This window comes from Bacillus pumilus, from assembly GCF_900186955.1.
GTDB lineage: Bacteria > Bacillota > Bacilli > Bacillales > Bacillaceae > Bacillus > Bacillus pumilus.
In genome coordinates, this window is sequence record NZ_LT906438.1 from 2868737 (window position 1) to 2978395 (window position 109659).

The following is a 109659-nucleotide window of genomic DNA, read 5'->3' on the forward strand; positions in this document are numbered from 1 at the left end:
CGCTTTAGATTGACGATAGAAAACGTTTGGATTAAACGTGTAGCGCTCCGGCTCACTGCCGACTTTAACGCGTGCTATAACGTACTCGCTTCCGAATTTCATCGCTTTAAGACGGCGGCCAAGCGTGTCTGGCACGACACCTATCGCGGCAGCTAGACCGGCTCGGCTGAACCAACGGATGGCTCTCGGATTAGATTCGTTAGGATTCTCGCATAGAGCGTTAGTATCGAAATGAATATACGGAAGCATACGATATATCAGACCGATGTCGGTCGCTTTGACTTCGCTGTAAACCCGTTTAATTTTGGCGCTATAGATTTTAACAACGTGCGGACTTCGGAAGTTACCTTTAAAATGATAACGTTCATTTACGGAATAACCCACGCCATCTTTTCGTATAATATCGTTTTCGATAGCCGCCGAAATGAAATCGTAGAAAGTCTGTCGCTTTTTCGTAAGCTGAAGAACGTCCATCATGTCCGAAGTATCCATCGGTGTCTTATCACGACTAGACTTGATTAAAAGACCGCCGTAATCAACGTAGCATTGCAAAAGCATTAAATATCCGCATTGAGCCGTTGTGAGGACGTCATATACTTCGTTTATATTCGGCATTTCCGCATTAGTAAATTCGCGTCTATCCTCCGTTTTATTTAATTGCTGACGGAAAGCAGCGTCTTGATTCCGGTGCCTTAACGAGTAGATACCGGATAGGTCTTCGCCTGTGTTAACGTCAATGATGCGCGGTTTATTTTGATTCATATATACGCCCCTTTTCGTATTTATCGCAAAACAAAAGACGCCTATTGAGCGTCTGATCTTACCGTTTTGATGCCGGTTGTTATATTTACGGTGAATTGTCCGCTAGACTTTCCATTGACGAAAGCGTTGTAGCGTTTGCGAGCCGTCTTATTACGTGCTTTTGCGTGCCGGTCCGTGAATAAGTTCTCGTAAGGAGACCGTGTGCTTCGTTTAGGTACGCCGCGATTAGTGCCTGTGATATCGTACTCCTCGGCCATCTTGTCCGATGCTTCGCCCGTCTTGCGTGTCTTTTCCATGCGTTCGGACATGATCGGGTATTCTTCGGCCGACATTTTATTGCGGCGCGTGTCCGAAAGTTCTTCGTACAAGATTAAGTCGGACAACCGTTCCAGTACGTTTTCGGGCGGTGTTCCGTCATATGCCGAGAGTAAAGCGTCTATTTCTGTGATTCGTTCTTCGCGCTCTAAGGCGCCGGCTTTTGTGCGTTCGTATAGAGCCGTAATGGCTTCGTGCAAATCATCCTTCGTCAATTAGGCGCCCTCCTCCGTATATGCATTCAGTAGTATCGATAATACTCGCGGTGAAATTCTCGGGTGGTTCATGGTATCGTAGCACCAGCGTACATAATCGCGTAATTGCTCGATTTCTTTCTTCGTTAATTTGCCCGCCATCATACCGCCCCTTTCGTCGCTCCGTACCCTTCGCCGTGTGACGCCCAGTAGTAATAAATGTCGACGATCTTATTTACCGCCATATTAATCGCAAAGTCTACAGCTTGTCGCGTAATGCCTAGCGCCGTGCCCGCCTGTGTTTGCGTTAAGTCATCGAAATAGACCAAGCGCAGGGCTTCGTATTGCTTTCCGGTCAAAGCCGCCAATTCAATAGCGCGGCTCAGGTCGATCAGAATATCACACGCAGCCATATCGCCCAAGAAACGCCGTTGTCTTAACGTTGTATACTCGGCTAGAAGTGCCTTGACGCCGTCGGGCCCGTCGAGCTTATACTGCGCTTCATACCGTAAGTGCTGGTCGGGCTTGTTCGTAGATGCGCCCATTACGACACCTCCCCATCAATTCCGCACAGTAAATGAAGGAATTTAGTTTCAGCGCTAACTGCGCCGAACTCCGTTGGGTTTATTACATGGGCGGGGATCTCTGTCGATTCGATGAGATCGTCATAGGGGATTAAGTCATCATCCCAAGTCACGTCTAACTCTTCCGCAGTGAAGTCGGTATATGGAAGTACGTTCAGTGCTGAGAAATGCATAAAGTCGTCATGGTCGTTTTGAATAAAAAACGCACCTTTACTTTTCCTAGTCAGGACGTCGCAATGCACGACAACGGCATTCATTCCTCGGAATAATAGATTAAACAACAGGAAAGGTATTGCGCGATCGCTCATCTCTTCGCAGTGATAGAAATACCACGAAGGCTTGTAATCAAACGGTGAGTGATTAATGCGATCAGATTGCCATTTTGCGATTGTAAGTCCGCCTGTACCCGCACACCCATCGTAGCTAGTAGTCGACTCAAGTCCGCCGTCAGTAACTCTCGCTAACAGGTCCGCCACACTACGCGGAGTAAAATCTTGTTTCTTGGTTTTTCTGTCCGCATGCTCATCCTGAAAGTATTCGTGAAACACATCCTTCTCAGTGAAATTAAGTTCCGGGTCCGCTACGAATTGTCGGAACACCTCCTCACGACGCTCTCGATCAAACAAAATCTCCATAAGCCTTGACGGAGCTTTATACGAGTCATCTATACCAAATATACGATTAATTTTCTCCGTTACTGATTCGCCCAATCATACCGCCTCCTTCGTTTGCTTTCCGTCCGTGAATCGACTATAATCGTCTTATATAATAAGAGAGGTGTATCCGTATGGCATTAGAGTGGATTTCCGCGGTCAGTAATACCGCGTACATAACGTTGGATAGTCAGAAAAGAATATATGTTAACGCTGCGGCTAGGGCTTTACTTGGTATACCGCCAAACACGCCGTTTCAACTTACGATCGGCTACGACAAAGATGAATCGTGCCTAGTCGTTGCAAAGCCGGAAATGGTTAAAGCGGACGTCCAGCCGTTCAATTTCAATAAAGATGCGTATAGTAAGCGTGCTCGACACGTTTTAGAAGGTGCTGGCCTCGAAGAACGTGAATTACCGTTGCGCCTCTTTTTGATTGGCGATGGCGAGACGTCTAAGCAGCCGCATCTAGCCTACCCGAAAGGTACCTACGCGTTCTCTTTGAGCTGATCGGCCATAATTTCGTCCAATCGCGCATATAAATCGTCAAGCATGCCGTCATTTACGATCTCATAATCGACTTCGAACCGGTCGAGCGCGGTTTCTGTCGGGTGGTCTAAGTCAGCCGACTTAAATTTGTCGCCGCGCCGTTTGGCACGCTCGATACGTAGTTCATCCGGTGCAGTAATACGGAGTACCTTAAAACCTCCCGCCTTGGCTCGTTTATACTCCGCAGGCTTCCGAATGTCCGTGATCAATATGCGGCTATCTCGGCAGCATCGCAGTTTCTCGTGGTCTTTGATACGGCGGAACAGATAATCGACCCATACGTCTTTTGCGCCAGGTACGTCTAATTCGGTGATTCCGTTAATGAAATCACGCATAGGCTGGCGCTGTTTGGCGTCGCCGCGTAGTTCCGGAAATAACTCGTAAAATAGCGCCTTACCTTTTGCGGAAAATGTGAACGGAAAGAATTCGTACATGGCTACGAGATAATCGACGGCTACGTCTTTACCGGCGCCTAGCTTACCCGTGATTGCGAGTTTCATAGGCCGGCCCTCGATAGACTTACGATTATCTGCGCGAACTCATCCGCAGTAAACGACAAGGCTCTCGGATCATCAGCCGTTACCTTTGCGAGCTGTTCGCCGAGACGGACTTTATCTTCGTGGAGGGCGTTGATTTCCGCTTGCATACGTCCGATCTCCGATTCGTAATTAGATACAACCGATTTCAGTTCGCATAGTCCGTTGCGAATCTCCGGAATATACCCCGGCCCCATTTCGTTCCATCCGAGAGCTTTTTCGAATTGTTCGTTTTTCCGCTTTAATTCCGCCACCTCTGCGCCTAGATTGGCAAGTACGGTGATGACGTCGGATTCTTGCGCCTCGGCAGCGTCTTGAACCGGAGTGAGGACGAGAAGCCGGTCGCTTTCTCCGTCGAAATAATCCTCTCCGCCGCGTTCGTCTTCCAAATAACAAGAACCATTGTCATATCTGACGTCAATATCTTTCACCACGCTGATATGACCGATCGGCATGTCGTAACTTTTAGTTACGATAATTTTTTCGCCTGCTTCCGCCTTACGATCTTCTAAACGGTAGCGCTCACCGTCAATGTGGATGATGTCGGTCGGCTCGAGTACGTGGTATTCCGTATGAAATATAGTGCCCTTATGGCTGAAGTCAGAAATGGCCTCAGCACTTCGTACGCAATCATCCGATTCCGAAAGAGCATCTACTGTAAAAATATCGCCTTCATTATACGGATCTTGACTACCGCTCTTCTCTACAATTACGATCTTCTCGCCAACCTCCGCGTTCCTATCCACCGCAACATATTCACGCTCAACACCGAGCTTTTCGTCCTTTAATACGTGTATGGTACGCTTTTCTTCCGTCATCATTCCGCCTCCTCGTATTGCGCTACATTTAGGTAACTTTCGATATCTTCGCATTCTATCCGTATACCGTTATCGAAAACTATTAAATGATCGCTTGCTTCAACAACTTTCGCGCCAACGATCGCAGTTAATCCGTCATAAACCACCTGAGCAACCTCCGCTATTTTATTTCGTTATGATTTCCGCCTCTAGCCGCTGTCGTCCGAATGCTTTCGCCTCGCCCACGCCCGCAACGTATAGATCGATATGACCTTCCGTAATTGCGCCGCCGCGATCTTCACATACCCTGACGCCGATGCCTTCGATATTCAGCCGCGTCCCGAACGCCAATGAAGGCGGACAGGCGATCGTATGACCCGTTTTGGTACGCGCGCCGCTTGCTGTTACTCCGTAGTCGGAATGGCCGGCTGACTTGCCCGTAGACTCGGCGCCGTTTGTATACGCAGTCACTTCGTATGTTTGCGCTAGTTTTGGCGGCGCCTTCTTGCGATTGACTACGTTTGGCGACGGTTTCTTAGCCGCCGCCTTCTTCAGCGCCTTTAATTCGCCCTCTAACGTCTTGATGCGCTGATTGGCTCGTTGTAAGGCCGCTTGATCATCCGTTAATATAGGCGCAGGCTTTTCCGTCGCTGGTTGCTGCGTACAAAGTAACCCGCACGCAAGCGTCATGGTCGACATTATACCGATGCAGACACCCCCTCGAAGAATTGCGCAGTCCACGGTTCGACTTCGACTACTTCTCGGCGAAGCGCTTCGGCTAGGTCGGCGATTTCCGCCTGTGCGCCGTTGCCCTTCCGTCTCTTAGCGTAGAAGTCTAGTAAAGCGCGTAGGTTAACGGTCAATACGAGATTAGTAGCGGCGGCTTGCGGTAGGACGGCGCGTGCATCTTCTGCCGGTACGCCTGCTTTACGCAAAAGATCGTAGCTCTCCTGAGCGTATTTCATTGCGTCATCAAAAACATCTTCCGCAGTTAAGTCGTAATCAGCACACTCTACTGCGGTCTTATCGCCCATAACCTTTTCCGGAACGACGTAATCGAAACCACCTGACCTATCACCGCTACCCATCCGCACATAACGTTGTGATTGGACGCTGAAGCTAAAGCCGACGCGGTGTCGTGTTAATTGCGCTAATAGGGCGCGGCTTACGCCTTCGATCGCAAAGGTGAACGTAATTCCTTCTAAAGTAGACGTATGTTTCGACGCAACAATCTGCCGAATAAGTCTATCCGCGTCAGAACCGGAAGTTCCATCCGATGCAGCCGACCCAAAATATTTAGCGCCTTCTTTAATCGCGATTTCAGACGGTTTGTTTGCGCTATAGCAAGTACGGATGGCTGTTAAAGCGAGGATCTTTCCGTCCGTCATATCCGTTAGTTGGTCGGAGGCCTTTTGTAATTTCGCTTTAAATTTATCGCTTAATTGCGTATGAAACATTAATTCAACTGACATTTTTGTTTCTGCCAAGACCCATCCTCCTCGTATCCCTATTTTTAAGTTGTTCCGCCATAGTTGCCCATTTGCAATTTTCTGGACAGTAGTTGCCGTCGTTATCGATCCGTTCAATTGTTAGGTTATCTTGATAACCGTTTACACTAGCCCATTTATAAAAAGTTTCGAAACCAGTTAGCCAGTCACTACAAATACTAATCCCCCTACCTCCGTATCTATGAAATCTTGGGTTGTTACTATTTAAGCACCTATCTTTCATATCCCCGTAAATCTGATAAATTCTAGTACTATGCATACCGTGTTTCGTGCTCGCAAGCCTCTTTAATTCACTACTCACACACCCGCAACTTTTAGTTCTTCCATTCTTAATATTTTGCGCAAGAATCCATTTTTCAGTTCCGCAGATGCATTTGGTTAAATAATACCTTCGACTAGAACTCGGTCGTTTGACTATCTTATTGCCTATGACCGTCAGATAGTTGTAAATCATTAACTAACCCCGCTGCTCCCGAAGCCTCCCGAGCCTCGCTCCGTATCTTCCAGCGCATCCACAACCGTAAAGGTCGCTTGCTCTACCGGTTTGATGACTGCTTGAGCTATGCGATCTCCTTTGCGGATACTGTACGTTCCTGAATAGACTGTACTCGGAAGATGAATACGTTCCCCATCGGCGGTGTCGATGTGCCAAGCACGCTTGTGAAATACGCTATGAGGTCCGGCCTCCAAATGCTTAGCGCCGAGTATTGTCGCATTATCCACGATCACGCCGACCTCGCCCGCATATCCGCTATCTACCGTCCCTAGCTGAACGCGAAGGTGCGTCTTTAACGTAATGCCCGAACGCGGTCGAATTTGCATTTCGTAGCCCGGCGGAATCTCGAACGCCAAGCCCGTCGGCACTAACACCGTCTCGCCCGGCTCGACAATGACGTCAGCCGCCGCATATAGATCGAAGCAGGCGTCCGTCGAGTGTGCGTATGTTGGCGTAGTTGCGTCGGCTGATAGCCGTTTAATATTTACGTTCATTGCGATTCCTCCTTCAGTGCGGCGAAAACGACCGCCAACATAGCTGCTTCAATAGTTAGAAACACCGTAAATGACTCGATTATTGACGGCTTAAAACAATCTAACCACGTTATAAATCCGACTAGTGCTACGACTGCGCACACGTACCTCATCTACTCGTCCTCCAATAATTCGAAATCGACCGATTCCGAGTAATAGCCGTTAACTGATTCGAACCAACGGATAGTAACGTCGCCTTGGATGGTCGCAAACTTGTAAAAAGTCGACGTGTACGAACAGCAGTGATATTCTTCCGAACGTTCATCTACTCGCCCTCCTTTTTAACCGCGCCCGTAAGTAAGGCCGCCGCAATAGTAACGAAGTAAATTACGGTCTCTACGTTGGATGGCCTAGAACATTCCAACCACGTCGCGGTACCGATTATCACTATTCCCGCTAGAATATAACGCATTTATTCGCCCTCCTTCGCCTTCTTACCGTCCTCAAACGGTAGCGTAACAACGTATAACAAGAACGGCGCTCCCGCCGCCACGAACCACCAAAAGCCCGCTGCATGTGCGTACCAAAATGCCGGCACGATGGACGCCGCAATTAAAGCGCCTCGATTAATCGTCTGTCGCATACGATCAGCTCCTTATTTTCGCTTTCACTTATACAGTCGCATGTGGGCGGTGGAAATCGGGACATTAATCGGCAGGAAAATGAAAATATCCGGTTATCAGGCGCTTTTACTCCGTCCCCAATTTGATTCGCGGATGAGTTCGAAAGTCCAACCGTTGTAATCGGCTCGTTCACCGCGAAGACATTTCTTAATGGTGGGTCGGTGCAGGCCGTGTTTGGCTGCGAAGGGTCGTAGGCCGGAAACCGTAAATGATTCACCGGAAGGCGATGTCGCTTTGAATAGCAATCTCGCTTTCGTTAGGTCTCTATTTCGATTATTTACAGCCTGGGAAACGAAAGTGCACGTATTTAATGAATAGACCATTTCAGATTTAGGAATACCTTTCTGCTTTAAGTCCTTATCTAAAAATATCTTTCTATCAGCAAATAAATCAGGCTCAAATCCGTCTATGAACGTGAAATCTTTGACGAAATTGGCAAAACAATGCCACTTCTCGCAGACAGTAACGCCTTTAGCACCGTAATCTTGAAATTGGGGAGAGTTTTCATCGTAACAGCGTTCCAACATTCCATTCCAAACGTTATACTCTCTTTTGTGATCCACCATTCTTGCGTCTCCGAGATACCCCACGCCGAAAACAGTCCTTTCAGTTCGATCTCTAACAGTACCTCTAGTAATTTGAACCTTCTCGACAGCATATTGATAGCCTGATTTAGTGAATCTGACTACATATTTACAGGCCCTCCCTTTCTGTCCGCTAATTTTATCTATTACAGTAAATTCGTGTCCGGAATTATTAGAATACGTTGCGCCAATTATGGAACTAGGCGTCAAAGTGAAAATCCTCATCTCTAAGCGCCTCGACCGTCGCCTTTTTGTAGCCGTTCCCTTGCATGCTAAAGAAGTCATGTGCCTTCGTCTTCGTACTCAGTCCGTTAATCACGATCGGGTTGACCAGCTCATCCGGAAAGTGCGCATCGAATCCGAGGTTCATGAGCGCCTTATTCGCGTTGTACCTAACGAAAGCCTTAACGTCATGCGCCAAGCCGACCGCACCGTACACATCGTCCGTATATGCGACTTCATTCTCGTACAGCTCCGTTAATAACCCGAGCGACCATTCGTGTAAATCCGCCCTCACGTCGTCCGTCTGACGGTTGTATATTTCCTGCGCAAGCAAACCGACGTAGACGCCATGGATCGCTTCGTCACGGATAATAAGGTTAATAATCTCGCCGCTCTGCATCATGCGCCCTTGACCGTAGAAATACAACGGGTAATAAAAGCCGCTGTAGAATAGGAAACTTTCGAGATATACCGAAGCGACCATCGCTTTATACAACGAAATGTCGTCGCCTGCCTTGATATCGCGATAAAGGTCGGTGATCAGCTTCGCTTTGCGTTGCAAGTACCGGTTCTCTTTAACCCATTCGAAGACGGCCGTAATAGTTTCCGAAGGCGCAAGCGTTAGAAAGATATTCGAGTAAGACTTCGCATGTACTGCGTTCTCCATCATCGCCATGAAGTTGAGGACGGCCTTGCGTTGGTGACCGTCTACGTGCGCCATGATGGCGGGCATGCCGGTGTTTCCTTGCTCCGTATCTAATAACGTCAGGCCGGCGAGCACTTTCATATACGTGTCGCGTTCGGCAGGCGTCAGGTCTTTCCACGCGAGTAGGTCGCCGTTAAGCGAAATCTCCTCCGGTAGCCAAAACTGCTTGACGTTCTGATCGTAGAACATGGCCGTAAAATTATCGTCTGATTGCGACCAGTTGGCCGCTGTGTATATTTCATTTTCGATAGGTTCCGTCATTATTAATCCTCCTAACGATAGTTTTTTAAAAAGTTTGATTCAGACACTTTAAAGCACATCTACATGTTGAAAGAAGGCTTTCTTAACCGTTGTATCCGCCACTCCACACTGCTCTGCTACACTGGTAAATGTGTTCTTACCTTTGATAGATTCCTTGCCTATGCGCTTGAATAATCGCCCTGTAATCTTGTCGTTTCTTGCGATAGAGATAAAGTAGTCAGAGAATGTAGAATCGCAGTGAGGGCATTTGTAACGATTTTGAATGACTTCGAGAAAGTCTTATTGGTAGGAAGCTAAATCATCACCTAATTGGACTTGTTCAAGACGTTTATTAGCAAGTTGGTAAAACGTTGGGTCAGTCTCAAAACCTATCCATTTTCTTTGGCTGATTATAGATGCGACAGCTGTTGTGCCAGAACCCATGCAGTTATCGAGAACTATATCTGATTGGTCTGTGTAAGTTCGTATCAAATATTCGCACATCTCCACAGGTTTTTGTGTTGGGTGGATATTATCTTTATCTTTTAAAAATGTTTGGATACTTACTGGATGTCTGCCCTCATTTACTTTTTCAAAATTGTCTCGCAACGAGCCTCCGTTGAAGATTTCTCCCTTGTGGCTGCTTCTCTTAACCTTATATTCCTTCCCTTCTGTTTTTTGCGGAAAATAAGTTGCCGTACCCTTTTTGTTTGGACTTGCAGGAAGTTTACTGAAAACGAGAATATTTTCATGAACCTTAAGTGGTTGGTGGTTAGAGTTTAGGAAATTCGCTCCCTTTGTTTTATCCCAAATCCATTCGTACCTGAACATAGAAGGATTACTGTTAACTAAATAACTTGTAAACGGTTGACTACCGAACAGAACGACATTGCCAGTTTCTTTGATGATTCGTTTGTACTGCTCCCATAACTTTTCAATTGGGATGATTTTATCCCACCTTTTAACGTCAGTTGTTCCGTAAGGTAAGTCACATAAAATTAAGTCTACGGATTCATCAGGAATTAATTTCATCCCTTCGAGACAGTCCATTTGATATATTCTATTAAGTTCTAAGCTCCCGAGTAACTCTTTCTCCATATAACGCCTCCGAATATTTATATTTTTTTGTATAAACATTCATCTACCTAACATGAATATTCATACAGTCCCACACAGGATCCTTTGCCGAAGATTCCCTATGAAAGTTGACGTAACTGCTAATCTACCTTGTTAATTATTTACAGGGTTTCCCCTGAGAAGTTTGTATGCCCAAATATTATTGTCAGACTGCGCAACTTAGACAGCCTTCCTGCCCAGTATCTTTAGTGCGCGCATAATAAAGCGTCTTGATGCCTTTGTGGTGCGCGTACAGGTCAATTCGATTCAAATCGCGCGTCGTCATCGTATCTTTTAAGAACAGCGTAAATGAGATGCCTTGGTCGACGTGCTGCTGAATCGTAGCGATCATATCGACGACCTTAAACATATCCATGTCGTACGCTTCTTTATAGAAGAACCAGTTTTGCGGCGATAACCCCGGCATTGGATAGTACGTCTTCGAGTTTCCGTAAGTCCGTTCCTCAATGCGCTCCATAATCGGCATGACCGAAGCTGTCGCCGACTGTACATACGAAATAGATCCGTTAGGCGCAATCGCAAGTCTATAGGCGTGGTATAGTCCGTGAAGATTTACGTTATCGCTCAGGACTTGCCATTCGAGAGGCGTCGGAATCACGATGTCTTTAAACAACGCCCGCACTTTATCCGTTTTTGGTCGGTAATCACCTTCGAGGTACTTATCGAAATACTCTCCGCTCGCATACGTAGATCCCTCGTAGCCTTCAAACGTAGTTCCCGTTTCCTGCGCCAATTCATTCGAGCGCACTAACGTCCAGTAATTGACCGTAGCGAAGAATACGTTAGCAAAGTCACGAGCTTCTTCCGATTCATATGCGATTCCATTCTGCGCTAAATAGCCGTGCAGATTCATCGCGCCAAGTCCGATAGAACGCATCTCACGGTTAGCCTTTGCGACGGCCGGCGCGTTCTTGATATTCGTAGATTCCGAAACTACGGTCAGCGCATCGACGGCTAGTTTGACGGCGTTTTCGATCGATCCACCCGCCATTACATTCGCGATATTAAGAGAGCCGAGGTTGCACGAAATATCTAAGCCGATATCGTCCGGTTCGCCATAGTCGGTGTATTCCGAGACGGTCGAAGCCTGAAGCACCTCCGAACAGAGATTCGAGAACTTAACGCGGCTGATATGGTTCAGCGCATGCTCTCGGTTAACGTTGTCTTGAAACATCATGTACGGATACCCCGACTCTGAACGCAGAACGGCCATCTTTTCGAGTAGCTGGCGCGGGTTAATACGTTCCTTCCGCACCGCCGGATTATTCACGAGTTCATCGTACATTGCGCCGATATCCATTTCGTCTAAATGCGTGCCGTACGCCTTATAGACCGTATGCGGATAGAAAACGTAAGCCGGTCGGTCTTCTCGCGCTAGTTCGATGAATTTGTCGGGCACAACGACGCCGATTGACAGCGTTTTGACTCGGACGTCTTCATCTGCCGAGATTTTTTTGGTCAGTTACCCTCGTATTTCTACGAGGACTGGACTATATCATCGTCTACGTGAGACGCCTTGCGCTTCAACCGGTGCTAATCTCCGGCTTACTATTAGTCTCTACACCTTCCGAGCACCGATAATAATTTTTGAACTTTGGGTTGTTCACACGACTTGTGATAGTCGTCCGGCTAATCCCTAACTGACGACTCGCCTCTGCCATTGAACGATAAAATACGCCATTTACACATATCCTTGCGTTATTCCCATTGTTCAAACGAAGTTTTAAGCATTCACTCTCTGATTTTACTCGTCCTTTATGTGCCTCAGACATTTTACGTCGCGTCTCTGTCGTATGTTTTCTGCCATCGAATCGTTTAGTTATTAAACTACGCATCATCTGCATGTGCTCCATATTGTTGTACCATGGATTATTTTCACCTGAATTTATTACAGATAATTTCCGCTTAACATCTTCACTATGTGTCCGCCCAAACATTGGGTTTTTATGTCCCGTGTACGACATTCCGAATGCGTTGTGATACAAGTTATACCTTAGATGTTTGTCGCATCTATCTATCCAATACTGCTCAGCTTCGAAAAGAGCGTGCCTTTCAATTTCACCGAAACTCTGCAATACTTTAAATTCAAAAGCTTTTTCGCCCATCAAATTAAAATCCTCTTGTAAAGGCTGATTGTGGTGTATGCCCTTTCTTAGTAAGTTGATGTGAGCATTTTTTCTTTTTTGAAAATCTGAACTACTTCCGATATAACACTTACCGTTTTTCATGTTTTTAATTTCGTAAACAGCGTTCACTTTTTCACCTCCTTTGGTGCTCGGCTTGGCACGGGATTGCCACCACCCTTACGTGCTGAGGTTTCCCCGTTAGCCCTCGTATGAGGACACCGCTTTTGCATGCGTTCACAAGGTTTTCACTACCCAATCGCTTGGATAGGCGACTACCATTTAATCGAGAAAATCATTAATATCCGCGTGGAATACGTTTAGATAAGCTGCGCCCGCGCCCTGTCTTTGGCCCATCTGATCCGCATATCGGAACGCATTATCGAGTAGCTTCATAACGCCGACTACGCCTTTAGTCGCTCCGGCAACGTCCTTAATCGACTCACCTTTTGCGCGAATCTTTGAAAGATTAAGCGACACGCCCCCACCTGACTTCGATAGCTGCATCGAAATGTCGATTGCGCGTGAGATATCGTTCAGCGAGTCGTTAACTTCGAGCAGGAAACACGACACCATCTCGCCTCTACGCTTGCGCCCGGCATTTAAAAACGTAGGAGTCGCCGGTTGGTATTCCTGGCGGATCATTAGTTTCGCAAACTCGATCGCCTTGGCCCCGTCACCTTTTCCGAAGTACAGCGCACAGCAAGCGATACGGTCTTCGTAGCGTTCGAGAATCTTTTTGCGATCGTTCGTCTTCAGCGCGTAGTCGTTGTAGAATTTGAATGCGCTCATGAACGAAGGGAATCGGAACTTTGCGGCGTAGGCCGTTTTATAGACTGCCTTGATTTCCTCGAATGTATAAGCGTCAAGGAACTCCGTCTCGTAGTAATCGTTATCGCGCAGATAGTCGAGCTTTTCTTTTAAATCGTGGAAAAATACGGTGTTTTGATTTACGTAGTCTATAAAATAAGCACGGACGGCCTCTTCGTCTTTCTCGAATTGAAACCGCCCGTCTTTTTGAATCATAATTTCGTTATTTAACTCGATATAACTTGCGCTGCTATTTGTCATGTGGCGCCTCCTTTATTGATGATCCCCGTACACTAGAATCTAAACGCTGATTAGCTCTCTTCGCATATTCTGTCTCAATCTCAAAACCTATAAAATTACGATTTAATTGAGTCGCCGCTACCGCCGTTGTCCCTGAACCTATACAACTATCAAGAATAATGTCGCCTTCATTTGTGAACGTTTTAATTAGCCACTCGAATAGTTTCACTGGTTTTTGGGTTGGATGACCTCCCTTTTCACGGATTTGGGGAATCTCAATTATCGACGTTGGGTATCTCCTGCCGTCGCTCTTCGTTTCATTCTCATTTTGGCTCCCATAGTTACTTGTTGAATGTTTCCGTCTCACTTCGTAAGAGTCTCCGAATGTAAATTGAGGATTGTATGTCGGAGGTTTCTTATAAAAAATTAAAATGTCCTCGTGTTTTCTTAGGGGCATCCTTTTCGCATTGAGGAATCCGGTTATTTGCTTTTTATCCCAAGTAATGTCGTACCTGAATAATTTCGGATTACTCGATACTAATAAACTAGTGAAAGGCTGTGCCGCTGTAAGCACTATCGCGCCGTTATCTTTTACGACTCTTTCGTACTGTTCCCAAAGAGAGTCTAAAGGAATAACAATATCCCACTTATTTCGAGTTGTGCCGTAAGGTAAATCGCAAAGTATCATATCGATCGACTTATCCGGCAGCATACGCATCCCTTCGATACAATCGCGCTGATATATCCGATTCAATTCGAGTTCCCCGATCATCTCTTTACCCAAGCGCCTTCACCCTTTCCGTAAATTGTTTTACGTCCTCTTCCGTCCCTGCTAATTCGAATTTACCGATCACCGGCACATCATAAAGCGTCGCAATAACGTCGGCAGCCGCTCCAAAGCCGTCTCCCCAATTTCGATTTCCCGACGCCGCTATGCCGACCATCCAATCGCCATTATCCTTAAGCCATTCGCTTACCGTTGCGGGCGGCTGACCGAAGTCGTAAGTCGGCGTTACCAGCACGAACGGTTCCTCAACGACCTCGCCGGTCTTGATTTCGCGTGCCTGACCGCCTAGTCCGGTCTTAGCGATGAACCGCCGCACGTTGCCCGTCAGCGAGTAGAAATATACGTTCACGGCTGAACTCCGGTCGCGTACGCTAATAAAACCGCAGTAGGAATGATCAGCAAGACGAGGCCGGCTATTTTCGTCGTGATTTCTTCGTATGATTTCGCCTTCATCCCGCCCACAAAAATGATGAGGATCGCGAGGCTGAATAACGCAATGTACGTACTCATTCGTCTCCACCTTCCGATTCATCTAACGAAGAAAGTTCGGCTTCAAGTTTTCCCACCTTTTCATATGCGTGACTAACCTCTCTTTCTAAGTCTTCAATTTCGCTTTTTCCGACTTCGATCATTTCGTAAATTCCGAATAGTTCCGTCTCTATTTCTTCTCTCGTTCTCATCCGCGGTCACCCTTTCCGAAATCGTCCATGCTTCGTCCTAACTTATTTAACTGCCGTTCAACCTCTGCGATACCTTCTTCGCCAAAGTACGCCGGATCTGCGCCGAGAACTTTGGACGCTTCTTCCATCGCCTTGGCGTAAATAGTGTCGTCGTTGTCCGTCATCCACGCCCACCTCTCCGCTCAATTTCCGCTTCTAATTCCGCAATTCTAGCAGCCGTCCGGTCACGCTCGATTTCCGTCTCGACGCGTTTCAGTTCTAGTCGCATGAGTGCGTATTCGTGATCGCCTAAATCCGATTCGAGTCGCCGTTTCATGTCGAGTAAATTAGCGATTGGCGCAACGAAAATATCACCGTATTCCATCGTCATTTACCTCCAATCGTGTCGAGGATTTCTATGATTGCGTAGTATTCCGGATTCAAAACCGCTTTTATTCCGTTTACACCCAAAATGCAAGCGAGTATTAACAGAAACACCGAGATGAAAACGCACCAACCAAAGGCGATAGCTAAACCGTCAGGTATTACACCTTTGCGTCTTTTGGCTTCTCGCATGCACAATATCGGAATTACTATCGCAATTAATAAAAGAACTAATGAAGCGCCGATACTTACACCTCCGCCGACCACCGCCTGCTTAACGAGCACTCCGTAAACGTGTTCCGCCGCCACTCCGAGCTTTGCGGCTAATTTGTCGATGTAAGCCATCGCTTTATCCATTTGCGCCCGCCTCCTTCGTTGCGTTCTCTAGTGCACGTCTCACAGCCAATCCGTTAAGTACATGCGTAAAGTCAATCGCATTCTTCTGTTCTCCCGTATAGTGATTGAACATGACTCCGAGAGCCGCGGTTGCAGCCGTAAAGAATTCAGTTAAATCCACCTTTTCTAATTCCGCAATAAAATGCTCTGACTCCTCGTTAAAAACTTCCCCTAACGCGCCTACAATTTTAATTACGTGTTGTTCGTGGTTATCCATCCGAATCACTCCATATCGATTTTATAGTCGGTCGTAATCGTGTTTTCCGGTAAGTAAAATTCGTACGTATTTAAACCCGTGCTCTTACCGTAGAAGAATCGTGCAATAGCCGATTTATACTGGACGTCATAAGTGAGAACGTAAGGCTTTTCGTAAGTACCTTCTCGAATCTTGGACGATAATATCTCCGCTTTATTGATCGTTGTAAAACCGTCCTTCTCGACCGCGTAATAAAAATACGGTTCAGCGGAGGCTGTTCCCGACCCTAAAACGAATCTTCCCGAGGATTCGGATGTGTCTTTTAGCGAGGAGACTTCGCTTTTGACGGGATCTGCCGAATGAGTAGGCAAGAAAAACCCCGGAATAAGCACGATGCATACTGCGAGTAAACCTGCTAACATTCCGAAGAAACCCGCGGCTAAGTAGTCTAGAAAATCCACGTAAGCATACCCGAGCGAGCCAAGTAGACAAACAGCAAATCCTATAGAAACTACAACAAAAGTAATAATTAAACCTGCGCCCATCTATTTCGCCCCTTTCGGTTTCTCAAGTACGCCTTCATCGATCAGCCACGCAAGCCCAATCGCAGCCGCATCCGATTCATCAAAGTTGGCGAAGGTTCCGTCGTAGCCTGTTATCCGTCTTACGCCCGCCTCTACTTCGTCCTTTTCTGCGTTGCCCGATCCGGCGACCAATGACTTAACGCGCGTCGCGGATATGCCGAGATCTTCCGTCTTTTTGCCCGGCTTCTTGTATTTATCGAACGTCAGCCCGAATCGTGACGTCGCTCTTTCACACGCGTTCCAAGCGCTGAGTACCGGATAGTTAGACCGTGACGTCTTGCCCGCAAAGTCTTCGCGAACCACGTAATCAAAGCCGGCGGTTCCGACATGCTTATCGAGAAACAGCATCGCCCATCCTTCGATAACCTCCGCTCGGTGCGCATGTGATCGGCTCGTATTCGGCTTGACGTGGCTTAGCGCCTTGATGATCGGCTTACCTTTGCGGACTTCTATGATCGCGACGCCCGGACAGGTCATCGACGTGTCAAACGCAAGGCATCGGATAGGCTTGGCGGCGGTCATCCGAACCACCGGAAGAATTCGATTTTCTCCGTCTTTAACGCTTCTGCTGCAAGTTTATCCGGGCTATCCGCGCCTTTTGCGATTGCCGTTAATACCTCGGAATACAATTCGGACTCCTTACAGTGTGCCGCCTCATCGTCGAAGGCTATTTGTCGGATAACTTCAACGCGTTCTCTAACTTCATCGACCGTCATCAAACCGCCTCCCCTTCTCGGACTCTCTCAATAAATGCGAGCGCCTCTGCATACTGCTGCTTCGTACTTGCGTAGGCTCCCGATTTACGCATCTGCGCCACCTTACCGCGAATCACCGTCATTTCATCGTCTGTCAGCGACTTAGCAATCGCAGTCTTGAAGTTGTTGAACGTCCATGCTCCGAGGTCTAGTTCGGGCGGCGTACCCGCATCGACCGCATTTCGGATATCTACGAATCTATCAAGAATCGCGTCAATATCATGCGGCTTGATTTCGAGACCAAACGCTCGGATGTCCGGTGTCTTTTCAAATTCGCCTTCCGGATATACCCACGACTTTTTAGACGCATTGACGTAAAGAATGACGTAATAATCAACGCCGTACATCGGTCCATAAGTCACGCATTGTGCGACGTGCTTCGGGTCCGGTTCTCGCATCGAATGCAGCGACGTCCTAGCCGCGGATGTCTGCTTCGACTTGATTTCGAGTCCAACGCGTAGGATTTCGCCGTCTGCCGTCACATAACGCATGATGCCGTCGCAAGTTCCGTATAAGTAGAACGTCTGACCGCCGCGCTCGATCTTATGATTTCGTTTGGCAAAGTCCTCGAATACCGGCGTGCCATCTTCGTTGCGTTCGAAGTCAAACGGACATACACGACCCGTCTTTTTACCGAAGTGCTTCGCCATGAACAATATATCGCGCTGGATCATGTCGCCGATCGCCGTTCCTAAGCGCGTCCATCGTCCTTGATATGGCGGCTTTGATTCGACGTCTTTCGGGTCATTCAACGCCTTGTGGTACAATTCACGCGGACATGCGTTTGCTGCCGATGGTGAGAAATACGGGCGCTTCGGGAATACGTTTGGCGCTTCCGAATACCACCGGTGAATATCCGCATCTAGTTGGTTATCCCACGTCTCGGGCAACGAGTGCCATTCGTTAAGATATGATACGAGTTCATCTGCGATTGACTGCGCAAATGAAGGTTCCGAAGATCCGCCGTTACTAAGTAGTTGAGCCGCTAATTTTCGTTTGTCTGCCGTCAATTAATCACGTCCTTTCATATTGCGTTCGAGGATGGAACCGATCTTTAACGACATAGCTTCGTTATCCCTTAGCGCTTGGTAAATACGCAGCAGATCCGCTTTAGACAGCGCAACCATCTGAACCTCCCAAACGATTGCGTGCTTGGGAACGAATTTCATCGGTCTGTCCGGCGCCTCCATAACTACGTTCGCAAAGTCGTTATATTCATCGACTACTCGTGGTAAGTATCTACGGAATACTTCGATCGTTGCCTCTACGTCATTTAACGCGCGGTGATGACCGTCTAGCGAAATTCCAATTCGTTTGGTCACGTCCTTTAATGACGCTGATAACTCCGGTTCTACGAATCGTGCCATAGCTCTCGTACAATAGAAGCGTTCCGGCTCGATGTCACCACGACTAATGAACGAAAGATCAAACGGTGCATTCTGCGCAACGACGATAGCGTCTCCGATGAAGTTTTGTAATTCGTCCAGCGCGTCCCATTCTTCCGGGGCGTCTTCGAGGTCTTCTTCCGTGATTCCGGTTAAATTCGTAATGAATTCGGGTAGATCGCGACCTTCTTCTAATGCGACCATCGTATGAAAACGGCTTACCTCTTCGAATTCACGCACCCGACCGCCAAGTCGAATTTTAATTGCGCCAATTTCGATAATCTGATCCTTCTTATGATCGAGTCCCGTCGTTTCTAAATCGAGTACAACGTATGTTTGTGGAATCATTAAACCGCCCCTTTTCCTTGCCAGCCTTCGCCGACAATCCGTTTTTGTTTTTCGTAATCATCCTCGTTAGGGTAGTCATCACGGCTCACTTCACCGCTGAAGAATTCGCTTATCTTCAAACCCTCGCCCCATCTTCGGCTTATCTCGATGTCCGTCTTATTCGGTATGTTTCCGAACACGTACGTATTGACCATGACGTCCTCGAAGTCTTTTACGTCTTGCTGCGTAAGTGTATCCGGCACTAATAAAAGCGCCTCGTCATGAACCACGCACCATAAGCGCCATTCTCCACGTCCTTCAGCCGTCTTTCTATCGCATAACTCTTGCAGCGCAATCATGGTCGCCTTTGTTTGAATCGCGGCCGAGCCTTGAACGCGGGCATTCGTTGACTGCGTAAAGACCGCTGAGTAGTGCCCTTTTGCGCTCCGATCTTTTGCGTCAGGAAGGCGCCGTTTTCGCTGTAAATGGTCCATCCAAACGAAGCCGTGTTTCTTGACGAACTTCTGATTCGATTCGACCCATTCTTTAACGACCGGAAATCTCTCGAAGAAACTGTCGAGGAACTTTTGTGCCTCGTGCTTTTCAACGCCGATCGCATCTTTTAGCATGTTCGCGCCGCCCCCGTAAGCAACCGCAAGCATAATAACCTTCGCCTGTTTACGGTAGACAGACCCATCTCCGCATTCTTCGATCGGCTTACCGAACACTTCTGCCGCGATAGATGCGTATAAATCGTCGCCGCGGAAATAGTTATCGACTAGCTTCGGGTCTTGCGTAAAGTACGCCAGGCATCGGTATTCTTGTTGGCTCCAGTCACCGCCTAGTATTGCGTAGCCTTCGGGCGCAACGAATAATTTACGAGCCTTCTTCGGCTGGTTCTGTAGGTTGACGCCCGTTCCGCCGGAACTGAACCGGCCCGTCTTCGCTCCATTCGGATTGAAGTTCGTGTATAACTTGCCGGTCTTTTGATCGATTAGCTCCGGCAATGCGTTGATATACGTTGAATAAAGCTTAAAGCTGTCTTTATATTCGAGTAGCTTCTTAACTACCGGATACTTTTTCGCAAGTGGTTTAAGTACCTTCTTCGCATCGGTTGACGCTAGTGATTCGCCCGTTACCCGTTCAAGGGCCGGCTTTAACTGCGCCGGAGAGTTTATGTTGACGTCGCCTAGTTCTTCGATTAGCTCATCGTATAAACGGTCTAAGCCGCTTTTTAATTCGCGTCCATATTCCTCGGCGTAATCTAAATCAATATCGAAGCCGGTAGTCTCCATCTGCTGAACTACGCTGATCAACGGAACCTCTACCGTCTCGTAATAACGCAGTACTTCCGGCATTTTTGCGAGATGCTCCCGCTGGAAGTTTCGTAGCTTAAGCGTCACGTCACCGTCTTTAGCTGCATAGGCAAGCGCGATTTCTAAATCGTCTACTTCGTCAAAGCCGATCTTTCCGAACAGGTCACCGTAGGTACTCGACTCGATGCGCAAGTATTTTGTGACAAGGTTCTTAAGAGCAAATGACGGCTCGTTTTCGTTTAGAAGTCGCATAGCTTCCTGTGTATCCCACGTAAGTCCGCGCAGCTTAATTCCTTCGCGATCAAGCATATGAATATCGAACTTAGCGTTATGGGCGAGTTTGCCGACGGTCGGGTCTTCGTAGAAAGGTCGTAGAGTTTCGTTTACTAAATCTCGGCTTAATTGCGGTAGGATAGTTTTATGTCGCGTTGGAATATAAGCGTGTACGTCCGCTTTGATCGCCGTGATCACATGGCCGACGATATAATCGTTCCACACGTCAACGCCGGTCGTTTCTACGTCAAATACGATTTCTTCTTCGTTTTCAAGTAGCGCCACAAACTCGGCCAGCCGCTTTTCATCCGTGATCAGCCAGTAATTCTCCGGCGTTTCCTCGACCATTTTACGTAACTTATCTTCGCGGTTCTGCGCTTGCACCGTTTTCCAAAGACGCAGCGCTTCCGCCTTGCTGAATTTCTTCGGCTTGCCGGCTTTATTAACGCAGTCAGAAGGATCGCGCGCCAAGCGTCCGTCCTCCATAGCCGCCTTGACTTCGTCTAATTTCTGCCGGTCTGAATCGCTAAGTTTACTCGCGTAGATGCGACGCCATGCATCCTCGATTGGCTCGACGGCGTTGGCCGCTTGCTTACGTTTGGCAACGTCGGCCGCCGGCGCCGCCTTATGTCCATTTACGTTTAGTTTTAACGGCTTGATTTCCACGTCGCGTCCTCCTTTCTTCGTTAAAAGTCGATTTCGTCCGTCCACTTCCGCCTGTGTGCCGCCTCATTGTCCGCGTAAAACTCCGACCAGCAGTCGCCGTCGCAACAATACACATCGTATAGTGAGTCGTAAACGGCGGACTGGCCTTCGTTAATGGGCGCTTGGCAGGCGGCGCATTTAGCTGCGGTCAAAACGTGCCTCGACCGGAGTGACTAGCGTGATTCGATCTTTCTCTAAATAAAACACGTTATTAAACCCGCCCTTATCAACTGCCGCCACACGTACTAATCCGCCTTTGTCCTCGCCAACTTTCCCGAACCCCTTATTCGCAAACCATTCCGGATCATCATACGCAACAATATCGTCTTTCCGATACTCGTCAACTTTGCGTCCGATCTTCGCCCATTTCGCTTCGACAGAGTGTTTTGCTTCCGCTTCTTTGACGGCTGCGACTTCGTCTTCGGTTGCGAGGACTAATTCGGATTCACGCATCCAAACGGTTTCTCCAACAAACTCTCCGTTCTGAACCTTGCACTGAAACGGACGGTACTTTTTGTCATCGATCAAAACCTTAACGAAGTCTCCCTGAGCAACTTTCCATTCTTTAGCACAATCGATCACCTTCGCATAATCTCCGACTTTTAGGCGGGCATGCTTCTTGTGAAATGGAATGTAATCTTCTCGGGAAAGGGCGTTTAGATCGCCTTCATCGTCATAAAAATAAGCGTCTCCATCGCGATCAACCTCGTTGATTATATAAAACGCTCCGGCTGTTATATCGTGACACCCTTCCTTGGACATTAATAAACCGCCAACCTCCGCGTCTCTCTCAACGCGTTCATACTCCGCACCTTCATACGACACTTTCGTAATCTCTCCGCCCACCATATCGAGCGTCTTTACGCCTTTTAATGCCGCCATCTATTCGTCCTCCTTTTATTGACCGTCCGACCCGATAAGGTCAAACCGCCTCCGCTTCGTTTTCAATCGCCGCCAAGAAATCGCGATCTAAATTAAGTTTAAGTTCGACCCATTCCCGCTTACCTTCGTTTCGCTTCGGCATCCAATAGTCCGTAATGCCGCGGCACTCGAACATGTACGCTTTGGTTACGTCGGCTTCGATTAGCACGCCGATAAAATAGTCCGTGTCGGCTTTCGTGTACGGTTTGCCGGTGTTCTTGCGCCCACTAACTGTTAAAGTATCACGCTTCTTCCTGCGATCACGAATCGTCTTTACTTGAAACCGCTTGATCTCGCCGCTAAACGGATCGGCTGCGAGAATATCATAAGGCTCTTCGGTTTCCGGCTTGCTGACGCCTGACCAGCCGGCCGCCATTAAGGCAGCTCGGGCGATCATTTCGGCGAACTTGCCGATCGTTTCTTCTTTGTGCGCCATCTATTCGTCCTCCTTCGTGATATGCCCGGCTAAAATATCGCTAATAGATTCCGCAACTTCAACGTCGTTTGTCATTAACTGACGCGCATTATTCGCTATTTTCTCACCGTAAACTGCCTCGATGAGTCTCCACACGGTCGAAGTTGCTGCTTCGTAAATTGACGCCTTAATAACAATCAATTCCGCCAACGAAACTTCTACGGTGACCTTCTTCGATAAATCTAACGTCTGCGATTCCGTTTTAATTTCTCGCATCTATGCGTCCTCCTTAGAATCCGAGGTTTTCTTCGGCTGGTAGTTCGTCGTCTGCTGCCGTCTGAGATCCGCCGCCAAGCGATTCGCCAATTAACGCTAGGTCAAAGCCTGCCGCGACTAGATTTTCGAGCATTTCCTTTTCGTCAGCTTCGTAAATTAAGCCGTCAAATAAAGACATGTCGAACTCTTTGCCGTCTTGCGCTGCGAAATGCTTGCGTTCCACTTCCGTCAAATCCTCTTCCATATCGATAAGAGGCGTTAGCGAAACGACTGTACTCGTTCCTGAGCCGGACTTCTCTAACTCAAACGCGATACGACCGAGCTTCTTCTCTTGTTTCTTAATGACCGCATGAACAGTCGTAGCCTGCGGCTTAGAAAGATCGACGATGATTGGCTCGCCAGTTTCGAGGTTGATAAATCCTAGCGCATAACGTTCTTTTACGCGATATTTAGCCGCTTCTTGCTTAGCCGCTTCTTCCGCTTTAGCATCTCCGCGATCATCAGCCGCTTTCTTTTGGTCTTGATAATACTTCCATGCGCGATCCCATGACGTTAGGTTCGACTCAGGAAAGCCGTTCTTATTTAGCGTGCTTGGATTAGCCGCCGAGAACGAATTTACCTTCTTATAGATTCCGTATGAGAAGAAGCGAATCAGATCGAACGCACTCATTACGCGTACCTTATAAACCGTGCCCGTCTTAAAGCTCGCAAACTCAGCGCTATTACCGCCATTACCTTCATTTGTTGCGTTCAATGCGTTTAGAGCGTCAGCTCCGCTAGTGTACTTTGTCATCCGATTACCTCCGTTAATTTGTTTTAGGGTTTGACCCTCGCAAAACACCGGTATCTGCGCCCGAGACGCCGCCAGCGCACGGCATAGCGACGCGACAGTTTTACTTAACGAACGCCCCGGTATTCTCCGAGCGTCGGCGGTCATCCGCCGCCTTTATTCCGTCTCTCTTCGCTCACTAGCGACCAATACATGCCGCCGATAATGAAGGTCGAGATTGTGCCGACGAATGCGAAATACATTAAGAAGTCGTCAAACATACGCGGCAACTCCTCTCGCATAGCGCGTTACTTGGCGCTTGATTTCGAGAGATTCGGTAGGCAGTTCATCGACGCGCATTTGAACGGCATTGATTCGGGCTTGTAGCGCCATTCTTTTAGCTTTCGATCGAGTACGTTGGAGTTCTTCGGCTAACCAGCGTAGCTCTTCGTCTAATTCAGCCGAAAATGATTCGTATTGACTAATCGTTTCAGTTGCGTTTTTCTTTATGACTTCATAAGCGTCGATAAGTAAGCGCTTGGCGATCGACCCGGCGTTGTCTTTTTCCTTATAAACGGTAATAACGACGTTTGTGTCTACCGCAAAATGAATAACTACGCCTTTACTCGCGTACATGCGAGCCTCTTTGCCGGATTCATCTACAGTGATTCCGAGATACTGAGCGTGTTCCATTTTCTGCGCGATCCAATTACGTGCGGCATAATGATTATCGATGCCAAATCGGGTTTTAAATCGCTGCTTCGCGTGGTGGGTTATGGTTATTTCGGAAGGTTTCATCCGACGCGCACCGCCTTGATCGAAGTCGGTCGGTAATAGTCCGCCGGATCATCCTCGCGATATAACGCGCCTTCGTATTGTAATTCCGTTAATTTTTGGATGTTTACTACGGGTGGGAAATCGTTTGTAGGTTGTTTCATAGTACGTTAGCCTCCTTAATTTTTAGGTAAAACGTACTAGACGGAGGGTTGTTCGCATGGTGTTCGCTTGAAATTCGATTCTCAATCGATTATCATTAAAATACGTAGCGAAGCCCTCGTGCCTAGATACGTGATTATGCTGTTAGTTCGCGCTGGCAGTGTAAACGGAAACGTCGGATGAACTTGCGATGTGCTTCGAAATTTCCTCCTAAACGTTGCGTCAACAACGTGGAGATTTCGGTCATATTCGTACATCCTTCGCTCCAACATCTAAGTATTAATTCTTTGCGAAGATCGCCTTGCGTCAACAGGGCGGTCTTTTCTTTTAGTAAAACTTCGCCTTCGACGTCCGTCAAAACGTCTTGAGGCTCCCACGAGACATTACCATCATCTCGCATTCCTTCTATAGATAAAGCCGCTTCTTTTCGTGAAGCCTTCAGATACTTATTTCGTTCCCTTACGATAATGCGCTGGATCAACGCTTTCTTATCACGACCATTCCCTTCATAGCGCTCCAACCAGTAGCCTATCGAGTTTAAGCACCGCTGCTCGAACGATGTTTGGTCGGGAACTAAGTGTGCGATTCGTTGCGATTCTCTTTGTACATACGGAATCGCTCCGTAATCTGCGGCCATCTGAAGTCTATTAAATTTTTCTTTATTCAAGTTTTTCTCCTCCCGTCCCTTACACTTATACAGTCGCATATGGTCTGTTAGAATCGGGACATTTGATATAAAGTTTTTTATATTTTTTCTTCCATGTCCATATATTAGCATCTAGGGAGGAGAAGTTTGTGGTTTTTGGATAATCTTAGTTTTTTAGACTTTTCCGAAAAATATCATAAAAAAAGACAAAAGAAAAAGGCCAGTTGGCCCGTTCTTTTATCCACCTACTTTTATTGCGCTTGTCTGTATTGGTGTATTTTCATCCGCTAAATCTTTTGTGGATCCTTCGGTATTAAGAAGCGAAAGAACTAATGCCCCTAAAACAAAACCCGTTAATAAAATCTTTTTCATAAACAACAGCTCCCTTAGTTTTTAATTTAATCGACTTCAAAGCATTAACCTGATCGGGGTCTACTCCAACAATACGTAGGGTTTCCGCTGCGAGTGATGCGAAGAAGAAGTTCATCTCTTTGTGGAAATGGCTAAATGCTCTATATATATCGCCCAATTCCCTCCCCTTAACGTAGTTAAAGTATACTATAAAATCCTCATCACCTCCTAGAAGTAATCTGTCTGTAAATTTAGTTATATCCGGTAAATTTCCGCCGCTAAGGAAATCAAAAAGTGTCTTCACGAAATTTAAGTTATTCGTCGCTTCGGAAATTAAAACATCTTCTTTTGTCATTTTTGCGTAATCGACACTCTTTATTAAAAAATCAATACACGAACCCTTATCTTCATATAAGTTACACATACCTAAATAATAATAACCGTCGGATATATGCTTGTAGTTGAGTTCGGTTTCAACAAGCACATTTGCGTGTTCGCGACATAACTCTAAATCATTTAAATGTAAATATGCCGGAGCTAACAATTCCGATAAACGATAAGAAAATGATTCTCTGAAAAATGCTCTTCTTTTTCCGATATTTTTTATAGAGTCATTTATCTCATTAGCTACCCTTGCCATTCCCAAAAAGTCTCCTTCATAGTATAAAGAAACGCAGATGTATATATCTCTTAACACTGCGAGATCTTTAGAACTCGATACTTTTTGTTTTTTTACATTTTGGCACAATTCATTAAATTTAATTCTATCAGTCATGAAGTTCAACAAGAGGCTGTACATCTCGACGAATTGCTTAATTCCCGGCTCTTCTTTACTTTTTTCAAGAAGCATCCCAAGTAACTCTGAATCTCTTTTTAATGCAGCGTACTCAAAAGCTTGTTTAATCCACTCAGGAGATTCGATTTTCATACACCATTCACGCATTGTTTCGTGGTATTGTTCTTTGTAGAAGAACTTTGAAAGTGTTACTAAGTGCTTGAAGCCAATGGACCCGCTGTCGGAAAACTCGTATAATACATCTTGGTTAATTCCGGTTTTTGTGGAAATACATGCTATACTTAAGTCGTGTTTTTCTCTGAGGTTGATAAAATCATCTTTAATTGACCGCATAATACACACCCCTTATAGACTTACGCCTTCTCTCTGTTTATACTATAACATAAATGCACACTTTTGTGTGCGGTAATTTAAGGAAAAAAGGAGATTTTTTTATGATTAGCTACGAACCGCTTAGGACTTACTTGGATGAAAGAGGGTTAACAACCGGAATTTTAAGAGATAAAGTAATACATCGGAACCTTGTAACGAAGATTAACGAGGACAAGCCCGTTAGCTTATCGACTATCGAAGCTATTTGCCTCGAATTGGATGTGCCTATCGAAAAGGTTGTCCGTATTCTTCCAAATCCGCCCGAATGACGATGGAATCGGCGCGGTTATGTGGTATAATTTCCTTCGTAAAGCGCGTCATTTTGCTTTGCGGAGGTGTTTATCTCGCAGTATTCGGTCGTAGATTGCCGGATAAAGGAACTGTGTTATAAACGTGGTTATACGCTTATCCAACTCGCAGAAATGGTCGGAATATCTAATACGCAGCTTTCCGATTATATTTCGCTCAGAAACGTCCCTAACGTTGAAATGGCATATTCTATTGCGCGTTGCCTCGACTGCCCGGTCGAAGCATTATATAATTGGCGTCCTTTATCCGGTAGCAACACGGAGGGTTAAGACAACCTCCGCCGACCGAAAGTTCGGATATTCCCGAACCTCACGTTAATACTTACCGCCTCCGCACGACTAACAACTCGCTTAAGAGCGCCCTCACCTTTCGCCATCAATAATTCATTCGCATCTTTGTACCCTTCCGTTATATAACCGTGCGCAAGCCTGACTTTGCCGCGCATCTTTAGCTCGACCTCCTTCCGAAGTTTTTTACCGGCTTCGTCATTGTCCGTTATTACTATTAAATATTCGATTGACGACTGCGCAATTATGTCCGCCTTCTCTGCGGAAAATTTACTGCCGCCTGTCGCAATGCCGCAATAGCCTGCCGTACGCCACGAAAGCGCATCGATTTCAGCTTCGGCAAGCACCGCTGTTTTAGCGCGATCAGCATATACGGTTTCGATTCCGTAAATAAGTTCACGAATCGGCAAGCCGCCTTTTGCGTACCAAAACGCTTTATTGCGGGTCGATCGGTACTTCACGTTTGCCAGACGCTTGTTAGGCAACCGCCACGGAATCACGGCCGTTTTTCCGATCAAGCCTACGCCTGCTTCGCGCTGGACGTCTTCGCTTATTCCGCGGTTAGTTAAGTAAGCATTCGGGCCGATTTTAACGTCGGTCAGTAAACTTTCGGCTAATGGCCGTCTAGGCTCAACGATTTTTAAACGCGGAATGCGGAGTTTTAGGCGTTCTTCGCCTTCGCTAGTACCATAAGTCTCGGTTAGATATAAAGCCGTCTCTTCCTCGGTTTCTTCACGCAAGAATGCGAGCAGTTTAATGAATCCGCCACGTTCGCCCGTGCCGCTGTCTCCGAAATATCCGGCCTTGGCTGTCGAGGTGTCTTCGTAATAAACATAAAAACTAGGAGTACGGTCATCGCGAAAAGGGCTTGCCGCCGTTAATCGGTCAGCGTGCCACGTAGGACGATCCCATTCAAAAAGTTCTAATTCTTCGCGTATGTCGACGTCCGTCGGGACGCCATTAATCGTAATGATCGACATGTATATACGACTCCTTTCGTTATATTACACTAAACCAATCGACATTGTAGTCGTAATTTGTCGAAAAAATTCAGAATTATTTAGTGTAATTGTTGGTACGTATTACATTTAAAACCATATCGCTAGAAACCGTAGGCTTTTAACTCAATCTCTCCGGCTGCCACCTGCTTGATTAGCCCGACTTGCGGAAGATAGACGATCTCGACGACTTCATCCTCTCCTCCGTCACGTCCTTTATTTACGCCGATCAAACCGCGTCCTTCCTTTGCATTCGTATCAACCGGTATCAGCACCGCCGCATCTTCCAGTAAAGCCGACGTTTTCTTTACGTCCTTACGCTTCGGCAACTTAATTTCGCGATTACCGGCTTCGTCTTCGGTTGCGTCATCTTCTCCGGCTTGTGTGATAGCGAAAATGACAACGTCCATTGTCCCGGCTAAACGGCGCATCTTCTTCGATGTATCGGCGGCTGCCCCGCCCGTCGTCTTATTCGAGTTGGACTCGTAATCTAAGTAATAAAACGGGTCGACCATCACGACGTCCGCTTTCGTTTGCTCAATGTCCGCTTTAAGGTCTTTTAGCGAACGAGAATCGAAGTCTTTGTCGTCAACTGCACGCACTGTAATAGAACCGTCGATAATCGTATTTAACGTCTCGATAAAGTCCATAAAGGCCGCCTCGAATTCCTCCGATAACTTGCCCTGGCGAACTGACCTCGAATCAAATCCGGCCTCCATTTGCTGACCGTCAATTTCGGTTAAAGCGACGCCCTGATCCCCGGAAAGTGAAACGTAGATGCGAACGAGAACTTCGAACCAGCCCATCTCCATCGACCATATGAGCGTATTTGCGCCTTGAATTGCGCAGTGAATGACTTCTTCCAGCGTAATCGCCGACTTGCCGCGTCCCGATTTTCCGTAGACAACGTACATGTTCGAACTGACATAGCCGCCGATTGCCGTATTAAGCGCCGGAAACTTGCTGTTCCAAATACGAAATGACTCGCCGGACTTCCGTTTTTCATATTCGGCACGAAATTTATCGACGTCTGTCACGACGTTTGTTCCTACTGTTTTACGAACGCTTGTTCTCATTATACTCTGTTCCGCGACGGTTTTCAACCAATCAAATAACTCCTGCGGATTTCCACTTTCCTGCGCGCGGTTGAACCGTTGAACAAAGTCTGAGTCCGCCGTCTTGACACCGTTCGCTCCGTATTTATCATTAAATTTCGAAGCGAAATCGTTCATCACCGCAGCTTCCTTCGCCTTCTTCGCTAAGTATTCAAAGGTCGCGTCAATACTAAATTCCGGCTGGAATGTCGGCACTTCGGTCGCTACCATTTCGGCGGTCGGCGCTTGGTTTCCGTGCTTTTCCGCATATGCGCTGATGTATTCGAAGGCTGCCCGTTCGCCATCCGTTTGAAAATCTTTGCGCGTTAAGCCGTAGCGCAATAAGGCCGACGGGTCGTTCGCTTCGATTACTTTCGATAAAAGACTAGTTCCGAAACTCATCGGCGTTCAGCTCCCTCGACTGTCAATCGCGCCATAGTTTCGTCCATTTTCGCCTTAAACGTCAATTCACCCGTCTTTTCATATTGCGCTTTATACCAGTTGTAGATGTCGAGCAAATTATCGGTTTGTTCCGTTGCATCTTTACGTTCCTGTTTACGCTTTTGTACTCGGCTCATTATCGGCTGCTCTTTTGCCGCCATTTCCTCCGCCTCCGTTTCGTAGTTTATTAGATAAACAGTACTTCTAGCCGGCGGATAGTCTTCGAGGTTGAAGTCCACCAAGAAATCCTCCGCAACAAGCGCGTTAGCTAACAACGTCATGTCCGCCTCGAACGCTTCTAGCCACTCGCCGTTAATCGCGTCGTACAGGTCGTATTCTATGAAGTTAAAGACGGCCTCTTTCGACGTTTCCTCGATGTACCGCGCGCAGTCAATGTAAAAGACGCGTCCTTCGTAGCCGCCGACCGAAACTAGATCGCCAGTTTTATAGGCCGGCGTGTGGTCCGCAAATTCTAGCGCATCGAGTTTATCGAAGATGGCGAGTTTTGCTGCGCCTTCTCCGTTAGCCAACGAATCCGCAACGAGCAGGTCGCGTAGGTACTGAATTTCCGTCAATGATAAGCCGCTCATTTACAGCCGCCTCCTTTTTGATCCGCCCGCAAAGACGATTTCTCTGCACTGGTCGGCGATCCGGTCCGCCAGTCGAGCTTCTCCGAACACTTCCGGCAGGTCTGCCATTTTAATGTTCGACGTATAAACGGTCGGCATTCGGTTAGTCACGCGATAGTTGATTATCGTATGCAAATCGCCGCGAAATCCTTCCGTTACGTCTCTCATGCCTATTTCGTCCAGCACTGCGAAAGGTGCCCGTTTTGCCGCTTCTAGCGCCTCGTAATATCTTTTAGCCGCCGGCTCTGCGATTGAGTCCGGAACTCGCGGTCTATTAAACTCGTTGTATTCGTTCTGCCACGCGTTGACGTCGAGGAAATACGCCGGTCGCTGGTCGGGCTGAACGCCCCGTTTTAAGGCGCCAATGTAATGGACCGTTAAATATTCGTTTAACAGAGCTGCCGCCGTCGTCGTTTTACCGGTGCCTGATTTCGCGCTGTATAAATATAGCGATTTAATACGTTCAGCATCAGCATCGAATTGGCGGTCGAACGTCTGCGCATATACATCGGCCGCCTTGTAAGCTCCGGATTGGTCGGCACGTGCCGGCGAATTCTTAAGCGTCACTAGCCGATAGTCTTCCGCCAATCCAGCCGCGCCCGACCGTCCGCCTCCGCCATCTAAACCGTGCAAGCCGAGGTATAATTCGCAGTGTTTCGTACAATTAACGCCGCCAGCTTGGGCGCATTTGCTTGCGAGTAGGCATCGTGATTCATTCGTCATTCATAGCCGCCTCCTTTCGGTCAATTCGTTTCCGTAAAGTTCGTTCGTGTTTTGAGCGCATCTTTTTATCTTCGCCCTTAACGCGTTGTTCATTGAAGTTCGCTTTCCAACCGCCACCGGTATAATACCAATCGACGCCGCCATAGCTCTTTCTTCCACCTGTTTTAAGCCATCGATGAAGCGTCAATCGAGCGCCTCCTTTGCGTTAAATTTCCGATAACAACCTTCGCAAAGTTAGCCCACTTACCCGCGTCAATCATCCGTTTACCTCCGTCCTTGAATCGTCAGTTTTTAGGAAAGAATAGATGCGGAACGATGTACGGTTCTTTTCCGTCGCCGCTATCCGACACCGACATGATCATGTTTTTTATTCGATGATGCTTCGGAATCTCATGAAATAGCGCATCATAGCCGTTTAACTCTTCCGAAATCTCTATCGTTTCGTCGAGGTAGTACTTACCTCTCGTTCTGAAGTACGTTACATTCACCGTTTTCATTCGTCCTCACCCGCTCTCGAATCGTCAATGATTACAAGTTCGGCATTACTTATGAAATCAAATCCGTCGTCATAGTAATACGCTCCATCTTTAATGTTTTTTATTGTTTCTTCGTAGAACTCAACTCCGTTTGCTTGCCTTCCCCTAACAAAGTCACCCACACGTACTTCAGTCGGTTGTGGCGTATATAGATATTCCGCAGGCACTTCGAGACCTAGCGCACGTCTCAGCGCGATAGCCTTACCGATGTGTGCGTTGAAGCAATCGACAGGAGCGCATTTAGCGATTCCATAAAACGCTTTGCGACTATTCGGTACTTTAGCCGTAACTTCAACGGATCTGTTTTCCGCGTTAACACTGATCTCGATATTAAACGCCTTTGATAATCGATTACGCATTTTCAGCGTTTCGACGTCCTCCTTCGCCTTCTCGATGATCTCATCCCGTTTCTGTTGGTCGGACTTCTCATGCGTACCATGCGCCGCCTCAATTTCCGCATCGAAACGCCCTTGGTCGTAGCCTAGCTTATATGAACGTGTTCTGAGCGCCTTCATTGTGTCCTCGACTAGCGCGATTAATTCGTCATAGTCCATTTCGTCAAGGTTCGGGATTGGCGGGTGTTCTCCGATGATGACTTCGTACTCTTCGTGGTATATGATGCGCCCAATGTCATCATGTACCGCGTCGTCGCCACGTAATGAGCCCACACGGAGCACTGCTCCATTTTCATAGCGGGTCTCCATCACATTTACGTCCGTAATCAAAATATGCTCGCCTACGTTTGCTTTACGTTTCTCCGTCTTATAATTAGGTTGCGTCATATCAAAACATCTCCCCGTAGTTTATTTGCGACTGTTCCGCCGCCCTTTTATCGTCTTCTTCCGTCTGTTGAGCCGTCTTCTGCTTCGCAAGCAACGGCGGCAGGTGCCGGTCTCGCATATACGAAAACATAAAGCCGAAGTTGCAGCCGGGCCATTGAGCCGTCGGCTTCTTAGCCGCAAAGCAAGCGTCAATGAAGTCACGTACGATAACCGCCCCATATTCGTCGATCATCGTCTTTAGGTTCCGCGCTTCCATGCCGCGGTTGTTTGCGACGTATTTGATGCCGTAGACTTCGGGGTGGCGGTCGTGCAGATAAACGATGAAGTCGCGTGCCGTCCATTTTCCGATAGGCTTTTCGTTCATGAATATCGCCTCCTAATCTTCGATTGATTCCGTCTCTACGGTTATTCCGTTTATACGCTTCTCTGAATAATCGTGATCATTACCAGCTATATCAACGCTCCCATTATACGTATAGACGCTGTACGCAATTGATTTAACGCGCTGACCAAATTTCGATAAATCATTGTCAATAAGGCGCTTTATATCCGTAAGTACGTACGTCATTTTCATTACGCATTCACCCCTTCGATTTTGATGCCAAGATGGTCGAGCGTTTGTTTGATTCCGTTTGAAACGCCCGCCGTGTAATAATCGTCATCACTAAACGGCTTCGACCTTTCGTGTTTGGCGTAATTAGCTTCGTAGTAATCTCGTACCTTTTGTTCCGGCGACTTTGTGACTTCATATCCGTTGATTAACGCAGCCGCTAATGAAACGCGACTTAAATCGTTCAGTACTGCGCAATGCCTGACATATACGCCAAAGTGACTCAAAATATATTCGTCATCCCTACCGAGTCCTCTTAAATATGATATAGCCTTCGCCTGCTCTTTCGTGATTTCCGGCTTCATTTTAACGCCTCCTTCATTCGGTTTAATACGAATCTAACGTAATCCTTAACGTGCTCCGGCGAACCGATCGCGAGTAAATGTTCGGTCGCATTCCGGTCATCAAATTCCTCCGGCATCATATCTCGTATACGAGCGAGGTGATCTACGTATTTTTCATTCTCCGCAATCAGCGCCGCCATTGCCTGACGTAATTCTGCGATTTCTTGATCCTTCGTTTTAGCCACGATTTAACCGCCTCCTAGCCGTTTTATTTGACCGTAGTAGTAGCGCCCTCGATCGTCAGTGCCTCCGCTAATTCCGTGCGAAATTCCCGTACCATTTGCGCGATCTCGGCGAGTGAAGTCGCATCCGACGTTTTGATCTGTCGGTTCATTACGTCTAGAACGGCGCGATCAACCGTAGGGTGATACGAAACTTCTCGCCAGCGTTCGACGGGCGTCGGGTCGGCGTCAGGGTTCTCGGCCAGTTTCTTCGCCCAGCCCGGCGCTTTGGTCGGGTCGGTGAAATAGCGCTCGTTGACGATGATATTGTGGGCGTCTGATGTAAGGCGGTAATCGGGTGATAACGGAATATTAATCGACATGATTATCGAACTCCTTTTCGTTAGATTCGACTAATTGCATTACGTCCGAAAAATACGGCTCATCACGATTAATAACTACGTAATCATTTACTGGACGTTTTCCTTGAATCGTCCTATTAAGCATAATTTCGACTTGCATGTCGTATAAATGACGCTTTTGTTCGTCTGTTGCGTACCGATCTATTTCGGATTTCTTTAAGACTACGTATGACATACGATCACTCCTTTCGTTTATTAGTCGCAATACTTTGTCGCTTAAATCAGCTACCTTTAATTTTACGCCGTCTTTAAATTGCGCCTGAGTGCTCGGGTGTAGTTCGGTAAGTGCTTCGTATATAGTAACGAGTTCATGTTTCGTAAACATAACGCACCTCTTTCCGTTTATTATTAAGACCGTAGCAATTCGTTCGCTTACGCTCACTCTTTGCAAATATCCTTTATCGCGATAGATATATCCTTTAAGTAATTATTTGCGCGAAAGGTTTTGATTGAGCGCTATTATTTATCTAGTTATTAATGGCTCTAGTTAAAAGATGGTTCTAGTTAGTGTAAAGCCGAGCCGTGTACGGGTCAGCCGTATATGGGTAGACGATACACGGCGTTTATAACTCCTCCGTATCTCCGTCAAATATTGCGAGCTGACTAATCGGAAGTATTGTATAGCGGGCATTCTCCCACCGCTGAGTCTTTCCTTCGCGTCCTTGTTTCTTAACGACGAGAGGACGTCCTTGCCAACGATAATCACATAACGCCTGTATCCGCTTATTTGCCGCAACTCGGCTTAAATTTAATACGGCCCCTATCTGTTCCTGCGTCGGGTAGCATTCGCCATTTGCGTCCATAAACGATGATAGTACGCAGAGAGTCTGCCAACGTTCGGGTCCGATATCCGCGATCAAGCCTTTCTTGACGGCATCGACGTACATCTTAACGAAGATACGCGTCTCGGACTTTCCGGACGTTAAGTTATATTCCGATTGTGTTTCTACGGAGACGAGCCGTTGGTGATCGTTTGTCACGCCAACACCTCCTTATTTTCGCTTTCATAAGTACAGTCGCATGTGGTCGGTCAAAATCGGGACATTCGCTTCAAACTTTTTTGAATTGGCCCATAAAACGCAAAAAACCCCCGCCTATTAAGACGAGGGTTCAGAGTAGCGCCGTATTTAGTTGCGGTGTAGCGTTCCTATGCGGTATAATGCGCTTAGAGACGATTGACTTATCGGTGACTTAACGTTGATATAGTTGACTTTACGGGTGACTTATCGGAGAAAAACAACGTAGAAATAACGACGTGGAAGCTGGCAGCGTAGAGGTCAGCGGTTCGATCCCGCTATGCTCCATAACGAAAAACCATTCTTGAGAAATCAAGGATGGTTTTTTTATGTATTTATTTCTTACAGCTCTGTTTGTTCTTTGTTTTTTCTTAAGCCTAATATCTTTAAGATGCGGTACGCGATCACAGAGACATAAGCCGTGATGAGAATGATTGTGTAAGACACAGGATAATCACTCGTCATTCCGTGATAAAAGAAATAGATGAGCAGCACTGACAGCATGATGACTTGGAACAGTTCCTTTTTCATTTTACTCTCCCCTCATGATAGTGATTCGGTCGATTATATCACAAATGATGTCATTTTTTGTTAGCTATCAGCAAGGGGAAATCCATTCACCTGCTGATAGCACTTTATGAATGATCACTTTTTCAGCAATCGTTCGATTTTGTTCTTCGTCTTCGGACCGTATATCCCATCTGCCGCTAGACCATTCATAAGCTGGAACCGCTTGACCGCATTCGCTGTTTTTGATCCATAATAGCCATCAATCCCGTTGTTTTTTGCCCCTTTATCTGGGTAGAAATAGAGGGAGGATAAGGCTTTTTGCACAGCTATGACTTGTGGTCCTTTTGTTAAGGGCTTGGTTATTTTTAAGATGCCCGATGGCAGATTTGACGATTTCTGTTTGGTAACTGGTGCTTTGTGACTCAAGCTCTCTGTTCGAACTGGCTTTCTTGTGCTTTTGCTGCCGGTACGAGCTGTGGCTATTCCAGCTTTAAATTGATCCCACCGTCCGAGCAATTTCCTTGGACATTCTTTCCCGCTCCAATGTTTATGAGGGACTACATTTGATAAAGGAATTCCCAAATCGCCCATTAGCTTTCGAATGAGCCATTGGGCATTTTCGACTGCTTGTTCAAAGTTGCCGTCTGTATTTTCGCAAATTTCAATTCCGATTGATTTCATATTGCCATTGCCTCTGCCATCTCCTGTATGCCAGCCGTTCTCGTTTAACGGTAAATGCTGATAAATCACCTGATCGTCGACAGTGTAATGCCAGCTGACTCCGGTACTTGAACGTGCAACAAACGCAGCGTGACTCCCAGCATTTGCACCTTTTGCCGTGTTAGAGGTATTATGCACCGTAATATAGAGCGGCTTCATCGTATTTCCTGGTCTGTTGCGGTTGTGTTTTGGAATGTAGGCTTGAATGATATTGACCATATTGTTTCTCCTTCAACGATTATTTTGTTAGCCCTCTTTGTTTCAGGGTATCTTTTTGTAATTGACCTTTGTAGGTCACATAATTGTTTTTAAACCAAGCGATAATGGCTGTCACCATCGTAAAAATGGTGGAACCTGCTACATATAGTGCCTCACCAGCGGTTTGTACTTGCTCCTCACTAATCGGTAGCACCGTCTGTCCAAACATGACAAGTGTTTGATTGATGAGCGCAATAAAAAGAAGCACTGTGCGAATCACAGTGCCTTTGTCGAATGTTTTCATGATTTCTCCTCCTATTTTAAATTCCGTTCAATTTTGTCGAGTTTGTCGATCACAACATCATACTTCTCACTAAACTTTGCTAACACATCATTTTGCGCCTCGATTTGTTCATTGAGCTTGTTTTCTCTTTCCTTTGTTGTGTTTAATACATAAAACAGCACCCAACAGAACAACACCGCAAACGGCCCTTGTGTCATTAAGTTTTGAACAACATCTACTTCCATTGAAATCACCTTCTTTCCGGCAAAAAAATAAAGCCATTAGGCTTCGTATATTTCTCCAGTTATATTTTGATAGTCTTCTGTCGAGATCCAGCCAATGCTTACATAAAATGCAATGTCCTCTGGGCCGTAACACTGCCAGTCCCAGAATTGTTTGATATCTACAACAGTTGGAAACATCATTCTGAAGTCCCCCCTTTTTGCATAGCCAATAGCTGCGTTAATTGTTTTGATAACAAAGCATTTTGTTTCTTCAAAAGCTCTATATCACTTGGCGGGAGAGGGGCTGGTTTTAGGCTATCTATATACTCCTGTGTCGCTGATTCATACCCGTGTTGTTTTTCCACATCAAATGCAGCTTTATAAAAAGCAGGCACCTAACGATTTTATCCCGTTATAAATACTGCCGCCAGATGGGATATTGATCAACTGGGATCCGTTATCATTCGTCATTTTATATAGCTGAGATTGATTCCATTTCTGCTTTTCTGTTTTAGATGAATGAGATGTTACATCATTTTCGTGTTGATTGATATGATTTAATAGTTCAGCATCATTTTCAATAATAACCTTTACCATGTCATTAAACAGATCTGCATGAGCTGTATCACTTGTTTTGAAAGTACGCGGTGTCTTTATCTCCATGTGATTCTCCTTTCACATTGTTTATGGAATTATCTTGTACTGAACTTAAAACCAAATGTAATAAACTCAGTTGGATTAGCATTATTTGAAGATGATTGCACACATACATTCCCATTCTTATCTACTAAGGTTCGATGGAATTGAGGTACTCCAGGTGTCCCTATACTCGAAGCGATACCTACAAAATGGATTGCCTGCTGCGGCCGATATCCTTCAGGCAAAATAAACACTGGGTTATTTCCTAAAATCCCACCTTTTATAGCACCTACTATCTCAACTTCCCCCAAGAGATTCTTTCGATATTTCACTGGCAAATTAATAGGGTCATATCCCTTCCAATTGCCATTAATCTCTTTAGGTGTTTCCCATGAACCTTCTAATAGATCTGATAGCGTGATTTGCTTCTCCCACGGTGTCCATGATTGTGCATTGTGTCTAAGAACTCTAAAGTATGTGTTTTTTCCATAAACAGATTCGTATGCTATTTGCACCAATGTAGTGCCATAACTCATCACCAACAAAAACACTCGATCATAGGAAGGCGATGGACCGTTTACTCCAGTATTATATATAAGGTACATTCCTGTCTCGGTAAGAGTATTGTAGTCTGTCTCGCTAGCAAACCCATGATAAAATGGCTTTCCATTATCTTGAGTGATTTTTACTAATTGACCATTATCCCATCTATTTCTATCTCTTACCGTAGGCAGCTTTGTCCAAGTAATCGACATATGTCCGGCTTCGTAATAGAAAAAATAAGCATTACCTGAACTATCCATCGCAAAACCAGAGCCAATATTTTCTTGACCTACTGTCTGCAGCCCTCTGATTGAGACATTTGATGAAACTGGAGAATCCTCCACACCAGCAGCTGCATAAAAAGTACATGTTCCTTTATCTTTTATCGCATCAAATATTCTGCCGTCAGAAGATACATTAATCAGCTGTCTTCCACTATCTGCTGTGATCTTATAGTTCTGTGAATTATTCCATTTCTTCTTTTCTGTTTCAGATGCGTGTACTTTTGCATCATTTGTATGTTTTAAGAACTGTTCTATTAATCCATGATCATTTTCAAGAAGTACTTTGACCACGTCATTAAACAAATCAGCATGTGCTTTATCATTTACTTCAAAAGGTTTTGGTTCTTTTATTTCCATTCAGTTTTCACTCCCTTGCTTTGATGCTTGGTTCCATTTCTTGTAGCTGCTCTAGAGTGAGCATCCTTTGTTCATATCCTGTTTTTAAATCTTCCATTGAACAATCGCCTAGTTCCACCGCTTGTTTGACCAATTCAGGGGTCACCCATTTAAAATACAACGCCATCACCCAATAATTCATGATTCACGCTCTCCTTTATATAAAAGGATCTCATTTTTTAGCGCTTTTATTTCGTTTGTTAAATGATCACATTGATGTTCAAGCTGTTTTCTCATGAGCTTTTCTTTGGCTACTTCTTGTGCTAGATAATCTAGCGGAAGAGGTGGTTGATATCTTGGATTGATTTGAGATTCGTCCCACCATTCTTTCAATTCTTTTGCCGTTGGCTTTGGCACATCTAGATGCCACTCGTTAATGTAAGAACCGTCTCCGTCATTTCTAAGTTCAAAGTCCTTTTGCGGATCCGCATCGGGGTATTTATACTTAATGGCTTCATATAAAATCATAGAATCCTCCTATCCTCTCAGGAAATTTCTGCCGCCTACTTCTGTAATATCAAAATAGTTGTACCAGCCTGAATTTTCAGATACATAACGACTAACATCTCCGTCATATCCTGCATACATGTAAATTTCTAAATAATCCCCTTTATTAGCCGGTACATTCGCAGCACCATAAAGTCCCATACTAAAGCTCAACGTATCAGATGGGCTGGTCGGGCTCTGTCTTTGATGTGCAATATTTTTATACCTTTTTCCATTTAAATAGATCGATAATTCAAAGTTTGCGTATCGTTGAAAGGTTTCAATATAAACACCTGCATTCACTGAATACATTCCGTTTTCAGGGCAGATGAAGCGATTATTTTTGATATCAAAATTGTTATGACTGTCTTTTATCTTTCGATTAAAAAGGATTTTTTGATACTCACCTTTGGTTAATAACTGTTTTCCAGTTGTACCTATATTGGCATGACAGAATCCAGAGAGCTTATGCCAGTCGGTCCAACCAGATCCAGTCCACCAATGACGGCACCACGTACCTGTGCTATCAAAATAACTGCCCGCTTCGTTTCCAGTCCCATAGTAATATTGAACAAATCGAAAGTTACTATATTTTTCATTTTTCACAAAGCCAAATCTCGTAGGATATCCGGTATCATTCGCTTGTCCAATATCCATGAACGTAATGCCATTAGGATATTCCTCACCGCTGACTGATGCATCTTGAATGGCTTGATCGCCTGTTAGTTTAAATAAGCTTTCATTTGTGATTCCTTCTATTTGTAGCCTGAGCGCATTGTCATTCTCTACTAGAGTGTCGACCATCCGGTTAAATAAGTTGGCATGTGCTTTGTCAGAGGTTTCAAACGGTAAAGGTGATTTGATGTCCATTTCATTCCCCTCCATTAATAAATATCATCAATCTCAAAAACAAATTCGATGTCGCCGTCTTTTTGTTTGTCTGTCATGGTGCGGATGGCGGTGAATTTGCCGGCTTCGTCGACAAGTGCTAGTTCGTTGATGACTTCTCCTGCAAGTTCTCCTTCGGCGATCGTGCAGGTGTAGCGGATTTTTGCTGGTTCCATGAAGGTAAACGAATCAATCTCTTTTTGGACGAGTTCTTTTTTGAGTTTTTGTTCAGTGCCGTCTAGTGAGATCGGTTTCCCATCCTTCGTCCCACCATTTCCAAATGCCATTTTGACGACTTTTGTGAGTTTTGTTCCTTCGGCTCTTGCCTTTGCCATTTGTTGACGTGCATATAATGTTGTTACGGTTAATTGATCAGCCATTGTGATCCTCCTTATAGCTCTATTTTTTGAGAAGTAGCTGCTAGCATTTTTGATCCGTCCAGCGGAACAGATCCATCGAGAATCCAGTAATGATCCTTAATCAGTAAGCTGCCGCCTTGTTCAGTTTGGACATGTACTGGCAATCGGAACGTCATTTTCTTCTTGGTTTGATGCTGGAGCTGATTTTTTGTGCGTAAAGTCAATGCCGCTCCTTGCTTCGTTTCATGTACCGCTCCAGTCATGACATAATTCATTCGGTATGTGTTCTCTGACTTATGCTGAAGCGGCATTCTCATCTTCAACGAATGCCGAAAACGAGCAGGTACATCGGTTGTCCCTCGTGTTCCGCTCAGATAAAACGACCCATTTAATACAAATTCACCATTGAGTAAAATCGGGATATGATCGAAAAAACCCACTCTGCTTCGCAGTGTGAGCCTCCCGTGATGATCATTTATTTCATGTACATCGGTATGATGAAATGCAGTGAACGTATAAGCCAAATGAGCTGGCTTTAACGTTTCAAGTATTTCTACAATATATCTAGTGTTTTGCAGATCATCTAGATTCACACGTAAGGCGAAATGGTAGCGATTGGTGGTCAGACGGATGATGGCACTTGGATTTTTGAGAAAGCGATTCACCGATTTCTCTAAAGAAAGATACGTGATCGGTGGAATGTTTGACATCATATTGAGTAAGCGTGCTCTGCGAAGTTCAATGGAATCATCTGATTCTCGCTGCACCTTCAGCATTCTTTCCCATCTATTCAATCCCCATGTCGCTGTCAAAGGGAAGAACTGATCCATTAAATCGAAAATGGATTCATCCAATTGCTCAAACTCTGGCGCTTCTGTTTTGAGCAGGTGATCGACTTCATAAATCTCTGTAAAATATGGCGGCAAGTAGTTTTTCATTTCATCCTGTTTGCTCAATAACCTTCACCTGCCTCAGACGCGGTATCTCAATGTCCTGTAACACTAAGTTTTTTGACTCCCCATTCAATAACACGTTTGCATAATCTGATACACTTTCTGAATGGTACAGAATGTCATTTAATGCGGACATTCGAATGGTACTCTTTTCAAATGCAATTGATTTCAACAGCGCTTTGACCTTTTCTTCTATTTCTTTCTGCGCTCCTTCAAGGGTCCAGTCCATTTGAAGTTCGACGGCTACTTCTATGTCAATGTCCAGCCATTTGGCGCTTTCGACGGTCGCTTTTGAACCAATAGGCGCTTGTCCTTCTCCTTCGCCTGGTACTGGGTCGATATATTCCTGTACTCTTTTAACAAGCAGATCTGATGCAACATCTAGATTGCCGTCTGTGATGACAATCTTGACTGTTCCTTCTCCATTCCAAAGCGGGAATACCTTCGCTCTGCCAACCCCTGTCACTTCCTCAGCCCATTTTTTATAATGCGCCTTGTTGGCACTGACAGCCTCTCGCCTAGCACGTATTAAGTAGCGATCATATAACGAAGCGTCATCTTCTTCCTCTTGTCCGGGTATTACCAAATCTTTCATGATAATTGATTCAAGCCCCGGGATTGTATCAAGTGAAAGCAGCGCCTGATCTGTTAATTGACCATTGCCGACTTTGCCAGGTGTCTCGCATTCTAGCGTCCCATCGTTCGAATATTGGAAATAGACGTCTTCAATAAAAAACCGTGAGCCAGCTGGGATGTTGATATCCTCCGGCTTAATAGCTGCGGACCAAACCGCTTTAGTCGCTGGTTTTCTTTCAATTCCTACTTCAGCGGCCCGCCGATCTAGAAACTCTCCTTGTGCTGTATCTGCAAAGACCAGCTCGAATACTTGATCAAGCCAAATATAGGACTGGGCCAGTTCAGCAGCAGCAGGTGCCAAGGCATTCCAAATGACGCTGTTTTCTCTTTTATCTATGTCATCTGGCAGTCTGTCTAGCATTCTTTCCATTAATGCTTCGTACGTTTGTTCCTCAAACATCGCTCTCCATCACCTCCTCTATTTCTAATGTGCCTTCATCTGTGACTATAGCTAGCTTGACATGAAACGAGTCATTTTCCTTTGTGACCTCTATCTCTTCAATATGATCAATCCGTTCGTCCACAATCAATGCTTCCTCTAGCAGCCTCGGAATCTCCATTTCTTTGTATTCATCCGTGGCTTCTGTATCCGTCAAAAGCTCCTGAATTTCAGTGCCAATGTCGTGGCTGTAAATAGGATGTGCATACCGCTCTGTCCTAAGTGTCATATAAACGAATTGACGAATTGCTTCAATGCCTGAAATGGTTTCACCTGTCAATCTGCCAGTTTCAACATCTATTCGATACGTCGTCGAGGTTTCCACCTCTTCGCCTTCTTCTGTTTCCTCAATTTCTTCCTCTGGTGAAAGTGCCACGTTCATCACCTCCCTTACAATTTGTCGATGATGTAGAAGGATTGCCCTCCTGCCATTGCCAGCACCATAATGCTGTCTCCCCTTTTCAGTTCATCATCCTCACCCTTATTTAGGCGCTTTGGCCAAATCAGTAATTCTTCCGGGATGATTAGCTTATGGTTTTCATTTAACTGGATGCTTACAGGAGAAACTGCCGTAACTTCTCCAATCACCAGATCAATTGGAGAGGCGGCGTCTACAGCATTCACTGCTAATCGTTTAATCGCTTCACTTAACCTCACGCTTGATCACCCTTTGGAATGGAATTTTTCTCAACGACATCAATTGTCATGGTGTGTTTCACCCCACTGAATTCATGTTTGTCCTGATCGATCCAGTACGTATTTTTTACGTTGATTTCAGGGATTTTCAAATAGATTGGAAGACCGCTTTGCAGTTCAGGAATGCCTAGCGCTTGGATGCTTTTGACTTCTTGTTTCACGCCTTTTTTCTCTGCCAGCCGTACTTTGGCTCTTTTTTGCAGCTGCGGCTGGTTGATTTGCCCTGTAACCGTCTCAACATGCTGTAAAATACCGTATTTACTCTGACCTGCTTTATCCTGTTCGACCACTACAATCTCTGATTTGCTACCTTTTTTCTTATTTTTCCCCTGTTCATCCACAGACGTGCGCAGCTTGACACGAGTGGCTGTTTCTTCAATCGAGGTGCTGTACTGATAGCCAATGAGATTGACACCTGATTCAATGACCCATACGTCCTCTGGATCTGGCCAAGCTCTCAGCCCCATCTTTCCTTTAGCAGAATAGATTTGATAGTTTCTGCCGGTTTGCCGCTTTGTCTCTTTTAATGCTTTCAGAATCATGTCATATAGGCTCGTATCGTTTTTAAACACTAGTGATTTTATGACATGACCTGTATTGGCGATGGAGGTCATGGGAATTTGAAAGTCAGCTCCAATCCGTCTCAAGATTTGATCTGCTCTTTGTTTTGAAAAAACATAGACATCTTGGTTTTTCACCAAATATTGAAGCATGTCGTATGCGGTAAAGGTCAGTTTCCCTTCAACAGGCGTCCTAGAAAACACAATGCCTCTGAACAGCTCTTTTCCTTTCCATTTAAAAAGAACCGTGTCCCCTTCTGAGACACGGTAATATGTTTGACTCCCTTGCTTTGTGATAATATTTGCTTGAATAGAGCGAGGAGCTTGATACCTTTGCCCCTGAAGTGTCACACTCTCTGTGACAAGCTCATACATGGTGCCGCTTCTGATGGCAAAAAGCTCGATCAATGCCAGCCCCCCTATTGTGGTATTTTTAACCTTTGTCCAGGGAAAATCCAATGCCCCGGCTGCTTAATATTTCGTTTGCTACGTTTAATCATCGCTAATTTATTGGCATTCCAAATACGCCGCCATTTTGTACTGTCGCCATAAAACCTGCCTGAAATGGCCCATAGCGTATCCCCTTTTTTGACGGTGTACATTTTTGGCGGTGTTTTTGAAGGCCTTTTCTTTTTCGTTTGTTTTGCTTTTTTCTTTCGTTTAATTTTCCTAGGCGATGCGGTTTTGTATTCCTTTAACTCGATCGTAAATTCACGATCGCCAATATCATATGATCCTTCTTTATGGGTGAAGCTTTCAATGCTGCACGTCATGTTGATTTTTGTCCCCGTTACAATCAGCCGCACAGACTTCTTTGAACGCATCATTCGTTCTATTTTCGCTATCGCATTCTCCGGTGATGGAATGCTTTTATATTCAGCAATTGGCGAATATTTCTTAGGAAATAAAGAAGTGAATGATACTTGCTTAGCCGATGGGACATCAATAAAGGTCAGTTCTCCAAAAGAGGCAACCTTTACCGTTTCATTTTGTACGTTATTTGTGATTTCAAGTTCGGATGGAAGGACAGGGAATCGCAACTTGTCCTTTCCTTGGGAAATCCACAATTGATACACTGATTTACCCATCAATCACGACCCCCTTCGTTCCTGTATGAAGCTCTACTTCCAGTTCATCTACGAGCATTTGTCTAATTTTTTCGACTAGCGATTGCTGATCTTGTCCATTATGGAAATGCTGATCCCCATTGAATTGAATGGTGATTTGCTTATTACTTGACGATGCTGTACGACTAGAAGACTGAGCTGAGGTGACTTGCTGCATTTGTGATTCTGGTAAAGGAGCAGACGCATTTGCTGGATCATATACTTGCATTCCAAGTGCCTTGGCTGCCTGCGTTAATAAATACCTTCCGCGTATGCCTCTTTCTTCAGGAATGATCCATTCGCGTTTGTTTCCTTCACCGACTCTAGCAACCTGCTCCTGAGTAATCAGTCCACCATTTGCGTAGCCTTTATAAGGCCCGCCTCTTCTCATACTTCGTAATCCCGGTGTATTGAAGACTGTTCCATATCTGCCCTTAATGTAGTTAATGGCTGCTACGGCATTATGAATTGGGTTCCAAATGTCATTCATGCCTTTGCCTTTATTGGAGTTAAACGTCGTTCCAATGGTTTGCATTAAGCCTTTAGAAGGCGTTCCCTTCTTGGCGTTAGAATCCCATAAGTTGATTGCTCTCGGATTTCCATTCGATTCATGCTGCGCAATGGTCATAAGTCCTGGAAGCCAGTTCATCGATGTGCCAGTTGCCATGAGAGCTGCCATGAGCCATTGCTGAACACTAAGACCTGAAGCCCCCATACCGCTGAAGGCACCGATTAATGAACCAGCCTGATTTTCAGCAAACTTTTTCACATCAACTGAGTCGAGTCCTTTGACGACACCGATCGATGCGAATTTCCCAAGACTCATCATGACGCGTGAAGGGGAATGAATATCTAATTCCTCTCTAAACGCCTGCTCTACTTTCTTCGCCATTTCTTTGGCGGCTTGTGTGACTTCACTTGCTTTTGAACGCATGCCACTGTTAAAGGCATCCATCATTCCTGAGCCCCAGCCTGGTGATTCTTGTTTTGCTTGTAGAAATGGTTGTTTGATGTGCTGATCTACGTATTGGCTAGTACCAACTGAAGTGGCATTTTGACCTGTGGCAAAACCACTAACCGTTCCAGAACCCCAAGTTGGCGATGCTGTCATCACTTGTTGATATGGTGCTTTTACACGACTTTGCAAAAAGCTATCTGTTCCTGTTGGTGTCATCTGCTGACCATTCGCAAAAGCAGCAACTGTTTGCTGACCATACTTATTTGAGTCTGAGGTCAATTGACCAAAAGGCTGCTGAATATTCTTTTGCTTCCATTGATCAAGTGTAATCATTTTTTGATTTAATCCTTGTTCAAAATCCTTATTAAATTGCTCGCCTATGCTGGAGGCTTGAATGTTCCCAGTCATCGAGACCGATCCGTCTATTGAACCGACAGAAGATGATGAAGCTACTGCTGTAGGAGCTGGAGAGCTTGATACTTGATTTCCAGCTGCTCCGCTTGGCATAACAGACATCCCAAGATGAGAAGCAGCCTGAGCAAGCAGCATCTTCCCGCGCCCTCGGTTATTTTGAGTTGGAATGACAAATTCGTTACCTGCTTCACCGACCCATGATAAGGTTGGCTGGGTGATATAGCCGCCTGTGGCTTTTTTATCAGGGTCTCCAAAGACATGTTTCAATACAAAATCAACCCCACCGCCAGCCTTATTAAACAAATCTTTGACCCACCCAAACGCTTTAGAAAACCCATCACCAATAGCTTCTGCTACTTTTACAATCGGCTTTTGAATGTTGTCCTCAAACCATTTGGATAATCCATCCCATATATCTGTCACCACTTTATACGCTTCTTCGAACTTTTTCCCGAAACTGTCTTTAATGGTTCCTACGGTATCTACAAGTGGATTCCACACATTTTCCATAAACCATGACGATACAGCTCCAAAGATTGATTGTATCTTTTTCCATGCATTTGATAATGCTGTCCAAATCCCTGTAGCGACTGTAACAACTGTACTGCTCAGTGGTGTCCAAACGTTTTCAATAAACCAACCCGCTACTGCACTGAACGTTTCTTGTATCCATGTCCATGCATTGACTAAACTTGACCAGATGGTCGTTGCTACCGTAACGACTGTGTCGCTGAGCGGTGTCCAAACGTTTTCGATAAACCAGCCCGCTACTGCACTGAACGTTTCTTGTATCCATGTCCATGCATTGACTAGACTTGACCAGATGGTTGTTGCTACCGTAACGACTGTATCACTTAGTGGCGTCCATACGTTTTCGATAAACCAGCCTGCAACTGCACTAAATGTTTCTTGAATCCATGTCCAGGCATTGACTAGATTTGTCCAAATGGTCGTTGCTACTGTAGCGACTGTATCACTTAGTGGCGTCCATACATTTTCTGTGAACCAAGCCGCGACTGTTGACCAAACTTCGACAATTTGATTTTTGATTTCGATGGCTTTTTGGCCAATCTTTTCAAATCCGCCGCCATCAAACCATTTTCCAATTGTTTCACCGATAGATTCTCCGCCCATACTTCCAGCAATGCCGCCTACTAGACCGCCGATGGCTGTACCTACCCCTGGGACTAAGCTTCCAATAGCTGCACCTGCTGCAGCACCTGCCATTCCGCCGGCGATGCCGCCTCCAGTCGTACCAATCTTTTCACCAGCATTCTCTTTGTTCATACCAATTAGATTTGTTGCACTAAGTACACTTCCTAGAATAGGTACTTTCTTTAATAATTTTCCGCTCCCTTTACCTATACTTTTCATTGCATTCCCTAATCCACTTAACCCCTTGCTACCTTTCACTAAACCCGTAAGTCCGCCAGCTGAAGCTGCGATACCCGCACCTTTCTTTAGTCCAGTAGGGATTTTTCCAAATAATTTACCTGCATTTGTTTTCAGTTTCCCTAATCTACTTGGAGGTCTTCTATTCATTTCGGCCCTTGATGTAGCATTTGGATTTCTTGTCTGTCTTGGTGAGCGACCATTTCGATTTTTAGTTTTAGTAGATCCTCCCCTGCTTAAACCTCTTGCACAGCAGGGGCAACAACTATTGCGAAACAAGCCTTTTCCACCTCGCGACTGAGGTTTCGTTTTGGGAGCTGGATTTGATGGTGTTGATGTTGGTGTTGATGTTGGTGCTGTTGTTGGCGCTGTTGTTGGTGCCTGAGTGGTACTTTCACTTGATTGATCACTTGCACCTAAGAGTCGATCTAATCCAGCCTTCACCAATTGATCTAGTTTTTCTTCAGGATTAAATTTAATTTTCTCTTTAATTCTTCCGATCACATCTTGCTTGTACTCTTCTATTTTATTTTCAACCCAAGGAAGTGCCTTTTCATCCCAAAACTTTCTAGGACTCAATTTTTCCTTCACTTTATCTGCAACGTCACCTGCATATTTTTGAATTTCACTTAATCCCTTATTGGCAAGGTTCTGGAGCCAGCTCTGTTTAGGATCTTCTGTTTTCACTGACGGACTAACAGCCTCAGGTTCTTTTTTTATGTTTTGTTCTTTCACAACCGACTCTGCTTGATCTCGTTTTTTCAACTTACTCTTTGCATTGTCTTGAACAGACACTCTGATTTCGTGTTTAGACATCGTCAAGCTTTTGAGCGTCTTTTTGATTCGTTGAATTGCAGCGGTGGCTTGGTCAACCATGTTTAATCTCATATAGTACGTTCTGTTCATGAGCTGAAAGATAGATTTTTTGATTGATGACATTTTACCTGACAATTGATCGTTTAGTTTAAACGTCAGCATAATGGGGCTTGTTCCCGCTTGCTTTAAACGATTTATGCTGGATTTAATGACATCTAATCCCTTCGCTTGAATGGATATGACCAAGTGATTCGGGAACATATTTAACTGATTGTTTAATGCTTTAAGATCACGATAGATTCCTTGATCCAGTCTCATGGAAATCACTGACATTTTCCGAAGCGATAAACTAAAGTTTCTTAATTTCTTGTCATCTATATCCAGGTTTATTTTCACCGGTTTTCTAAATGGTTTGAGCTGCTTCTCAAATGTTTGAAATCGTTTTTGTATGCGCAGCAGCTTCTTCGATACTTTGTCTTCTAATTCAAATCGCGCAGTGAGTTTCGCCAATTATTTCCCTCCTTTCTTTGCTTCTTTTTCTAGCATGTCGAGTTTGTAGCTGATGAGTCCAAATAGGAGTGCTTTGAATGGTCTTGGTGATTCGTATAAATCAAGGAGTTCAGATGGGGAGTAGTGAAGCTCGTGCATGGCGTAATATAAAAACACAGCTTCTTTATCCCCATCTTTTATTAGTTTTTTGCTGCGTCTTCTAAATCTTCAATTTCGTCTTCGAATCCGTTGATTTCAATGGCTTTGTTTAACCAGTTCGCATATTCTCCGCCTACTGACAGGACACGTTTTGCTACTTCAACTGGATCTTGTGTACTGTAGGCTTCTCTTAATTCTTTTGAGCGGAAATCTGGATAAACCGTCGATTCAATGGCAATTCGTGCGTAGAAGCGCTGACTGTCTAAGTCCTTAACGCGGCCTCTGCCTTTGACATTTTTGAAGGTTGTGTTTTCTTTTTCCAGTTCATCGATACGTTCAGTTGTAATGGCTTTAAAGACAAAAGGAATGACATTCCCTTTTTTATCAACAAAACGTTTAGAAATTGGTACTTTGACCTCTTCTGCTTCTACTGTTTGTCCTGGCATAAAAAATGAAAGATCAAATGTTTGTTTTTCGCTCATGTTTAAAAACTCCCTTTGTTATGTTTTTTTGAATGCAAAAAAGCACATCCATTTTTTGAATGTGCTTTCCAATCTTTTCATGTATAATTTAAATGGTACAATTGAACGGCTTGCTCAAGGGTGTCTGGCTCATCCCCGATAGGAAGGGGGTGATGCCAATGTCAACATTTGAAGCGATTTCCCTAATGCTTTTATTCGGGATGTTTATCTTTACTTTGTTGACGTATATAGACAAAAAATAGACTCCCCTTGAGCTTTGGACGGTTGAAGGGAAAGTCTATCCTTAAAAACTATCTAATTGATAAGCCAGCCCCTTGAGGGCCAAATTGTACATTGCCGGGATGTTGACGCATCCTGGCTTCTTTTTATTTTATGCAAAGTACTTTGCATGTAAACATATTTCTAAAAAACTTTTTGGGGTTACACAGTAACTCTTTTGTAGCTACTCTGTAACTATGAAAAATTATACCATATCGTTGAATAAAATAAAAATAACATATATTTTAGTGATTCGAAATGCCTTTTCTCAATTAAAAAGAATTCTTCAGCTTTTCAGGAAGATCAAAGTCCTCGAACGTAAACGGAACTTCTTCTTCAAGTGCTTCTGAATCGACATCCAGTCCAGCAATTTTAGCCGAATCAAAGTTGACATCGAATAACGTCACACGCTCTGTGCCTCTGCCTGATGATTTATCATCAATCACCGCTTGAAGAGTGAAATAAGGATCTTCCCCTTTTTTCACATAGTTGAGCATGAGTTGTACGAAACGTGAAGTGACTTTATAGAATGTTGCCGTTCCTGTTCCATTTGCCCCAGTTGTTTTATGACCCGTCATTCTTCGGCCCATCACGTTGACTTCTGATTTGTTTTTCTCCACGTTTGCTTCAAACGTTTTGATAAAGGCAAGCTCCTCACCTTCTAAGAAAAGACGACCCTCTTTACCTGAAATTGTATTTTGCGCTTTAAAAGCCATCTTACTTCACCTCCACATTGAAATAGAATTTTTCTGCTGCATCTACTGGTTGAACAGCTAGATCGATAATAAATCCATCACGATCTTCATTAAGACCGATCACGATATCTGTTTCTGAGTTAAAGCCTGTAATGCCGCTGCCATCTTGAAGCTGTGTGAGATACTGTGTAATCAGTGTTTTCACAAGCTGCACTCCATCATCAGATGCTGGGATGTCATTGCCATTGGCTTTGCGTAATTTAATCAGATTTTTTAATTCAAACGTTAAATCATTGTTGATGGCATCAAGCACACGAATGATTTTGTTTTTCGCCATTTGCTGATTCTTTTCAACTGTGAAGCTTGTTAAAGAGTTAATATCTTTTTCAACACTCACCGTGCGGTCTCTCGCATCAAAAGTAAAGAGGAACTCCCCTTGTGATAATCGGTATTCTACTTGATCATTATCAAGGCGTTCTAATGTATCCACTGCTCCTTCGTATTCAACAAAGGTGAGTGACTGATTGAAGTTTGCACCTGCACTTGCCCCTGCAACCCAAGCTGTTGTTTGAGCAGGTGTTAGTTCTGTTCCATCTTCCAGCACAACACCGCTTGTCACATTAATGATGCCTTCTTGGTCAGCTGCATAGTTCGCCACAACGCCTTGCACCTTACGCCCTTGCTTATCACGTAGACGCTCGATAAATGAAGCGAAGGTTGCTTTTAATTGCTCACTATTATCGACTGGGAGCGCAATGACATCAAAGTATTCTGTTTCTGCTGCTTCTAGGAAAGCTGTATAATCTGCGACACTTGCCACACCGTTTTTCCCGCCGCTTAGTGCCACACCAGCCGTGATAACTGCTTCACCTTCACCAGAAAATTGAACATATTTGTTTTCTACAAGATCTTTGACATCCGTGACAACCTGCTTATCGACAATATCTGTTCCAAGATAAGTGATGACGTCACGTTTTGTGCTGTCGAGTACATTTTCTGCCACTTGGATAGTGATCTCATTTCCTTTTTGACCGCCATAATTGGCTGTGACCACAAATTTTTCTGCGATTTCCGCTTTGGCTTGTACCCCTTCGTTTAGGCGATAAAGCAAGACAGTTTGTGCTTTTTTCTTTGCTTCACGGAAAAGAAGAAGAGACTTGTCATCAATGTTGAGTCCAACCTTTTTATTTAAGTCTTCCATATTGGAAACGGAAATAAAGGTTTTTGGTTCTCCCCAGCTCATCACAAGAGGAAGTGCCACCGTACCTCGATCGCCTAAAGTAATTCGCTGCTCTGCTGTTGTTTTAAAATTAAAGTAAATGCCAGGACGCTTTTTCTCTGTACCTGGTGTAAATGTGCCTCCGTTCATCCTTTAAACCTCCTTGGACAAAAAAGCATCAATGTGCTTTTTCGCTTCTGTTTTTGTAATTGGTTGATGTTTGATATAAAAAAGAGCACCTTCAAGGATTTCTGGTTTAACCCCAAAAAGATCCTTACTGTGCTCCTTTAAGGCTTCAAATGAAAAGCCAAATTCTTTTTCTTCGCCAGCTGTTTGAGCAGGCTCTGCTTTTTTAGTCTTGCTCACGTTTGATCACTCCATCTGAAAAGTTGATATCTTCAAGGCTTGCTTGTTTGTCTCGGTTGTACCAATAACTGCTATCCCACGTCAGGACAATCGCTGCTACGCCTTGATCTATCATTCTTGTTTCCACTCTTTTTATGCGGACATAATCATCAAGCACCTCTCCATCTTCACTCATCATCTGAATCATTTGACGATCAGCAAGCAATGCATCAACAATTATTTCTGCCGCAACATGTGCTTTTTCTGAATCCATATGAAACACTTTCACTTGCAGCGAATAAGATTTCATAAATGTAGATACCGTATCTGGACCGCTGATGACTGTTACGGGCGGCACATAAACGGATGGCACTTGAAAACGCTCTGGCAAAAGTCGATCATACATTGTCACAGGAAAGTGTGTGTAAATATAATGCATGATTGCCCCGACTTCTTGATTCATTTCATCACCTCCCAAAATGTCGATCGAACCAGCTTTGAAGCTTTCGATCCAGCGACTGTTCAAACATTTGCTCATAGAGCATGACAGCATGATCCCAGTAGCCATTTCCATCTACCCATTGAGAGGCAAGCATCATTCCTGTCTTTGCATTCGGATCATATTCAAAGCGGCTGCCAGCCCACCTGCCAGGCACCCATCTTCGCTCTCCACTTGAAGAAGTAGCATGTCCGTCATTGACATAGGAGGCATATTCAAGCTTCGTTCCCACTTCAAGTGTGAGACCACCTTTTGACATGAGAAAATGATTCTCCTTGTATCCTTGCGTAAAGGAGCTTAGCAGCCGACCTGTATCGACAGCATTCTCCTTGATTAACTCATCCTGAATGATGTCCAAAAGCTCTAGGCCCATGTCCTCTAGCCAATCTTGATATTCTGCTTTTAAGCCGCCGGCACACGCTGTTTCCAGCTGTGAAAGCAGCCGGTCAAGTCCATCAATTTTCATAGATTTTCCTTCCTGACTGCCATCACTTCAATGTGATGATTTTTCACTTTTTTGGGCTGCTGTAACTTAAGTGAGACGCCGTTCCACACCATTTTGTCATGCAGGCGAATATCACTTGCTAAAGGGAAATGGACAAGATAGGACTGATAAATCACTGTATTCGGCTCTTCTTGCACAAGCGACTGATTCTTTTCTATGACATAACAAGCCAGATCTGTCAGGCTAGGCGCATCAGGATAGGAAAGAGTCATTTGTAAGTCATCAGCTGGAATCCCGAATTTTCCTCGGGAAGCCTCCTGATGTTCAAGGTGAAAAAGATCACAGCGATCTGTTAAGAGAGATTGATAACTCATAATGATCTCACCTTTAATTTGGTACTGCCCCCAGTAAATGATGGTTCAATGTAATCGACAAGCAGGGCATATACATAAGGTTTGCCTTTCACTTGATCAGCTGCCTTCGCATATGAATAATCACCCATTTTTTCTGACGTAAAGCCTTTCATCATAGATTCATCATCATTCAGCATGGCAAAATATTGGGCCATTTTTAATAATGCGATTCTTGCTTTTTCAGGGAGGGGCTGATATTTTCCGCTTGAGAAATCATGACCTACGATTTGAAATACCGCAGCTTCTGCTTCGATAATATCTGCTGTCAGTCTTTCTACAGATCGATTTTTCACACGCTCAAATACAGAATAGGCTTGCAGTTCTTCAGGAGAAATAATCATGGCCTGATGTCACCTACTCTTTCACTTTCATCACTTTTGCTACAGCATCCTCTTCCTCAAATTTGCTGTCTAGCTTCGCTGTTAGGACAATAATAAATTTACGTCTGCGAATATCTTTTTCTACTTCAATTCGAATATGACGAGAAAAACCTACGATAATATTTTTAGGGTGTGTCAGCAAAATATCTGATACGTCTGTTCCCGCTTCGTCATATGGCTGCATATTGGCAAGACCTTTGACCGGCACACCGAATGCAGAAGAAAGTCCGCCTTGAATCACCGCATCTCCGAGAGTTGTCTGACGGTTTGCTACTTGATCCTTCCACTCCACCTCTAAACTTGGAGATGTGTAGAAACGGAAATCCTGAGGTACACGTAAATATTTTGACGGCATCGCTTTATAGGCTTGTTTCAACATTTGGCGGCTAATTTCCGCTCCATTGGCATCCACAATATGAGATACTGCTTGTTTTCTGACGCCATCCATTTGGGCTAAAAACGGATCTGCTGAAGTCGTATCCCCATTGACGATGAGCTCTTCAATATCAACGGCCGCTCGTTCAGCAAGCATTTGCATAATGGTCTGCTGAATTCCGTCTTTTTCAATATTGTTTTCAATGCTGTCGTAGGTCATATGAATTTCTGCAATGACCTCTTTTGCATTTAGCTGGACAGTGCTTGTCGCTGGGACAACACGGTCTTTCGCATCAAGCGCTTTGCCTTCCTCTGCCGGGCGCAAAATACGCTGGCCAAAGCCGATTTTTTCGATTTTTTGTGAATCACTTTCCATCGGAATGATGCGTGCATCATTTAAAACGGTTGGTGTGTTTTGCATCATTCTAATGAATGTGTTGGATTGGGTTGCGTTCATGAGACCGCCGGTTTTTAAGCTGGCAAGTGTCATTTCAGCCTTACGAATCAACTCTTGATTTCTCACACTGTTTCCTCCTTATTTCGGCTTATAGTAAGCCATCCCATATGGGTTTTGTCGTGTCGTTTTGTGTATCGTGGATTGTTTGTTTTGATATGCCCCTTGCCTTTTCAAGCATGTGAATCCGCTCTGAAATAGGCAAAAGCTGCTGCTGAAGCACTTCCTGCATTGCTGCTTTTTCTCTGCTAGCTGATTTCTCTAAGGAAGAGAGCTGATGACGAATCGGTGCAACGACTTGCTCGAGCACTTTTTGGACAGGTTCTTCCCCTGTTTGTTCTGTTTCCTGCTTTTCAGCCTGCTGCAAGACGTTTTCGATGGCCTTTTTTGCTTTTTCGAGCTCTCGCACTTGATCCGTCGTCAAAGCGGCCTCTTCTTTTTGTACGTCTGCTTGCCTTTCACCAATCGTTTGAAGTACATCCTCTGTCTTCAGGATGTCCTGCATGATTGGAATGAGCTGTTCTAAGGCCGCTCTTACATCCGCCTCATCACCATCACTTGACTGTAAGGTTTCCAGCAGATGGTCTAAAATGTTCCAAAATGGTTGTGACATGTTTTCACCTTCCTCTTTTAAAAAGAAATTTTTCAGCAAAGAAAAAAGCCCTCTCTCATTTGTGTCTTGAGATAGAAACTGATCTTGTTCTTCTATGGCGACGATGTCCGCCGTTCCGGCCATTGAGTAGCCTGTAATGTGGCCTTTTTGAATTTGATCCCAAATCTCTTGGGAAGCCTTTGTCACAAGCACCCAAGATCCTTTGCGAATCAGCTCCCCGCCCACTTCAACATCAGCCGGAGCAATATATGATTCAACCACTTCGCCAACACCATCTTGAAAATCATGCTGCTTGTCAATATGACGGGCATCCTTCATAAAGCCGTGTGCCGCTCTTTCAATTTCCTTCGCTGTCATAAAGTCTTGATGTGCATCAGGCGTATTCGGCTCATACACGACACCGTACACGAGGCGATGAGCATCTTCTGCCTTTGTCAGGACACTGACCTCTTTTTGAAAGTCAGGCTGCTTTTTCTTTGCTTTCATCAAAAAGAATTTCCTCTTGTTCGCTGCTTTGTCCACGTAGGAAACATGCGTAATTTTAGCGTTTTTTAGTTCTCTTGGCATATGTTCACCCCCTTTCAAAAAAGCGCACCCGCTTCTGTTTATTTCGTCAGCTGGTCCGGCTCTGGTTGAGGCTTTTCTTCAGCTGATTTCATGCGGCTTTCTAAAGGGCGGTGATACAGTTCCTCAGGCCATTCCTCTAGCGTTTTTCCGAGGATTCTTCCTGCTAGATCGCGCAAATCGTTTGGTGACACTGCTCCCGCCTGAATAAATGGTGTCAGTACTTTGGCAATCTCTAATGGGTCTCTAAAATCAGGACCATTTAATAGAAAACGGACATGCCACATATCAAGATCCGGTAGGAAAAGCGTATTGAGTTTTCCTGTGATGAGATGTCGTTCCGGCTGAAATACTTGCTCTTCTGTTGTTTTACGCGCGGTATCTGCTGTCGCTTTGTTATAGTCTTGAGACTCACCTGTGTAAATTGGCGGAAGGCGAAACGCCGAGCGGATTTTGTTTCTTGTTTTTTCATCGTATTCTAAAAAGAGCGCATCTTCTTGCAGGATCTCGGCTAGAGATTTGAAGTTTACTTTGACATTTGAGACATCTTCTTCTCCGGTTAACCCTTTTTCTGTCGGCAGACCTTCAACTTCAAGCAATAGAAATTTATGTGCATGATCAGATCCTTCAATATCGTCCATATAATCTTGAAGCTGCTGATAAGAGGATTCTGACAGCATCCCATTTTCGACAATGATGGCACCTGGTACATGCCGTCCTTGTTTAAAATAAAGATAGTTCAGTTCCTCTGCCTTGCGTGCTCCGTACATATTGACGATGTTGCCAATCCAGCGGGGAATCCCATACGTTCCGCTGCCAATTTTAAAATGAATTACTTCTGTTGCGCGAAGCGGCTCTGGTGTGGTGTCATCGTACTTGCCTGTTTCACAGTGCAAAATGCGCGGATCACCATACTCCTTGAAGAAAACTTTCTTTTCGTTGATCACCTGCACATATTTGCGGAATCGTTTCTTTCGATTCATTGTTCTTAATTCGCCATTTTCTGTGTAACTGAATTCAACGTCGACTGGCTCACTAAGCTTGCAAATGCGGATATGGAGCGCATCTAAATACTCGATTCCGGCCGGCTTTCCTTGTCCATCTCTCAGCACCTCTAAAAAGCCATTGCCCGTTTTCTCTCGGTCTTCGAGGACATAGCCAAGAATCACATCAGCGGACTCATCATAGTTCATGTACTTCGTAAACTCTTCAAGTCTTGTCCATTCCTTTTCTGCGGCTTTCTTTTTTGCCGGTTTTACACCTTCTGCATTAAAGTCAAAGGCATATTCCACCCCAAACCCAAAACCCAAAATATTCGTTTTGTACGCATCAATACATTGCTGAAGAATGGTTGAATATTCTGCCATGCTTTTTAATTCATTGATGTTGTAAGGCGGGGGCACAATGTCATCTTTTTCATAGGAAAATTCATCTGCATACATTTGTTTTGTATGATCAGACATGTTTGCCTTCATAATCGTTGCTTTCAATTGTTTCATTGTATGGACCTCCTCTCTCTGTTTGGACGGACACGCTCCGAGGCGGTCTGTTTCAAATCCGTCACTTCATAATCATCCAGCGCATACCAGATCGCTGATAATGTATGCGGATCGATTTGAAATGCATCTTCCTCTAAACGTCCATCCTTATCTGCCTTATAGGTCAGTGATTGAAGTTCATAGATTGTGTATGGACAAGCATCAGAGCAAATGATTTTCTTAAACCGTTTGATCTTTTTCGTATATTGCAAACGCGAGCCTTGGAACTTATGTGCTGCCACCATTTGAAATCCGCGCTGCCGAAAATAGTGAATGGTTTTAGGCTCGGCTGCATCGGCTTTGATGAGTTCCTTTGATTCAATGAACTCTTTTAGGTCAACAGCTGTTTCATCATCTGTTTTCCCGCGGTCGTAATATTCCCAGTAAATATATAAGTACTTTTTTTCATGGTCGACGGCTAATCGAATGAGCGCATTGTATGATTTAACAAATCCAAAATCCATGCCTGCTCGTTTTAGCGGCCGGTCAATCTGCTGAATGGCTTCTAATACATCAGAATGACTTCTCACCTCAAATTGAGGAAAAACCTTTGTGCCGTTGATGCCGAAATAGCCCTTCCTCGCAATTCGATAGAGGTCTGGGTCGTATTCTTTCAGCTCATCCAGCTGCTCCACATAGCTTTTAGGGAGAAATAGGTTATCTTCCGCTGTGGAGTGATGATAGTACGTATCCTTGATCACAACGGTGCGTTTTTTGTATAAGGTTTCGTCATCTAGGACAAATCGCTTCAGCTGTTCATCTCGAAAGAAATGTCTGTACGTCCAATTATCTTGACCAACAGGATTGGTCGATAACATCATATAAAGCGGTAAGGACGGGTGCCTCAGCCTTCCAAGCAGCTCTTTAAAGCCTTCATAAGAAACCTCTGAACACTCCTCAATCCAAATCATCGAGATGTTGTTAATCGATTTCAATTTCTCAGGCTTGTCCAGCCCTTTGAATAAGATGCTGCTGCCATTTCGAAACGTCAAGGCAAGCGGCGAACTGCGGCACTTCACCACATGATCGATGCCAAGATCGCTGACGATCTCTTGTAAGAGAGAAAAGGTTGATTCGCGGTGCGTATCATATACTTCTCGAATGACAAGTGCTGTCCGTTTTTCTTCCAGCAGCTTTAAAATGAGTTTTAACGCAATGTGATAGCTTTTCGAGGAGCCGTAGCCGCCTACTAAAAATTGAAACTTTTGATTCCAATCGAATAGAAAGTGTTCAAAGTGAGGATTGACTTCTTTTTCAATCAATGGCGTCATGAGTTATCCTCTTTTCGCTTGATCATGATGTGAAGATCTTCCTCTTTTTCTTCGCGCACTGCTTTTTTTGTTTTTTCGATGGTCAGTTCAATTTGCTTTAGCCTTAATCTTCGTTCATCCTTCGCATGTGCAAGCTCTTCAAACTGTTTAATGAGACGCCTGAGCTCTCCCATTGCACGGGATTGGGCATTTAAAAAGGTGGCATGCCGATCCCATGAAAATTGAAACGAATATTCTTCTGTGCTGATTTCTTGTTCTGGCTGAATGCCTTCTACTGTTTCTTCTAATGAAGAAGGCATGTATGCTGCCTTTTTCAGCTCTTTGATCATGTCATCTTGATCTGACACATACATGATTCGCTGCGCCCGAATAATGGCAGCATATTGAATTTGAATTTGATCCCAGATTAAATCAAGCGATGTACGCCCGCCCATTTTCTCCATGATTTCAATTGTTTCATCTGAAAGAAACTGATTGAAGATCGAGTGTGCCTGCTTTGACGAACCTTTTTGCCTTTGCCATCCGTATCGTCTTTTCCAAGATTTCACGGTATGGATCGAGACATTGTAATGATCAGCAATTTGCTGGTACGTCATCCCTTTCATATAATCTTGCTTGGCTTCTATCCGTTTATCTTTCATTTACATTCACCTGCCGCCTCCTTTTAATTCGAACGATTTCCTGTGAAGGAATCATTTGTGTAGGGCTAGCAAACATCCGTTTGGTCTTTCTAACTATAGGTGGCAACTGTAAGACAAGTGTTGCTCCATTTATTTTGTAAAAGAAAAGAACGCCTATTCAGCTGCTTCGAATAGGCGTTCTTGTACTTTTTTGGCCATCTTTGTCCGAGCTCTCTCCATATGTTTTTGCACAGTTCCTTTCTTCACATCCAGCATGATCGCAATCTCGCTAAACGATAATCCTTGCGTTGTGTGCATGAAAAATACGTCCTTTTCTCGGTCCGTTAAAACGGACAAGGCTTCATCAATTCGTTTCTTGTCCCGCTCACTGAATTCTTTTTCATTTTCTTGGATGATTGTATATTCATGTGATAAAGCCTCTAACACTTCTGGATTTGCTAGAATGGTGCGCTGATAGACTGAACGTCTGTCTAATCCTCTGCGTGCGCCTGGCTCTCTTCCAATTTGAAGCCACTCTACTACGTATTCGAGATCGCTCACCATACTGGCGATCATTTTTTTATCATGCTTGTCTTGAACGGACAGCTGATGTTCGTCTTTTTCTTTAAATGGTTCATATTGTTTTCTAGCATCCTTTAATGCTCGTTTGTATTCAATGAGTAAATCTTGCATATTGGCTCTCTCCCTTTTTTAAGAAAATAAAAAACGGACACCAATCAGTCCCCTTTTCATAGGGTCTTGATCAGTGTCCGCAGGCTTTCCGTCTTGGACGAATGATGTTGTGTGATCTGTTCAGTGATCTAGCTGATTTTAAAACCAATCTCTTGATCTACTCTTGCAAAATGACCTTTTGCCGTTTGGATAATGGTTTTTCCATGTTCAGGTACATCTATCTGATAAGCTGTTCCTACATTCCCATCTAATACGATGACTTGAATTTTTCCTGTTTCCATCTCACCGACAAATGTCTGGTTTTCTTGAATGAATAATTGTTTTGGCTCGTTCATATGCTTGTCTCCTTAATTGGTGAGGACTTCGTGCCATCACCTATCGTATTTAAAATGATTTCAATTCTTGGACGCATACTATAAAACTGGGAAACTCTTAAATCAACGATCTGTAGAGAGGCCCTATCCGCAATAGAATGAAGTGCTTCTTGAATATGGTGCAGCCGCGGCTGAAAGATGCTGACGTTCACTGGGCGTATCAAACCTTTCTCTGCGTATGTACGCTTGATTTGACAATCAGCTATGTCAAGCGGCATGTCGTCAAATAAACGAATCTCGAGTGATAGTGCGTCTTTTATTTTATGTGGGCATTGCGCTTTGGCAGCTGCTCGTATTCTTTTTATCAATGTATCTTTTGTGAACAATAACTCTGTCTCAATGATGAAATGGATGACCATGTTATGATCTCCCGTCATCCTTTTCCCACTGACGAATGTCTTGTTCGTTTTTACTCGCTTTGAGCAAGCATTTGAGGATTTCCATGATTTTCTTCCATCGTTTCATGTCGTCTTGCTTCCTCCTTTTTTGCTTCAGCGAGCTTTTCCGCCAAGAGGGTCATGTATGTTTGCTTGTCTTCTGATGTGGAAAAAACAAACACCGGTTTCTGGTGATGAAAGGTCATCCAGCCACCAGCTTGGACTAAACAGAGCTGCGCTTCCTTTCTGGCATCAAACGTCATCTGATGTTTCATCTTCTTCAAATCCCTCCAGACTCTCTTCAATCTCGACTTGATACCCATAACGTATCCTGTCATATGACCAGTAGGTTTTTGGATATCCAAAGTCATTCATCTGCGCTACCATTGGATGTTCAATATTCATTTTGTTTGTCTCTCCTTTTCAAAGAAGTGCTCTTCCTTTAAAGAATTACTCATTTCGTGTAACTTTTGATCAAAAAAAAGCTCTTGAACACCCCTATTTAGCAAATCTGCAATATGCTTTGCTATTTCTAAGCTGGGCTTCGTTCTGCCCATTTCTATATTTGCATAGCCGCTCGTATACTTATGCCCTAATTTTTTCGCCATATAGGTTTGTGTTTTTCCTTGTAAAATGCGTTCTTCTCGTAAATTTTCAAGTTTCATCTTTTCACCTCTTACTCAATATGTGTAAGTTATATTCATTATGATAATATACACAAAACGAGTAAGTCAATCATTTTTTATTCTTTTTGTGTAATTATTTATCTTTTCCGTGTAATTCATGATAAAATTTACTCATAACATGAAAAAAGGTGTTTCCAATGGATAATTTGACTGGGAAGATTTTAACTGAATTAAGAGAGAAGCATGGATGGAGCAAGTCAACGGTTGCTAAAAAACTCGGATTAAAGGCGATGTCCACTTATGCAAATTGGGAATATGGCTTGAGAAAGCCCGACGGTGAAATGATTGTGAAAATCGCCGAGTTATACGGGGTTTCAACGGACTATCTTCTCACAGGTAAGGACAAAGGCGGAACTGATGCCGACCTTGCAGACGATCCTGATTTGCAAATTGCGTTTAAGGCTGCCTCCGATTTTTCCGAAGAAGCACGAAGACAAACCATCGATTTTATTCACTACATTAAAGAAAAAGAGAAGCAAAAAGGCCGTCAGCCAAAACAGCGAGACGACGATTGAGCATCTCTTTTCATAAAGCTTTACATTGCTGGGATACGCCCAGCTTTTTTTATGCCTCTTTTTCCCCTAAAAAAGAGAAGGCTCATGAATAATATGTGACAATTTTCACCATAAATACTCTTTTTTCCACATATTTTAATTGACATATAATACTATTATTATTAATATATGTATATACCAAAAAAAGGAGTGTTACCGATGAAAAAATTAATGAAAGCTTGTACATTGTCTTTAGCTGCTTTAGGTGCTCTTACGTTCTTCCAAACTGAAGGTGCTCATGCAGCTGCACAGCCAAAAGAACCAGTTATTGCAAAAGCTCCTATTATGAATAAAGTGATTACAGTGAACCGCACGCTTACGGTAGGTTCTTCAATCGCCGTCTCTCTTCCAGCAAGCCAAATTTCTGTGTCTGGCGCAACATATGCCATTCAATTAGATCAAACAGCTCCGAACTTCACTTGGATTCGTGCCGTACAACGTGGTTCTGTCACAGTTTCTTACTATAATTCACTAGGCGAGCTTGTGATTAACTATATTACTGTTCGATAAGCTATAAGGCTTTACATATAAAAAGGCGATGACTTCATGATCATCGCCTTTTTGTGTGTCTTCAAGTATTTTTGTAGACTTCATTTATCCAATGCTTGCCAACGACTATCCATTATGTTAACTTTTAATAAAAATAAGTTAACATAATGAGAGGAGCTTATGATGGGAAAACACATATCTTTGTCTTGGGAAGCGATAGCAGAGAAAGCGCTGAAAAATGAACGGATCACGCTGCAAGAAGGTCTAGATATTCTTGAAGCTGACGATAGAGAATTATTATCTATCATGCATGCAGCCTATCAAGTACGATTTCATTTTTTTCAAAATAAGGTGAAATTAAATATGATTTTTAACGCAAAAAGCGGTTATTGTCCTGAAAACTGTGGTTATTGTTCACAGTCGATCATTTCTAAAGCACCGGTTGAACGATATACAATGCTTGATCAAAAAACGATTGTGGCTGGCGCGCATGAGGCGCTCAAGAGAAAAGCGGGGACTTATTGTATTGTCGCGAGCGGCAGAGCACCTTCTCACAGAGAATTAGATGAGGTGACGGCAGCAGTAAAAGAGATCACTGAGACCATGCCTTTGAAGGTGTGTGCATGTCTTGGGTTATTAAATGAAGACAAAGCGAAGCGGCTGAAGGAAGCAGGGGTTCATCGGTACAATCACAATATCAATACACATCAAGATCATCATGCTCACATTACGACAACTCATACATATCATGACCGCTTGTCGACCCTTGAAGAGGTCAAACAGTCGGGCATGTCACCTTGCTCAGGGGTTATCATTGGAATGGGTGAAACCAACCAGCAAATTGTCGAAATGGCTTTTGCGCTCAGAGCCATTGATGCGGATTCTATTCCAGTCAACTTTCTTCATGCAATTGAGGGAACACCACTTGAGCATCAAGAACGAACACATCCGGTCAAAGCATTGAAAGTGTTGGCACTCATGAGGTTTGTCAATCCAACCAAGGAAATTCGAGTATCTGGAGGCAGAGAGTTCAATTTACGGACGCTTCAGCCGCTTGCTCTTTATGCGGCAAATTCCATTTTCGTAGGCGATTATTTGACAACAAAAGGTCAGCAAGTCCGAATGGATCATCATATCATTGAAGATTTAGGTTTTGACATAGAAGAATGTGCGTTATAAAAAAAGTCTGCCGGTGAAGCGGCAGACTTTTAACTATAAGATTAGAATCTTTTATGGAAGTCGACAGTGCCGCTTCCTTCCTCACGGTCAAAGCTGCCGACAAATGTCCAGTTAATATAGCCGCCGTCACCATTATTGACGAACGTCCCATCTTCAAATACCCAAATACCAAACGTAATACCATCATATTCAACACTATCATAGTAAACCACATTGTTCAGTCCGCTAAAGTCATGGTCTTGGCTTAAGTTTTGGACAACGACGTTATAGTTTTGACCTGCTTCATAGAAGGCGCTGTACGCCGCATTTTTAACGAATCCATCACGATTTTGAGATGATTTTACTGCTTGTTCAATTTTATCGGCAATGGCTACTGGATCAATAGAGACACTTCCATCAACACCTGTTGTCGTTGCAGCTTCAGCCGTTTGACCAAAAGTCGTAAGAGATAGAGGGGCAGCAACCATTGACGTAGCGATCACAGAACTAACAAAAAATTTGCTTGTTTTTCTCATTATTTCTAACTCCTCCTTTAATTGGTATGTTTATGTACTACCCCTTCTCTTGTCTCTTAAACACTAATTTATGAAAAAACTTCTTTTTCTACCAATTAAGAGGGTGATTTTACTGTTTAAAAGAGTTGGAATAACAAAAAAACTACTCTTTTTAAAGAGTAGTTAAAGAGTAGTTTCCAGCATTACATGAATAGGATAAATAAAATCACACCTAGGATAATTCGATATATCGCAAAAGGCACCAGTTTGATTTTATTGATCAGTTTTAGGAAGAATCGAACAACAAAGAGAGCCACAATAAACGCACTCACAAAGCCGACGATAAAGAATGGCAGCATGTCTGTTGTTAAATATTCGGCATTTTTCACCAGTGTTAACAAGCTTGCCCCCGCCATAATCGGCATCGCCATGATAAATGTAAAGTCAGCTGCCGCACGGTGATTCAAACCAAGAATAACCCCGCCTGCGATCGTCGAACCTGAGCGCGAGAAGCCTGGCCATAATGCCAAACATTGAAACAGTCCGATATAAAGTGCCTGTTTGTACGTCATGTTATCGACAGAGCTTGTTTCTGTTTTACGTTTATTAATCCAGTCAGCGACAAGCATCAGTACTGCGCCTAAAATCAAACCGACAGCAACTGTTCTCACGTCAAACAAGTATTTATCAATATAATCTTCAAATAAGAATCCTAAAATGACGGCTGGGACGAGTCCTACTGCAATTTGAGCAATGGTCAGCTTATGCCCGCTGCGCTTTTGTTCTTCAGTGATATTTTTCTTTAAGCCTAACAAGTTCAAAATCCGATCCTTGAACACAATCATGACAGCTAAAATAGAGCCTAACTGAATCACGACTTTAAATGTGTTTGCCGCCTCTGGTGTAATGATTTCCTTTGATTTTAACCATAGATCATCGACAATGATCATGTGACCTGTAGACGAGACAGGTGCATACTCTGTTAATCCTTCGACAATTCCTAAAACCAGTGCCACGAATAAATCCCATAGATTCATGATTTTCTTTCCTTTCAATTCTGATCTTTTGAACAGGCAACCATCTATGTCCGCATAAAGACAAGCTTCCTTCATCGAAAGCTCGTCTTTATGATACTATATTTTTTTCAAAAAAAGATTATGACATTAAACCTTTTCTTCTTTATACAAATTGGATCGCATTTTGAACCAATCAAACAAGTGGGTCGTGATGACCTTCAGGACGGCATATGTCGGAATCGCAACAATAATGCCGACTACGCTGAACAATTTACCTGCTGTTAAGAGAACAAAGATAATCGTGATTGGATGGATATGAAGGTTTTTCCCCATGACCTGTGGAGAAATGAATTTCCCTTCAATCAGCTGGACAACCGTCCAAACAATGATCAATTTTAACAGCATAATTGGTGACGTGACAAGGGCAATCACAATCGCTGGTGTAATGGCAATCGTTGGACCAAGGTAAGGCACGATACTTGTACATGCCGCAATGATAGCTAACAAAAAGGCATAGTCTAACCCAATGATCATATAACCAATTAAAAGAAGAACACCTATACAAAAGCTGACAATGATCTGTCCGAGAATATAAGAGCTCAGGCGATGGTTCATTTCGTGAAGCACGATATGTGTATGTTCTCTAAACTTATTCGGAATAAATTTCAGGAAATAGTCAGGCAATTTTTTGCCGTCTTTTAATAAATAAAACAGAATGAACGGAACGGTCACGATCGAGATGATGACTTCAGTGAGCGCCCCTAAGAATGTCCCCACTCCGGTAAAGGTACTTTCCAAAATTTTCGTCGCTTGACTTGACGCTTTGCTCACCAATTCAGAAACGTTAAAATTCATCGCTTTTTGCGCTTGATTAATGAAGTTGCTTCCCGTTAGTTGTCTAATCTGATCTTCTACCGTATCAACATATTTCGGAAGGTTATGAAACAGACTCATCATTTGCGCTTGTAAAAACGGAATAATAGACACAATCGTCACTGTAATAATGCCAATAATGACAATATATAAAAGCAAAATCGAAAAGATCCGTTTGACTCTAAACTTCTCTAACAAATTGACAATTGGATTTAATAAATAATACACGACCCCCGTTAAAATAATCGGTAAGGCGATGGTTTTGACGAGTACAATGAGCGGTGTGAAAATAAAGGATGTCTTCATGAAAACAAGGATATTCAATCCAATTAATAGCAGGACGAGTAAAAAGAGAACAAACTTGTTATCAAGAAAAAATTTTCTAAATCGACTGCTCCACATTTGCATAGAATTCATATCGTTCCTCCAAACTCGGGCTATTTTATAAATAAATTGTACACTACCTAATCATGATATGGTGGTCATTGTTTCAGCTTTTTTTCCCATTTCGCAATAGACATCACCCATACAATCAGAATTGGCTGTCCTATCAGTCTTATCCATAGCAAAGACTGCTCTGTGCTTTCTTGACCTGGAAATGGAATTCCCTCTCGTGCAGCAAATAAGTTTGCAGGGAAAATGAGGACAAGATAGACAGCAATGATTTTTGCTGCTACGATCCTGACATTTGGCAAAAGCAGCAAGACAGCTAGCAGCCATTCTAGGCATGCCGTCGCATAGACCATTACATATGGAAATGGCCAGCCTGGCATCATACGGGCAAAGCCGCTCGGCTCTATCACATGAAAAAAACCGGCTGCTATGAATAAAAGCGCAAAGACGTATGTACTTCCTATATGCAGGATTCGCTTCATGGTCGTTTCCTCCTCTCCCTTCTATCAGAGTATTACCCGAATGAAGGAAGAAACTACCCCTTTTCGTACATTTATATCCTTTATGTAAGACGCATCAGCCTATATAAAGGTTTCATCCGCTTTTCAATAAAAAGAATGTTCTTTCATACAAACGCTTTCAAAGGATGTATAATCAGAGAAAAGTAGAAGGAGGGAACGACATGATTCGATTTGCTGTCATCGGAACGAACTGGATTACAGATCGATTCTTACAGGCCGGTGAAGGAGTAGCTGATTTTACATGTACAGCCGTCTATTCACGATCCGCTGAAAAAGGCCAGGCATTTGCCGAAAAATACGGTATTGATACAGTTTTTACGAACTTACATCAAATGGCGGAAAGTGATGCGTTTGATGCCGTGTATATTGCGAGTCCAAATGCCCTTCATAAAGAGCAGGCCATGTTGATGATGGAGCACCAAAAGCACGTATTATGCGAAAAACCATTTGCCTCTCACCGAAAAGAAGTAGAAGAAATGATTGCTGCAGCGAAGAAACATCAAGTGTGTTTGATGGAAGCGATGAAAACGACATTTCTGCCCAACTTCCTTCAAATCAAACAGCATCTTGATCAGCTTGGACCCATTCGGCAAGTGGTCGCTCATTACTGTAAATATTCCTCAAGATACGATGCCTACCGAAATGGCGAGATTCCAAATGCGTTTAAGCCTGAATTATCCAATGGTTCTTTAATGGATATCGGTGTGTATCTCGTCTACCCGGCGCTCTATTTATTTGGTCTGCCGAATCAAATCACCGCGAGAGGCTATAAGCTTTCTTCTGGTGTAGATGGGAGCGGCTCTGTCCTTATGCAATATGACGGGCATCAAGCACTTCTTTTTCATTCTAAAATTTCAACGTCTCATTTATCTGCGGAAATTCAAGGAGAGGATGCGACGATGGTGATTGATCAATTCCACCGTCCTTCGCATATCACGATCCATGATCGGCAAGGACACCATACCGACATCTCTCTCGAAGATGATCAGCCAGCCATGTATTATGAAATCTGTCATTTTATTGAGTGTATTCAGCAAGGAATGAGGCAGTCTCCGGTCAATACATTTGCCTTATCTGTTCAAACCATGTCCGTCATGGACGAGGCGAGAAAACAAATGGGCGTGAGGTTTCCTGCCGATAGATAAAATGAATGGGCATGAAATGATAAACAAGGGGCGAACATGATGTGCAAGTTCGCCCTTTGTTTTTTTATTTTGGGTCCATTGTTTATGTTGCCGCTAACACATCCGCAAATGCTTTCACATAGGGAGGAAGATCCGGTGGACGTCTGCTCGAGACGAGGTGACCATCTGTGACGACTGCTTCATCAAACCAGTCTGCTCCAGCATTTGTCATATCATCTTTAATACCAGGTGTGCTCGTTACTTTTTTGCCTTGCAGGATGCCTGCTGAAATGAGCACCCAGCCAGCATGGCAAATTTGTCCGATTGGTTTCGCCTTTTCATCAAACGTACGGACAATGTCTAATACTTCTGGATAACGACGCAGTTTATCGGGCGCCCATCCGCCTGGGACGAGCACAGCATCATATTCATCCGCTTGAATGGAATAAAAATCTGCATCGGATACGGCAGGCACACCATACTTGCCGATGTACTCATGATCTGCTTTTTCTCCTACGAGATGGACGGTTGCGCCCTCCTCTCTTAAACGCAGAACCGGATACCATAGCTCTAAATCTTCAAAATCATCACTGACAAACGCAATGACCTTCTTATTTGATAAACGCATAACATCTCTCCTATTCTTTCAATTTCCTCTATTGTACGAGATGACCGCTTAAAAAGAAAAGCGGTTCCCCTTGAGGAGAACCACTTGATCTTATTCACTGATCTTGAATTTTTTAATTAAATCACGTAATTCTTCCGCCATTTGGGAAAGAGTCGTAGAGGAAGAACTAATCTCTTCCATAGAAGCAAGCTGCTCTTCAGCAGATGCAGCGATATCTTGGATGCTTGCTGAACTCTCTCGTGATACATCTGCAATGTCATTCACTGCTTTAGAAATTTGCTCAGATCCTTTTGAAAGCTCGCGTACTGTTGTATTCATTTCATTCATTCTTGTAGCGATTTCCGCTGTTTGCTGATTAATTTGTGAGAAGCTTTCTTTCGTTTGATCTGTAATGGAAAGACCATTCTTCACTTCTTCATTCACTGATTTGAACATATTTTGAGATGTTTCGATTTCAGATACAATTTCTTTCACAAGCTTTTCAATCTCTTTTGCTGAATCTGATGATTGAACTGCAAGTTTACGTACTTCCTCTGCGACAACAGAGAAGCCTCTGCCTGACTCACCTGCACGTGCTGCTTCAATAGCTGCATTGAGTGCAAGTAAATTCGTTTGATCCGCAATGCCGTTAATCACGCCTAGGATGTTTGTGATGTCTTTTGATTTATGCTCTAGCCCGTTGATCACCCCTTCAGCTTCTTTCACTGAATGGTCGATCGTCTTCATTTGGCCAACGGTTTGCTCCACAAGCTGTCCGCCTGATTCCGCGACTGTTCTTGATTGAATAGATGATGCTGCGATGACATCAGATGTTTCTGCGACCTCGTTCAGACCTTCATTCATTTGTTTTAAATGAGCCGCACTTTGCTCCACCATTTCGCTTTGATTTTCGTTGCCGTTTGAGAATGTTTCAATAGATGATGTAATGTGTTCGGTTGCTTTTGTTGTTTGACCTGCGCTTGCTGTCAGTTCTTCAGATGAAGAAGCCACGTTTTCTACAGATGTTTGTACAGCTTGGATGACATCTCTTAATGATTCACTCATTTCATTAAAGCTTGTGCCTAGCTGTCCAATTTCATCTTTTGACCGGACATCAATTTTTTCTGTTAAATCTCCTTCACTGATTTTCTTTGAAGAAGAGACAAGTATAGATAGTGGTTTTGTAATGGAACGGATGATCAAGAAGATCAGAATCCCGCCAATGATGAGCGCGCCAGCTAAAATGATAGCGGCCATGTTAAAGACTGGCTGTGCAGCTTCTTCTACTTCTGTCACAAACATCGTACCGACAATTTTCCAGCCAGTCGCTTTGTTTGTGGTGAATTCCATTTGCTTTTCTTTTCCTTCAAACATATAACTCATAGAACCTTCATCTTGTGAATAAAGCTTTTCTAGCCATTCACCAGATAATTTTGTTCCCGCTTTTTTCGTAGGATGGGCAACAAAGGTACGATCCGGACTTCCGATAAAGGCATAACCCTGTTTCCCAATGTTTATGCTATTTGATTCTTTTACTAGATTCGCAATGTCTAGGTTCATTGCAATGACGCCTGATCCGTCCTCTAACTTTTTAGAGATGGTGACCACAAGCGTACCTGTGGAAGCTGTTGGATACGGTGCTGAAACAGACAGCTCTCCGTTTTTCTCCCAGCCGTCTTTATACCAATCCCGCTCCGTTGCGACATAGTCAGCAGGCATTTTTTTATTAGGATATCTTGAAAACACTTTGCCATCACTTGAAGCGACAAAAATGCCTTCTGTGTCATCATTCATACTCATGAACTGCTCAAACCGTCCTTGAATATCTGTCGTGCCTTTTTGCTTAAGCTTTTTCTCCGTGATCCATTTGCTAAAGAAATCGGCTGCGTCTGTTTTCACTTTCACAACCTTCGTAATATTTTTATCTAGCTGCTCGACGTTCTCCTTTGCACTTTGCATGATTTGATCATTCAAAGAAGTACTCGCCGTATGATATGAAGAGAATGCCAACACAATGATAGGGCATAAGAGAATAAATAAGAAAGAGAATACGAGCTTTTTTGAAATAGATGGCTTCCTGAAATACTGTATGAATTTCATAAAAAAGAAAACTCCTTTTCGTAAGATAGTATATATATCGGAAGTACTACTATGTTCTTTACTTTTTTAACTTATTAAAGTCTAAATAAGACCAAAATACCCAAATTATATGTATTGAATGGAAAAAACACCTGACGCCAAAACGTCAGGTGCTTCCCTATATTCTTATATTTTAAATTGTTTAATGAGCTCTCTTAGCTCTTCTGCCATCTGAGATAACGTAGCAGAGGAGGAACTGATCTCTTCCATAGATGCCAGCTGTTCTTCTGCGGATGCTGCGATATCTTGGAAGCCTGCGGAGCTTTCTCGTGAAAGCTCTTTAATTTGATTCACCGCATGTGAAATATCATTTGAGCCATGCGAGAGTTCTTTAGCCGTTCCGTTCATTTGTTTCATTTGGTCTGTCATTTCTGATGTTTTATCGGTAATTTTCTCAAAGCTGACTTTCGTTTCATCTGTAATATTTAATCCAGATTGTACTTCACCTGCTACTTGTTTAAACATGTTCTGTGATTTTTTAATTTCCTCTACAATCTCGTTCGTCAAGCTTTCAATTTCCTTTGAAGAGCTTCCGGATTGCTCTGCCAGCTTACGAACTTCTTCTGCAACAACAGAGAAACCTCTGCCTGCTTCTCCTGCCCGAGCGGCTTCTATCGCAGCATTTAAAGCTAGGAGATTGGTCTGGTCGGCAATGCCGTTAATGACACCCAGAATGTTCGTAATATCTTTTGATTTCTGCTCTAAGCCTTGAATCACAAGCTCTGCTTCTTTCACTGCCTGCTCGATGGTTTGCATTTGCCCTGCTGTTTTTTGAACAAGTTCTCCACCGGCCTGAGCCGTTTTGCTTGAATCAATCGACGATTCCATCATATGAGAGGTCGTATCGACCATATGGGACAAGCTGCGATCCATTTCGTTCAACTGAACTGAGCTTTTTTCGATCATATCATTTTGATGTTCATTGCTGTTTGAGAACTGTTCAATAGATGATGTGATATGCTCAGTCGCTTGAGCGGTCTGTCCCGCACTTGCTGTTAATTCTTCAGAAGAGGCGGCCACATTTTCAATGGAATTCTGGACAGCTTGAATGACTTGTTTCAGCTTTGCTGACATCTCGTTAAAACTCTGGGCAAGCTTACCGATTTCATCGTGCGTACGAACTTCAATGTGCTGGGTCAGATCACCCTGACTGATTTTCTCAGCCGATTCAGAGAGTGCTATCAGTGGCTTTCGGATCGATTTAATAATAAAATAAATCGCGATTCCGCCTATAGCAATCGCAACTGCCAGTATGATCATTGTTAAATCGAGTACTGGCTGTGCAGCTTCTTGGATTTCACCAACATACATCGTTCCAGCAAGCTTCCAGCCTGTTGCTTCATTTGTGTCAAAAAACATTTGCTTCGTCTGTCCATTGTATTCATATTTGAAACTGCCTTGTTTTTTATCATACAATTTTGTGATGAAATCACCTGTCAATTTCGCCCCAGGCTTGTCTGTTTTATGGGCAATATAATGCTGATCTGGAGTCGCGACAAACGCATAGCCTTCTTTGCCTATTTTGATACTGTTTGTATCTTTCACGATCGTGTTCAAGCGCATATTGATTCCAGTCACACCAGATCCATCTGCTAACCGCTCTGATATTGTGATGAGCAGGTCATCTGATGACTTGTCGACAAAAGGATCTGATATGATGAGTTTCTCATCTCCCATCGATTGTTGAAACCACGGTTCGTTTTTTGCGCTCGCTTCACTACCTTTGTGAATCTTGGAATATTCGGTTAATCTACCATTTTGATCTGCAATGAATACCTCCACTACATCTTCATCTGTTTCCGATAATTGCTCTAATTTCACCTTGAGTAAATCCTTGTTTTTAGAAGCCAATTCACTCTTTTTCACCGATTTCGATAAATAAGAAACGATATCAATTTTAGGCTGTACATCTTTATTAATGAGTTCGTTTAATTGCTGAACACCATTTGCAGCACTAGACATAATCTCATCATTGAGAGACTTTGATGCCACTTCATAAGAAAATGCTGCCAATACGAGAATTGGCACTAGGAGAATCGCTAAGAATGCAGTAATTAATTTCTTCGACATTGTAAAGTGCTTAAAAAAGTTGATTTTTTTCATGACTCTACTCCTTTTGAATTATGATTTGTGGTCTTTCCCTTCTATTCTTAGGTAATATGAATTATTTTTCAAGGCTTAATGTTCGAAAATAAACAAAAATAAGTAAAATTACCTATTTCTTTTGATTTACTCAATTAGAAAAGAGCCCTTTAGCTGAAGGGCTCTTTTCATTTTGTCTATTCGACTTTAAATTTGCTGATCAAATCACGCAATTCTTCTGCCATTGATGAAAGCGTAGCAGAGGAGGAGCTGATTTCTTCCATAGATGCGAGCTGTTCTTCCGCTGAAGCCGCAATGTCTTGAATGTTTGCGGAGCTTTCACGTGAGACGTCTGCAATCTCACGGACAGCCTCTGACACATGTGCAGAGCCATTTGAAAGCTGGACAACTGTTTGATTCATGGTTTGAAGCTGGTCAGAAATTTCTTTTGTCATTTCGAAAATATTGTGGAAGCTGACTCTTGTTTGTTCAGTGAAGCTTAGGCCTGATTGAACTTCTCGATTCACTGCAGTGAATACTTCCTGTGATACATCGATGTCTTGAACGATTTCTTTAATCAAATTCTCGATTTCTTTCGCCGAATTGGCTGATTGAACAGCCAGTTTTCTTACTTCTTCTGCTACAACGGAGAAGCCTCTGCCAGATTCCCCAGCTCTTGCTGCCTCAATTGCTGCATTTAGCGCAAGTAGATTCGTTTGGTCGGCGATACCATTGATGACACCTAGAATTTGTGTAATGTCTTTTGATTTACTTTCAAGAGCGCTGATGACATTCTCTGCTTTTTTCACGGACTGATCAATGACATTCATTTGAGAAGCGGTTTTTTCGACAAGCTGTCCGCCTTCCCCTGCGATACCTGTTGATTTGATCGATGAAGCAGTAATGGACTCAGCCGACTCATTCATGTGCTGAAGGCCACGGTTCATTTCATCTAACTCTTCTGAGCTGGATTCGACTTTGTCATTTTGACTTTCATTTCCATTGGAGAATTGTTCAATGGCTAGTGTAATATGCTCTGTTGCTTTACTTGTTTGCCCTGCGCTGGCGGTCAGTTCTTCTGATGAAGAAGCGACATTTTCGACTGAGGTTTGGACGGCACTAATGAGGGTTCTTAATGAGTCAATCATTGTATTAAAGCCTTTCCCAACTTGGCCGATTTCGTCATCTGATTGGATCTGAAGCTTATCGCGCAAATCACCTTCGCTGACTTTTTTCGAGAAGCGGGCAAGGTTGGATAATCTTTTAGATATAGAGCGGACGATAAAGAAGATGAGGGTACCTGCTACGATAAGTGTCACACTGAACACAATAATGGCTGTATTGAAAACGGGCTTTGCTGCATCTTCTACTTCTGATACGAGCATCGTTCCACCGATTTTCCAGCCGGTTAATTCGTTGGTCACATACGCAACCTTTTTATCTATTCCTTTGAGTGTGTAGCTGCCGTTTCCTTCTTTGTTTTGATAAATAATATTTGCTAGATTCTCATTGACCTGACTTCCTGGCTTTTGGGTCGGATCTGCTAAAACTGTTTTATCTTTCTCCATGATGAAGGCATAGCCTTTTTGCCCAATTTTGATTTCTTTTAACTTTTGAATCAGGGTGTCAATTTCCATATCAAGTCCAATAACACCTGACCCATCTTTCATTTTTTGAGTAATCGTGATGACCATTTTGCCTGTGGAGGCTGCTACGTATGGTTTTGTGATGACTTGTTTGCCGTTTTCTGCCTTGAGCGCTTCTTGATACCATGGGCGCTCTCTTGGATCGTAGCCATCAGGCATCTTTTGAACTGGATATTGCATAAACAATCCCTTTTCGGAGCCTGCATAGATAGCAGAAACATCTTTTTCATTAATTTTTCCAAATTGCTGCAATTCTTTGATGGTCGCATTTCTATTTTTTTCTTGAAGATTAGACGCTTTGAGTGAGTCTGTAAACAGAGCCACAGCATCTGCTTTGTTTCCTATATTCTCATTGATTAAAGTATCAAATGCATTGACTTGACTCATCGCACTGCCCATAATCTGTTTGTCTAGCTCTGTCTTTGATGTAAAAAACGCACTAATTGTCAGTGCAGTGGTTGGCAGGATAAGGACTACCAAAAAAGCCATAATTAATTTTTTTGAAATGGATGGTTTTTTTAACCATTGGATCATTTTCCCCATTTTCTCTTTCCCCCTTTACTTCTCTAAAGTTATTATCGGATGAAAGGTTTAATTTTACAGGCTAGACATGCTGTTTAAAAATAAAAAAAATACCCAGACAATTCTGGGTATTTTTTCATCGTTTTTTAATCAATTTTGAATTGACTTGTGAGCTCTTTTAGTTCCTCTGCCATGTTAGATAGTGTCACTGAAGAAGATGATATTTCTTCCATAGAGGCCAGTTGCTCTTCAGCAGAAGCCGCAATGTCCTGAATGTTTGCCGCACTTTCTCTAGAGACTTGGCGCATCTCCTGCATAGCTTGTGAAACTAGCTTCGAACCGCTCGATAGATCAATGGCTGTATCATTTAATTGCGTCAGTTTTTTCGACATTCCTTCTGCCGCCTCATAAATGTTCTGGAAGCTTTCTTTTGCTTCTTCTGTCATACCAAGTCCTGCATGTACTTCTCGATTGACCGTTTTGAACATATCTTGAGATTTAGCAATTTCTAACACAATTTCTTGAATGAGTTTTTCTATTTCTTTCGCTGAGTCTGCCGATTGGACAGCTAGTTTTCTCACTTCTTCTGCCACGACAGAGAAGCCGCGTCCTGATTCGCCTGCTCTTGCTGCTTCGATGGCTGCATTTAACGCAAGAAGATTCGTTTGATCTGCAATGCCGTTAATGACATTTAAAATGCTCGTAATATCTTTAGACTTATATTCTAATTGCTTCATGACTTGTTCTGCTTCTTGTACAGATGTATCAATATGTTTCATTTGGCTCGCTGTGCTTTCAACAATTCGGCCGCCTTGACCAGCTGCCTCTGTCGATTGAAGTGAGACAGTAGCCACTTCTGATGACGTTTGTGACATGCCTTGTAATCCTTCATTCATTGCCACAAGCTGATTCGTACTAGATTCGACTTTCTCGTTTTGTGCTTCATTTCCGTTTGAAAATTGTTCAATCGACATTGTGATATGCTCGGTTGCTTGACTTGTTTGGCTGGCACTTGCCGTCAGCTCCTCGGAAGCGGAAGCCACATTGTCGACAGATTGCTGTACCGCTCGAATGACGTCACGAAGGGATTCACTCATTTTGCTAAAGCTTCTCGTGAGATCTCCAATTTCATCCTTCGATTTGGTTTCAAGGGTTTCGGTTAAATCACCATCACTCACCTTTTCTGAGAAATCAACAAGCTTTCGAAGTCCAATTGTGATGGAGCGAACGATAAAGAAGATCGCAATACCGCCAAGGATAAAGGAAGAAATTAAAAGAATAATGGCAGAATTCCAAACTGGCTGTGCTGCTTCTTCTGTTTCTGATACAAACATCGTTCCAGCAATTTTCCAACCTGTTAAATCATTTGTCACAAAAACGAGACGCTTTTGTTCTCCTTTATTCTCATAAGTTGACGTTCCTTCTTTTCCGCTGTAAAGGATAGATGAAATATTTTCAGTGACCTTAGATCCTGACTTTTCTTCTGGATGGGCCACAATTTGTTTGTTTTTATTTGCAATAATTGGATATCCTTGACGTCCGATTTTAATCTCTTTTATTTTATCGACAATGTCTTGCACATCAATGTCAATTCCGATCGCTCCCGATCCGTCCTTCAGACGCTGGGCAATCGTGACAACCATGCCGTTTGTTGTGGCAGAGATGTATGGATTGGTAACGACTGGATTACCACTGTTATCCTGCATAGCTAGTTGATACCAATCGCGCGTTGTTGGATCATAGCCTTTTGGCATGTCTACTTTAGGAAACTGAATGAAATCACGCTTTTTACTTGCTGCATAAAATCCAACCACATCTTCTTCATTGATTTTACTGTATATCTCGAAATGCTCATACAGTTCATCCTGGTTGTTCTTCTTAAAGTCTGCAGCAGTAGATGTTTCAGTAAAGAGTTTTACTGCGTTTTCCTTATTCATAAGCTTTTGCTGGATCATATCATTCAGTTCATGGACTCTTGTGTTTGCTCCGTACATGATTTCATGATCTAATTCTTCTTTGGCAATCTGATATGAAATCGTACTGAGTGTAATAATTGGCAAGACAAGAACGAGAGTGAATGAAATAATCAGTCTCTTAGAAATCGATGGTTTTTTCAACCATTTTATTGCATTTTTCATGTTTTTCCTCCTTTTAAACGATATGTTATATATCGGACAGCTTCATATTATTTTCATGTTTTTCAAATAAAAAGGATGCTTTTTTGTTTATTTACACAAATTGATTCCTTGCCCAAGCACCCTGCATACGCTAATACAAAAGGGGGCGCTTTTCATATGATTATCCTTTCAGGACAGCCAGTGACAAATGAGCAGCTGGCTTCATTTCAGCTAGAGGGACAAAAGCGGATCATATTAATGCAGTTACAAGCCTCAAATGATACGTTCCGCTATAGGCAAGCATCTGATTTGTTATTTGAGGTTACATTGAGATCGAACATTATGAATGCTGCAAGAGATTTGCATAAAAGCGGTGCCTCATTTGCCATCTTTCAAAGGTCTCGTGCAAATGAAGCCTTTTGGCGCGTATCTGAAGCAGGAGCACTAGAGCTGCGCTATCAAGTCGAACCATCTAGAGGCATTAAAGACATTTTTGAAAATGGCTCACAATATGCATTTGAATGTGCCACCGCCATTGTCATCGTGTTTTATATGGGCGTCTTGCAAACGGTAGGAGACGAGAAGTTTAACCGAAGGCTTCGCAGTCTAACTCTGTATGACTGGCATTATGATACATTGTCGATTTATACAGAGCGCGGGAATGACTTTATCTATGGGGATTGCTTATATTTCGAGAATCCAGAATTTAGCTATCAGCAGTCACAGTGGCGCGGGGAAAATGTGATTTACTTAGGAGAAGATCAATATTACGGACATGGACTTGGAATTTTAACAGCGGCAGAAATTATCGACAAATTGAATAAGAGAAGGCGGCCAGGTGCTGTTCAATCTGCTTATCTATTGCCGCAGACCACCCGGATGGATGTGATTTATCTCAGGCAAATGTTCGGCAGCTAAAAAAAGCCTCTTGTCTAGTGGTTATGACAAGGGGCTTTTATATGCCTTGCGCTTTCGATAATCTTGCAGCGTGCCAAGCATCGTGTTCGCAAGGATCTCCATTTTTTCTAAGTCTTTACTTGTGACCGGCGGATCATGCCGGCTCCATTTTACATAACGAACAAAATAGTAATGACGAATGGGCGTAAGGACGGCAGGAGAGTGCGGAAATTCATCAAACCAGAATTCAATTTGGCCTTTTTTTCGGTATGAATGTTTTAAGATGTCCACCCTTTCACACCACCCAACATGATTTTATATGTGCGTCAGTTCATGCATGATCTCCTCAACGGTTAAAATCGAGTGAATACGGCCAACGCCCTGTCCCGCCCAAAGAGCCATTTGATCAGGGTTTCCCGCAGCAGCTGCTGCATTTCGCATCGGTGTCGTCCATACATGCTGAACCGGATAAGGAAGAACCCTATCTTCATTCTGTCTTTCTTCCTCCATCCACTGATTCACAATACCTCTTGCTCTTTTTCCAGAAAAAAGCTTCGTGATCTTTGTTTCACTGCTTGCTGCCTGTAAAATCGCCTTTTTGTATATGTCTGCCGCAGCACTTTCTTGACTGGCTAAAAATCGTGTGCCGATTTGCACCGCATCCGCTCCAAGCGCTAGAGCGGCTTCCACACCTGCTCGATCTGTAATCCCGCCTGCGGCGATCAATGGCACATGACAAAGCGGCTTGACGTCAGAGATCAGGCTAAAGAGTCCCATCAGGGCATCTCCTTTTGCAGGTAAAAAGGTACCTCGGTGACCCCCTGCTTCACTTCCTTGCAGAACAATGGCATCCATCCCTTTTTCCTCTAAAAGCAGTGCTTCCTCTTTTGTTGTGGCGGTTCCAATTAAAAAGATCCCCTTTTGTTTTAAGCGATGTATCGTTTGTTCGTTTGGACAAGCGAAGGTAAAGGAAACGACCGGTACGTCCTCATCCAAAAGAATGTTGATTTTCTGTTCAAAATCATTCCACAATTCCTCTTCGCTCGGCAGTCTATCGGCTACTGGTCGTGCTGGCAGTCTCTTCTCCCAAAATGCCACATCCTCTTTTTTGACTTCAGAAATTGGCTCTGGTACAAATACATTGACCTGAAACAGGCGAGTTGTCAGTTGTTTGACCTGTCTGATCTGCTGCCTTAAATGGTCAGGCTGCACATATCCACTTGCCAAACTGCCAAGTCCTCCGCATTGCGAAACAGCGGCTGCCAGCTGAGGTGTCACGGCACCTCCTGCCATTGGCGCTTGAATCATCCCATATTTGATTTGCAGTAATTTCGTGATATCCCCCATTTATTTCCCCCATCTCTTACTCGTTTGATGATACCTGTATATAAAAATGGCGATGTCTCGGCCCGTCAAACTCACAGAAATAAATTCCCTGCCATGTGCCAAGGACAAGATCACCATGATTAATGAGAATATGCTGCGTAGCACCCATAAAGCTTGCTTTCATATGTGCGGCTGTATTTCCTTCCATATGGCGGTCCTTCGGATGTTCCCACGGAAAGACTTCGTCAAGCCGGCGGAGCATATCTCGTTTCACATCTGGGTCCGCATTTTCATTAATGGTCATCCCTGCTGTCGTATGAGGACAGTAGACAATGACGGTTCCGTTTTGAATACCTGTTTCCTTGATATATTGATGGACCTCATTCGTCACGTCGATCATCTCATCGCGTCTATTTGTTTGTACATTGATTTTTTTCATATGAGCGGCTCCTTTTTGTCATTTCTATCAAACCATACCCTTTTTATGTGAAGTCAATCACTGTTTATCGGTAGAAGGCATTATCTCACCTAAAGTTTACCAAGTAAAAAAACCTCGTCAAGTGTTACGAGGTTTTTAGGAAAAGTGGACCTTTTTGATGTCAATGGTCCGAATATGATGGTCTTCTGCATCTATGATGGTAAATTCACAGCCTTCTGCTTCAATCGTATCTCCAATCTCAATATCAAATTTATGTGTCATCATCCAGCCAGCAATTGTATCAACATCATCATTCTCAATGGCTAAATCCAATAAATCATTTACTTCATCAATCAAGGCTTTCCCATCCATTACATAGTGGAAGTCACCTTTTTTGACGATATGAGGTGTTTCATCCTGATCATATTCATCTCGAATTTCGCCCACGATTTCCTCTAATATGTCCTCTACTGTAACAAGCCCGGCTGTTCCTCCATATTCGTCTACGAGCACTGAGATATGAATTCGCTCCTTTTGCATCAAAATGAGCAATTCTTGAACAGGCGTACTTTCAATCACCCGAATCACTGGACGCATTAAGTCTTCAATCGTCACATCTTGATTTAAAAAGCTCGCCTTAAACACATCTTTGCTATTGATGACACCAATCACATGATCTTTGTCTTCTTTAATGACGGGGTAGCGTGTGTATCTTTCGTTCAACATATAATGTGTCACGTCTTCAAGCGTCTGTTCAATCTCTATAGCTGAAATTTCTGTACGAGGAATCATGATCTCTCTCGCCACTCGGTTATCAAATTCAAAAATTTTATTCACATATTTGTACTCAGACTGGTTAATCTCACCCTTTTCATAGCTTTCAGATAAAATGAGACGCAATTCTTCCTCACTGATCGCCACTTCATGTTCTTTGACAGAATGAAAACCGAATAATTTCACAATGCCTCGCGCAGATCCATTTAATGCTTTAATAAACGGGTACATGACTTTATAGAAAAAGATGAGTGGCTTTGCTGTCACAAGGCTGACCGCCTCTGCCTTTTGAATGGCAATCGTTTTAGGCGCCAGTTCTCCCACAACGACATGTAAAAACGTAATGATCACAAATGCGATGATAAACGATAGGATGTCGGTTAATGCGGAATGAAGCCCTAATTCCTCAAACAGCGGATGCAGAAAATGCTCCACCGTCGGCTCGCCCAGCCACCCTAAGCCTAAAGCGGTAATGGTAATGCCGAGTTGACAGGCGGATAAATATTCATCGAGATTTGATATGAGCTTTTGTACGTGGATGGCTCTCTTATCACCGCTTTCAATCAGTTGATTGATTTTAGAGCCTCTAATTTTCACAATCGCAAATTCAGTGACAACAAAAAATGCTGTCGCAGCAATGAGTAATATGACTAAAAATACGTTTAAAATATACAAAAAAACCCTTACCTAACAATGGTAAGGGCTCACCTCCTCTGGCATCAATTAATCATTACGGCCATTTAGGAAGATCATTACAAAACGGAGCAATTCAAAAAAGGAGACAAGGGCTGCTGCGACGTACGTAAGAGCGGCAGCATTTAACACCTTGTTCACGCCTCTTTCTTCACTGCTTCTAATGATTCCTTCTGAAACAATGATATCTTTCGCACGAGAACTTGCATTAAACTCGACAGGCAATGTCACAAGCTGAAAGAACACAGCCGCTGAGAACAAAATGATCCCAAGCCCGATTAAGTTAAGGCTGCCAAGTAAGATTCCACCAAGGAAAAGAAGCGGGGCAACACCAGATGCAAAGTTCACAACAGGAAAGATCTTATGTCTCAAGACAAGCGCACCATAGGATTCCTGATGCTGCAAGGCATGTCCAACCTCGTGTGATGCGACTGAAATGGCCGAAATGGAATGGCCGTAGTACACAGGTTCAGATAAGCGAACCACACGCTGCGTCGGGTCGTAATGATCAGTCAAAGTTCCTCTTACCGGTTCAACAGGCACGTCGTATAACCCGTTGCGATCTAAAATATGTCGAGCGGTTTCCGCACCTGTTTGCATACTGGATGCTTCAACCTTTGAATACTTTTCAAAATTATTCTTCACTTTAAATTGTGCCCAAAATGATAATCCCAATGCGGCAAAAGTTAAAAAATAAAAAAACAGCATGCTCATCAGCTTCCTTTTTATTTTATATATTTATTTACAATTTTAATGACTTTTATGTAACGTGTACAGAAAAAAGCACTAGGTCTTTTTAAGGGGGATCACCACGCCAATGAAAAAGAAGAACACACCTAAGCATGCTGTATAAAAGGTCACCGTTCCGTATAGGTTTTGAAAAAAGTGCAGCCATGAAAAATCATTCATAAAATGATTCACCGCATTTAAGTCAAACACAAGTAAGATCATAGCTGATGATAAAAAGTGAGCGCCGATAAAAAGAAGTACGGTCTTTTGAACGAACGACATTCGCATTCCCTCCTTCTTCTCTCTTATTTTAAGATATGGGATCTACATGACGAAGATGAAAAAATGTTTCCTCAATCGGGCATACTGACATTAGCAGTCTCCTGAAAGGAAGAGTCCAATGAAATCAAACCGTATCTTTATTGCTTGGCTAAGGTGGCCTCTCTATCTTCGAATTGCCATCATCATCTGTTTCTTGCTTCTTTTTTTTGGACAATTAATCGTCTTGCTTGAACCGAAGCAGTATCATACGATCTTTGATGGGATCTGGTGGGCTCTCATTACAGTCGCGACGGTCGGCTACGGTGATTTTGTGCCGCAAACCATGCCCGGGCAAATCGCAGGTATGGCGCTGATTCTGATCGGGGCAAGCTTTGTCACGGCTTATTTTGCCACACTCGCTGCCGCTGTGTTCAGCAAGCAGCACCATTATGTAGAAGGGAAGGTCGCCTTTAAAGGAAAAGGACATCTCATTATCGTTGGCTGGAATGAGAAAACGAACAAATTGCTTCAATCGTTTCAAACGATTGATCCAGCTATGCCGATTGTGCTAATTGATGATTCCTTGAAGGAAGGGCCGCTTCTAGAGAATGTTCATTTTATTAAAGGGCATGGCACCGAAGATGGCACACTTCGCAAAGCCAATATTTCAGGTGCAGATGCACTGATGATTACCGCAGATCAGCACGAGAATGAAGTGACAGCTGATATGCAGAGTGTTTTAACATTACTTGCAGCAAAAGGATTAAACCCTTCACTCTACTGTTTAATTGAAATTTTAACAGATCGTTACGTGAAAAATGCCGAGCGGGCTGGCGCCAATCAAGTCATTCATACCTCTGATGCAGTCAATCATTTAATGGTCGAGCATTTTCTTTTAAAGGAACAGTTCAAAGCGTTAAAGAAAAAACGTCATATGACCTTGCATAAACAGATCACCATCATACCGGTTCCAGCTTCGTTAGCCGGAGAAACATTCTTAACAGCGCTCCATCATTTTTTAGAGCATCATGTGATCATTGTCGGTGTACAAAAAAAAGAAGGACCCATGATGAATCCTCCCTTTGATTATGAGCTTCATCCTGAGGATGAACTGATCAGCCTTTAAAGCAGTGCGTCTTCTAATTCCTTGACGAGCGAAAAGCCAATCTCAGTATAAGCTTTTGATACATCTCCATCTTTCTCTTTTGGTTCTTGGAATTGGTTAAAGGATGCTCCCACATTTCCAACCATCGCATGATCATCTAACTTATCTTGATAGACATGCTTTAAGAGAAATGGATCTCCCAGTTTCACCACAACGCCTGGCTGATCCAGCTGGCCCTTTTCGGCTGTAAAAGGAACTCTGAGAAAGGTATAGCCATCACGATTATCAATTTTATAATCAAAGTATCCGTGATCGTAATCCCAGTTACCATTAATGACATAGCCGAGCGGCTTCATCGTCTCTTCTAAATGGTAAAGTGAAAAGCTTTCACCAGTCAGCCTGGATGGTACATGAATCATACGAAACCCTCCTTTTTGTCTAATAGGTTTCGTTAAAGAGAGGAATTCATACATCTATCTCTCGTGATTTGTACATTGTTTGAAAAAGTGGCATCAAATAAGCTTTGATTGGATGATTGATTCGTCTCGTTCGCACTGCCGGACCCTGATGTTTCCTTCGTAGCACTCATAGGACAAATGCGTCCGACATTGCCAAAGTTGACGATTGCCTGGCCAGAAATATCGTGAATGTAAATATGATTCGTTCTCATGTTTCACCCTCCTCTACTCATTATTCTATGTACAGAGCGTAAGGAGGCTTGCACAGGAACCGTGCGAAAATAAAAAAGGCACACCCTTCAAAGGTGTGCTCAGCGTGTAGACAAACCCTTGCATTCGTTGTCAGGTCTGCGCGCTTGGTGCTCACGAATGTTAAATTCGCTCCGCGCCAGTGCTCGCCCTTCCTAGACTTCAAAGGTTTTCTATCACGCTGAAAGGTGTGCTTTTCATTCTTACGATTGATTCAGGCGGTTTTCAAGCTCGGCTTTTTTCTCTTCGAAGCCTGGTTTTCCTAATAAAGCAAACATATTCACTTTATAAGCTTCTACGCCAGGCTGGTCAAATGGATTGACGCCTAGTAGATATCCAGACATCGCGCATGCTTTCTCAAAGAAGTAAACGAGATATCCGAATGTATAAGCATCCATCTCAGGAATTGTGACGATCAAATTCGGTACTTTTCCATCTGTATGAGCAAGCATCGTTCCTTCAAATGCTTTTTTATTAACGAAATCAACCGTTTTTCCTGCTAGATAGTTCAAGCCATCAAGGTCTTGTTCTTCTGCTTCGATGACAAGCTCATGACGAGGGTTGTCTACATTAACGATTGTTTCAAACAAGTCTCTTCTTCCTTCTTGAACATATTGACCAAGTGAATGAAGATCTGTTGAGAAGTTCGCAGATGAAGGGTAGATTCCTTTTTCATCTTTCCCTTCACTTTCACCGAATAATTGTTTCCACCATTCTGCAAAGTATTGCAACCCTGGCTCATAGTTAATCAGCATTTCAATCGTTCTACCTTTATTGTAAAGGACATTACGGACGACAGCATATTGGTATGCCGCATTCTCAGAAAGCTCAGATGAAGCGAAGTCTTCGCTTGCTTTTGCCGCACCTTCCATCATCTGATCAATGTCTGCACCGCTCACAGCGATTGGCAATAGACCCACTGCTGTTAAGACTGAATAACGTCCACCTACATCATCAGGGATGATAAATGATTCGTAGCCTTCTTCTGTTGCTAATGTTTTCAATGCACCGCGTGCCTTGTCCGTTGTTGCATAAATACGTTTTTTCGCTTCTTCGGCACCGTATTTTTCAATGAGGAGCTTTTTAAAGATGCGGAACGCAATCGCTGGCTCTGTTGTTGTACCAGATTTTGAAATGACGTTAATAGAGAAATCTGCATCTTCCAATAGATCCATTACATCAGTTAAATAAGAAGAACTGATGTTGTTTCCAATAAAGATGATTTGCGGCGTCTTGCGTTTGTCTTTTGGCAGCGTGTTATAGAAAGAGTGGTTCAAGAATTCAATCGCCGCACGTGCGCCGAGATATGAACCGCCGATTCCGACAACAAGTAAGACATCAGAGTCTGACTTAATTTTATCTGCACTTTTTTTAATGCGGGCAAATTCTTCGCGATCATATTGCTTCGGCAAGTCAACCCAGCCTAAATAATCACTGCCTGTACCCGTTTGTTCATGAATATTATGATGGGCCACCTTCACAAAATCTTTTAAATATGTAAGCTCATGCTCTTGAAAGAAAGGTAACGCTTTTGAGTAGTCAAATTGAATATGTGTCATCGCTTGTAAGCCCTCCATTACGTTAGTTCTGTCCCTTTCACTTTAGCGGAACTAGCTATTGAAATCAAGTGATCGTCACTCCCATAGCAAAAAGCCGTTTCTCATAGAGAGAAACGGCACGAAGGATTATAAAGAAGCTTTCAAAATAGAAAGAATGTCATCACGACCAAGTTTCATAAAGTTACCAAAACCACCGTATTCCATTTCTTTCGCCGCAATGTCGGCAATTTTGTCCAGCTGATCTTCACCAATGTCATAATCTGCTAGACGTCTTGGTGCACCGAGGCTTGTCCAGAAGGCTGACAGCTTGTCGATTCCTTCTAATGCGATATCACGATCAGATTTTCCCTCTGTCTCGATGTCAAACATGTTTAGCATGAGATTTTTAAAGCGATCCACATTGTGATCGAGTGTATGACGCATCCAATTTGGGAAGAGGATCGCAAGTCCGCCTGCATGCGGAATGTCATAGACAGCCGATACTGCATGCTCAATCGTATGTGACGCCCAGTCGCCAAAGTAACCCATTTGCAGCGTTCCATTTAAAGCAATCGTTCCTGCGTAAAGGATCGTTTCACGGTGCTCATAGTTTTGTAAGTCTTCAAGCAGTTTTGGTGCTGTCTCAATGACTGTTTGAAGAACAGCAAAACACATTCGATCCTGTAAAGGCGTGTTTTTCACATTATGGAAGTATTGCTCGAAGACGTGGCTCATCATATCGACCATGCCGTACACCGTCTGGTTTTCTGGCACTGAATAAGTATGCTCAGGGTCTAAAATTGAAAAAGCAGGATGAGTGACTGAACTGCCCCACACATATTTTTCATTTGTTTCCCAGTTTGTGATGACAGAGTCTGGATTCATTTCTGAACCAGTTGCCGCAAGTGTGAGCACTGTGCCAAACGGCAATGCTTTTTGAGCGGTTGTTTTCTTTGAGATAATGTCCCACACATCTCCGTCATATTCCGCTCCGGCTGCAATCGCTTTTGTACAGTCGATCACACTGCCGCCGCCAACAGCTAATAGGAAATCAATTTTTTCATTTTGGCAGATGTCGATTCCTTTTTTCACTGTGGTGAGGCGCGGGTTTGGTTCAACACCTGACAGCTCAAATACGTCAGCTTCTGCTTCATTTAACGCGCTGATCACATTATCATAAAGACCATTTTTCTTAATGCTGCCTCCACCATATACAAGTAACACTCGTTTTCCATAACGAGCGAGTTCGCTTTTTAGTCCGTCTAGTTGTCCTTTTCCAAACATTAATTTCGTTGGATTATAATAAATAAAATTTTCCATCTGTTGATACATCTCCTTACAGCGTATATATCCAAAAACATGAAAGACTACTTTAACATATGTACACGTCGAACTCAAAAAAAGATAACTGCTCGAAAGCAATTATCTTTTTTTTGTTTGATTATAAAGAAGCATTCAAAATAGCTAGAACATCTTCTTTGTTTAGCTTTTTAAATTGACCAAATTCACCGCGTGCCATTGCACGATCTGCGATTAAATCAATTTTCTCATCGTTGATATCATAGTCCGCTAAACGGTTCGGTGCGCCAAGACTTGTCCAGAAAGCTGACAATTTGTCGATTCCTTCTAAGCCCACTTCTTCGTCTGTTTTGCCCGCAGGATCCACATCGAATACGCGTACCGCTAATTGTTTAAAGCGGCCTGGGTTTTCCTGAATGACATGCTTCATCCAGTTCGGGAACAAGATCGCAAGTCCGCCTGCATGAGGGATATCATAGATAGCAGATACCGCATGCTCGATGTTGTGAGATGCCCAGTCACCGCGTGCTCCCATTGACAGCATACCATTGAGCGCAATGGTCCCAGTGAATAAGATCGTTTCACGCAGCTCATAGTTCTCTAGATCGCCAATCAGCTTCGGAGCTGTTTCAATGACCGTACGAAGAAGCCCTTCACACATACGGTCTTGATAAGGTGTATTTTCCGTGTGATGGAAATATTGTTCGAACACGTGAGACATCATATCAACCATGCCATAAATCGTATGGTTTTTTGGCACAGTGAACGTGTTCACTGGATCAAGAATAGAGAATTTAGGGAAAACTGCTGGACTTCCCCAGCCATATTTCTCATTTGTTTCCCAGTTTGTGATCACTGATCCAGAGTTCATTTCAGAACCTGTTGCAGCAAGGGTTAACACCGTACCGAACGGAATTGCTTCCATTGGGACATGCTTACGCGTCACGATATCCCAAGCATCTCCATCGTACTTGGCTCCGGCTGCGATCGCTTTCGTTGCATCAATAACACTGCCGCCGCCAACTGCCAAAATAAAGTCAACGTTGTTCTCTTTGCAAAGCTCAACCCCTTTTCTTACCGTTGTTAAGCGCGGGTTTGGCTCAACACCAGCAAGTTCAGTGATTGCAGCTCCTGATTCTTTTAGGATGCTGACAACTTGGTCATAAAGGCCGTTTCGTTTAATACTGCCTCCACCATATACAAGTAATACGTTTTTTCCGTAGTGTTTGAGTTCATCTGAAAGGGCTGAAACTTCTCCCTTTCCAAATATTAATTTCGTTGGGTTCCAATAAGTAAATCGATCCATTTGATCTCCTCCTCGCGCTACATTATGCGCCTCAATCATTCCAAAAGTAAAGTAATTTGCTTTAATCCATTTTCTTACGCATAGTTTGGCTAAAAATCTGCAAAATATAAATGTATTGATGCTGTAGCGAAAGGAGGAATCACGATGAGTGCTATTCAGCGTATTGCCCTCGTGCTCACGATTATCGGTGCTATTAACTGGGGACTAATCGGCTTTTTTCAATTTGACTTAGTAGCAGCGATCTTTGGCGGACAAGGCTCTGCATTATCACGTATTATTTATGGTCTTGTTGGAATTGCAGGTCTTGTTAACCTTGGTCTATTGTTCAAGCCAAGCGAAGAAGCTGTTCGCCGTGACGAGCCGAATCCAGAGGTTCGCTAAACAAAAAGACATAAAAAAGGCCGCCTATACGAGGCAGCCAAAGGCACCGTTTGAAGCGGTGCTTTTTTTATTTCTTGATCAAATCTTTACGGTTAGATTGCTCAATCCACTCTTCAAGTTTATCTTTAAGTGTATTGAAACCTTGTGGTGTAGCAGCTTCTTCTTTCACTTGCTGTGGTCTTTGTTTCTTTGGTTTGCTTTCTTTTCTTTCAGGTGCTTCTTGTGTAGCACGGATAGAAAGGCTGATTTTACCAGCTTTTTCATCAACAGAAAGAACTTTCACTTGAACTTCGTCACCAATTGAAAGATGCTCGTTGATGTCTTTTACGAAACCATGTGTTACTTCAGAAATATGCACAAGTCCTTGAGTTTCTTCATCTAATGCAACAAACGCACCATACGCTTGTAATCCTGTTACTTTACCAGTGTAAACACTGCCTACTTCAAACTTTGTCGCCATGATAACAACTCCTAAATAAATGTTTTAATATTCGTTTATACGCAATTAAAAACTATATCACAGAACGGTCTTTTACGCAAAATATTTTTTAATTGGGTTTAGATCAGTTCAAAAGGGGGAATACCTGAAAACAAGAATGCTTTCTAGTATTCCCCCCTAATTTGAGAGGCATGAGTCCTAATGGATTGATGCCTTTTTTTATTTGATGATGGCAGGTGCTTCTTCTTTCACTTGTCGTTCCTGCAAAAAGCGCTGGATTCTTGAAAGTGATTCCTGAAGATGGTCAAGAGACGAAGCATATGAACAACGAATATGACCTTCACCACTCGGTCCGAAGACATTACCAGGGACTACGGCTACTTTTTCACTTAGGAGCAGCTCCTCAGCAAATTGTTCTGACGTCATGCCCGTCGTTTTAATGGACGGGAAAGCGTAAAATGCACCGTTTGGCTGGTGACATGTGAGCCCCAGTTCATTCAAAGAGCCGACAAACAAATTTCGCCGCCTTCTGTAGCTTTTCTTCATTTTCTCTACATCTTCAAGCCCGTTTTTCAAGGCTTCTTCTGCTGCATATTGTGCCATAGAGGGCGCGCACATCATAGAATATTGGTGTATTTTCAGCATGGCATCGCGCAGTACAGGTGGTGCTGCCACATATCCTAAGCGCCAGCCAGTCATAGCAAACCCTTTTGAAAAGCCTGAAATGAGGATCGTTCTTTCCTTCATATCTTGAATTGCCGCAACGCTTGTAAAAGCTTCATCGTACGTCAGCTCTGCGTAAATCTCATCTGTGATAATGAGAAGGTCATGCTCTTTTGCAAATTGAGCAATATCTTCAAGCTCTTCCTTTGAATAGACAGAACCAGTTGGATTTGACGGTGAGCAAAGCAGGATCGCTTTTGTCTTAGGCGTCAGCTTCGTGCGAAGATCCGTAGAGTCTGCTTTGAAATCTTTTTCAGCCGATGTACTTAAATAAACAGGTACTCCGCCCGCAAGTGTCGTAAGGGCCCCATATGCTACGAAACAAGGCTCTGGAATGATCACTTCATCCCCGCTGTTTAAAATCGCACGAAACGCCAAATCAAGTGCCTGGCTTCCGCCAACTGTGATAATCAGTTCTTCTTCAGGACTGTAGTCAATGTGAAACCGCTTATATAAATAGTTGCTCAATTCTTTTCGCAAAGATAATAACCCTGCATTCGCCGTATAAGAGGTAAGCCCTTGTTCTAATGACATAATACTTGCTTCTCTGACATTCCAAGCTGTCACGAAATCTGGCTCGCCGACACCAAGGGAAATGACCCCTTCCATTGTGGCTGCCAAATCAAAGAATTTCCGAATACCTGACGGCTGAATGCTTTGTACCGTTTCAGATAAATAAGACTTTTTCATTTAAGGTGACACCACGATTCTTTTGTCATCGTCTCCTGTTTCAAACACTTTCCCATCATGTTTATATCTCTTCAAAATAAAGTGGGTAGTTGTTGAAACAACGGAATCAAGTGTCGATAATTTTTCAGACACGAAGCGGGCAATATCAGACATAGATCTTCCGCGGATCACAACAGATAGATCGTAAACACCTGACATGAGATAGACAGACTCCACTTCCTGAAAGCGATAAATACGTTCAGCAATTTCATCAAATCCGACGCCTCTTTTTGGTGTCACTTTGACATCAATCATGGCTGTGACGCCTTCATGACCATCTACTTTACGCCAGTCAATCATGGTTGAGTAATCAATAATGACTTTTTGATCTTCAAGTTTTTGAATAATCGCTTCTGCTTCTTCTGTTGTCACGCCTGCCATTTTTGCAATTGTATTTAAATCGGCACGGCTGTTTTCATCTAAAATCTCTAATATTTCAGTTTCTTTTTCTGTTAGTTTCATTTGATTTCACACCTCAGATTGTAAAAAGCTAGTTTTAAAAAATCTTCTGAACATTATAGCACGTTTTTCCCATTATGCTAAGCAGGGAAAAGATGCTAACCATAGCTTAAAATCCACTTTTTAGGGTACAATACAGTCACCTAACAGAGAGTATCAAGTATCGGAGTGATGAGTATGGACATTGTTCAGCCAGCTTATATGAAAAGTAAATTCGGTTTAGACATCTATTACGAGCACTATCCAAATCAGGGGAAGAAAACATTGATCTTAATTCATGGTCTTTTCTCTTCTACCTTCAGCTATCGAAAGCTCATCCCGCTTCTGAAACAAGACTTCAATTTAATCGCGATCGATCTGCCGCCATTTGGACAGTCCGAGAAGTCGAATACGTTTATTTACAGCTATCGCAACATGGCAAAGATCATTATCGAGCTAGCTGGTTACTTACAGATTCAGCATGCGATCCTTGTGGGTCATTCGATGGGCGGCCAAATTGCTTTATATGCCGCATCTGAACGGCCAGACCTATTTGAAAAGGCGATCCTTTTGTGCAGCTCAGGATATTTAAATAAATCAAAGAGATCAGTTGTTTACAGCACATATATTCCTTATTTTTATCTCTATCTTAAAAGAAAGCTCTTGAAGCAAGGCATCATGAAAAATTTAACGGCTGTTGTGCATGATCATTCCATCATTGATCAAGAGATGGTGGATGGATATTTAAAGCCTTTTTCTGATGATCAAATTTTCCGAGGGATTTTCCGCTTGATTCGGCACCGGGAAGGGGATTTGACCTCGGATGTCCTAAAGAAAATGGAGACACCCGTGCTGCTCATTTGGGGTGAGGAAGATCGAATCGTTCCCATCCAAATAGGAGAGAGGCTACACAAGGATCTGCCAAACTCGACCTTGCACGCATTAAAAAAAACCGGGCACCTCGTTCCTGAGGAAAATCCGGTCTTTGTGTCTGATCAAATCGGACATTTCAGCCTGTCTTAGCGTGTGCAGGAGCTGCTGTCTCGTATGACGAAAAGCTGATTCGCTATATGTTGACAGCTCTCAAAAGGCAGGAGCTGCTCAAATGAGTGATGATAAATGGCTTGAATGTCTTTTGCTAAAGATAAAGAGTCTTCTGCGTCGTATAATGCACTGATGACGTCAGCAGGCTCCGTTTCATAAAAGTCCTCCCCATATTGAAAAGGGTCCCATGCCTTAATGAGTTGAATCATCTCTTCTACAGCTTGACTATCTTTCATCGGTATCACCGCTTATAATAAATTTTGTGATGTTTATTTTAGCACAACCAACAATGGTTGAAAAACGGCTAGAGGTGGGTTTCATGAATTTCGACGAACAGATCATACGTAAAGGTTCAAAATCAGTGAAATGGGATCAAGCAGAGTCTTTATTCCTTACAACAGATGCGCTGCCAATGTGGGTAGCCGATATGGATTTTAAAGCGCCGCAGGTCGTCCTTGATGCATTAAAAAAGCGATTGGATCATGGCGTATTTGGCTATGCCTTTCAAGATCAGGATACGCAGCAGGCAGTAGCAGAATGGCTCAAAAGAAGACACGGGTGGTCGATTCAGACAGAAGACGTCACCTTCACACCTGGAATTGTCACGGCACTTAGTTTTGCAGTCCAAGCCTATACAAAACCAAGTGACGAAGTCGTCATACAGTCCCCTGTGTATACACCTTTTTATCAAATGATTGAACAAAATGGACGAACAGTCTCAACCAATCCTTTAAAAATAGAAAACAACCGCTATGTCATGGATTTTGATGATTTAGAGAAAAAATTAAGCAGACCTGAATCGAAGCTCATGTTCCTCTGTCATCCGCATAATCCGTCCGGAAGAGCGTGGTCAAAAGAGGAATTAAAGCAAGTTGGAGACCTCTGTATCAAGCACGGTGTCACAGTCGTTTCAGATGAGATTCATTCTGATTTGATGCTATACGGAAAGCAGCATGTACCATTTGCTAGTCTTTCTGACGACATAGCACATATCACAGTGACGTGCATTGCACCAAGTAAAACATTTAATTTAGCTGGCCTCCAAGCATCTGCCATTATCATTTCCGATGAAGAAAAAAGAACCCTTTTCAACAATGAAATGCAAAGAAACGGACTGGCTAAACTGAATGCATTTGCGATCCCTGCGATGGAAGCAGCCTACCGCCATGGCGACGAGTGGCTTGATGCACTTGTTCTTTATCTCGAAAGCAATATGAAAATGGCAATGGACTATATTGACGAACATCTTCCAAACATGCGTTATATGAAACCAGATGCTTCTTATTTATTGTGGCTAGACATTCGGGATTATCAATTCAGTCAAGCGGAATTGAAACGCAATTTGCTAAAAAAGGGCAAAGTGATCCTAGAGCTTGGTCACGTGTACGGACTCGAAGGAGACGGCTTTATTCGGATGAATCTCGGCTGTCCTACTTCAACAGTCAAAGAAGGATTGAAACGCCTTCATCAAGCGTTTACGCAATCATCTGATTAAGACCTATATGATCGAAAGAACATCCTCACGGGTGTTCTTTTTAAAGAAAAAAACCCTCCTTTTATCATATCTACTTTGTACATGAAATGATATAATGAGAGGAATTACTATTATTTACGAGGAGAGCATTTAAATGGAAATGTTCAAGGATTTTCTGCTCCATGTATCTTTTATTCTATTTCCAATCTTTTTATATCACGCGCTATGGCTAAGCCGGACCCCTGCTCATTTCCCAAAAACGAATAAACTGCTCATCACAGTATTCGCATCCATCTCTTCAGCACTATGTATTATGTATCCAGTTGGTTCGATTTTAGACTTGCAGACTGGCCTTCAATCCATCCCTCTTGTACTTGCCATTTTATACGGAGGCTACACAGCTGGGATCGTCGCCATCTTGATAAGTTCCATGGTCAAATTCGTGATGTATGGCTCTTTTTTATGGGTTGGACTCATTGTCGTACCGATTTACTTTTTCATCCCATTTCTGTTCTACCGGAAATGGCGTCAGTATTCGAAGCTGAAAAAGCTGATGTATGGAGTGCTTATCGGTTTATCCAAAGGATTCTTTATTTACATTGGACTATTTGCGGTCAGCTTAATGGAATACAGCCCGGCCTTTATTATGCAGCAGAAGTTACTTGAGTTATTTTTCTCAACTCTTTACTACATATTCTTTCTCGTGCTAAGTATCTATTCCATTGAATTCGTGAAAGAAAATGCGCAAATGAGAACACAGCTCGTCCAATCAGAAAAGCTGACCATTGTAAGTGAACTCGCTGCAAGCGTTGCCCATGAAGTACGCAATCCGCTGACAGTGGTGAGAGGCTTTATCCAATTGCTCTTTTCTAGTGACAATACAAAAGAGACATCAACCAATAAAGATTATAAAAATCTCGTTCTGTCCGAGTTAGACAGGGCGCAGGATATTATCACGAGTTATCTTGACATTGCGAAACAAAATTATTATCAAATTGAATCTCTCAATCTATCTAAATTACTCGAGGAATGTGCATCACTGATGACATCCTATGCGAATTTCAAATCGGTCACGATTCATCAATCCATTGAACCAGACTTATACATTCAAGGTGATGAAACGAAGATCAAGCAAGTCATGATTAATTTAATCAAAAATGCGATTGAAGCAGCCCCAGAACACGAAGGGAAAATTGAGCTTTATGCTTCAAAAGAAAATCATAAAATATGCCTTTTTTTCGTGGATAACGGTGTAGGAATGACAGAAAGCCAAATGAAAAAGCTTGGCGAACCCTATTACACATTGAAAAACAAAGGGACTGGACTTGGGCTGACCGTGACATTTTCTATCATTGAAAATCACCATGGAACCATTCGTTTCAAAAGCTCGCTGCAGTCTGGTACAACCGTTACCGTGAAGTTTCCTGAAGATACAAGAAGAAAATGATCAATCCATTTTTTTTGTCTTTTTTTCATCTATCCGCTCCTGCTTCTTAGACGCACGAACGATCAGACGAAAGCAAATAAATGCAGCCATAAAGAAAATCACAGTGGTGATTGCCGCTGGGATGTACTCCCTTTTATCTTCAGGAAAATACAGTAGAAAGAGTGCGATGAAAGACAACATTCGCCATTCCCCCTTTTGCTCGTTTACTTCACTATATTGGCTAAAAGAAATGAAATACCTTCCTACGAGAAGGAAATGGAGGAATTTCACATGACAGACATTCAAATTGGACAAGTTGTGAAAGGATTTTATAAAACAGGTGTTTACATTGGGGAAGTGACAGCAGTGAAACCATCGGCCTATCTCGTTCAAGTAAAAGCCGTTCTGACACATCCCACTCAAGGCGACCTGCATCACCCAAAAGAAGCAGACGTGCCTTTTTTCCAAGAAAGACGGGCTTTGGCCTATCGTGAACAGACGAATATCCCTCATCATATGGTGAAGCCTTATGATGGCGTTATACCAGATTATCAAGTATCACTAAAAGAAGCTGTAGAAAAATTAAAACAAGCGCTCCATGCGGATGAATCCAAATGGGCGGAAAAATCAAGAGCATGCCTATCTTCTCTCGAAAAAGATTATTTTCCAGAAGACGCCCGCTAATCAGCCGAATCAAAAAAATGTGAGAAATCGATCAGCTCACCAATTTTGGTTGTTTGCGGATTTTCCACATAGGCTCTGTCTTTTTCAAAAAGGGTTAACAGCTGATAAGTCGTCATGGCATCATCTAGTGCTTTATGATGCTTACCAGCTCCTTCACTGCCGTATTCCTTTGCCGCCTTGCGAAGCCCTGTCAGTGTGCGATCACCAAAAAAGGTTTTATATTCAAAGGCAAGGTCCCTCAGCTTCCCCTTAAAAGGAAAGGCAATGTGATTGAGCATACAGTTTTGCTTCAGCACTTTCATGTCCATATTGCCCCATGTAATAATCTCACAATCCTCTCCCCCATCTAGCGACACAAGCTTCTCGATAAATGCCTCAAAGGAAATTCCGCTCTCTACATCCTGCTGCGTAATACCGAGGAACGATTTACAGCGCTTCGTCAGCTTCGGGAACTTTTTCGGTTTGACGTAGCTAGAGAACGTGTCTATGATCGTTTCACTTGCCGCTTTCACTACCCCAGCTTCAATAATTTCAGGAAAAAAATTTTGCGGATGATACTTTCCATCAGGCATCGTAAATTCAAAATCGACCACAAGCACCGTCTTCTGTTCCACCAGTCTCACCTCACTTTTTCATCAGTTTTTCATTCTGATACCATTATATTAAGACGGACCTTGAAATCACTTCATTTTCTTGAAAATAATGCAGATTCACTATGCCCAACCTATTCATCAGATGAAAGATCGTTTAGTTTCCTTTATAATTATTAAGGAACACGAAATAAATAAAGAAGGTGGTCTCTATCACAAACAGGAAGAAAAACTTGTACATCATGTGGTTTGTGAACTTTTTTGTATCTGCCAGCATTACAATGATCGTCCCTTTTTTATCACTTTACATAGAATCTCTTGATAGCAGTTATTCAAATGAATTTGTCCAAAGATGGAGCGGCTATGTCTTTGGCGTCACGTTTTTAACGGCCTTTCTGATTTCTCCGATTTGGGGACGGATTGGAGATCGGCATGGCTATAAAAAGATTTTGCTCATTAACGGGATTGGGATCGCAACAAGTATTCTATTAATGGGGCTTGTGCAAACCGTTTATCAGCTATTCGCCCTGCGGCTCTTCATGGGGCTTGTCACAGGTTTTATCTCGACTTCAATGGCACTCATCTCTGCACAGACGGAAAAGGCAACTGCAGGTAAAACCCTTGGAACGATGCAGATGAGTAATGTCGCCGGAGGATTGTTTGGTCCATTAATGGGCGGATTCATGGCAGACAGCGTCGGATTTATTTATACGTTTTTCCTCACAGCGGCTGTCATTTATGTGTCAGCAATTGTGATTATTTTCGGAGTGAAAGAACATCCCATCCGTTCAAAAGAAGCGAGGCGCGTTTCTTACTCACGGAAGGATGTGCTCGTTCATATTTTCAAACAGCCTTTGCTTGTCGTCACGATGCTTTTAACGTTTATTACACAAGTAGGGAACTTTAGCATTCAGCCACTTTTGGCTTTATACATTCATGATTTACACGGTCCTGTTAATCTCGCATTTTATGCAGGTCTTGCGTTCTCTGCAACTGGGCTTGGCAACCTGCTCTTTACACGAAAATGGGGAGATCTAGGAGATCGAATTGGTCACGACAAGGTGCTGCTTGCCCTTCTCATCCTCTCCTCTATTTTATTCATCCCGCAAGCAATGGCGGATTCCTATGCGATGTTAGTACTTTTCCGTTTTCTATACGGGATGGCACTTGGCGGGATTATTCCATGTACGACGGCATATATTCGGATCAAAGCACCTGCCTCTATGCAAGGGGAAGTGCTTGGATACAATGTCAGCTTCCGTTTTCTTGGGAATGTTGTCGGTCCGGTAATTGGCGGCATTGTGGCGAGTCATTACGGGATTCCAGCTGTCTTTTATGTCACCGCCGGCATTTTTCTATTTGGCGCATTATTTTTATGGGCAGTCCGCTCACAGTCGAAGGCAAAAGAAAGGAGTGTCTGATCCAGCATCAGATACTCTTTTTTCTTGTGTAGAAGCCTTATTCACTAGACTTCAAGCCCATTCTTTTCTAAAAATAACCTTCTCGTATTCGCAAAAGAATGGTACGATATGGCTAGAAAATTGAAGAAAGTGAGTGACCTCATGTTTCGTGCAATGATTGGTTGGTTATTACTTGCTGCCCTCATTCCATTATTTGTTCTGACTTTTTATCTATCAAAGGAAGAAGCTGCAAGTGTGAAGCCTGTGAACGAAGTGCTTGATCAAAAAATCAAGCTGGAAAAGATAGATTTTTCCCAAAACAGTTATATGTATGATCGGGATGGTTCCCTCATCTCCGAAATCGTATCAAACGATGAAAACCGAGTGTTCGTCACGTATGATAAAATTCCTGATCATGTGAAGGAGCTGTTCCTCCGCTCAGAGGACCGTAACTTTTATGACCATAAAGGCATTGACTTTATGGGAGTTGTTCGTGCCCTTGCCTCAAATGTGAAAAACCATGGCATCAGCCAAGGCGCAAGTACGATCACACAGCAATTATCTCGTAATTTATATTTAAGCCATGAACGTTCGTTCACCCGAAAGTTTACAGAGCTGCTCTATTCCTATGAATTAGAGCGGAAATTCTCGAAAGATGAAATACTCGAAAGCTATTTAAATACGATTTATTTCAGTAATGGTGTTTACGGTGTCGGTTCTGCGGCTAATTACTATTTTGATAAGCCACTTAGTTCTTTAACGCTTGCACAGATGGCATTTATCTCTGCGATTCCAAACAACCCAACACTGTATGACCCATTGAAGCAATTCAAACACACAAAGAAACGCCAAGAACGACTGCTTGGCATTTTAAAGAAAGACGGCGTCATCACCAAAAAGCAATACAAAAAAGCCATCAAACAAAAAATCAACCTGTCCTTAAGTGAAAAGAAAAACCTTTACCCTGACTATGTGACATATGCCAATGAGGAATTTACCGATCTTGTGTCAGATCAGGAAGGCTTTACAAAACGCTTGAAGAAGGCCAAAACAGATGGAGCAAAAAAGCCATTCAAAAAGAATTATCTGAAAAGGTCAGTGCCCTGCTTCAGGATGGGGTCAAAATTTATACAGCACTTGATCCTTCCTTACAGCAACGAGCCGTCTATCAGCTCAATGCGCAGCTACCTTACCAAGGTGTAGAAGGCGGATCAGCGGTCATTAATCATGAAACGCATCAAATTGTCGCACTTGCTGGAGGCAAGAACTATAAAAAGTTTGATTTCAACTACGCCTATCAAGCGCAAAGACAGCCTGGTTCTGCGATTAAGCCGCTTTTAGACTATGGTCCTTACATCGACCAAACCGGTGCAACAGCTTCAAGCAAAATTAGTGCCGGCAAGTTTTGTAGCAGCGGATACTGTCCGCAGAACTATAATCATAAAACGTATGGAACCGTCACACTTGAAACAGCCTTTAAAAACTCTTACAATACCCCTGCGATCCGAATGCTAGATACAGTTGGTGTCAAAAAAGGCTTTAGCTATTTAGAGAAATTCTCATTCGAGCATATCGTAGCGGATGATTACCGCCTTCCTTCTGCACTTGGCGGATTTACGAAGGGCTTCTCGCCGCTAGAAATAACAGATGCGTATACCGTCTTTGGCAACCAAGGTGCTTACACGCAAAATCATTCGATCACAAAGGTGACAGACTTAAACGGCAAGACACTTTACAAGTGGAAAGAGTCACCGAAGCAAGTGTATTCTCAGCGGACAAATGACACCATGCGTAAACTGCTTGCCTCCGTTGTAAAAAGCGGAACAGGGAAAAAAGCGAATTTCAGTTCCCCTTACATTGGTGGTAAAACAGGAACATCCAATGACTACAAAGACATTTGGTTTGTTGGACTGACAGATCAATATACAATGGGTGTATGGGTTGGAAGAGATAGAGGAACGGTTGAATCTATTTACAGCTCAAGTCCGCACTTACGTATTTGGAAAAATACAATGCAATACGCCAGATAAACAGGAGGTTTGATTGCAATGCATTCAACACATCCATCCCATTTAATTTTATTTGATGGTGTCTGCAACGTATGCAGCGGCGCTGTTCAGTTTGTGATTAAGCGTGATCCAAATGAGCGAATGATGTTTGCTTCATTACAATCAGAGACAGGGCAGCGCATTTTAAAAGAAAACGGTTTGCCTTTAGATGAGTTTAATTCATTCATTTATATTGAAAAAGGCACCCTTTATACGAAGTCGACAGGCATTTTAAAAGCAACGCGGCATTTAAAAGGGATCTACAGATGGAGTTATTTATTCCTTGCCATTCCGCGCCCTATCCGTGATTGGTTTTATGAGCGGATAGCGAAAAATCGCTACAAATGGTTCGGTCAAAAAACATCTTGTATGATGCCTACACCTGATATTCAAAAACGGTTTCTATCATAAAAAAAGCATCCTCCACTATCGGAGGATGCTTTCTTTGTCTGTTTATGAAGGCAGACTTGCCATAACACTGTTATAAAGCTTAATAAATAAGTACAAAATGCCGATTAAAAACGTGGCCCAAAACAGCAAAATAAACATCATAAATCCAATTAAATTCAGCATGGAAAGCGATTGATAAATGCGGACTACTACCCAGATAAAATAAACAAGACCTGCTAAAACAAATAGTCCGACAAGCAAAATCAGCTGCTGCGTCAGCAGAAATGCAAGCAAGCTGGCAAATAAATAAACAACGGATGCAATCCGAATTTTCTTTAAGTTCTCTCCTTCAGGATCTTTCGCGAAAAAGAGTAGCGCCAGCTCTAACACCGTATCTGCAATCAGTTTCAAGGCAGATAAAATCATAAAATAAACAAGTGCAAAAGCAGCAAAAAGAGCAAGCCGGATGCCCTGTTCCGAGAAGAATTCCAGCATTCCTTTTAAAATACCTGCTTGAGTCAAGAAATCAGTCATAATCCCTACTGTGAAAATCGAAAAAGCAGAGCTGAATAGTAAAATCGAAATCAGCGGAAAATATCCAGTCAAATATGTATTTTTCATAAATAGATCCTTTCTCATAAGCTCACATTTATTATGGCTCACTTAAAACGGATTGACAAGATGCTTTCAAAGTAAACTGGTAGCAAAATCAAATTTGTGATTTTGCACGTACATTCCTTCACAAACTTACATTTTCCCGTTAAAGTATTACTATTACGAAAAAATCGTGCGTTAGGGGTATACTCGTGAAAAAAACATTAAGACTGCAAACACGACTGACGATTTTTGTTTGTATCGTTGTCCTGATCTCCCTTTGTATCACTTTCTTTACGATCTGGTCAGAAACAGCTAAAAACATTCATCAGCAGGAACGTGACATCGCCCTCTCCACTGCCAAAATGGTCGCAGAGGCTCCGATCACAGCGAAATCATTAGAAGAAAATCGATCGTATTCAGCACTCCGTCAATATACAACAAGTGTTCAGCGAATCACCAAAACCGAATTCGTTGTCGTGATGGATATGAACGGCATTCGCAAAACCCATCCAAATCCGCAGAAGATCGGGAAGCGGTTTGCTGGCGGTGATGAAAAACTAGCATTACAGGGTAAAGAGCATATTAGTACGGCTTCTGGAACACTTGGCAGATCCATGCGTGCTTTTGTTCCGGTTTATGATCAAAATGGGAAGCAGCTCGGGGCTGTGGCAGTAGGGATTACGTTAAAGGAAATTGACTTGATTATTCATCAAAGCTTACTTCCACTCTACTTCGTCATATCGCTCAGTCTTCTTTCTGGTATCATTGGGGCACTCATTGTGGCAAGAAAAGTGAAGAAAATTATGTTTGGACTAGAGCCAGATGAGATTGCTACATTATTAAAAGAACGAAGCGCCATGCTAGAATCAACAAAAGAAGGGATTCTTGCCGTCGATCAGCACGGTAAAATCAAGCTCGCCAATGCTGAAGCGAAACGACTCTTTCATAATATGGGCATTATGGTTGATCCTAGAGAACAAGATGTTCAGGTGCTCCTCCCTTCAAGCGGTCTAAAGCAAGTCATTGAAACACGCAAGCCGCTACTTGACCGCGACGTGAGAATGAACGGACTGGAGCTCGTATTTAACGAAGTCCCGATTACGGTAAAGGGCGAGATCGTTGGAGCAATCGCCACCTTCCGTGACAAAACAGAAGTCAAACACTTGGCTGAGCAGCTGAGCGGAGTCAAAATGTATGCAAATGCCCTCCGTGCCCAGTCACATGAATTTATGAACAAGCTTCATGTCATTTTAGGATTGGTTCAGCTCAAAAACTACGATGACCTTGGCACTTATATCAAAGATATTGCGATCTATCAGCAGACGGAAACAAATGAAATCATCAACCATGTGAAAAACTCTGTTTTAGCAGGATTTTTACTAGGAAAACAAAGCTATATCAGGGAACAAGGCGCGACCTTAGAAGTCATATGCAGCACACAAGTCCCAAATTCAGAGGACCCGGCAGTGACGCATGATCTCATTACCGTCATTGGCAACCTGTTAAATAACGCACTCGATGCTGTTTCTCATACTGAGACAAAAAACATCTCGATCTCATTCCGATACGTTCAGGAGCAGCTTCATATTGAAATTACAGACACAGGTGTTGGTCTCACAAAAAAAGAACAAGACATCATGTTTGATCAAGGCTTTTCAACTAAAGGAGAAGACAGAGGATTCGGTCTCTACTTCGTTGATCAAAGCATCAAAAAATTGAACGGTCATCTGATTGTCACGAGTGAAAAAGGAGAAGGAACGACCTTTAGTCTCCGTATTCCGTATAAACAAAAGGAGGATTCACATGATTAATGTGTTAATAGTAGAAGACGACCCAATGGTTGGGGAGCTGAACAAACGCTACCTGACCCAAATCGACGGCTTTGAATTAAAAGGGATTGCCACCTCTTTTCAGCAGGCACTGGACATCTTAAAAACAGAAGCCATTCACCTTGTACTGCTCGATATTTATATGCCTGGACAAAATGGCCTGGCATTATTATCAGAAATTCGCAAACAAAATCATTCGGTTGATGTCATTGTCATTTCAGCTGCCAATGAAGTCGACGTGATCCAGCAAACGATGCGAAACGGGGCTGTTGATTATTTGATCAAGCCGTTTGAATTTGAACGTTTCCAATCAGCGCTCTCAGAATATAAACGAAAACACGCCTTGTACCAAACGATGAACAGCATCTCGCAAAATGATTTAGATGCGAAGCTCTTTCATAAAAAAGCAGAGACGGAAAAAGTCCTTCTGCCAAAAGGCCTGACCAAAAGCACACTCAAACTCATCTGGACAAGTATTCAATCATTCGGTCATCAGGCTTTCACGACCGAAGACCTAGCGAATCATACAGAAATCTCTCAAGTCTCTATTAGAAAATACTTGAAATTCCTTGAGGACATCGAAGTAGTTGATGTTGAAATGGCATACGGGACAATTGGACGCCCTGTTTTCCAATATAAACTCAGTACAACAAATATGAATTTAATTCAGCAATATCTATAATTTGACACATCTGACCTTATACAGAGGCCAGATGTTTTTTTATGGAACACGATGTGACAAACCCCTTGATATCAGTGGTTCCACTGTAGTAGATCACATCACAAAAGCGGCATTATATCATATTTCAGCACATAAAAAGACATCGAATTTAGCCTTTTAACATTTTTTTTAAAATAAAACAAATTTCTATTTATTTATTGGATTGGAAATGATAAATTATGATTGATTAGTTCAACGAGATATAAGTCTGATGTCTTACATCTTCTCTCCTGTCCTCCATAAGTTTCAGGAGAAAGCAGGATAAAATACCCTATTCAGAAGGGTGAGAAGAGATAGGTCGGTCTTTTTTCGCGAGACTTTTCTGAAACTTTTAAATTTTATAGGGGGTTATGTTTTGAAGAAGCGCAAAATTGGACTAGCATTGTCCTTAGTCGTAGCAGCAGGAACCATCCTTGGAGCATGCGGCAACTCTGGCTCAAACAGCGGTGAAAGCAAAAAAGATAAAGATCAATTCACTGTTGCAATGGTAACTGATGTCGGTGGTGTCGATGACAAATCGTTTAACCAATCAGCTTGGGAAGGTTTACAAGCATTTGGAAAAGACAACAATCTAAAAAAAGGTAAAAACGGCTTTGATTACTTACAATCTAAATCAGACGCTGACTATACAACAAACTTAAACACACTTGCTCGTGAGAAATTCGACCTTATTTACGGAATTGGTTTCTTAATGCAAGATTCTATTAGTGAAATTGCAGATCAGCGTAAGAAAAACCACTTTGCCATCGTTGATGCTGTCGTGAAAAAAGACAACGTAGCCAGCATTGTGTTCAACGAAAATGAAGGATCATTCCTTGTGGGTGTTGCGGCTGCTCTTTCTACAAAATCAAATAAAATTGGTTTTGTTGGCGGCGTTGATTCTGAATTAGTCAGAAAATTCGAAGTTGGTTTCCGTGCAGGCGTTGAAGCAGCTAACCCGAAAGCAAAAGTTGAAGTGAAATATGCTGGTGCATTCGATAAGGCAGACATCGGGAAAGCAACAGCTGAAAGCATGTACAAATCCGGCGTCGACATCATTTATCATGCTGCTGGCGGCACTGGAACTGGTGTTTTCACAGAAGCGAAAAACCTGAAAAAAGCGGATCCTAACCGTAAAGTTTGGGTCATCGGTGTAGATAAAGACCAGTATGACGAAGGAAAAGTACCTGGAACAAAACAAAGTGTCACCCTTACTTCTATGGTTAAGAAAGTAGACAAAGCGGTACAAGACTTAACAACGAAAGCAAAAGAAGGTAAGTTCCCTGGCGGCGAAGTGATCACATATGGTCTGAAAGAAGGCGCTCTTGACATTTCTCCATCTCAGGACAACCTTAATAAAGATGTATTGAAGAAAGTAGAAGAATGGAAACAAAAAATCATCAAGGGCGAAATTAAAATCCCTGCAACACGTGATGAACTAAAAGATTTTAAAGCTTAATTTGAACATCGGGATAAGCGCGCCTTATCCCCTTGTTTCTCCTTTACCTCCTCTTTATTCGTAAAAGGTGGTAAAAGAAAAGCTGCAGCCTCGTTTTGCAGCTTTTCTTTTGCTAGTTTTTATCTTCATCAGCACCCTAAAAAAGGAGCGGTTAAACCTGTGGATTATGTCATTGAAATGTTGAATATACGCAAAGAATTCCCTGGCATTGTAGCAAACGATAACATTACGTTGCAGCTGAAAAAGGGCGAAATTCATGCGCTGCTTGGTGAAAACGGCGCTGGAAAATCAACGCTCATGAACGTGCTTTTCGGTCTTTACCAGCCTGAAAAAGGTGAAATCAAGGTTCACGGAAAACCTGTGACCATCTCTAGCCCGAATGATGCTAGTGATTTAGGCATCGGTATGGTGCATCAGCACTTTATGCTTGTCGATACCTTCACCGTCGCTGAAAACATCATTTTAGGAAAAGAGCCCAAGAAATTTGGAAAGATCGACAAAGAACAAGCCATACAGCAAGTACAAGAGCTTTCTGACCGCTATGGTTTAAAAATAGACCCTGCCGCCAAAGTATCTGACATCTCTGTTGGCATGCAGCAGCGTGCAGAAATTTTAAAAACACTTTATCGCGGCGCTGATATTTTGATCTTCGACGAACCAACAGCCGTCTTAACACCTCAAGAAATTAAAGAACTCATACAAATTATGAAAAACTTAATCAATGAAGGCAAATCCATTATTTTAATTACCCATAAGCTGAAAGAAATTATGGATGCATGTCACCGCGTCACCATTATCCGAAAAGGCCAAGGCATTCGTACACTTGATGTGGAAAGCACAAACAAAGATGAGCTTGCAAGCCTCATGGTCGGCCGTGAAGTTTCATTTAAGACAGACAAAAAAGACGCCTCTCCTGCTGAAGAAGTGCTTCAAATTCAGGATCTTACGGTAAAAGACGCGCGAGGTATTGAAGCGGTCAAACATCTCAACCTCTCAGTAAAGGCTGGAGAAATTGTTGGTATTGCTGGAGTCGATGGCAATGGTCAATCTGAATTGATTGAAGCCATTACTGGTCTAAAAAAATCAGAATCTGGCACGATCATGCTAAACGGGAAAGCCATTCAAAATCTTCCGCCTCGTAAGGTGACCGAATCTGGAATTGGACATATTCCTCAAGACCGTCATAAACACGGACTGGTGCTTGATTTTTCAATAGGAGAAAATATTTCGTTACAAACGTATTACCAGCGTCCATACTCAAAATTTGGCTTGATGAATATGAAAAATATATACCAAAAGGCAAAGCAAATCATTGCCGAGTATGACGTAAGAACACCGAGTGAATATACAGAGGCACGCGCCCTGTCAGGCGGGAATCAGCAAAAAGCCATTATTGGCCGTGAAGTTGACCGCAATCCCGATTTATTAATTGCCGCTCAACCGACACGTGGACTTGATGTTGGTGCGATTGAATTTGTTCATAAGCGCCTCATTGAGCAAAGGGACACAGGCAAAGCCGTCCTCCTCATCTCATTTGAGCTTGATGAAATTATGAATGTCAGTGATAAGATTGCTGTTATATTCGAAGGTAGCATTATTGCCATCGTTGATCCAAAAGAAACAACAGAGCAAGAGCTTGGTCTATTAATGGCTGGAAGTACGCAACAGGAAGTGGGGAAAGAAGCAAATGTCTAATCGCTTAACAAATCTGCTTATTCCGCTTATAGCCATTGTACTTGGTCTTTTTGTTGGGGCCATTATTATGCTGGCAAGCGGTTATAGTGTCATCGAAGGCTATGGCGCCCTTTGGAATGGCGTCTTCGGTGAAACCTATTATATGGGAGAAACCATCAGACAAGTGACACCTTACATTTTATCAGGGCTTGCTGTTGCTTTTGCATTTCGGACAGGTCTCTTTAATATCGGTGTAGAAGGTCAAATGCTGATTGGCTGGGTAGCTGCTGTATGGATCGGTACAACTGTCCATGCACCTATGTACATCCATCTGCCACTTGCACTCATCACCGCAGCTGCTGCTGGTGCATTATGGGGCTTTATTCCTGGGTTTTTAAAGGCTCGTTTTTATGTTCATGAAGTGATTGTCACGATCATGATGAACTACATTGCCCTTCATGTGACGAACTATTTGATTTCAAATGTCTTAACAAATAATAAAGATAAAACAGAAAAAATCGATGCCACTGCCTCGCTTCGCTCTGGTTTCTTTGAACAAATCACCGATTTCTCCCGGATGCATAATGGTATTTTTGTTGCCATTATAGCTGCGGTCGTGATGTGGGTCATTATTCAAAAAACCTCTAAAGGCTTTGAATTGCGGGCTGTTGGAATGAACCAGCAGGCATCCCATTATGCCGGTATGAATGTTCGCCGCAATATCATTTATGCGATGCTCATTTCAGGTGCTTTTGCAGGTCTTGCAGGCGCAATGGAAGGTCTTGGTACATTTGAATATGCATCAATTAAAGGCTCGTTTACCGGTGTAGGTTTTGACGGAATCGCCGTCGCTTTATTAGGTGGAAATACTGCTGTTGGTGTAGTTCTTGCTGCACTGCTGCTTGGTGGATTGAAGGTCGGCGCTTTAAATATGCCACTTGAATCTGGCGTACCAACTGAGGTCGTTGATATTGTCATTGCGATCATTATTCTTTTCGTCGCCTCAAGCTATATTATCCGTCTTGTGATGAACCAAATGAAGAAAAAGGGGGGAAAATAAGTGGGATTTCTGCAAATTCTTGAAATCATCGTCCCAGCAACACTTGTCTATGCTGCACCACTTATTTTAACCGCTCTTGGAGGCGTCTTTTCAGAAAGATCAGGTGTTGTGAATATCGGTCTTGAAGGTTTGATGGTCGTCGGAGCATTTTCCAGTATTATCTTTAACTTGTTTTTTGCTGATACATTTGGCGCCTTGACCCCGTGGCTTGGGCTCCTCGTTGGAATGGCGATTGGCGGATTGTTCTCTCTCATTCATGCAGTTGCGACCATTACATTCCGTGCAGATCAAACGGTCAGTGGTGTTGCGATTAACATGCTGGCACTTGGCGCTACGCTGTTTGTCGTGAAACTCATTTACGGGAAAGCTCAAACAGATAAAATTACAGAGCCTTTCTATAAAGGTGATATTCCCCTTTTAAGTGACATTCCGATAATTGGCGATATCTTCTTTAAAGATGTTTATTATACGTCCATACTCGCATTAGCGCTTGCGGTTGTTGCTTGGTTTGTTTTATTTAAAATGCCGTTTGGTCTTCGTCTTCGTGCAGTCGGAGAACATCCAATGGCTGCTGATACAATGGGAATCAAAGTGTACCGGATGCGCTATATCGGTGTCTTTATTAGTGGACTGTTTGGTGGTCTTGGCGGAGCTGTTTATGCGTCAACCATCGCTCTTGATTTCTCACATGCAACCATTACTGGACAAGGCTTCATCGCACTAGCTGCACTTGTCTTCGGTAAATGGCACCCATTCGGCGCAATGGGCGCTGCTTTATTCTTTGGATTTGCTCAAAGTTTAAGCATTATTGGCTCTCTCCTGCCGCTCTTCCAAGATATACCGAACGTGTATATGCTCATTGCACCATATGTGCTGACCATCCTAGCACTCACTGGCTTCATCGGCCGAGCAGATGCACCGAAAGCACTTGGGACACCTTATTTAAAAGGAAAACGATAATAACGATGCATGATCAATCCCCTGAAGGATAAACTACCTTCAGGGGATTTTTGTATGATAAAAACATAAAAACTCCTGTTTATTTTACTTTTATTACACTTAATTTAGTTTAATAAATAGATGAGTGTCACAGAATCTTCTACAATTGAGACAAATAGCATTTGGGGGTGTTTATGTGGCTAATACACAACAATTGAAATCGATTACAGACGATTCTGACAATAATAAAAGCGTTTTCCGTAAGATCATGTCTTGGAAAATTGGTGTTATTGACTTACCTGTGTATTTAGTACTTGCAGCGATTATTTTAACTGCCGCTTATTTTAATAAAATTCCAGCAAATATGCTTGGTGGTTTCGCTGTTATTATGATTTTGGGGATTTTCCTTGGAGATATAGGACAACGTATTCCGATATTAAAAGATATTGGTGGACCGGCGATTCTTTCTTTATTCGTACCATCGTTCCTGGTCTTTTTTCATGTTCTGAATCCGAACTCGTTGGAAGCGGTTACGTCTCTTATGAAGACGTCGAACTTCCTTTACTTCTATATTTCTGCTCTTGTAGTAGGTAGTATTCTTGGGATGCAGCGAACTGTTTTAGTACAAGGCCTTATTCGTATGTTTGTTCCTCTTGTTGCAGGTACAATTGCAGCTGTGACTGCCGGAATTCTTGTTGGTCTTTTAGTTGGTTACACACCGCATCATTCGTTCTTCTTTATTATTGTTCCGATTATTGCCGGTGGTGTTGGAGAAGGGATTTTGCCATTATCTATTGCTTATTCACAAATTCTTGGTGTATCAGCAGAGTCATTAATCTCTCAATTAATTCCTGCTGCCGTCATTGGGAACGTCATTGCCATTATCTGTGCTGGCGCAATGAAGAAGCTTGGTGAAAAACGTCCTGAACTAAACGGGAATGGTCGTCTTGTAAAATCTAAAGAGGCAAATGAAATTTTTGAACAGCCTGATATGGATCCAAAAGTTGATTTTGGGTTAATGGGTGCTGGTGTACTCGTGGCTTGTACAACGTTCATTTTTGGTGGTTTATTAGAAAGCTTTGTTCATATTCCAGGTCCAATCTTAATGATTGTTCTTGCCGCTTTAATCAAATACTTAAACGTGATGCCTCAGCATCTGCAAGAT

General features: G+C 43.3%; 140 protein-coding genes and 7 pseudogenes (2 of these 147 only partly in view). 25 read left to right on the top strand and 122 right to left on the bottom strand.

Annotated features, from left to right (window positions below; translation table 11 throughout):
• The 4 genes from CKW02_RS14995 to CKW02_RS15010 all read right to left on the bottom strand — a co-directional run.
• On the bottom strand, nucleotides 1–762 hold the 5' portion of the coding sequence (locus CKW02_RS14995) for a hypothetical protein (protein WP_003213262.1). The gene continues 48 nt to the left of window position 1, outside the view; the window shows 762 of its 810 coding nt (coding positions 1–762); it begins with the start codon at nucleotides 760–762; the stop codon falls past the left edge of the window.
• A 41-nt stretch (nucleotides 763–803) separates the two neighbouring features.
• Complete coding sequence (locus tag CKW02_RS15000) at nucleotides 804–1292, bottom strand: hypothetical protein (RefSeq protein ID WP_003213448.1); 489 nt, start codon at nucleotides 1290–1292, stop codon at nucleotides 804–806.
• 140 nt (nucleotides 1293–1432) lie between these two features.
• Entirely contained in the window at nucleotides 1433–1816 is a 384-nt protein-coding gene (locus tag CKW02_RS15005; RefSeq protein WP_003212850.1) for a sigma factor-like helix-turn-helix DNA-binding protein, read from the bottom strand.
• On the bottom strand, nucleotides 1816–2565 hold the full coding sequence (locus tag CKW02_RS15010; protein ID WP_003213638.1) for an N-6 DNA methylase: 750 nt from the start codon (nucleotides 2563–2565) through the stop codon (nucleotides 1816–1818). The genes CKW02_RS15005 and CKW02_RS15010 overlap by 1 nt, the downstream gene beginning before the upstream one ends.
• 77 nt (nucleotides 2566–2642) lie before the next feature.
• Between CKW02_RS15010 and CKW02_RS15015 the strand changes: the two genes are divergently transcribed.
• Nucleotides 2643–3017, top strand: coding sequence for a hypothetical protein (locus CKW02_RS15015; protein ID WP_034620092.1), 375 nt, complete (start codon nucleotides 2643–2645; stop codon nucleotides 3015–3017).
• Here the strand turns inward: CKW02_RS15015 and CKW02_RS15020 are convergent.
• From CKW02_RS15020 to CKW02_RS15165, 35 genes and pseudogenes are all read right to left on the bottom strand, one after another.
• On the bottom strand, nucleotides 2996–3556 hold the full coding sequence (locus CKW02_RS15020; protein WP_034620093.1) for a nucleoside/nucleotide kinase family protein: 561 nt from the start codon (nucleotides 3554–3556) through the stop codon (nucleotides 2996–2998). The two genes, CKW02_RS15015 and CKW02_RS15020, sit on opposite strands and share 22 nt — an antisense overlap.
• A complete protein-coding gene (locus tag CKW02_RS15025; protein WP_034620094.1) occupies nucleotides 3553–4410 on the bottom strand; it encodes a hypothetical protein in 858 nt (285 codons plus the stop codon). Before CKW02_RS15025 ends, CKW02_RS15020 begins: the two co-directional genes overlap by 4 nt.
• 165 nt (nucleotides 4411–4575) lie before the next feature.
• Nucleotides 4576–5088: a 3D domain-containing protein gene (locus tag CKW02_RS15030; protein ID WP_003212888.1), complete on the bottom strand. Its 513-nt coding sequence runs from the start codon at nucleotides 5086–5088 to the stop codon at nucleotides 4576–4578.
• The gene (thyX, locus tag CKW02_RS15035) at nucleotides 5088–5861 is read right to left on the bottom strand and encodes an FAD-dependent thymidylate synthase (protein WP_034620166.1); all 774 of its coding nucleotides are present in this window, start codon (nucleotides 5859–5861) and stop codon (nucleotides 5088–5090) included. The genes CKW02_RS15030 and thyX overlap by 1 nt, the downstream gene beginning before the upstream one ends.
• Nucleotides 5862–6350: 489 nt before the next feature.
• Nucleotides 6351–6887 carry a dUTP diphosphatase gene (locus CKW02_RS15045; protein ID WP_003212610.1) on the bottom strand — a complete coding sequence of 179 codons (537 nt, stop codon included), beginning with the start codon at nucleotides 6885–6887 and terminating at the stop codon, nucleotides 6351–6353.
• 152 nt (nucleotides 6888–7039) lie between these two features.
• Nucleotides 7040–7171, bottom strand: a pseudogene (locus CKW02_RS20805) (DUF7448 domain-containing protein); the annotation flags it as partial.
• A 167-nt stretch (nucleotides 7172–7338) separates the two neighbouring features.
• Complete coding sequence (locus tag CKW02_RS20175; protein ID WP_003213251.1) at nucleotides 7339–7509, bottom strand: hypothetical protein; 171 nt, start codon at nucleotides 7507–7509, stop codon at nucleotides 7339–7341.
• A 96-nt stretch (nucleotides 7510–7605) separates the two neighbouring features.
• Nucleotides 7606–8115 carry a hypothetical protein gene (locus CKW02_RS15050; RefSeq protein ID WP_231953204.1) on the bottom strand — a complete coding sequence of 170 codons (510 nt, stop codon included), beginning with the start codon at nucleotides 8113–8115 and terminating at the stop codon, nucleotides 7606–7608.
• A gap of 217 nt (nucleotides 8116–8332) precedes the next feature.
• Nucleotides 8333–9322 carry a class 1b ribonucleoside-diphosphate reductase subunit beta gene (nrdF, locus tag CKW02_RS15055; RefSeq protein WP_003213156.1) on the bottom strand — a complete coding sequence of 330 codons (990 nt, stop codon included), beginning with the start codon at nucleotides 9320–9322 and terminating at the stop codon, nucleotides 8333–8335.
• Nucleotides 9323–9601: 279 nt separating this feature from the next.
• The gene (locus CKW02_RS15060; RefSeq protein ID WP_003212938.1) at nucleotides 9602–10399 is read right to left on the bottom strand and encodes a DNA-methyltransferase; all 798 of its coding nucleotides are present in this window, start codon (nucleotides 10397–10399) and stop codon (nucleotides 9602–9604) included.
• Nucleotides 10400–10583: 184 nt separating this feature from the next.
• Nucleotides 10584–11897, bottom strand: a pseudogene (locus tag CKW02_RS15065) (ribonucleoside-diphosphate reductase subunit alpha); the annotation flags it as partial.
• A gap of 64 nt (nucleotides 11898–11961) precedes the next feature.
• A complete protein-coding gene (locus CKW02_RS15070; protein WP_003213364.1) occupies nucleotides 11962–12693 on the bottom strand; it encodes an NUMOD3 domain-containing DNA-binding protein in 732 nt (243 codons plus the stop codon).
• A 153-nt stretch (nucleotides 12694–12846) separates the two neighbouring features.
• A pseudogene (locus CKW02_RS15075) lies at nucleotides 12847–13632 on the bottom strand (ribonucleotide reductase N-terminal alpha domain-containing protein); the annotation flags it as partial.
• Nucleotides 13622–14383, bottom strand: coding sequence for a DNA-methyltransferase (locus CKW02_RS15080; RefSeq protein ID WP_003212769.1), 762 nt, complete (start codon nucleotides 14381–14383; stop codon nucleotides 13622–13624). The pseudogene CKW02_RS15075 and the gene CKW02_RS15080, both read right to left, overlap by 11 nt.
• A gap of 4 nt (nucleotides 14384–14387) precedes the next feature.
• On the bottom strand, nucleotides 14388–14747 hold the full coding sequence (nrdI, locus tag CKW02_RS15085; protein WP_034620096.1) for a class Ib ribonucleoside-diphosphate reductase assembly flavoprotein NrdI: 360 nt from the start codon (nucleotides 14745–14747) through the stop codon (nucleotides 14388–14390).
• Nucleotides 14744–14908, bottom strand: coding sequence for a hypothetical protein (locus CKW02_RS20180; RefSeq protein ID WP_003213052.1), 165 nt, complete (start codon nucleotides 14906–14908; stop codon nucleotides 14744–14746). Before CKW02_RS20180 ends, nrdI begins: the two co-directional genes overlap by 4 nt.
• Nucleotides 14905–15078, bottom strand: a complete 174-nt coding sequence (locus CKW02_RS20185; RefSeq protein WP_003213391.1) for a hypothetical protein — start codon at nucleotides 15076–15078, stop codon at nucleotides 14905–14907. Before CKW02_RS20185 ends, CKW02_RS20180 begins: the two co-directional genes overlap by 4 nt.
• Complete coding sequence (locus CKW02_RS20190) at nucleotides 15075–15242, bottom strand: hypothetical protein (protein ID WP_003212947.1); 168 nt, start codon at nucleotides 15240–15242, stop codon at nucleotides 15075–15077. The genes CKW02_RS20185 and CKW02_RS20190 overlap by 4 nt, the downstream gene beginning before the upstream one ends.
• The gene (locus CKW02_RS15090; protein ID WP_003213649.1) at nucleotides 15239–15442 is read right to left on the bottom strand and encodes a hypothetical protein; all 204 of its coding nucleotides are present in this window, start codon (nucleotides 15440–15442) and stop codon (nucleotides 15239–15241) included. The genes CKW02_RS20190 and CKW02_RS15090 overlap by 4 nt, the downstream gene beginning before the upstream one ends.
• Before the next feature lie 2 nt (nucleotides 15443–15444).
• Nucleotides 15445–15798 (bottom strand): hypothetical protein, encoded by a 354-nt coding sequence (locus tag CKW02_RS15095; protein WP_034620097.1) that lies wholly within the window; start codon nucleotides 15796–15798, stop codon nucleotides 15445–15447.
• Nucleotides 15791–16054 carry a hypothetical protein gene (locus CKW02_RS15100; RefSeq protein ID WP_003213277.1) on the bottom strand — a complete coding sequence of 88 codons (264 nt, stop codon included), beginning with the start codon at nucleotides 16052–16054 and terminating at the stop codon, nucleotides 15791–15793. The genes CKW02_RS15095 and CKW02_RS15100 overlap by 8 nt, the downstream gene beginning before the upstream one ends.
• Nucleotides 16055–16059: 5 nt before the next feature.
• Entirely contained in the window at nucleotides 16060–16578 is a 519-nt protein-coding gene (locus tag CKW02_RS15105; protein WP_003212848.1) for a hypothetical protein, read from the bottom strand.
• Nucleotides 16579–17139: a RuvC family protein gene (locus CKW02_RS15110; RefSeq protein WP_003212712.1), complete on the bottom strand. Its 561-nt coding sequence runs from the start codon at nucleotides 17137–17139 to the stop codon at nucleotides 16579–16581.
• Nucleotides 17136–17333 carry a hypothetical protein gene (locus tag CKW02_RS15115; protein ID WP_034620098.1) on the bottom strand — a complete coding sequence of 66 codons (198 nt, stop codon included), beginning with the start codon at nucleotides 17331–17333 and terminating at the stop codon, nucleotides 17136–17138. Before CKW02_RS15115 ends, CKW02_RS15110 begins: the two co-directional genes overlap by 4 nt.
• Nucleotides 17333–18382, bottom strand: coding sequence for a hypothetical protein (locus CKW02_RS15120; RefSeq protein WP_003213253.1), 1050 nt, complete (start codon nucleotides 18380–18382; stop codon nucleotides 17333–17335). Before CKW02_RS15120 ends, CKW02_RS15115 begins: the two co-directional genes overlap by 1 nt.
• Complete coding sequence (locus tag CKW02_RS15125) at nucleotides 18383–19105, bottom strand: 3'-5' exonuclease (protein WP_003213221.1); 723 nt, start codon at nucleotides 19103–19105, stop codon at nucleotides 18383–18385.
• A complete protein-coding gene (locus CKW02_RS15130) occupies nucleotides 19105–21339 on the bottom strand; it encodes a DNA polymerase (protein WP_003213602.1) in 2235 nt (744 codons plus the stop codon). Before CKW02_RS15130 ends, CKW02_RS15125 begins: the two co-directional genes overlap by 1 nt.
• 177 nt (nucleotides 21340–21516) lie before the next feature.
• Nucleotides 21517–22260 carry a hypothetical protein gene (locus tag CKW02_RS15135; RefSeq protein WP_003213488.1) on the bottom strand — a complete coding sequence of 248 codons (744 nt, stop codon included), beginning with the start codon at nucleotides 22258–22260 and terminating at the stop codon, nucleotides 21517–21519.
• 40 nt (nucleotides 22261–22300) lie between these two features.
• Entirely contained in the window at nucleotides 22301–22735 is a 435-nt protein-coding gene (locus CKW02_RS15140) for a hypothetical protein (protein WP_003212809.1), read from the bottom strand.
• Nucleotides 22736–22990 (bottom strand): hypothetical protein, encoded by a 255-nt coding sequence (locus CKW02_RS15145; protein WP_003212674.1) that lies wholly within the window; start codon nucleotides 22988–22990, stop codon nucleotides 22736–22738.
• Between the two features lie 13 nt (nucleotides 22991–23003).
• Nucleotides 23004–23783 (bottom strand): hypothetical protein, encoded by a 780-nt coding sequence (locus tag CKW02_RS15150; protein ID WP_003213097.1) that lies wholly within the window; start codon nucleotides 23781–23783, stop codon nucleotides 23004–23006.
• 249 nt (nucleotides 23784–24032) lie between these two features.
• Entirely contained in the window at nucleotides 24033–24557 is a 525-nt protein-coding gene (locus tag CKW02_RS15155) for a magnesium transporter CorA family protein (protein ID WP_034620099.1), read from the bottom strand.
• Nucleotides 24554–24697, bottom strand: a complete 144-nt coding sequence (locus tag CKW02_RS20335) for a hypothetical protein (protein WP_169901769.1) — start codon at nucleotides 24695–24697, stop codon at nucleotides 24554–24556. The genes CKW02_RS15155 and CKW02_RS20335 overlap by 4 nt, the downstream gene beginning before the upstream one ends.
• 134 nt (nucleotides 24698–24831) lie before the next feature.
• Nucleotides 24832–25362, bottom strand: coding sequence for a hypothetical protein (locus CKW02_RS15160; protein ID WP_003212758.1), 531 nt, complete (start codon nucleotides 25360–25362; stop codon nucleotides 24832–24834).
• Nucleotides 25363–25654: 292 nt separating this feature from the next.
• On the bottom strand, nucleotides 25655–26821 hold the full coding sequence (locus CKW02_RS15165) for an AimR family lysis-lysogeny pheromone receptor (RefSeq protein ID WP_003213560.1): 1167 nt from the start codon (nucleotides 26819–26821) through the stop codon (nucleotides 25655–25657).
• A 101-nt stretch (nucleotides 26822–26922) separates the two neighbouring features.
• Between CKW02_RS15165 and CKW02_RS20660 the strand changes: the two genes are divergently transcribed.
• Both CKW02_RS20660 and CKW02_RS20720 read left to right on the top strand, forming a co-directional pair.
• Entirely contained in the window at nucleotides 26923–27129 is a 207-nt protein-coding gene (locus CKW02_RS20660; protein ID WP_034620100.1) for a helix-turn-helix domain-containing protein, read from the top strand.
• A gap of 66 nt (nucleotides 27130–27195) precedes the next feature.
• Nucleotides 27196–27438 (top strand): helix-turn-helix domain-containing protein, encoded by a 243-nt coding sequence (locus tag CKW02_RS20720; protein WP_080550300.1) that lies wholly within the window; start codon nucleotides 27196–27198, stop codon nucleotides 27436–27438.
• Here the strand turns inward: CKW02_RS20720 and CKW02_RS15180 are convergent.
• The 35 genes from CKW02_RS15180 to CKW02_RS15350 form a co-directional block, all read right to left on the bottom strand.
• On the bottom strand, nucleotides 27435–28436 hold the full coding sequence (locus CKW02_RS15180) for a toprim domain-containing protein (protein ID WP_003213747.1): 1002 nt from the start codon (nucleotides 28434–28436) through the stop codon (nucleotides 27435–27437). The genes CKW02_RS20720 and CKW02_RS15180 overlap by 4 nt on opposite strands.
• A gap of 122 nt (nucleotides 28437–28558) precedes the next feature.
• Nucleotides 28559–29950, bottom strand: coding sequence for a DnaB-like helicase C-terminal domain-containing protein (locus CKW02_RS15185; RefSeq protein WP_003213339.1), 1392 nt, complete (start codon nucleotides 29948–29950; stop codon nucleotides 28559–28561).
• Nucleotides 29947–30579 carry a hypothetical protein gene (locus CKW02_RS15190; RefSeq protein WP_003212876.1) on the bottom strand — a complete coding sequence of 211 codons (633 nt, stop codon included), beginning with the start codon at nucleotides 30577–30579 and terminating at the stop codon, nucleotides 29947–29949. The genes CKW02_RS15185 and CKW02_RS15190 overlap by 4 nt, the downstream gene beginning before the upstream one ends.
• Nucleotides 30580–31341 (bottom strand): ATP-binding protein, encoded by a 762-nt coding sequence (locus tag CKW02_RS15195; protein ID WP_003213054.1) that lies wholly within the window; start codon nucleotides 31339–31341, stop codon nucleotides 30580–30582.
• Nucleotides 31331–31528 (bottom strand): hypothetical protein, encoded by a 198-nt coding sequence (locus tag CKW02_RS15200; RefSeq protein WP_003212744.1) that lies wholly within the window; start codon nucleotides 31526–31528, stop codon nucleotides 31331–31333. The genes CKW02_RS15195 and CKW02_RS15200 overlap by 11 nt, the downstream gene beginning before the upstream one ends.
• Before the next feature lie 97 nt (nucleotides 31529–31625).
• A complete protein-coding gene (locus tag CKW02_RS15205; RefSeq protein ID WP_003212830.1) occupies nucleotides 31626–31838 on the bottom strand; it encodes a hypothetical protein in 213 nt (70 codons plus the stop codon).
• On the bottom strand, nucleotides 31835–32659 hold the full coding sequence (locus CKW02_RS15210) for a hypothetical protein (RefSeq protein ID WP_003213621.1): 825 nt from the start codon (nucleotides 32657–32659) through the stop codon (nucleotides 31835–31837). Before CKW02_RS15210 ends, CKW02_RS15205 begins: the two co-directional genes overlap by 4 nt.
• Nucleotide 32660: 1 nt before the next feature.
• Nucleotides 32661–33023 carry a hypothetical protein gene (locus CKW02_RS15215; protein WP_003212754.1) on the bottom strand — a complete coding sequence of 121 codons (363 nt, stop codon included), beginning with the start codon at nucleotides 33021–33023 and terminating at the stop codon, nucleotides 32661–32663.
• 12 nt (nucleotides 33024–33035) lie between these two features.
• Complete coding sequence (locus tag CKW02_RS15220; RefSeq protein ID WP_050782668.1) at nucleotides 33036–33233, bottom strand: hypothetical protein; 198 nt, start codon at nucleotides 33231–33233, stop codon at nucleotides 33036–33038.
• A complete protein-coding gene (locus CKW02_RS15225) occupies nucleotides 33233–33574 on the bottom strand; it encodes a hypothetical protein (RefSeq protein WP_003213512.1) in 342 nt (113 codons plus the stop codon). Before CKW02_RS15225 ends, CKW02_RS15220 begins: the two co-directional genes overlap by 1 nt.
• Complete coding sequence (locus CKW02_RS15230; RefSeq protein ID WP_003213069.1) at nucleotides 33571–33798, bottom strand: hypothetical protein; 228 nt, start codon at nucleotides 33796–33798, stop codon at nucleotides 33571–33573. Before CKW02_RS15230 ends, CKW02_RS15225 begins: the two co-directional genes overlap by 4 nt.
• Before the next feature lie 23 nt (nucleotides 33799–33821).
• Nucleotides 33822–34157: a hypothetical protein gene (locus CKW02_RS15235; protein WP_034620101.1), complete on the bottom strand. Its 336-nt coding sequence runs from the start codon at nucleotides 34155–34157 to the stop codon at nucleotides 33822–33824.
• On the bottom strand, nucleotides 34147–34371 hold the full coding sequence (locus CKW02_RS20195) for a hypothetical protein (RefSeq protein WP_003213150.1): 225 nt from the start codon (nucleotides 34369–34371) through the stop codon (nucleotides 34147–34149). The genes CKW02_RS15235 and CKW02_RS20195 overlap by 11 nt, the downstream gene beginning before the upstream one ends.
• Nucleotides 34372–34759: 388 nt before the next feature.
• The gene (locus CKW02_RS15245) at nucleotides 34760–35176 is read right to left on the bottom strand and encodes a helix-turn-helix domain-containing protein (RefSeq protein WP_034620103.1); all 417 of its coding nucleotides are present in this window, start codon (nucleotides 35174–35176) and stop codon (nucleotides 34760–34762) included.
• A gap of 378 nt (nucleotides 35177–35554) precedes the next feature.
• Nucleotides 35555–35743 carry a hypothetical protein gene (locus tag CKW02_RS15250; protein ID WP_003212805.1) on the bottom strand — a complete coding sequence of 63 codons (189 nt, stop codon included), beginning with the start codon at nucleotides 35741–35743 and terminating at the stop codon, nucleotides 35555–35557.
• A 114-nt stretch (nucleotides 35744–35857) separates the two neighbouring features.
• On the bottom strand, nucleotides 35858–36661 hold the full coding sequence (locus tag CKW02_RS15255) for a peptidoglycan recognition protein family protein (RefSeq protein WP_003213521.1): 804 nt from the start codon (nucleotides 36659–36661) through the stop codon (nucleotides 35858–35860).
• Nucleotides 36662–36680: 19 nt separating this feature from the next.
• Nucleotides 36681–36944 (bottom strand): phage holin, encoded by a 264-nt coding sequence (locus CKW02_RS15260; RefSeq protein WP_003212734.1) that lies wholly within the window; start codon nucleotides 36942–36944, stop codon nucleotides 36681–36683.
• An 11-nt stretch (nucleotides 36945–36955) separates the two neighbouring features.
• Nucleotides 36956–37168, bottom strand: a complete 213-nt coding sequence (locus tag CKW02_RS15265) for a BhlA/UviB family holin-like peptide (protein ID WP_003213245.1) — start codon at nucleotides 37166–37168, stop codon at nucleotides 36956–36958.
• A 36-nt stretch (nucleotides 37169–37204) separates the two neighbouring features.
• Nucleotides 37205–37348, bottom strand: a complete 144-nt coding sequence (locus CKW02_RS15270) for an XkdX family protein (RefSeq protein WP_003213390.1) — start codon at nucleotides 37346–37348, stop codon at nucleotides 37205–37207.
• Nucleotides 37345–37542, bottom strand: coding sequence for a hypothetical protein (locus CKW02_RS15275; protein ID WP_003213377.1), 198 nt, complete (start codon nucleotides 37540–37542; stop codon nucleotides 37345–37347). The genes CKW02_RS15270 and CKW02_RS15275 overlap by 4 nt, the downstream gene beginning before the upstream one ends.
• On the bottom strand, nucleotides 37526–37810 hold the full coding sequence (locus tag CKW02_RS15280) for a hypothetical protein (protein WP_003213444.1): 285 nt from the start codon (nucleotides 37808–37810) through the stop codon (nucleotides 37526–37528). The genes CKW02_RS15275 and CKW02_RS15280 overlap by 17 nt, the downstream gene beginning before the upstream one ends.
• Nucleotides 37811–37839: 29 nt before the next feature.
• Nucleotides 37840–38970 carry a pyocin knob domain-containing protein gene (locus CKW02_RS15285; protein ID WP_095117866.1) on the bottom strand — a complete coding sequence of 377 codons (1131 nt, stop codon included), beginning with the start codon at nucleotides 38968–38970 and terminating at the stop codon, nucleotides 37840–37842.
• A 7-nt stretch (nucleotides 38971–38977) separates the two neighbouring features.
• Entirely contained in the window at nucleotides 38978–39151 is a 174-nt protein-coding gene (locus CKW02_RS15290; protein ID WP_003212881.1) for a hypothetical protein, read from the bottom strand.
• Nucleotides 39148–39477, bottom strand: a complete 330-nt coding sequence (locus CKW02_RS15295) for an XkdW family protein (protein ID WP_003213655.1) — start codon at nucleotides 39475–39477, stop codon at nucleotides 39148–39150. The genes CKW02_RS15290 and CKW02_RS15295 overlap by 4 nt, the downstream gene beginning before the upstream one ends.
• Nucleotides 39478–39486: 9 nt before the next feature.
• Entirely contained in the window at nucleotides 39487–40365 is an 879-nt protein-coding gene (locus tag CKW02_RS15300) for a hypothetical protein (protein WP_003213185.1), read from the bottom strand.
• Nucleotides 40366–40379: 14 nt separating this feature from the next.
• A complete protein-coding gene (locus CKW02_RS15305) occupies nucleotides 40380–40763 on the bottom strand; it encodes a phage tail-collar fiber domain-containing protein (RefSeq protein ID WP_003212666.1) in 384 nt (127 codons plus the stop codon).
• An 11-nt stretch (nucleotides 40764–40774) separates the two neighbouring features.
• Entirely contained in the window at nucleotides 40775–41698 is a 924-nt protein-coding gene (locus CKW02_RS15310; RefSeq protein WP_003212799.1) for a YmfQ family protein, read from the bottom strand.
• Nucleotides 41682–42731, bottom strand: coding sequence for a baseplate J/gp47 family protein (locus CKW02_RS15315; protein ID WP_003212924.1), 1050 nt, complete (start codon nucleotides 42729–42731; stop codon nucleotides 41682–41684). The genes CKW02_RS15310 and CKW02_RS15315 overlap by 17 nt, the downstream gene beginning before the upstream one ends.
• On the bottom strand, nucleotides 42724–43146 hold the full coding sequence (locus tag CKW02_RS15320; protein ID WP_003213065.1) for a DUF2634 domain-containing protein: 423 nt from the start codon (nucleotides 43144–43146) through the stop codon (nucleotides 42724–42726). The genes CKW02_RS15315 and CKW02_RS15320 overlap by 8 nt, the downstream gene beginning before the upstream one ends.
• Nucleotides 43147–43160: 14 nt before the next feature.
• The gene (locus CKW02_RS15325; protein WP_003212971.1) at nucleotides 43161–43427 is read right to left on the bottom strand and encodes a DUF2577 family protein; all 267 of its coding nucleotides are present in this window, start codon (nucleotides 43425–43427) and stop codon (nucleotides 43161–43163) included.
• Nucleotides 43424–44434: an XkdQ/YqbQ family protein gene (locus tag CKW02_RS15330; protein ID WP_003213128.1), complete on the bottom strand. Its 1011-nt coding sequence runs from the start codon at nucleotides 44432–44434 to the stop codon at nucleotides 43424–43426. Before CKW02_RS15330 ends, CKW02_RS15325 begins: the two co-directional genes overlap by 4 nt.
• 11 nt (nucleotides 44435–44445) lie before the next feature.
• Entirely contained in the window at nucleotides 44446–45114 is a 669-nt protein-coding gene (locus CKW02_RS15335; RefSeq protein ID WP_003213616.1) for a LysM peptidoglycan-binding domain-containing protein, read from the bottom strand.
• Complete coding sequence (locus CKW02_RS15340; RefSeq protein ID WP_003213718.1) at nucleotides 45107–49222, bottom strand: transglycosylase SLT domain-containing protein; 4116 nt, start codon at nucleotides 49220–49222, stop codon at nucleotides 45107–45109. Before CKW02_RS15340 ends, CKW02_RS15335 begins: the two co-directional genes overlap by 8 nt.
• Nucleotides 49223–49360, bottom strand: a complete 138-nt coding sequence (locus CKW02_RS15345) for a hypothetical protein (protein ID WP_088002055.1) — start codon at nucleotides 49358–49360, stop codon at nucleotides 49223–49225.
• 41 nt (nucleotides 49361–49401) lie between these two features.
• The gene (locus CKW02_RS15350) at nucleotides 49402–49842 is read right to left on the bottom strand and encodes a phage tail assembly chaperone (RefSeq protein ID WP_003213341.1); all 441 of its coding nucleotides are present in this window, start codon (nucleotides 49840–49842) and stop codon (nucleotides 49402–49404) included.
• 185 nt (nucleotides 49843–50027) lie between these two features.
• On the opposite strand from CKW02_RS15350, the gene CKW02_RS20725 reads away from it, so the two are divergent.
• Complete coding sequence (locus tag CKW02_RS20725) at nucleotides 50028–50084, top strand: putative holin-like toxin (protein WP_350223447.1); 57 nt, start codon at nucleotides 50028–50030, stop codon at nucleotides 50082–50084.
• Nucleotides 50085–50372: 288 nt separating this feature from the next.
• On the opposite strand, the gene CKW02_RS15360 is transcribed toward CKW02_RS20725, so the two are convergent.
• The 18 genes from CKW02_RS15360 to CKW02_RS15440 all read right to left on the bottom strand — a co-directional run bounded on the left by CKW02_RS15360 (nucleotide 50373) and on the right by CKW02_RS15440 (nucleotide 61640).
• Nucleotides 50373–50816 (bottom strand): phage tail tube protein, encoded by a 444-nt coding sequence (locus tag CKW02_RS15360; RefSeq protein WP_003213309.1) that lies wholly within the window; start codon nucleotides 50814–50816, stop codon nucleotides 50373–50375.
• A gap of 1 nt (nucleotide 50817) precedes the next feature.
• Entirely contained in the window at nucleotides 50818–52164 is a 1347-nt protein-coding gene (locus tag CKW02_RS15365) for a phage tail sheath family protein (RefSeq protein ID WP_003212878.1), read from the bottom strand.
• Nucleotides 52165–52167: 3 nt separating this feature from the next.
• Nucleotides 52168–52380: a YqzN/YkzM domain-containing protein gene (locus CKW02_RS15370; protein ID WP_003212736.1), complete on the bottom strand. Its 213-nt coding sequence runs from the start codon at nucleotides 52378–52380 to the stop codon at nucleotides 52168–52170.
• Complete coding sequence (locus CKW02_RS15375) at nucleotides 52367–52822, bottom strand: phage tail terminator family protein (RefSeq protein ID WP_003212659.1); 456 nt, start codon at nucleotides 52820–52822, stop codon at nucleotides 52367–52369. Before CKW02_RS15375 ends, CKW02_RS15370 begins: the two co-directional genes overlap by 14 nt.
• Before the next feature lie 4 nt (nucleotides 52823–52826).
• Nucleotides 52827–53324 (bottom strand): HK97 gp10 family phage protein, encoded by a 498-nt coding sequence (locus tag CKW02_RS15380; RefSeq protein ID WP_003212615.1) that lies wholly within the window; start codon nucleotides 53322–53324, stop codon nucleotides 52827–52829.
• Nucleotides 53321–53677 carry a YqbH/XkdH family protein gene (locus CKW02_RS15385; RefSeq protein ID WP_003212773.1) on the bottom strand — a complete coding sequence of 119 codons (357 nt, stop codon included), beginning with the start codon at nucleotides 53675–53677 and terminating at the stop codon, nucleotides 53321–53323. The genes CKW02_RS15380 and CKW02_RS15385 overlap by 4 nt, the downstream gene beginning before the upstream one ends.
• On the bottom strand, nucleotides 53674–54057 hold the full coding sequence (gene yqbG, locus CKW02_RS15390) for a protein YqbG (protein WP_003213486.1): 384 nt from the start codon (nucleotides 54055–54057) through the stop codon (nucleotides 53674–53676). The genes CKW02_RS15385 and yqbG overlap by 4 nt, the downstream gene beginning before the upstream one ends.
• Nucleotides 54058–54070: 13 nt before the next feature.
• Nucleotides 54071–54994 (bottom strand): phage major capsid protein, encoded by a 924-nt coding sequence (locus CKW02_RS15395; protein WP_095117868.1) that lies wholly within the window; start codon nucleotides 54992–54994, stop codon nucleotides 54071–54073.
• Between the two features lie 22 nt (nucleotides 54995–55016).
• Nucleotides 55017–56105: an XkdF-like putative serine protease domain-containing protein gene (locus CKW02_RS15400; RefSeq protein WP_003212716.1), complete on the bottom strand. Its 1089-nt coding sequence runs from the start codon at nucleotides 56103–56105 to the stop codon at nucleotides 55017–55019.
• 38 nt (nucleotides 56106–56143) lie between these two features.
• The gene (locus tag CKW02_RS15405) at nucleotides 56144–57601 is read right to left on the bottom strand and encodes a phage portal protein (RefSeq protein WP_003212960.1); all 1458 of its coding nucleotides are present in this window, start codon (nucleotides 57599–57601) and stop codon (nucleotides 56144–56146) included.
• Entirely contained in the window at nucleotides 57598–58911 is a 1314-nt protein-coding gene (locus tag CKW02_RS15410; protein ID WP_003213132.1) for a PBSX family phage terminase large subunit, read from the bottom strand. The genes CKW02_RS15405 and CKW02_RS15410 overlap by 4 nt, the downstream gene beginning before the upstream one ends.
• The gene (gene terS / locus CKW02_RS15415) at nucleotides 58908–59552 is read right to left on the bottom strand and encodes a phage terminase small subunit (protein WP_003213198.1); all 645 of its coding nucleotides are present in this window, start codon (nucleotides 59550–59552) and stop codon (nucleotides 58908–58910) included. The genes CKW02_RS15410 and terS overlap by 4 nt, the downstream gene beginning before the upstream one ends.
• 153 nt (nucleotides 59553–59705) lie before the next feature.
• A complete protein-coding gene (locus CKW02_RS15420) occupies nucleotides 59706–60224 on the bottom strand; it encodes a sigma-70 family RNA polymerase sigma factor (RefSeq protein WP_003213659.1) in 519 nt (172 codons plus the stop codon).
• 128 nt (nucleotides 60225–60352) lie between these two features.
• Complete coding sequence (locus CKW02_RS15425; protein ID WP_003212874.1) at nucleotides 60353–60559, bottom strand: XtrA/YqaO family protein; 207 nt, start codon at nucleotides 60557–60559, stop codon at nucleotides 60353–60355.
• Nucleotides 60556–60957 carry a RusA family crossover junction endodeoxyribonuclease gene (locus CKW02_RS15430; RefSeq protein WP_003212720.1) on the bottom strand — a complete coding sequence of 134 codons (402 nt, stop codon included), beginning with the start codon at nucleotides 60955–60957 and terminating at the stop codon, nucleotides 60556–60558. Before CKW02_RS15430 ends, CKW02_RS15425 begins: the two co-directional genes overlap by 4 nt.
• Nucleotides 60958–61007: 50 nt before the next feature.
• Complete coding sequence (locus CKW02_RS15435) at nucleotides 61008–61250, bottom strand: hypothetical protein (protein ID WP_223251233.1); 243 nt, start codon at nucleotides 61248–61250, stop codon at nucleotides 61008–61010.
• A complete protein-coding gene (locus CKW02_RS20340) occupies nucleotides 61228–61380 on the bottom strand; it encodes a hypothetical protein (RefSeq protein ID WP_003213636.1) in 153 nt (50 codons plus the stop codon). The genes CKW02_RS15435 and CKW02_RS20340 overlap by 23 nt, the downstream gene beginning before the upstream one ends.
• Nucleotides 61377–61640 (bottom strand): helix-turn-helix transcriptional regulator, encoded by a 264-nt coding sequence (locus CKW02_RS15440; protein ID WP_003213361.1) that lies wholly within the window; start codon nucleotides 61638–61640, stop codon nucleotides 61377–61379. The genes CKW02_RS20340 and CKW02_RS15440 overlap by 4 nt, the downstream gene beginning before the upstream one ends.
• Nucleotides 61641–61798: 158 nt before the next feature.
• On the opposite strand from CKW02_RS15440, the gene CKW02_RS15445 reads away from it, so the two are divergent.
• From CKW02_RS15445 to bioB, 3 genes are all read left to right on the top strand, one after another.
• Nucleotides 61799–62176: a helix-turn-helix domain-containing protein gene (locus CKW02_RS15445; RefSeq protein WP_003213241.1), complete on the top strand. Its 378-nt coding sequence runs from the start codon at nucleotides 61799–61801 to the stop codon at nucleotides 62174–62176.
• A 198-nt stretch (nucleotides 62177–62374) separates the two neighbouring features.
• Nucleotides 62375–62725, top strand: a complete 351-nt coding sequence (locus CKW02_RS15450; RefSeq protein ID WP_003213146.1) for a hypothetical protein — start codon at nucleotides 62375–62377, stop codon at nucleotides 62723–62725.
• Nucleotides 62726–62887: 162 nt separating this feature from the next.
• Nucleotides 62888–63883 carry a biotin synthase BioB gene (gene bioB / locus CKW02_RS15455; RefSeq protein ID WP_003213491.1) on the top strand — a complete coding sequence of 332 codons (996 nt, stop codon included), beginning with the start codon at nucleotides 62888–62890 and terminating at the stop codon, nucleotides 63881–63883.
• Nucleotides 63884–63924: 41 nt separating this feature from the next.
• Here the strand turns inward: bioB and CKW02_RS15460 are convergent, their stop codons facing one another.
• From CKW02_RS15460 to CKW02_RS15475, 4 genes are all read right to left on the bottom strand, one after another.
• Nucleotides 63925–64398, bottom strand: a complete 474-nt coding sequence (locus CKW02_RS15460; protein ID WP_003212767.1) for a hypothetical protein — start codon at nucleotides 64396–64398, stop codon at nucleotides 63925–63927.
• 182 nt (nucleotides 64399–64580) lie between these two features.
• The gene (locus tag CKW02_RS15465; protein ID WP_034620177.1) at nucleotides 64581–65414 is read right to left on the bottom strand and encodes an undecaprenyl-diphosphate phosphatase; all 834 of its coding nucleotides are present in this window, start codon (nucleotides 65412–65414) and stop codon (nucleotides 64581–64583) included.
• Between the two features lie 126 nt (nucleotides 65415–65540).
• Complete coding sequence (locus CKW02_RS15470) at nucleotides 65541–66683, bottom strand: AI-2E family transporter (protein ID WP_003213553.1); 1143 nt, start codon at nucleotides 66681–66683, stop codon at nucleotides 65541–65543.
• A gap of 65 nt (nucleotides 66684–66748) precedes the next feature.
• Nucleotides 66749–67141: a DoxX family protein gene (locus tag CKW02_RS15475; protein WP_003212669.1), complete on the bottom strand. Its 393-nt coding sequence runs from the start codon at nucleotides 67139–67141 to the stop codon at nucleotides 66749–66751.
• A 200-nt stretch (nucleotides 67142–67341) separates the two neighbouring features.
• Here CKW02_RS15475 and CKW02_RS15480 point away from each other — a divergent pair, with 200 nt between their 5' ends.
• Nucleotides 67342–68325, top strand: a complete 984-nt coding sequence (locus CKW02_RS15480; protein ID WP_003213546.1) for a Gfo/Idh/MocA family protein — start codon at nucleotides 67342–67344, stop codon at nucleotides 68323–68325.
• Nucleotides 68326–68407: 82 nt separating this feature from the next.
• Here the strand turns inward: CKW02_RS15480 and CKW02_RS15485 are convergent, their stop codons facing one another.
• From CKW02_RS15485 to CKW02_RS20765, 8 genes and pseudogenes are all read right to left on the bottom strand, one after another.
• Nucleotides 68408–68932, bottom strand: coding sequence for a type 1 glutamine amidotransferase domain-containing protein (locus CKW02_RS15485; RefSeq protein ID WP_003213715.1), 525 nt, complete (start codon nucleotides 68930–68932; stop codon nucleotides 68408–68410).
• 90 nt (nucleotides 68933–69022) lie between these two features.
• Nucleotides 69023–71011 (bottom strand): methyl-accepting chemotaxis protein, encoded by a 1989-nt coding sequence (tlpB, locus tag CKW02_RS20810; protein ID WP_003213228.1) that lies wholly within the window; start codon nucleotides 71009–71011, stop codon nucleotides 69023–69025.
• A 165-nt stretch (nucleotides 71012–71176) separates the two neighbouring features.
• Nucleotides 71177–72124, bottom strand: a complete 948-nt coding sequence (locus CKW02_RS20740) for a methyl-accepting chemotaxis protein (protein WP_372706102.1) — start codon at nucleotides 72122–72124, stop codon at nucleotides 71177–71179.
• Nucleotides 72116–73153, bottom strand: a pseudogene (locus tag CKW02_RS20745) (HAMP domain-containing protein); the annotation flags it as partial. The gene CKW02_RS20740 and the pseudogene CKW02_RS20745, both read right to left, overlap by 9 nt.
• A 176-nt stretch (nucleotides 73154–73329) precedes the next feature.
• Entirely contained in the window at nucleotides 73330–74280 is a 951-nt protein-coding gene (locus tag CKW02_RS20750; RefSeq protein ID WP_372706103.1) for a methyl-accepting chemotaxis protein, read from the bottom strand.
• Nucleotides 74275–75321: pseudogene (locus tag CKW02_RS20755) on the bottom strand (cache domain-containing protein); the annotation flags it as partial. The gene CKW02_RS20750 and the pseudogene CKW02_RS20755, both read right to left, overlap by 6 nt.
• 125 nt (nucleotides 75322–75446) lie before the next feature.
• Nucleotides 75447–76397: a methyl-accepting chemotaxis protein gene (locus CKW02_RS20760; protein WP_372706104.1), complete on the bottom strand. Its 951-nt coding sequence runs from the start codon at nucleotides 76395–76397 to the stop codon at nucleotides 75447–75449.
• A pseudogene (locus tag CKW02_RS20765) lies at nucleotides 76389–77438 on the bottom strand (cache domain-containing protein); the annotation flags it as partial. The gene CKW02_RS20760 and the pseudogene CKW02_RS20765, both read right to left, overlap by 9 nt.
• 156 nt (nucleotides 77439–77594) lie before the next feature.
• On the opposite strand from CKW02_RS20765, the gene CKW02_RS15510 reads away from it, so the two are divergent.
• Nucleotides 77595–78335, top strand: coding sequence for a protein-glutamine gamma-glutamyltransferase (locus CKW02_RS15510; RefSeq protein WP_003212909.1), 741 nt, complete (start codon nucleotides 77595–77597; stop codon nucleotides 78333–78335).
• A gap of 21 nt (nucleotides 78336–78356) precedes the next feature.
• Here the strand turns inward: CKW02_RS15510 and CKW02_RS15515 are convergent, their stop codons facing one another.
• From CKW02_RS15515 to CKW02_RS15540, 6 genes are all read right to left on the bottom strand, one after another.
• Nucleotides 78357–78605 (bottom strand): hypothetical protein, encoded by a 249-nt coding sequence (locus tag CKW02_RS15515; protein WP_095117870.1) that lies wholly within the window; start codon nucleotides 78603–78605, stop codon nucleotides 78357–78359.
• Between the two features lie 24 nt (nucleotides 78606–78629).
• Nucleotides 78630–79661, bottom strand: a complete 1032-nt coding sequence (locus CKW02_RS15520; RefSeq protein WP_003213678.1) for a nitronate monooxygenase — start codon at nucleotides 79659–79661, stop codon at nucleotides 78630–78632.
• 16 nt (nucleotides 79662–79677) lie between these two features.
• Nucleotides 79678–80079, bottom strand: a complete 402-nt coding sequence (locus CKW02_RS15525) for a secondary thiamine-phosphate synthase enzyme YjbQ (RefSeq protein ID WP_003213080.1) — start codon at nucleotides 80077–80079, stop codon at nucleotides 79678–79680.
• A gap of 135 nt (nucleotides 80080–80214) precedes the next feature.
• The gene (locus CKW02_RS15530) at nucleotides 80215–81507 is read right to left on the bottom strand and encodes a hemolysin family protein (RefSeq protein WP_003213040.1); all 1293 of its coding nucleotides are present in this window, start codon (nucleotides 81505–81507) and stop codon (nucleotides 80215–80217) included.
• 48 nt (nucleotides 81508–81555) lie between these two features.
• A complete protein-coding gene (locus CKW02_RS15535; protein WP_034620178.1) occupies nucleotides 81556–82230 on the bottom strand; it encodes a zinc metallopeptidase in 675 nt (224 codons plus the stop codon).
• A gap of 81 nt (nucleotides 82231–82311) precedes the next feature.
• On the bottom strand, nucleotides 82312–82536 hold the full coding sequence (locus tag CKW02_RS15540) for a YuzI family membrane protein (RefSeq protein ID WP_003213467.1): 225 nt from the start codon (nucleotides 82534–82536) through the stop codon (nucleotides 82312–82314).
• Nucleotides 82537–82654: 118 nt separating this feature from the next.
• Here CKW02_RS15540 and CKW02_RS15545 point away from each other — a divergent pair, with 118 nt between their 5' ends.
• Nucleotides 82655–83641 (top strand): potassium channel family protein, encoded by a 987-nt coding sequence (locus tag CKW02_RS15545; RefSeq protein ID WP_003213017.1) that lies wholly within the window; start codon nucleotides 82655–82657, stop codon nucleotides 83639–83641.
• Here the strand turns inward: CKW02_RS15545 and CKW02_RS15550 are convergent.
• The 5 genes from CKW02_RS15550 to CKW02_RS15570 all read right to left on the bottom strand — a co-directional run bounded on the left by CKW02_RS15550 (nucleotide 83638) and on the right by CKW02_RS15570 (nucleotide 88470).
• The gene (locus tag CKW02_RS15550) at nucleotides 83638–84039 is read right to left on the bottom strand and encodes a YugN-like family protein (RefSeq protein ID WP_003212880.1); all 402 of its coding nucleotides are present in this window, start codon (nucleotides 84037–84039) and stop codon (nucleotides 83638–83640) included. The genes CKW02_RS15545 and CKW02_RS15550 overlap by 4 nt on opposite strands.
• A 32-nt stretch (nucleotides 84040–84071) precedes the next feature.
• Nucleotides 84072–84290: a spore germination protein gene (locus CKW02_RS15555; RefSeq protein WP_003213169.1), complete on the bottom strand. Its 219-nt coding sequence runs from the start codon at nucleotides 84288–84290 to the stop codon at nucleotides 84072–84074.
• Between the two features lie 240 nt (nucleotides 84291–84530).
• Entirely contained in the window at nucleotides 84531–85886 is a 1356-nt protein-coding gene (locus tag CKW02_RS15560; RefSeq protein WP_003213393.1) for a glucose-6-phosphate isomerase, read from the bottom strand.
• Between the two features lie 126 nt (nucleotides 85887–86012).
• Nucleotides 86013–87185: an iron-containing alcohol dehydrogenase gene (locus CKW02_RS15565; RefSeq protein ID WP_003213557.1), complete on the bottom strand. Its 1173-nt coding sequence runs from the start codon at nucleotides 87183–87185 to the stop codon at nucleotides 86013–86015.
• A gap of 121 nt (nucleotides 87186–87306) precedes the next feature.
• Entirely contained in the window at nucleotides 87307–88470 is a 1164-nt protein-coding gene (locus CKW02_RS15570) for an iron-containing alcohol dehydrogenase (protein WP_003212993.1), read from the bottom strand.
• Nucleotides 88471–88614: 144 nt separating this feature from the next.
• Between CKW02_RS15570 and CKW02_RS15575 the strand changes: the two genes are divergently transcribed.
• Nucleotides 88615–88851, top strand: coding sequence for a DUF378 domain-containing protein (locus tag CKW02_RS15575; RefSeq protein ID WP_003212952.1), 237 nt, complete (start codon nucleotides 88615–88617; stop codon nucleotides 88849–88851).
• Between the two features lie 67 nt (nucleotides 88852–88918).
• Here the strand turns inward: CKW02_RS15575 and yugI are convergent, their stop codons facing one another.
• The 3 genes from yugI to CKW02_RS15590 all read right to left on the bottom strand — a co-directional run bounded on the left by yugI (nucleotide 88919) and on the right by CKW02_RS15590 (nucleotide 91204).
• Nucleotides 88919–89311, bottom strand: coding sequence for a S1 domain-containing post-transcriptional regulator GSP13 (gene yugI / locus CKW02_RS15580; protein ID WP_003213420.1), 393 nt, complete (start codon nucleotides 89309–89311; stop codon nucleotides 88919–88921).
• A 198-nt stretch (nucleotides 89312–89509) separates the two neighbouring features.
• Complete coding sequence (locus CKW02_RS15585) at nucleotides 89510–90703, bottom strand: aminotransferase (protein ID WP_003213272.1); 1194 nt, start codon at nucleotides 90701–90703, stop codon at nucleotides 89510–89512.
• The gene (locus CKW02_RS15590; RefSeq protein WP_003213765.1) at nucleotides 90704–91204 is read right to left on the bottom strand and encodes an Lrp/AsnC family transcriptional regulator; all 501 of its coding nucleotides are present in this window, start codon (nucleotides 91202–91204) and stop codon (nucleotides 90704–90706) included. It lies immediately after the preceding gene.
• A gap of 174 nt (nucleotides 91205–91378) precedes the next feature.
• On the opposite strand from CKW02_RS15590, the gene CKW02_RS15595 reads away from it, so the two are divergent.
• A complete protein-coding gene (locus tag CKW02_RS15595) occupies nucleotides 91379–92203 on the top strand; it encodes an alpha/beta fold hydrolase (RefSeq protein WP_003213663.1) in 825 nt (274 codons plus the stop codon).
• On the opposite strand, the gene CKW02_RS15600 is transcribed toward CKW02_RS15595, so the two are convergent.
• Complete coding sequence (locus tag CKW02_RS15600; RefSeq protein ID WP_003213422.1) at nucleotides 92200–92460, bottom strand: YugE family protein; 261 nt, start codon at nucleotides 92458–92460, stop codon at nucleotides 92200–92202. The two genes, CKW02_RS15595 and CKW02_RS15600, sit on opposite strands and share 4 nt — an antisense overlap.
• 83 nt (nucleotides 92461–92543) lie before the next feature.
• On the opposite strand from CKW02_RS15600, the gene CKW02_RS15605 reads away from it, so the two are divergent.
• On the top strand, nucleotides 92544–93719 hold the full coding sequence (locus CKW02_RS15605; protein ID WP_003213773.1) for a MalY/PatB family protein: 1176 nt from the start codon (nucleotides 92544–92546) through the stop codon (nucleotides 93717–93719).
• 133 nt (nucleotides 93720–93852) lie between these two features.
• Nucleotides 93853–95145: an ATP-binding protein gene (locus CKW02_RS15610; RefSeq protein ID WP_095117872.1), complete on the top strand. Its 1293-nt coding sequence runs from the start codon at nucleotides 93853–93855 to the stop codon at nucleotides 95143–95145.
• Here the strand turns inward: CKW02_RS15610 and CKW02_RS15615 are convergent, their stop codons facing one another.
• A complete protein-coding gene (locus CKW02_RS15615; RefSeq protein WP_003213469.1) occupies nucleotides 95146–95325 on the bottom strand; it encodes a hypothetical protein in 180 nt (59 codons plus the stop codon).
• A 90-nt stretch (nucleotides 95326–95415) separates the two neighbouring features.
• Here CKW02_RS15615 and kapB point away from each other — a divergent pair, with 90 nt between their 5' ends.
• Nucleotides 95416–95808 carry a kinase-associated lipoprotein KapB gene (gene kapB, locus CKW02_RS15620; protein WP_003213196.1) on the top strand — a complete coding sequence of 131 codons (393 nt, stop codon included), beginning with the start codon at nucleotides 95416–95418 and terminating at the stop codon, nucleotides 95806–95808.
• Here kapB and kapD read toward each other — a convergent pair.
• Complete coding sequence (gene kapD / locus CKW02_RS15625; RefSeq protein WP_003213730.1) at nucleotides 95805–96422, bottom strand: 3'-5' exonuclease KapD; 618 nt, start codon at nucleotides 96420–96422, stop codon at nucleotides 95805–95807. The genes kapB and kapD overlap by 4 nt on opposite strands.
• Nucleotides 96423–96640: 218 nt before the next feature.
• Here kapD and CKW02_RS15630 point away from each other — a divergent pair, with 218 nt between their 5' ends.
• The 3 genes and pseudogenes from CKW02_RS15630 to CKW02_RS15640 all read left to right on the top strand — a co-directional run bounded on the left by CKW02_RS15630 (nucleotide 96641) and on the right by CKW02_RS15640 (nucleotide 100257).
• Nucleotides 96641–97819 carry an MFS transporter gene (locus CKW02_RS15630; protein ID WP_249118190.1) on the top strand — a complete coding sequence of 393 codons (1179 nt, stop codon included), beginning with the start codon at nucleotides 96641–96643 and terminating at the stop codon, nucleotides 97817–97819.
• Between the two features lie 108 nt (nucleotides 97820–97927).
• Nucleotides 97928–99828, top strand: a pseudogene (locus tag CKW02_RS15635) (transglycosylase domain-containing protein).
• 18 nt (nucleotides 99829–99846) lie between these two features.
• Nucleotides 99847–100257 carry a thiol-disulfide oxidoreductase DCC family protein gene (locus tag CKW02_RS15640; RefSeq protein WP_003213597.1) on the top strand — a complete coding sequence of 137 codons (411 nt, stop codon included), beginning with the start codon at nucleotides 99847–99849 and terminating at the stop codon, nucleotides 100255–100257.
• Between the two features lie 42 nt (nucleotides 100258–100299).
• Here CKW02_RS15640 and CKW02_RS15645 read toward each other — a convergent pair whose 3' ends face one another.
• Entirely contained in the window at nucleotides 100300–100857 is a 558-nt protein-coding gene (locus CKW02_RS15645; RefSeq protein ID WP_003212871.1) for a YufK family protein, read from the bottom strand.
• Nucleotides 100858–101042: 185 nt separating this feature from the next.
• On the opposite strand from CKW02_RS15645, the gene malK reads away from it, so the two are divergent.
• The 7 genes from malK to CKW02_RS15680 form a co-directional block, all read left to right on the top strand.
• Complete coding sequence (gene malK, locus CKW02_RS15650; protein ID WP_003212735.1) at nucleotides 101043–102644, top strand: malate sensor histidine kinase MalK; 1602 nt, start codon at nucleotides 101043–101045, stop codon at nucleotides 102642–102644.
• A complete protein-coding gene (locus CKW02_RS15655; RefSeq protein WP_003213073.1) occupies nucleotides 102637–103344 on the top strand; it encodes a response regulator in 708 nt (235 codons plus the stop codon). Before malK ends, CKW02_RS15655 begins: the two co-directional genes overlap by 8 nt.
• Before the next feature lie 394 nt (nucleotides 103345–103738).
• Nucleotides 103739–104821, top strand: coding sequence for a BMP family lipoprotein (locus tag CKW02_RS15660; protein WP_044140813.1), 1083 nt, complete (start codon nucleotides 103739–103741; stop codon nucleotides 104819–104821).
• A gap of 159 nt (nucleotides 104822–104980) precedes the next feature.
• Nucleotides 104981–106516 carry an ABC transporter ATP-binding protein gene (locus CKW02_RS15665; RefSeq protein WP_003213375.1) on the top strand — a complete coding sequence of 512 codons (1536 nt, stop codon included), beginning with the start codon at nucleotides 104981–104983 and terminating at the stop codon, nucleotides 106514–106516.
• Nucleotides 106509–107555 carry an ABC transporter permease gene (locus CKW02_RS15670; protein ID WP_003212654.1) on the top strand — a complete coding sequence of 349 codons (1047 nt, stop codon included), beginning with the start codon at nucleotides 106509–106511 and terminating at the stop codon, nucleotides 107553–107555. The genes CKW02_RS15665 and CKW02_RS15670 overlap by 8 nt, the downstream gene beginning before the upstream one ends.
• Nucleotides 107556–108515 carry an ABC transporter permease gene (locus CKW02_RS15675; protein ID WP_003213713.1) on the top strand — a complete coding sequence of 320 codons (960 nt, stop codon included), beginning with the start codon at nucleotides 107556–107558 and terminating at the stop codon, nucleotides 108513–108515.
• Between the two features lie 175 nt (nucleotides 108516–108690).
• Nucleotides 108691–109659: the 5' portion of a sodium/malate symporter MaeN gene (locus CKW02_RS15680; protein ID WP_003213451.1), read on the top strand. Its footprint extends 369 nt past the window's final position; the window shows 969 of its 1338 coding nt (coding positions 1–969); it begins with the start codon at nucleotides 108691–108693; its stop codon lies off the right edge, out of view.

Excerpts from the sequence above, each read along its gene's own strand:
- CKW02_RS15385 (WP_003212773.1), bottom strand. The coding sequence starts at position 53,677 with ATGAGTTATCAATCTCTCTTAACAGATCGCTGTGATCTTTTTCACCTT.
- CKW02_RS15135 (WP_003213488.1), bottom strand. The coding sequence starts at position 22,260 with ATGGCGGCATTAAAAGGCGTAAAGACGCTCGATATGGTGGGCGGAGAG.
- CKW02_RS15155 (WP_034620099.1), bottom strand. The coding sequence starts at position 24,557 with ATGAAACCTTCCGAAATAACCATAACCCACCACGCGAAGCAGCGATTT.
- CKW02_RS15235 (WP_034620101.1), bottom strand. The coding sequence starts at position 34,157 with ATGTCGATTAATATTCCGTTATCACCCGATTACCGCCTTACATCAGAC.
- CKW02_RS20175 (WP_003213251.1), bottom strand. The coding sequence starts at position 7,509 with ATGCGACAGACGATTAATCGAGGCGCTTTAATTGCGGCGTCCATCGTG.
- CKW02_RS20340 (WP_003213636.1), bottom strand. The coding sequence starts at position 61,380 with ATGAATATTGAACATCCAATGGTAGCGCAGATGAATGACTTTGGATAT.
- CKW02_RS15410 (WP_003213132.1), bottom strand. The coding sequence starts at position 58,911 with ATGACGCCATTGATTGAAAAAGAAGTCAATCCTCACTTTGAACACTTT.
- CKW02_RS15050 (WP_231953204.1), bottom strand. The coding sequence starts at position 8,115 with ATGGTGGATCACAAAAGAGAGTATAACGTTTGGAATGGAATGTTGGAA.
- CKW02_RS15440 (WP_003213361.1), bottom strand. The coding sequence starts at position 61,640 with ATGAAACTTGAAAATTTACGAGAAGAACGCATTTTACAAGGAAAAACA.
- CKW02_RS15285 (WP_095117866.1), bottom strand. The coding sequence starts at position 38,970 with ATGGAAATAAAAGAACCAAAACCTTTTGAAGTAAATGATAAAGCACAT.
- CKW02_RS20740 (WP_372706102.1), bottom strand. The coding sequence starts at position 72,124 with ATGTCAGCAAAGCTGAAACAAGTCATTCAAGCTGTCCAGAATTCCATT.
- CKW02_RS15510 (WP_003212909.1), top strand. The coding sequence starts at position 77,595 with ATGATTATCCTTTCAGGACAGCCAGTGACAAATGAGCAGCTGGCTTCA.
- CKW02_RS15180 (WP_003213747.1), bottom strand. The coding sequence starts at position 28,436 with ATGTCGATCATTACGATTAATGGCGTCCCGACGGACGTCGACATACGC.
- CKW02_RS15225 (WP_003213512.1), bottom strand. The coding sequence starts at position 33,574 with ATGAAGCCGGAAATCACGAAAGAGCAGGCGAAGGCTATATCATATTTA.
- CKW02_RS15450 (WP_003213146.1), top strand. The coding sequence starts at position 62,375 with ATGAAAAAATTAATGAAAGCTTGTACATTGTCTTTAGCTGCTTTAGGT.
- CKW02_RS15350 (WP_003213341.1), bottom strand. The coding sequence starts at position 49,842 with ATGAGCGAAAAACAAACATTTGATCTTTCATTTTTTATGCCAGGACAA.
- CKW02_RS15220 (WP_050782668.1), bottom strand. The coding sequence starts at position 33,233 with ATGAAAATGACGTACGTACTTACGGATATAAAGCGCCTTATTGACAAT.
- CKW02_RS15565 (WP_003213557.1), bottom strand. The coding sequence starts at position 87,185 with ATGGAAAATTTTATTTATTATAATCCAACGAAATTAATGTTTGGAAAA.
- CKW02_RS15600 (WP_003213422.1), bottom strand. The coding sequence starts at position 92,460 with ATGAAAGATAGTCAAGCTGTAGAAGAGATGATTCAACTCATTAAGGCA.
- CKW02_RS15550 (WP_003212880.1), bottom strand. The coding sequence starts at position 84,039 with ATGATTCATGTACCATCCAGGCTGACTGGTGAAAGCTTTTCACTTTAC.
- CKW02_RS15210 (WP_003213621.1), bottom strand. The coding sequence starts at position 32,659 with ATGACGCAACCTAATTATAAGACGGAGAAACGTAAAGCAAACGTAGGC.
- CKW02_RS15575 (WP_003212952.1), top strand. The coding sequence starts at position 88,615 with ATGAGTGCTATTCAGCGTATTGCCCTCGTGCTCACGATTATCGGTGCT.
- CKW02_RS20660 (WP_034620100.1), top strand. The coding sequence starts at position 26,923 with ATGATTAGCTACGAACCGCTTAGGACTTACTTGGATGAAAGAGGGTTA.
- CKW02_RS15520 (WP_003213678.1), bottom strand. The coding sequence starts at position 79,661 with ATGGGGGATATCACGAAATTACTGCAAATCAAATATGGGATGATTCAA.
- CKW02_RS15570 (WP_003212993.1), bottom strand. The coding sequence starts at position 88,470 with ATGGATCGATTTACTTATTGGAACCCAACGAAATTAATATTTGGAAAG.
- kapB (WP_003213196.1), top strand. The coding sequence starts at position 95,416 with ATGACAGACATTCAAATTGGACAAGTTGTGAAAGGATTTTATAAAACA.
- CKW02_RS15145 (WP_003212674.1), bottom strand. The coding sequence starts at position 22,990 with ATGCGAGAAATTAAAACGGAATCGCAGACGTTAGATTTATCGAAGAAG.
- CKW02_RS15345 (WP_088002055.1), bottom strand. The coding sequence starts at position 49,360 with ATGCACGAGCTTCACTACTCCCCATCTGAACTCCTTGATTTATACGAA.
- CKW02_RS15270 (WP_003213390.1), bottom strand. The coding sequence starts at position 37,348 with ATGATGTTTCCAACTGTTGTAGATATCAAACAATTCTGGGACTGGCAG.
- CKW02_RS15670 (WP_003212654.1), top strand. The coding sequence starts at position 106,509 with ATGTCTAATCGCTTAACAAATCTGCTTATTCCGCTTATAGCCATTGTA.
- CKW02_RS15595 (WP_003213663.1), top strand. The coding sequence starts at position 91,379 with ATGGACATTGTTCAGCCAGCTTATATGAAAAGTAAATTCGGTTTAGAC.
- CKW02_RS15460 (WP_003212767.1), bottom strand. The coding sequence starts at position 64,398 with ATGAGAAAAACAAGCAAATTTTTTGTTAGTTCTGTGATCGCTACGTCA.
- CKW02_RS15280 (WP_003213444.1), bottom strand. The coding sequence starts at position 37,810 with ATGGAGATAAAGACACCGCGTACTTTCAAAACAAGTGATACAGCTCAT.
- CKW02_RS15195 (WP_003213054.1), bottom strand. The coding sequence starts at position 31,341 with ATGACGAATGAATCACGATGCCTACTCGCAAGCAAATGCGCCCAAGCT.
- CKW02_RS15300 (WP_003213185.1), bottom strand. The coding sequence starts at position 40,365 with ATGGACATCAAATCACCTTTACCGTTTGAAACCTCTGACAAAGCACAT.
- CKW02_RS15290 (WP_003212881.1), bottom strand. The coding sequence starts at position 39,151 with ATGAATTATTGGGTGATGGCGTTGTATTTTAAATGGGTGACCCCTGAA.
- CKW02_RS15630 (WP_249118190.1), top strand. The coding sequence starts at position 96,641 with ATGTGGTTTGTGAACTTTTTTGTATCTGCCAGCATTACAATGATCGTC.
- CKW02_RS15380 (WP_003212615.1), bottom strand. The coding sequence starts at position 53,324 with ATGAAAATTGATGGACTTGACCGGCTGCTTTCACAGCTGGAAACAGCG.
- CKW02_RS15185 (WP_003213339.1), bottom strand. The coding sequence starts at position 29,950 with ATGAGTTTCGGAACTAGTCTTTTATCGAAAGTAATCGAAGCGAACGAC.
- CKW02_RS20335 (WP_169901769.1), bottom strand. The coding sequence starts at position 24,697 with ATGAAACAACCTACAAACGATTTCCCACCCGTAGTAAACATCCAAAAA.
- CKW02_RS15590 (WP_003213765.1), bottom strand. The coding sequence starts at position 91,204 with ATGAAACTAACAGAAAAAGAAACTGAAATATTAGAGATTTTAGATGAA.
- bioB (WP_003213491.1), top strand. The coding sequence starts at position 62,888 with ATGGGAAAACACATATCTTTGTCTTGGGAAGCGATAGCAGAGAAAGCG.
- CKW02_RS15465 (WP_034620177.1), bottom strand. The coding sequence starts at position 65,414 with ATGAATCTATGGGATTTATTCGTGGCACTGGTTTTAGGAATTGTCGAA.
- CKW02_RS15430 (WP_003212720.1), bottom strand. The coding sequence starts at position 60,957 with ATGGTCATCCATTTCATCATTGAGACAGAGTTATTGTTCACAAAAGAT.
- CKW02_RS15030 (WP_003212888.1), bottom strand. The coding sequence starts at position 5,088 with ATGTCGACCATGACGCTTGCGTGCGGGTTACTTTGTACGCAGCAACCA.
- CKW02_RS15615 (WP_003213469.1), bottom strand. The coding sequence starts at position 95,325 with ATGTTGTCTTTCATCGCACTCTTTCTACTGTATTTTCCTGAAGATAAA.
- CKW02_RS15215 (WP_003212754.1), bottom strand. The coding sequence starts at position 33,023 with ATGAACGAAAAGCCTATCGGAAAATGGACGGCACGCGACTTCATCGTT.
- CKW02_RS20180 (WP_003213052.1), bottom strand. The coding sequence starts at position 14,908 with ATGAGTACGTACATTGCGTTATTCAGCCTCGCGATCCTCATCATTTTT.
- CKW02_RS20760 (WP_372706104.1), bottom strand. The coding sequence starts at position 76,397 with ATGAGTGAATCCCTTCGTGACGTCATTCGAGCGGTACAGCAATCTGTC.
- CKW02_RS15315 (WP_003212924.1), bottom strand. The coding sequence starts at position 42,731 with ATGTTTGAGGAACAAACGTACGAAGCATTAATGGAAAGAATGCTAGAC.
- CKW02_RS15605 (WP_003213773.1), top strand. The coding sequence starts at position 92,544 with ATGAATTTCGACGAACAGATCATACGTAAAGGTTCAAAATCAGTGAAA.
- CKW02_RS15480 (WP_003213546.1), top strand. The coding sequence starts at position 67,342 with ATGATTCGATTTGCTGTCATCGGAACGAACTGGATTACAGATCGATTC.
- CKW02_RS15445 (WP_003213241.1), top strand. The coding sequence starts at position 61,799 with ATGGATAATTTGACTGGGAAGATTTTAACTGAATTAAGAGAGAAGCAT.
- CKW02_RS15265 (WP_003213245.1), bottom strand. The coding sequence starts at position 37,168 with ATGGAAGTAGATGTTGTTCAAAACTTAATGACACAAGGGCCGTTTGCG.
- CKW02_RS15335 (WP_003213616.1), bottom strand. The coding sequence starts at position 45,114 with ATGGGTAAATCAGTGTATCAATTGTGGATTTCCCAAGGAAAGGACAAG.
- CKW02_RS15060 (WP_003212938.1), bottom strand. The coding sequence starts at position 10,399 with ATGGAGAAAGAGTTACTCGGGAGCTTAGAACTTAATAGAATATATCAA.
- CKW02_RS15420 (WP_003213659.1), bottom strand. The coding sequence starts at position 60,224 with ATGCAAGATTTACTCATTGAATACAAACGAGCATTAAAGGATGCTAGA.
- thyX (WP_034620166.1), bottom strand. The coding sequence starts at position 5,861 with ATGTCAGTTGAATTAATGTTTCATACGCAATTAAGCGATAAATTTAAA.
- CKW02_RS15110 (WP_003212712.1), bottom strand. The coding sequence starts at position 17,139 with ATGACCGCCGCCAAGCCTATCCGATGCCTTGCGTTTGACACGTCGATG.
- CKW02_RS15105 (WP_003212848.1), bottom strand. The coding sequence starts at position 16,578 with ATGGGCGCAGGTTTAATTATTACTTTTGTTGTAGTTTCTATAGGATTT.
- CKW02_RS15365 (WP_003212878.1), bottom strand. The coding sequence starts at position 52,164 with ATGAACGGAGGCACATTTACACCAGGTACAGAGAAAAAGCGTCCTGGC.
- CKW02_RS15540 (WP_003213467.1), bottom strand. The coding sequence starts at position 82,536 with ATGTCGTTCGTTCAAAAGACCGTACTTCTTTTTATCGGCGCTCACTTT.
- CKW02_RS15655 (WP_003213073.1), top strand. The coding sequence starts at position 102,637 with ATGATTAATGTGTTAATAGTAGAAGACGACCCAATGGTTGGGGAGCTG.
- CKW02_RS15250 (WP_003212805.1), bottom strand. The coding sequence starts at position 35,743 with ATGAAAAAGGAACTGTTCCAAGTCATCATGCTGTCAGTGCTGCTCATC.
- CKW02_RS20185 (WP_003213391.1), bottom strand. The coding sequence starts at position 15,078 with ATGAGAACGAGAGAAGAAATAGAGACGGAACTATTCGGAATTTACGAA.
- CKW02_RS15435 (WP_223251233.1), bottom strand. The coding sequence starts at position 61,250 with ATGAAACATCAGATGACGTTTGATGCCAGAAAGGAAGCGCAGCTCTGT.
- CKW02_RS15475 (WP_003212669.1), bottom strand. The coding sequence starts at position 67,141 with ATGAAGCGAATCCTGCATATAGGAAGTACATACGTCTTTGCGCTTTTA.
- CKW02_RS15425 (WP_003212874.1), bottom strand. The coding sequence starts at position 60,559 with ATGAACGAGCCAAAACAATTATTCATTCAAGAAAACCAGACATTTGTC.
- CKW02_RS15045 (WP_003212610.1), bottom strand. The coding sequence starts at position 6,887 with ATGAACGTAAATATTAAACGGCTATCAGCCGACGCAACTACGCCAACA.
- CKW02_RS15080 (WP_003212769.1), bottom strand. The coding sequence starts at position 14,383 with ATGATCGGGGAACTCGAATTGAATCGGATATATCAGCGCGATTGTATC.
- CKW02_RS15560 (WP_003213393.1), bottom strand. The coding sequence starts at position 85,886 with ATGACACATATTCAATTTGACTACTCAAAAGCGTTACCTTTCTTTCAA.
- CKW02_RS15260 (WP_003212734.1), bottom strand. The coding sequence starts at position 36,944 with ATGAAAACATTCGACAAAGGCACTGTGATTCGCACAGTGCTTCTTTTT.
- CKW02_RS15020 (WP_034620093.1), bottom strand. The coding sequence starts at position 3,556 with ATGAAACTCGCAATCACGGGTAAGCTAGGCGCCGGTAAAGACGTAGCC.
- CKW02_RS15610 (WP_095117872.1), top strand. The coding sequence starts at position 93,853 with ATGGAAATGTTCAAGGATTTTCTGCTCCATGTATCTTTTATTCTATTT.
- CKW02_RS15095 (WP_034620097.1), bottom strand. The coding sequence starts at position 15,798 with ATGGATAAAGCGATGGCTTACATCGACAAATTAGCCGCAAAGCTCGGA.
- CKW02_RS15645 (WP_003212871.1), bottom strand. The coding sequence starts at position 100,857 with ATGAAAAATACATATTTGACTGGATATTTTCCGCTGATTTCGATTTTA.
- CKW02_RS15585 (WP_003213272.1), bottom strand. The coding sequence starts at position 90,703 with ATGAAAAAGTCTTATTTATCTGAAACGGTACAAAGCATTCAGCCGTCA.
- CKW02_RS20750 (WP_372706103.1), bottom strand. The coding sequence starts at position 74,280 with ATGATTGACTCATTAAGAACCCTCATTAGTGCCGTCCAAACCTCAGTC.
- nrdF (WP_003213156.1), bottom strand. The coding sequence starts at position 9,322 with ATGACGGAACCTATCGAAAATGAAATATACACAGCGGCCAACTGGTCG.
- CKW02_RS15525 (WP_003213080.1), bottom strand. The coding sequence starts at position 80,079 with ATGAAAAAAATCAATGTACAAACAAATAGACGCGATGAGATGATCGAC.
- CKW02_RS15125 (WP_003213221.1), bottom strand. The coding sequence starts at position 19,105 with ATGATTCCACAAACATACGTTGTACTCGATTTAGAAACGACGGGACTC.
- CKW02_RS15090 (WP_003213649.1), bottom strand. The coding sequence starts at position 15,442 with ATGGAATACGGTGATATTTTCGTTGCGCCAATCGCTAATTTACTCGAC.
- CKW02_RS15555 (WP_003213169.1), bottom strand. The coding sequence starts at position 84,290 with ATGAGAACGAATCATATTTACATTCACGATATTTCTGGCCAGGCAATC.
- CKW02_RS15150 (WP_003213097.1), bottom strand. The coding sequence starts at position 23,783 with ATGACAAAGTACACTAGCGGAGCTGACGCTCTAAACGCATTGAACGCA.
- CKW02_RS15205 (WP_003212830.1), bottom strand. The coding sequence starts at position 31,838 with ATGAAAACGGTGAATGTAACGTACTTCAGAACGAGAGGTAAGTACTAC.
- terS (WP_003213198.1), bottom strand. The coding sequence starts at position 59,552 with ATGAAAGATAAACGGATAGAAGCCAAGCAAGATTATATGAAAGGGATG.
- yqbG (WP_003213486.1), bottom strand. The coding sequence starts at position 54,057 with ATGATTATTTCTCCTGAAGAACTGCAAGCCTATTCTGTATTTGAGCGT.
- CKW02_RS20195 (WP_003213150.1), bottom strand. The coding sequence starts at position 34,371 with ATGTCATACGTAGTCTTAAAGAAATCCGAAATAGATCGGTACGCAACA.
- tlpB (WP_003213228.1), bottom strand. The coding sequence starts at position 71,011 with ATGAAATTCATACAGTATTTCAGGAAGCCATCTATTTCAAAAAAGCTC.
- CKW02_RS15305 (WP_003212666.1), bottom strand. The coding sequence starts at position 40,763 with ATGGCTGATCAATTAACCGTAACAACATTATATGCACGTCAACAAATG.
- CKW02_RS15100 (WP_003213277.1), bottom strand. The coding sequence starts at position 16,054 with ATGGATAACCACGAACAACACGTAATTAAAATTGTAGGCGCGTTAGGG.
- CKW02_RS20190 (WP_003212947.1), bottom strand. The coding sequence starts at position 15,242 with ATGACGGACAACGACGACACTATTTACGCCAAGGCGATGGAAGAAGCG.
- CKW02_RS15025 (WP_034620094.1), bottom strand. The coding sequence starts at position 4,410 with ATGACGGAAGAAAAGCGTACCATACACGTATTAAAGGACGAAAAGCTC.
- CKW02_RS15190 (WP_003212876.1), bottom strand. The coding sequence starts at position 30,579 with ATGAGCGGCTTATCATTGACGGAAATTCAGTACCTACGCGACCTGCTC.
- CKW02_RS15140 (WP_003212809.1), bottom strand. The coding sequence starts at position 22,735 with ATGGCGCACAAAGAAGAAACGATCGGCAAGTTCGCCGAAATGATCGCC.
- CKW02_RS15545 (WP_003213017.1), top strand. The coding sequence starts at position 82,655 with ATGAAATCAAACCGTATCTTTATTGCTTGGCTAAGGTGGCCTCTCTAT.
- CKW02_RS15470 (WP_003213553.1), bottom strand. The coding sequence starts at position 66,683 with ATGAATTCTATGCAAATGTGGAGCAGTCGATTTAGAAAATTTTTTCTT.
- CKW02_RS15640 (WP_003213597.1), top strand. The coding sequence starts at position 99,847 with ATGCATTCAACACATCCATCCCATTTAATTTTATTTGATGGTGTCTGC.
- CKW02_RS15295 (WP_003213655.1), bottom strand. The coding sequence starts at position 39,477 with ATGATTTTATATGAAGCCATTAAGTATAAATACCCCGATGCGGATCCG.
- CKW02_RS15115 (WP_034620098.1), bottom strand. The coding sequence starts at position 17,333 with ATGACGGTCGATGAAGTTAGAGAACGCGTTGAAGTTATCCGACAAATA.
- CKW02_RS15405 (WP_003212960.1), bottom strand. The coding sequence starts at position 57,601 with ATGAAACAATTGAAAGCAACGATTATGAAGGCAAACATGTCTGATCAT.
- CKW02_RS15400 (WP_003212716.1), bottom strand. The coding sequence starts at position 56,105 with ATGCCAAGAGAACTAAAAAACGCTAAAATTACGCATGTTTCCTACGTG.
- CKW02_RS15165 (WP_003213560.1), bottom strand. The coding sequence starts at position 26,821 with ATGCGGTCAATTAAAGATGATTTTATCAACCTCAGAGAAAAACACGAC.
- CKW02_RS15015 (WP_034620092.1), top strand. The coding sequence starts at position 2,643 with ATGGCATTAGAGTGGATTTCCGCGGTCAGTAATACCGCGTACATAACG.
- CKW02_RS15255 (WP_003213521.1), bottom strand. The coding sequence starts at position 36,661 with ATGGTCAATATCATTCAAGCCTACATTCCAAAACACAACCGCAACAGA.
- CKW02_RS15375 (WP_003212659.1), bottom strand. The coding sequence starts at position 52,822 with ATGAATCAAGAAGTCGGGGCAATCATGCATTATATTTACACACACTTT.
- CKW02_RS15360 (WP_003213309.1), bottom strand. The coding sequence starts at position 50,816 with ATGGCTTTTAAAGCGCAAAATACAATTTCAGGTAAAGAGGGTCGTCTT.
- CKW02_RS15005 (WP_003212850.1), bottom strand. The coding sequence starts at position 1,816 with ATGGGCGCATCTACGAACAAGCCCGACCAGCACTTACGGTATGAAGCG.
- yugI (WP_003213420.1), bottom strand. The coding sequence starts at position 89,311 with ATGGCGACAAAGTTTGAAGTAGGCAGTGTTTACACTGGTAAAGTAACA.
- CKW02_RS15485 (WP_003213715.1), bottom strand. The coding sequence starts at position 68,932 with ATGCGTTTATCAAATAAGAAGGTCATTGCGTTTGTCAGTGATGATTTT.